Origin of the sequence: Dysosmobacter segnis (assembly GCF_014297285.1) — a bacterium.
Classification (GTDB): Bacteria; Bacillota; Clostridia; order Oscillospirales; family Oscillospiraceae; genus Oscillibacter; species Oscillibacter segnis.
On sequence record NZ_JACOQI010000013.1, the window covers coordinates 1 to 88,845 of the forward strand.

Consider the following 88,845-nt stretch of genomic DNA (forward strand, 5'->3'; position numbering starts at 1 on the left):
TCTCTGATCCCCGCCGTGGCCGGGCTGGCTGCCGCGGGATCGCTATTGGATGAGGATGCCGAGGAAAAGCGGCGGCGCATAGAGGCGAAAATCGCCGCCGAAAACTTCGGTGCGGCGATCGGCTTCGCCGCGGGCGCGGCTATGGCTGTGAAAGAAAAATTGGATGAACACGCCGCGCGGGAAGAACAGAAAAAGCAACAGCATGAGCAAACGATGGGAGGACTATGACGGCAGACATCGGGTATAAAGTCTTGAAAGCAGAGGAAACTATTGGAAAAGGAGCGTGATGCGTTTGGAAATCAATGTCCATGATGATCGTAAGATCGTAGAGATATGGCTCAGCCATTCGGAACAGGCAGATGCCGCTTTGCGTGAACAGATCCGTCCAATCTATCAGGAATACAACGGCAAAAAATACACCGTAGTAGTCTTTCAGTCCGGCACGGAAGATCTGTATGAGCAGACCCATCAGCTCCTGCTCTACAATCGAAACCGTGCGGCAGAGCTGGAAGCGAAACAGCAGGCACCGGTGATGGAATAAAAAGCGCAAGCGGTATCGGTACTGACCGATGCCGCTTAGTCAAACCGATGATACGAAATGCGATTTGCGGTTGCTTTTATAAAAAAACCGTGATACAATATTATCTGCAAAGTGAAATCAACAGACAGAACAATCTTGATAGAAAGGCGGTGTGCCTATGAGTGGACTCTTTCCACAACACGGCGAAATTCTACTGTACGACAACGGTACTGACAAGCAGTTCGTCAGCGTGGTGTTCAAGGACGAAACCTTTTGGCTGACACAGAGCGGCATGGCAGAATTATTCGACTGCTCCGCTGACAACATCTCTCTGCACTTGAAAAACATCTATGCGGACGGTGAATTGGAGCAGGCGGCAACTACCGAGAAATTCTCGGTAGTTCGCAAGGAGGGCAGCCGCGAAGTGCGGCGCAGCATTGACCATTACGATCTCGACGCCATCATCGCCGTAGGCTACCGGGTCAACTCCAAAAAGGCAACCCACTTCCGCCAATGGGCCACCAAGACCCTGAAAGAGTACATCCAGAAGGGCTTTGTCCTCAACGATGAACTGATGAAGAATGGTCGGCCATTTGGCAAAGATTACTTTGATGAACTGCTGGAGCGCATCCGGGAGATCCGGGCCAGCGAGCGCCGGGCTTACCAGAAAATTGCCGATGTGTTTGAGCAGTGCAGCTACGACTATGACAAAAACAGCGAGACCACGAAAGCATTCTACGCCTTCGTGCAGAACAAGCTGCATTACGCCGTCACCGGCAAGACAGCCGCGGAGCTGATTTCCGAGCGGGCGACGCTGGACAGTCCCACGATGGGGCTTACCACATGGAAGGGCGCGCCGGACGGAAAAATTCTGAAAAGCGACACGCTGGTGGCCAAAAACTACCTGAACGAAAAAGAATTGAGCCGCTTGAATCGTCTTGTGACCATGTTCATCGACTATGCCGAACTGATGGCGGAGGACGAGCAGCTCATGAGCATGCAGGATTGGCTCAGTGAGACCGACCGCTTCCTCACCAACAACCGCCGCAAGGTGCTGGAGGGCAAGGGCCACATCTCCCACGAGGCGGCGGTAAAAAAAGTAGGTACTATTTATGAGGAATTCCGCCAAAAGCAGGATGCCGACTACATCTCTGAATTTGACCGGCAGATCGCTGTATATCTGAAAGGTGACAAGCTATGATCGAACGCTTTGCCATCGCGGGCTACGCGCGCATTTCGGTGGACGAGGAACTGGACCGCGACAATGTATCCATTGAGAACCAAAAGGCTATCATCGAAGATTTTGTGAAGCACCGCTTCCCCGACAGTACGCTGACCTTTTACGAGGATCGTGACCGCTCCGGCTACACCTTCGAGCAGCGTGAGGGTTATCAGGAAATGCGGCGCGGGCTGATGAGCCACAAGTACGACATTCTTATTGTCAAAGACTTCTCCCGTTTCTCCCGCCGCAATTCCCGCGGTTTGGTGGAGTTGGAAGACCTGCGGGACGCCGGTGTGCGTATCATCTCCATCGGAGACAACATTGACTTCCCAAACGACGATGACTGGCTGAAAATCCAGTTCCAGTTTCTCATCAACGAAATGCCAGTGACGGACACCAGCAAGAAGGTAAAGTCCGTCATCCGCCGCCGTCAGGCAGACGGCGCGTGGCTGTGCGCCGCGCCCTATGGCTACATTCTCAATAAACAAAAGCAGTTTGAGATCGTCCCTACGGAGGCAGAGATCGTGCGGGAAATCTTCCAGCTCTATCTGGACGGCTGGGGATATAAGAAAATCGCCAACCACCTGACAGATACTGGTGTGCCCACCCCTCGGATGTCAGAGCAGCTTCGCAAAGAGGCGGAGGGAGAGGAATCCCGCCGCACAGCGAAAAAGGACTGGGCTATTGTCACGGTGCAGGGCATTCTCGACAATGATTTTTATATCGGTACGCTCCGGCAGGGCAAGTACACCCGTGCCAAAATCAACGGTAAGGATGTCAAGCGGGACGAGTTGGAACATATCGTCATTGAACACCACCATCAAGCCATCATCGACTACCGCACCTTTGCCACCGTCCGCGCCCTGCGGGAACAGCGCTCTACCAACCACTACCGCGGGAAGAAAATCAATGACAATGTGTATTCAGGTTTTCTGGAATGCGGCGACTGCGGCAGTCCCATGTTTGCTATGAGCCGCCGGGATCTGCGCCCCGCCTACACCTGTGGAACCTATCACCGCCGGGGACTGTCCGGCTGCACCAGTCACCACATCCGGGTGGACAGGCTGGACGAGTTGATGAAGCTGTATCTCAAAAAGGTAAAGGACAACTCCGCCAATATGCTGGAGCGTCTCAACGCCGACCTTGCCCACGAGCAGGAGGACATAAGCGAAACGGAACGCACTGCGGAGAATCTGGAAACCCTGCTGCTGGACGCACAGGAGGAACTGAAAGCCACCAAGCGCCAGCGTATTCGGGATATGGCGCGGCACCCGGAGCAGGAGGCCATTTTGGAGGAGACCTACGACGAGCTGGAGCATGACCTGATCCAGCGCATCAACGGCTTGCAGAATCAGCTGCAAATGACGGCGGACAAACGCAACACCATTATTCAGGTGAACCGCGCGGCGAAAACCGCCATGGAGGTCTTTGATGACCTGCTAAGCAAGGAACATCTTGACCGCAAGGATCTACAGCTTATCATTAAGAAAATCAAGGTCTATGAGGATCATCTGGAAATTCGGCTGAAAGCCGACATTGACTGCCTGCTCCGCTGCGGAGAGCTGCCCCGTGAGGAGGGCTCCGTTGCTGCCATGGCCCGTCAGGGGGACACCGTAAATTTTCCTGACGGCACGGGAGATATCTCAACCATTACCATCGTCCAGAGCGCAAAAATGCGTCCGGACAAGGTCTTTCATGCCAATGTTATCAGTGACGGTGATCCGTTGGAGATCTATACCAGCCGGGATGGCGAGGTCATCTTCAAAAAGTATTCCCTCATGGGCGGGTTGGATGATTTTGCGGCCCAGCTTTGCGAGACTATGAGCCGTTCCACCGGGGCCATCTGTGCCGTGACAGACCGGGACAGCGTCATTGCCGTGGCCGGCGGCGCCAAGCGGGAGCTGCTGGGCAAGGGCATTACCGCCCAACTGGAGCAGGTTATGGAGAACCGCCGCATCTACCAATATGACGGTCAAGGGCCCCAGATCCCGGTATCCGACAGCAGTGACCGCCTGATGGCCATTGTGGCCGCGCCGATCCTTTCGGAGGGAGATCTGCTGGGACTGGTGCTGTTCATCAGCGACAGCCCCGCTGCTGCCGGGGACGCGGAGTACAAGCTGGCCCAGACCGTCGCTGCCTTTTTGGGCCGGCACATGGAAAACTGAAGAGATCGACAGCGGCAGGCGGCCATGGGTTGATCCATGGCCGCCTGCTATATTGGCTCTTGAAAGCGGGCGATTACTGGGCGAGGCTGCTGCATTTTTCCAAAATGCAATCGCTTACATAGGCAGCTTTGTGAATTATCGAATAGAACCGGTGACGCAAGGAGCACTGCATTCAAAGAAAAATATCTGGATTTGTGAATGTTGCACAATACAGAAAGACGTTGTTTTTGATATCTGTAGAAAATGGAGATTTTCTATTGCAATCCAAATTTTGCCATGATATCATATGCACAAATCACAGCACTTGGCGCTTTATCTTTATTGTGCATGAATGTAAGCGCTTTCTTGCACTGGAAAGGAGAACCGGTTTTATGGATACCCCAACGATTTATGATGTATCCCGCCTGTCCGGCGTCTCCACCGCCACGGTCTCCCGGACCTTTACGACACCGGACCGGGTGCGGGAATCCACCCGCCGCCGGGTCTACGCCGCGGCGGAGGCACTGCATTACCAACCCAGCGCAATAGCCCGGGCCATGGCCCGGCAGCAGACCGACAAGATCGCCTTCCTGATCTGTAAAGAGGGCGCGACCATCCTGGATGAATTTTACGCCAGCATCTGCGAGGGCGTCATGCGCCGCGCCAACGGCACCAACTACCAGCTTCTGATCTCCACAGCGGAGGAATGGACCCGCACGGCCCAGAGCAAGCAGATCGAGGGTGTCATCCTGGCAGGCAATGCCCAGGCCGACCTGATTTCCGAATTTCAGCGGCAGAACATCCCCGTGGTCCTGGTAAACAACCGGGCGGCGGGCTTCAATCTGCCCTGCATTGTGGCGGATGAAGCCGGCGGTGTGCGTCAGGTAGTCAGCCATCTGATCTCTGCCGGACATCAGCGAATCGCCATGCTGATGGGCCGCTTCTCCCCTTATGTCACCAGTGCCCGTTACAATGCGTTTCTCTCCGTTATGCGGGAAAACGGCCTTTCGGTGGATGAATCCGGCGCGTTGATGTGCGACCGGGATATCCAGAGCGCCACAGAGGCAGCCCTCCGTCTGCTGAGCCGCCCGGATCGGCCCTCCGCCGTATTCGCCTTTAACGATGTGCTGGCCGCCGGCGTCATGAAAGCCGCCCGGCGTTTGGGGCTCCGCCTGCCGGAGGATCTGGCGGTGGTGGGCTTCGACGATTCCTCTGTCTGCCCCATGATGGAGCCGGAGCTCAGCTCCATCCATGTGGATTGCCGACGGATGGGCGAGCTGTGCATGGAGCACATGGCTGCATTGCTGGACGGTGCGCAGGATGTTCCCCGGCTGACGGTGGTGCCGGTGAATCTCAAGATCCGGGCATCCTCCCGCGCCGCGATCTGACAGAAATTTTACACAGGCTTCACCTGGGTTTGATTGTTTCAGCACTATATAAAATGTATACTCTTCGGTGGAAAACGTTTTTCACTCAATAAGGAGGCGTTCTTGTGAAACGGAAAAAGAGAATTGGAACGGTTGGAAAGGCCATAGGCTGTCTGTTTTTTCTGATGGTCTCGCTGTTTCCCATCTACTGGCTGGTGGCAATGGCGATCCGGCCTACGGATGAAATGAGGGGACATATCGCTTTGATTCCCCAAAGTCTGACAGGCATCCATTTCGCGGAGCTGTTTTCGGCCAAGAATTTCGGCACCGCCATCATCAACAGCTTGCAGACTACGTTCGGTTCTCTGTTTGTCTCGCTGGTTGTCGGTATCTGCGCGGCCTATATCATTGCCCGCCGCCGGTTCCGGTTCGGCCTGAAAAAGCCCATGACATACTGGGTCCTGCTGGTGCGCGTGCTGCCGCCGGTGGCCTTCACCATCCCGCTGTACATTATGTTCAATAAGCTCGGTATTCTGAACACCAAGCTGCCGGTACTGCTGGCCTGCGTGCTGATCAACGTGCCGCTGATCATCTGGTTCCTGATCAGCTTCTTCCAGGATCTGCCGGAAGAGGTGGAGGAAAGTGCCAAGGTGGACGGCGCGACCGAGTGGCAGCTGTTCTGCCGGATCGTGCTGCCGCTGGTGGCCCCCGGCATCGCGGCAGTGGCCATGCTCTCCTTTATGTATGCCTGGAACGAGTACACCTACACCGTCATTTTCACCCGGACCGCCGCCAACAACACCGTTCCTCTGGCGCTGGCCCTGCTGAACACGGAGGATAACCTCACCAACTTCGGCCTGGTGGCCGCAGGCGGCGTGGTCTCCGTCATCCCCATCACCCTGTTTGTGATCTTTGCGCAGAACTACTTGATCTCCGGACTTTCAAGCGGTGCTGTCAAAGAGTAACAAAATAAAATCCAACAATTTCAGATTAGGAGGAAAACAAGATGAAAAAAGCGTTGTCCCTGATTCTGGCGCTGGTTATGGCCCTGTCTCTGGCCGCCTGCGGCGGCGGTAAGACCGAGACTCCCTCTGACAGCAATACTCCCGCTGATAATACCTCCGCAGAACCCACCAAGCTGTCCCTGATCCTGCGCGGCGGCACCTATGCCGACGTGATCAAGGAGTGCCTGCCCGCTTTCGAGGCTGAGCACAATGTTGTCTGCGAGGTGCAGGAGCTCTCTGAGGGCGACCTGTACTCCGGCATCGCTCTGGACGCCATCAATGACAAGGGCTCCTATGACCTGTGCATGGTGGACGGCTCCTGGATGGCTGAGTTCACCGAGAACGGCGTTCTGGCCAACCTCACCGAGCTGGGCTACTCTCTGGATGAGGACGTGATCCCCGCTACCACCGCCATCTGCTATGTGGGCGATGACCTGTATCTGGCTCCCTACTACGGCAACGTGACCGTCCTGCTGTACAACAAGGCCAACGTGGAAGCCGCCGGTTACACCGGTGACACCATCCTGTCTCTGGAGGATATGCTGGCGATCTGCGAAAAGGCCAAGGCTGACGGCAAGCTGGGCTTCATCTATCGTGGCGACAGCCAGAACAACCTGGTCGTCGACTTCCTGCCCATCCTGCTGTCCTACGGCGGCTGGGTCATCGACAGCAACAATCAGCCCACCGTCAATACTCCCGAGTTCAAGGATGCTATGAACTTCTATCTGAAGCTCATCGCTACCGGTTCCGCCCAGGTCAAGGATGACCTGATCGCTTCCTGCGATACTGGCGCCGGCACCATGGGTGTGGGCTGGCCCGGCTGGTACACTCCCACTGCTGATACCGCTGCTGATTACTGCGCCATCACCGGTGCTGTCGCCAAGGGCGGCGAGACCCACAACGCTAACGTCTATGGCGTCTGGACCATTGGTATCCCCAGCAACAGCCAGAACAAGGAACTGGCTACCGAGCTGCTGAGCTACCTGATGGACAAGGATGTCCAGAAATCCACTGTTCCCTCCGGCGGTGTGCCCTGCCGTTACTCCAGCCTGCAGGATGCCGAGATCCTCAAGACCTATCCTCAGTATGAGGTTGTCTGCAAGGCTCTGGAAGGCGGTATGTATCGTCCCGTGATTGCTGAGTGGACTCAGTTCTACACCATCCTGGGCGCTGAGATGGACAACATCGTCAACGGTGTCAAGACGGTCGATCAGGGCCTGGCCGATGCCCAGTCTCAGCTGGAAGCTCTGATGAAGTAAGCATTCCGCTTACATCCCCATTTTGCATGTAATGAAACGTGCGGCCGGGCGAAAAGCCCGGCCGCACAACAAAAAAGAATGTTTCCCCCATTCCTTTTAATGATTACGATCCGTAACGCTTCTGAAATGTGAGGCCGCTGTCATGAAAAGAAACGTAAATACCAAACTCCGCTCCGCAGATGCCCAGACCAAACGGTTTGGTTTGGGAATGCTGTCCCCTACCGTTGTGATCCTGCTGATCATGACGGCGTATCCTTTGTTCTTTACGCTGGTTTACAGCTTTACCGACTACAACCTTCTCCGCAGCCTGAAGAAAGGGTCCCATTTTATCGCCCTTCAAAACTATACAAAGCTGCTGAGCGACCCGTATTTCCAGCAATCCATTCTCAACACCGTCAAGTTCACTATTCTTGCTGTGATTTTTGAGATGTTCATCGGTCTTGTGATGGCGCTGTTTGTCAACAGTCTGAAACGGGGCCAGAAAACCATGCGCACCCTGCTGCTCCTGCCGTATCTGCTGCCTACCGTCACTGTGGCTCTGAGCTGGCGCATGATGCTCTCTCCTAACTACGGCATTGTCAACCAGGTTTTGCAGGCTCTGCACCTGCCGGTCTACAACTGGTTTTCCGATATCCACACCGCCTTTGGCATGTTAGTGCTCATCGACGTGTGGCAAAGTGCTCCCTTTGTCTTCCTGCTGCTGTACGCTGCCCTGCAATCCGTGCCGCAGAGCCAGTACGAGGCTGCACGGATCGACGGCGCAAACCGCTTCAAGATCCTCTTTTATGTGACCCTTCCCAACATCAAGAACAGCCTGGCCCTGTGCGCCCTGCTGCGTACCATCGACAGCTTCCGTCTGTTCGACAAGGTGAACCTGCTGACCGGCGGCGGTCCCGCCAACAGCACCTCCACCATCACCCAGTACCTCTACAACTACGGTATCAAGTCCCTGGACTTCGGCTTCGGCAGCGCGGGCGCCATCGTGATGACCGTTCTGGTCCTGCTGCTTTCCAGTGTGTACATCAAACGTGCGATTTCGTAAGTGCTTATGGAAGAGAAGAAGTTAACAGTTACTTTTGTAAATGTGGGCTACGGCGAGGCCATTCTTCTGGAAAGCCCGGACCCCTCCAAGCCTGACGGCGTATTCACCGCCCTGATCGACGGCGGCAGCGCTGAGGACAGCGAATTCGCGGACCGCTCCTCCGGTCGGGTCCGCATTGAGGAATATCTGAAAAAACGGGGGACCCGCCGTCTGGATCTGGCCGTCAGCACCCACATCCATGAGGATCATCTCTGCGGTCTCCTGCGGGCAGCCCGGATTACCCCCCCGGCGGTGCTGTGGCAAACGCTGCCGCCGGATCTTTACCGATCCCTCCGGCCTCTGGACGGCTCCGTGGCGAGAAACCTCTCTGAAAGCAAATTCATGCAGGCCCTGAATGACTACGGCACCCTTTGCGCTCTGGTAGAGGACCACGGCGGAACCATTCTTGCGCCGAAAAGTGGTCAGGAATTGGTGATTGCGCCAGATTTGACCGTTCAGATCCTGTCACCCTCTACAAAAAAACAGTTGGCCCTTGCGGACGAAATAAATGCGTTGTATAATAGTGCAAACGTTTGCGGTACGTTCCTCCAACGGTTGGACGCGCTGGATGCCCGCATGAACAACTACAGTCTCATTCTGCGGCTGAATTACCGGGGTACCCGGATTTTGCTGCCGGGTGACACCAATGTGACGGGCTATGACGGCATTGATCCCGCGGACCTGCGGGCGGACCTGTTCAAAGTGGGACACCACGGACAAAAAGACGGCGCCGACGAAGCGCTGGCCGAATTGATCCGTCCCACCGCTGTGGTCTGCTGCGCGTCCAGCGACCGCCGCTACAACAGCGCCCATCCGGACACCATGAAGCTGCTGGCAGATCATGGGGCAGCCCTGTATTTTTCCGACTGTCCCCCGGTCCCCGGTATGCAGATCCCGCCCCATGAGGCTCTGCGGTTTACCGTCGGCCCCAACGGCGCCTTGGACGTCCGGTATCTTCCGGCATCCGAAAACGAATAGGAGGAACACACCATGGCAGAAGTCATTTTAAAGAATATCAAGAAGATCTATCCCCATCAGGAGCCTAAGAAAAAGAAGAAGGGCGAGCCGGAGAAAAAGAACAACCTCCAGATCACGGAGGAGGGCGTTCTGGCCGTTGATAACTTCAATCTGCACATTCAGGACAAGGAATTCATCGTGCTGGTTGGCCCCTCCGGCTGCGGCAAGTCCACCACCCTGCGGATGGTGGCCGGTCTGGAGGAGATCTCCGGCGGCGAGCTGTACATTGGCGGCCAGCTGATGAACGATGTGGCCCCCAAGGACCGGGACATCTCCATGGTGTTCCAGAACTACGCCCTGTACCCCCACATGACCGTTCGGGAGAACATTGCCTTCCCTCTGAAGCTGCGGAAAATGGACAAGGCTGAGATCGATCAGCGGGTGGAGCAGGCGGCGGAGATCCTGGACATCACGGAGTATCTGGACCGCAAGCCCAAGGCTCTTTCCGGCGGCCAGCGTCAGCGCGTGGCTATCGGCCGCGCCATCGTCCGGGAGCCGAAGGTCCTGCTGATGGACGAGCCTTTGTCCAATCTGGACGCCAAGCTCCGCAACCAGATGCGGGCAGAGCTGATCAAGCTGCGCCAGCGCATCAACACCACCTTTATCTATGTGACCCACGACCAGACGGAAGCCATGACTCTGGGCGACCGTATCGTCATCATGAAAGACGGCGTCATCCAGCAGATCGGCACGCCGCAGGAGGTCTTTAACCACCCCGCCAACCTGTTTGTGGCCGGCTTCATCGGCATGCCTCAGATGAACTTCTACGATGCTGAGCTGGTGCTGGAGGACGGGCAGTATGCCGTGGTGCTGAACGGCGCCAAGGTGACCCTGCCGGAGGAGAAGCAGGCCAAGCTGAAGGCCAACGGTGCGGCAGCCGGTCCCATCACGCTGGGCGTCCGGCCGGAGCACCTGATCCTCAGCGGCGACGAGGGCTCCATGATCCACGGCACCGTGGACGTCAGCGAGATGATGGGCAGCGCAGTCCATCTCCACGTCAGCGCCTGCGGCAGCGACACCATTATGATCGTTCCCACCACGGAACTGGAAAGCACCTCTGCATTCACCATCGGCAGCCCCATCGCCTTTACCTTCAACGGCGCTATGGCCCATCTTTTCGACCGGAATACCCAGAAAAATCTGGAAGTATAAAAAGAATTGAGATTGTCGATAAAGTGGTAAATTCTCCGCGACGGTAAGGAAGGGGGTGCGCGGGAAACCCAAGAAGGGTGTCCTGTGCCATTGGAATCCTTAGTTTTCAGAACTTTTATAAAATTCTGAAAACTTGCCCAGCGGGGCGAAAAAACTTTTTCGACACGCTGTGAATTACTTGAAAGGATCATACAGCGCATCCGCTCGCCTCAGGTGTTGTCTGGGGCGAGCGGACCTGTTGGTTTCATGAGACTATGATGGATTACTTTCGTGAACTGAATTTTGTGTCTGTTGCTCTGCGGCTGCTGCTCTCTGCGCTCATCGGCTTCTCTCTGGGATTGGAGCGGGGACGCAAGCGCCGTCCTGCCGGGTGCCGGACCTATATGCTGGTGTGTATGGGAGCGACCCTGACACTGCTGCTCAGTCAATACGAATACATCATGGTCACCACCAAGTGGGCGTCTATTGCCTCTGAGATCGGACTCCGGACGGATGTCTCCCGCTTCGGCGCGCAGGTCATCAACGGCGTCGGCTTCCTGGGTGCCGGTACGATCCTTGTCACCGGCCGGCGGGAGGTCAAGGGCCTTACCACCGCGGCGGGCCTCTGGGCCTCCGCCTGTATGGGCCTGGCCATCGGTGCCGGTTTCTATGAATGCGTTTTTCTGGGGACGGTGCTGATCTTCCTTTCCATGCGCTATCTCCCCATCGTGGAAAACATGATGGTGGAACATGCCCCGTTTTTGAACATCTATGTGGAGTTTGAATCGCTGGACCACATTGGTGATGTAATCGGACGCATCAAAGAGCAGAACGCACAGGTTCTGGATGTGGAGGTTGACCACGGCAGGGGTTCGGGCTCCAGCAATCCCAGCGCGGTCTTTTCCCTGCGGCTGGCCAAACGCCATAGCCATTCCGATGTGCTGGTCTCCATATCCGAACTGGACTGCGTTTACACTGTGGAAGAATTTTAAAGGAGGGAGAAGATCTGATGCTGCCTATTTTTGATGGACTGCGTGACGTGACGCTTGCCTCCGTCACCACACGAATGCTGCTGGCTGTCCTCTGCGGCGGTCTCATCGGCATCGAGCGGGCTTACAAGCGCCGCCCTGCCGGCTTCCGCACCCACATTCTTATTTGCCTGGGTGCGGCGATCACCACACTTACCAGCCAATTCCTCTATCTTAATCTGCATTACTACACGGATATGGCCCGTCTGGGCGCGCAGGTGGTGGCAGGTATCGGCTTCATCGGCGCCGGTACCATCGTTGTCACCCGGCAGCATCGGGTCAAGGGCCTTACCACTGCGGCGGGTCTCTGGGCCTCCGCCATTATCGGCCTGGCACTGGGCGGCGGCTTCTATGAAGGCGCTCTGCTGACAACGGTTCTTGTGTTAGTGGCAGAATCCTTCCTCTCCCGACTGGAATATCGGATTCTGGACCATGTGCCGGAGATCAATCTCTACATGGAGTACACCGGAAAGCCTTGCTTGGAAGAAGTCTTGCGTTTCCTGCGGGAAAATAAGGTCTCCCTTCAGGATATGGAGATCACCCGCAACTCCGACAGCGAGAGCCACAACGCCTGCGCGATCTTCTCCCTGCGTTTCAGCAAGGGCGTTTCCGTGGATGAGCTGCTGACCCATGTATCTCAGATCGAAGGCGTTATCACCGTTCAGGAATTGTGATCCCTTCGGACCGTGTTATACTGATCCTGCGGCGGAGCTTGCCGCTGAATAGCCTGTTTTTGTTACTTTAACTGATGAGGAGCGGAATATGAAAGAATACGATATCATGGTAGTGGGTCCTGTCTCTCTGGACCACAACATCGATTATTTGGGCAACGAGCGCAAAGAGGTGGGCGGCGCTGTTGTGGCTTCCGGCTTTGCTGCCGCCGGCAGCGGCGCAAAGACCGCCATCTTCTGCAAGTCCAACGCGGCGGACGCCGATGTGAAGGAGCGCTTCGCCGGAGTCAACGCAGACCTCTACTGGGCTGCGTCCAAGGCCACTTGCTCCATCCGCAACCAGTACTTCACCGCCGACAAGGAAAAGCGGGCCTGCACCTCTATGGGCGTGTGCGACCCCTTCCGTTTTGAGGAACTGCCCCAGGTGAAGACCAAGGTCTATCACTTTGCCGGTCTGGTCTACGGCGATTTTGACGGCGCTCTGCTGGCGGAGGCCGCCAAGCACGGCAAGGTGGGTCTGGACGTGCAGTGCATGCTGCGCCATGTGGAGCCGGATAAGTCCATGGCCTTCCATGACTGGGCGGAGAAGAAGGAACTGCTGCCCCTGATGGATTACTTCAAGACCGACGCCGCCGAGGCGGAGGTCCTCACCGGCCTGACGGACCGCGTAGAGGCTGCGAAAATGCTCCATGACTGGGGCGCCAAGGAAGTGGTCATCACCCACAACACCGAGGTGTTGGCTTATGACGGCAACAAGGTCTACACCTGCCCCATCAAGGCCCGGAACCTCTCCGGCCGTACCGGTCGGGGCGATACCACTTTCGCCGGATATATCGCCGAGCGTCAGCGGGGCAGCGTGGAGGAAGCGCTGAACTTCTGCACCGCTCTCGTCTCCCTGAAAATGGAGACCCCCGGTCCCTTCAAGGGCACCCGGGAGGACGTTCTGGCCTACATGAAGGAATTTTATTGATCGATCGAATACAACCAGCCCGTCCGGAATATTCCGGACGGGCTGGTTTCTTCTATCTTTGTTTGGTGGCGCGGCTTACCGGGTCAGCGGGTCCACGGAAATATCCATGTCGATCTCAAAGGCCCGGTTCCACGGGAAGCGGTAATTGGAGAGGCAGACCTTTCCCCAATGGGCTGTGACGGTATCCACATGGGGCTTTAGGCCGATGAGCAAGCTGCTGCGCTCTAAATTTTTCAGTACCGGGGCGGTGGCCTTATCCATCCCCGCTGTCAGCCGGGCGACAATGGCGGGACGGTCCAGCTCCGGCAGGCAGAAGTTGTTGGCGTCACCGCCAAGATCATTCCGCACATAGGACAAAATATCCTCCCGTACCACGTTTTTATAGCAGAAATCCTTCAAAATGCTGTCGGCAAGGGTCTTGCAGAAGGCAACCTCCTCCGCCTGCGAGGTCCGGCCCTGAACAAGATGGGCATAGCGGGCTACACCGTGACTCAGGGCCGTGCCGGTGACGATGGCCATATCCAAAAAACCGGCGTAGCTCAACAGCTTGCCCAGCTCCGCTTTTTTCGTCAGGGCGTCATGGAAGACAGTGCCGTACTGACCGTTGCCTGCGTCAATGAGGATCACCGGCAGATTGGCCTTCAGACGTTCATTCAGCACGGCGGTCAACTCCTGGATGTACTGCTGCTTCTGGGCTGCGTCCTCCGGCTGGGTCAACACCAGCACATAGAGATCCGCTGGGGTGTCCTCCACCGTCAGGTCAAAGTAGCCCAGATGCTCCGCCACGATCTCTGTTAGGGGCTTGTAATCATAGTCGCAGGCGGGCCGATCCTCTGTACCGCCGAAATATTGCACATTAATCTGTGCGCCGTTCCAGCCAATCTCGCTGAGATACAGCTTGGCCACGGCCTTAAAGGCCAGATCATCTACACCGGAAAGGATAACATCGCCTGCCCGCAGACGAGCCTGCAAATAGGCGATCTCATTTTTTTGGATGCAGTCCTCGGAGGAGGAATCGTCAATGCCAATGAGCACATGGAACCGGTCGCCGCCGATCCGGCTGACGGTTTCCAACAGTTCTCCGCTGAGGGTCAGCTTGTTGATCCGGTGCTCCGTGTAGCGGAGGGCGGCATCGTGCATCACGCTGTCCTCAAAGCGCAGCAGATCGTGGCCGTCGGCGTCCGTATCGTAGGTGGCGTGAATATTTTCCAACGTCAATTCGTCCCCGGTGAGGGTTTTCCGGGGTGCCGCGCCGATGGTCCGCATGGCGTTGTAGTATTCCAGCGTGCCGCCGGCGTAGCCCACGGTGGGGGCCAGCCGCATAACGCTGTCCAGCAGCCAGACCTCGTTGTTGGGGTCCTCCGCCAAAGCGGACAGCAGGCTTTCCAGCAAATCTGTCAGAGGCCACGGCTCACCGTCACGCTCTGTGGTGGTTTCCGCCAGACGGGAGGCCACCAGTCCACCATAGAGCAGCTGGTCCACGGAAAGAAGGTAGCGGTCACAGCCTGATGCCTCCTGTTCCAGCACCCAATCGTACAGGAGGCCGGGATAGCCGCTTTGCCCGGTCCAGGATTGTGTTTCCAGACCGTTTTCGGCGTAATAGTCCTCCATCTGCCCATCCAGCAGTGTTTTGAACATCCATTCTTCTGGCATATTCAGGACATACCCCAGACTTTCCGCCAGATATTCCACCCGGCCCACGTTGTCAGGCCGGTCATCCAGCGGAACGTAGGCGATCACGGCACGGTCTGACTCCGCATCCGGCAGATCCAGCGGAGGGCGGGCACCGCAGCCGGACAGAAGGGCCAGACATAAGGCTGCTGCCAAGATTCGTTTTTTCATGGGTCCTCCTTTTGGGGTTTTAAATGGGCGTATTCCAAAAAGAGCGGAGCATTCGCTCCGCTCTTTTGTGATCTCCCTTACAGGCCGAAGCTGCTGAGGTCCAGACCGCCGGTGACGCCGTTCATGCTATTCTCCATGGCGTCATTGGCCTGACGCAGCGCCTCATTGACGGCGGAGACCACCAGATCCTGCAGCATCTCCACATCCTCGGGGTCCACGGCCTCCGGCTTGATGATGACGGAGAGGACCTCCTTCTTGCCGTTGACCTTGGCCTCCACAACACCGCCGCCTACGCTGGCGGTGAACTCCTGCGCCTCAACGGCGTCCTGTGCTTCAGTCATTTTCTCCTGCATAGCGGCGATCTTCTGCTGAAGCTCCGCCTGACGGGCGGCTCCGGAAATTTTGCCGTTGGTGAAGCCGCGGCGTGCACTGTAACCCATAGTAAATTTCTCCTTTTATTTGATTTCAATATTGTCAAACTGACTGCCGAATTGCAGCAGCTGCTTCAGATTTTCCTCCGGGGACGGCTTTGGCGGCTCTCCCTCCCGGAGCAGTAACCGCACCGGCTGGCCGGAGACCTTTTCCGCCTCGGCGGACAAAACGCCTCGTACCCGGTCATTGTCCAAACGGTTCAGGGTGATCTCATCGGGTGCAAACACCGTTAGCTGATCGCCCTCCAACACGCCGCCGCACAGGTCCAGAAACGCCCGGTACATGGGAGGGATCTGACCCTTGCAGTTTTCGGACAGAGCCTTCCACCAGTCACCGCTGACGGGCGCAGCGCTGTGAACGGCCGTCTGTGGCTTCGGCGCTGAAGGAATGGAGGCTGCCGGCTTGGCCGGGACGGCCTTGGGCTGTGCGGGCCGGACAGGAATGGCGTCCTCGGGAATGTCAAAGACCCGTTCACCGGGTTCCTCCCGCATGGGCGGCTCCTCCGGCAGCGGCGGCTCGTCCCAAGGGGGCGGGGCCTCCGCAGGCGGTGGTTCCACAGATTTGGACGCGGGCTTTGCAGGGGCCTGAGACACCGGTGCTGCCCCGATCGCCTTTGCGGCGGAGACGCTTTGGTTCACGGCGGCGGAGATCGCAGCGCCGCGGGCCGCTGCGTCCTCTAACCGGGTGATCCGGTTTTCCAAGGCGGTGAGATCGCCGCAGAGACTTTCGTCGCACAGCCGCAGGAGACAAAGCTCCGCATCGGTGCGGCGGTCGGCGCTGTAATAAAGATCGGCTGCGGCCTTTTGCAAGGTGGAGGCCAGATAGAGAAAACGGTTGGAGGGAACATCCTTGCCCAGCTGATCCAGCGTAGCGCTGTCAAATCCGCCGGACAGCAGCGCTGCACCGCCCTCCGGGGCGGTTTTTCGCAGCAGCAGATCCCGGGTCAGGGTGGAAAGCTCACCCAATACAGCGCCTACATCCTTGCCCCCGGCGTACAGCTCGTTCAGCAGCAGCAGCGCCGCCTGGGCATTCCGGTCCAGAATGTGCCGCATGAGCTGGGCAGTTTGCAGATTGCCTGCCAGACCCAACACCTCCAGCACCGCTCGGCTGTCCACTGTGCCGCCTGCGGCGGCGCACTGATCCAGAAGGCTCAGGCCGTCCCGCAGAGCGCCGTCTGCCAGACGGCTCAGCAGTTCGGCACCGTCCGCCGTCAGGTCAATGTGCTCCTGACCGGCCACATAGGACAGCCGCTGGGCGATGTCCTTGGGGAGAATGCGTTTAAAAGAGTAGCGCTGGCACCGGGAGAGAATGGTGGCGGGCACCTTGTGCAGCTCCGTGGTGGCCAGAATGAACATGAGGTGGGCGGGGGGCTCCTCTAAAATTTTCAGCAGTGCGTTGAAGGCCGCCGTGGACAGCATGTGGACCTCGTCCACGATGTAGACCCGCTTTTTTACGTTGGCCGGGGCGTAGATGGCCTCATCCCGCAGGGCCCGGACCTGGTCCACGCCGTTGTTGGAGGCGGCGTCCAGCTCCAGAACATCCAGAAAGCTGCCGCTTTCCAGTCCCAGACAGCTGGGACACTGACAGCAGGGGTCACCGTTTACCGGGTGCTCGCAGTTGACAGCCTTGGCCAGAATTTTGGCGCAGGTGGTCTTGCCGGTACCTCTTGTGCCGGTGAACAGATAGGCATGGGAGGTACGGCCCTCCGCCACCTGCTTTTTCAAGGTCTCGGTGATGTGCTCCTGACCGATGACGTCGGAAAACACCTTGGGCCGCCACTTGCGGTACAGCGCCTGATACATGGAACACACCTCCTGAAAAATCGAATCCGCGGGAAGTAAGGGCACGCGGGCAGCTCCAAAGGGTGCCCTGAGCGTATGAAAACATCCTCCGTTTGCAGACACGGAACCGGCGTCCTCGCGGCACATGGAACATCCCGCTTAATGCTGCTCGGTTCCCCGCCTGACATGGTTCACGGGGCTCCATTGCGCGAGACCGGCTCCGCGTCTGCAAGCGGAGGATGAATTACGGAATCTATTATACGATATTTTTTCTGAATTATCAACTGGAAATTTCGTTTTTACCGGCAGTTGTGTCGGTGTTTCCGGGGAATACTTGCCTTGACAGAAGGAATGGAGTATAATGGCACCGTAATTTTAAACTGGGATTGTTTACCCGAAAGGAGGGGCCATGGAGACCGTCGGGCGTTTCGCGCCGTCCCCCAGCGGGCGGCTTCATCTGGGAAACCTTCTGTGTGCCCTGCTGGTGTGGCTTTCCGCCAGACAAAAGGACGGCCGGGTCCTGCTTCGGGTGGAGGATCTGGATACCGCCCGCTGTCCCCGGAGGTACAGTGAGCAGATGGAGCGGGATCTCCAATGGCTGGGGCTGGATTGGGACATCGGCCCCGGAAGGGATAACGGCACCGGCCCCTATTACCAGAGCCAGCGGACGGAGATCTACCAAGCGGCGCTGGAAACGCTGCGGGAAAAGGGCCTTGTTTATCCCTGCTTCTGTACGCGGGCGGAGATTCACGCTGCCTCCGCTCCTCACCGGGAGGACGGGCAGGTGGTCTATGCCGGGACCTGCCGCCATCTCACCGCGGCGGAGATCGCGGAAAAAAGCAGGAATCGCGCCCCGGCCCTCCGGCTGATAACGCCGGAGGAGCGTTGGGGCTTTACAGACGGCCACATGGGCCGATACGAGGAAAATCTGGCGGCGGACTGTGGCGATTTTCTGCTGCGGCGGTCCGACGGGATGTTCGCCTACCAGTTGGCTGTGGTGGTGGATGATGCCGCCATGGGCGTGACGGAGGTGGTGCGGGGCGCTGACCTGCTGGACTCTACCCCCCGCCAGCTGTATCTCTATCATCTGTTGGGCCTGACGCCGCCGGTTTTTTACCATTTCCCCCTGCTGCTGACAGCGGAGGGCCGCCGCCTTTCCAAGCGGGACGGCGCCGTGGGACTGGACAGCTTGCAGGACAGGCTGCCCCCGGAGGAAATTTTGGGACGGTTGGCGTTCCTAGCAAGGTTCAATCCCTCTGCCGCGCCGAAAACGGCGGCGGAGCTGCTGGCGGACTTCGCGTGGGAGAAGGTACCGCGTCAGGATATCCGGATCCCGGCAGGACTTTTCTGTTAAGGTTTTTCAAAACGGCTTGTTTTGGCGGCGGAGCCGCGATAGAATCATGTGGAACCAGTGGGACGGCGCAATGCGCCGGAAAGGAGCACTATGCGGATCATTGTTGTGGGCGCGGGTAAGGTAGGCACCAGCCTGACCGCCCAGCTTATCCGGGAGCACCGGGTTACGGTCATCGACCAGGAACCCAAGCTCATAGAAAATATCATCAATGTCTATGACGTTATGGGCGTCTGCGGCAACGGAGCCAGCTATGAGGTCCAGAAGGAGGCGGAGGTAGGCAAGGCGGATCTGCTGATCGCCACCACCTCCAGTGACGAGATCAATATTCTGGCCTGCCTGGTGGCGAAAAAGCTGGGCGTTGCCCACACCATCGCCCGCATCCGCAACCCGGAGTACGAGACGCAGCTCCGCTTCATGCGGGGCGAGCTGGGCCTCACCATGTCCATCAATCCAGAGAAGGCAGCGGCCCACGAGATCGCCCGTGTGCTGCGGTTCCCGGCGGCCATGAAGCTGGAATCCTTCTCCAAGGGCCGCTTAGAACTGGTGGAATACCGACTGCCGGAGGGGTCCGCCCTGAACGGCGTGCGGCTGCTGGACATTTATCGGAACGCCCGGGCCAGAGTTCTGATCTGCGCCGTGTCCCGGAAGGGACAGACTACCATTCCCTCCGGTGATTTTGAACTGAAGACCGGAGACAAGATCTATGTCACCGCCGCGCCGGACCACCTGTCCGCGTTTTTCCAGTATCTGGGTGTTTTCAGAAAGAAGGCGTCCACGGTTATGATCGTGGGTGCCAGCAAAATGTGCTACTATCTGGCGGACGAGCTGATGCACATGGGCATGAGCGTGAAGATTGTCGACCAGAACGAGGCCCGCTGTGCCCAGATGAGCGAGCAGCTGCCCCGGGCGCTGGTCATTATGGGAGACGGCACCGACAGCGAGCTGCTGGCGGAAGAGGGCATCGACCATACAGACGCCTTTGTAGCCCTGACGGGGCTTGACGAAGCCAATATTCTCATGGCCATGTGTGCCTCACGGCAGACGGAGCAGTGCAAGGTGGTGGCGAAGATCAACCGCCGGTCCCTGATGGATCTGGTCAGCAGTGAAGGGATCATTGACAGCGTGGTTTCTGCCCGGGACGTGACCACGGAGCTGATCGTGCAGTATGTCCGGGCCATGGAGGGCGCCGCCGGTTCTCAGATCAAGACCCTCCACCGATTGGTGGAGGGCGCGGTGGAGGCCTTGGAATTCCATGTGGACCGGGACCCCGATCTGGTGAACGTGCCGCTGCGGGAGCTGAAGCTGCGGAGCGGTGTCCTGATCGCGGGCATCGTCCGGCGGGACGGCGAGATCGTCATTCCCGGCGGCAACGATACCATTCGGGCCGGGGACGATGTGATCGTGGTCACCCAGGACACGGCCTTGCAGGAGCTGCGGGATATTCTGCGGCAAGGATAAGAGGGTAGACTATGAACACACGAATGATCGGCTTTTTGCTGGGGCGGATCTTGATGGTGGAGGCGGGACTGCTGGCCCTTCCGCTGCTGACGGCACTGCTGTACGGGGAACCCCTGATGCCGTGGCTGGCCACCATGCTGGTTTTGGCGGCCATCGGCGGAGCACTGAGCCTGCGGAAGCCGGAACGCACCGCACTCTATGCCAAGGACGGCTTTGCCGCCGTGGCGCTGGTGTGGCTGCTGATGTCCGCTTTTGGTGCATTGCCCTTTGTGCTCTCCGGGGACATTCCCAACTATATAGACGCTTTTTTTGAAACGGTCTCCGGCTTTACCACCACAGGCGCCTCAATCCTGACGGCGGTGGAGCCCCTCAGCCGGGGCGGCCTGTTGTGGCGTAGCTTTACCCATTGGGTCGGTGGCATGGGCGTGCTGGTGTTCGTCATGGCGATCCTGCCTATGAGCGACGGCCACACCATGCATATCCTCCGGGCAGAGATGCCGGGGCCTACGGCGGGCAAGCTGGTCAGCCGCATGAGCGATACCGCCAAGATCCTCTATGGTATGTATTTTGTCATGACGCTGGTGATGATCGGACTGCTGCTTCTGGGCGGCATGGACCTTTTCGATGCCAGCGTCCACGCCTTCGGTGCTGCCGGTACCGGCGGCTTTTCCAGCCGGAACGCCAGCGTGGGAGCCTACAACAGCGCATATATCGACGTTGTTACAGGTATCGGGATGCTGGCCTTCGGCATCAACTTCAATCTGTATTACTTCCTGCTGATGCGCCGCTTCCGGGACGTGGCCAAGTCCGAGGAACTGTGGGCGTATCTGGGCATCGTGGCCTTTTCCACCGTTACCATCGCGGCCAATATCCGCCATCTGTACGGCGCGGTGGGGACTTCTCTGCGCCACGCCTTTTTTCAGGTGTCCTCCATCATCACCACCACCGGCTATGCTACAGTGGATTTTGACCAGTGGCCTGGCTATGCCAAGACGGTGCTGGTGCTGCTGATGTTCGTGGGCGGCTGCGCCGGTTCCACCGGCGGTGGCCTGAAGGTCACCCGTGTGGTGACGTTGGTGAAGGCTGCCTTTATGGATATGCGGAAAATGATCCACCCCAACGCCGTTGTCAACGTGCGGATGGAGGGCCGGGCCATGCCGGAGAAGCAGGTCCGGGGCGTACAGGCCTATTTCTCTGTATATATGCTGCTGTACGCCGTGTCGTGGCTGCTGCTGAGTCTGAACGGCTTTGACCTGCTGTCCACCTTCACGGCGCTGAGCGCCTGTATCAACAACATCGGTCCCGGCTTAGGCATGGTAGGCCCCACGGGGAACTTCTCCGCCTTTGCGCCGTGGGCCAAGCTGCTGCTGAGCTTTGATATGCTGGCGGGCCGGTTGGAGATCTTCCCCATGCTGCTGCTGTTCGTGCCCTCCACCTGGCGGGGGAACCGTCTGCGGCGCTGGGAACGGCGAAACTGAATATCGTAAACCAACCGGGAGCGGCGCTGCCACTCCCGGTTGAGATTGTCGATAAAGTAGTAAATTCTCCGTGACGGTAAGGAAGGGTGTGCGCGGGAAACCCAAGAGGGGTGTCCTACGTCATTAAAATTCTAAGTTTTCAGAACTTTTATAAAGTTCTGAAAACTTGCTCAGCGGGGCGAAAAGACCTTTTCGACACGCTGAACCGGGAGAGGACAACAGTCCTCTCCCGGTTGGCTTTTTCGATGAAATTTTTAAAGGGGTACGTGGGCTCACACCACGCCCTGTGCGATCATGGCCTCGGAGACCTTCTTGAAGCCCGCCAGGTTGGCACCGGCCACCAGATTGCCTTCCATGCCGTATTCCTTGGCGGCGTTGTTGATATTGTGGAAGATGTTCACCATGATGCCCTGAAGCTTGGCGTCCACTTCCTCAAAGGTCCAGGAGTAGCGCATGGAGTTCTGGCTCATCTCCAGCGCGCTGACTGCCACGCCGCCGGCGTTGGCTGCCTTGGCCGGAGCGAACAGCAGACCGGCCTTCTGGAAGATGGCAATGGCCTCGGGAGTAGAGGGCATATTGGCGCCCTCGGCCACCGCTATGGCACCGCCCTTGACGATCTCCTCCGCCTCAGCGGCGGTGATCTCATTCTGAGTGGCGCAGGGCAAGGCGATGTCGCAGGGGATGGTCCAGATGCCGCGGAAGCCCTCGGTATAGGTGCTGCCGGGGACCTGAGCGGCGTATTCCTTGATGCGGCCCCGCTTCACCAGCTTGATGTCCTTGATGATATCCAGCTTGATGCCGTCGGGATCGTGGATATAGCCGTTGGAGTCGCTCATGGCCACCACCTTGGCGCCAAGGGCGGTGGCCTTCTCACAAGCGAAGATAGCCACGTTGCCGCTGCCGGAAATTACCACGGTCTTGCCGGAAAAGCTGTCATTTTTCAGGGTCTTGAGCATTTCGGCGGTGAGGTAGCACAGACCATAGCCGGTGGCCTCGGTCCGGGTGAGAGAACCGCCGAAGGTCAGGCCCTTGCCGGTGAGCACAGCGGCCTCGCTGGCGTTTTTCAGCCGCTTGTACTGGCCGAAGAGATAGCCGACCTCCCGTGCACCCACGCCGATATCACCGGCGGGCACATCGGTAAACTGGCCAATGTGACGGTACAGCTCCGACATAAAGCTCTGGCAGAAGCGCATGACCTCGGCGTCAGACTTGCCCTTGGGGTCAAAGTCGCTGCCGCCCTTGCCGCCGCCGATGGGCAGGCCGGTGAGGCTGTTCTTCAGGATCTGCTCAAAGCCTAAGAATTTCAGGATGGACAGGTTCACCGTGGGGTGGAACCGCAGGCCGCCCTTGTAGGGGCCGATGGCGGAGTTGAACTGTACCCGGTAGCCACGGTTCACATGGACCTGACCGGCATCGTCGGTCCAGGGCACCCGGAAGGTGACAACACGCTCCGGCTCCACGAACCGTTCCAGAATGCCGTTCTTCTCCAACTCGGGGCGGCGTTCCACCATGGGCTCCAGACCCTCCAGAACTTCATAGACCGCCTGATGAAACTCCTTCTGATCCGGGTCACGGGCCAGGATCTGCTCATAGACGCGCTTGCAGTATTCATTGTTCAGCATGGGATAGGCTCCTTTCAAATTCTCTGTGCCGGAGGAAATTTTATGCTTTATCTTATCAAATCACAGTTCAGCCGTCCAGTGTATTTTTAAACAAATATGAAAGTTTTACGGGCTGTTCCTGCAAAAAATGACGAGAGAAGATCCTCTGCTGTTCCGGGAAGAACAGCAGAGGATCAAATCGTTTTTCTGTCAAAAACACGGAAGCGGCTTACCGGCCCATGGCATCTCGCAGACGGTCGGTGATGGCCCCCTCGAATACCCGGGAGGAGTGACCGTGGAGGGTTTCCAGCGCGGCGGCGGCCAGACCGCAGGCGGTGTTGCCGCCCATGGAGAGGTCCATGTCGAAAATGAACTTCACCTCCGGGTCCTGAGGCGCGTTGGGAATGTTGGTCTTCAAGCGGCCGATACCGGCGTGGATCTTGGCGGTGCAGCTGGAATCCAGCTTGAACTGCGTGTCGCAGGCGCAGTTGACGACCCGGTCCTCCGCCAGATCAGCTTCCGCCATGGGGCCCAGATAGGCCGGAGTGAACAGTTCCCGCCAGGAGACATCCTCCAGATCAAGGGCGGTGCGGGAGACGATGTTGAGATACCGCAGACCCACCCTCTGAAAATAGGCGGGCTTGTAGAGCTGGATGAACGCCGCCAGAGGCTTATCCAGCATCCGGGCAAATTCCTCCCAGCCGGGGTAGGACAGCGTGGACAGGGCGATGAAGTCCTTGGTGAGATTCAGCTTCCATCTGCCGTCCTGAGAGAGGAAGTGGTAGTTGGTGACGGGAGGCTGAGGCTCTGGCTTACCGTTGACGATCTGGGGAGGCAGAACGTCCTGCTTCCGGGCGTACTGGGGAAAATCCTCCCGGATACGCTCCTGAAAATCGGCAGGCTCCACATTGTTGATGGAGAGAATGGTGGGAAAGCGCAGCTGGCAGATGACCTCGTGGGCCAGCGTTTTTTCATAGTGGGTGCGGGGACGGTCGGAAAACAGCATAAAAACAGCTCCTTTGCATGAACTATTTGATGGTCCTTATTGTAGCCCCGCCGGGGAGAAAAGTCAACGTTCGGCGGCGGTGAAAACACAGTCCTGTGCGCCCGGTTGGAATTCTCTGCCGTGGTTTCCAGATATTGAGGGTTGTTTCCTGTTGGTGGGTTCCGCTACAATAAAGTTACAAAACGGTTACAAAAAGGAAAGGACGGAACAACCATGAAACGACGAGCCTGCAAGCGCCTGCTGACCGCTGCGGTCCTCTGTGCAGCACTGACGGTCCCTGCCAAAGCTGCCCAGCGGAGCGTACCGGTGCAGATCGACGGAAAACCTATCGCCGTGTCCGCCTATGTGGAGCGGGGCGTGACCTATGTGCCCCTCCGGGCCTTGCTGAATACGATGGGGGCGTGGGACGTCTGGTGGGACGAAGCCACGGGCCGGGCCGCAGCTGCCTCTGATGACACCCATCTTTGGGCGGACCCGGCGGCGGATACCGTCACCGTCGACGAAAAAACTGTCCGGGGCCGGGTCACGGTGGAAAACGGCGTTACCTATGTCCCTCTGCGGCTGGTGGGGGAGGCCCTTGACTGTCAGGTGGAGTGGGATCCCTATCTGGGGGGCGCGGCAGTGACCTCTCCCGGTGCGGCCTACGATGCCGGGGAATTGTACTGGCTGTCCCGGATCATCTGCGCCGAAAGCGGCGCGGAGTCCATGGCCGGGCAGATCGCCGTAGGCAATGTGATTTTGAACCGGGTCAGGAACGGCAGCTTTCCTAATACTGTGGAGGGCGTTATTTTCGACCGGAAGGACGCGGTGCAGTTCGAGCCGGTGAGCAACGGGCGGGTCTATCTGCCGCCTACCTCACAGTCGGTGGAGGCCGCCAAGCGGGCGCTGGACGGGGAAAATGTTGTCGGCTCCGCCCTGTATTTCTACGCCCCGGCTCTATCGCAGGGGACGTGGATCAACGCCAACCGACCCTATCAGCAGACCATCGGCTGCCATCGGTTCTACCGGTGATACGGGACAGGAGGGTGCTTCATATACATAAAAATCGGCTTCCGTTTTACGGAAGCCGGTTTTTATATGACTATTTAAACGTAGCTCTGGGTGGTCACATCGAACACGCCCCGGGTGGTGATGCGGAGGGAGGGAATCACCGGCAGGGCCATGAAGCTCAGAGTCATGAAGGGATCGATGCCGGGGTTCACGCCCAGCTTGTGGGCGGCATCCTTGGCGGTTTCCAGCTTTTCGTTCACCGTGACCAGCGGCTCGTCGCTCATGATGCCGGCGATGGCCAGAGGCACCTCCGCCACGCTCTGTCCGCCGTCCCACACCACGATGCCGCCGTTCAGCTCCACTACCCGGTTGACGGCGGCGGCCATATCCATCTCGTTGGTGCCCACCACGATGATGTTGTGGGAATCGTGGGAGATGGAGGTGGCTACCGCGCCGGATTTCAGGCCGTAGCCCTGAATGTAGCCGATGCCGATGTGATGGGTGTTCTTGTGCCGTTCCACAACGGCGATCTTCAGCACATCATATTCCACATCGATACGGTCAGAGTACCCGGCGTCCACCGTGGTGATCTCGCCGTCCACCATACCGATGATGCCCCGGGGACGCTTCTCGGCGAAGTCCTCGGCGGTGAGGGCCGCCACATGGAAGGTCTTGTGAGCCCGCTCCACCAGATACGGCTCGATCTCCGGGGATGGGAAATCCTGGATCTCGCCGTGATCCACCATGAGAACGCCCTTCTTGTAGACCTGCTCGATGTTGAAGTCCTGGAAATTGTCGATAATGACGAAGTCTGCCAGATAGCCGGGGGAAATGCCGCCCCGGTTGTTCAGCAGGAAGTACCGGGCGGCGTTGTGGCAGGCCACCTTGACTGCGGTGATGGGGTCGGCCCCCAGAGAGATGGCCTTCTTCACGATATAGTCGATGTGGCCCTTTTCCAGCAGGTCATTGGGGTGCTTATCGTCTGTGCAGAACATGCAGCGGTCAGCATACTTGCCGGTGAGCAGGGGCATCAATGCCTCCAGGTTCCGGGCAGCGGTCCCCTCACGGATCATGATGAACTGGCCCCGCTCCAGCTTGGCGATGGCGTCCTTCACATCATGGCACTCGTGGTCGGAGTAGACGCCGGCGGCGATGTAGGCGTTGAGGTCGTTGCCCTGAAGGTCCGGGGCGTGGCCGTCGATCTTCTTGTGGTGGGCCTGTGCCGCCACGATCTTCTCCACGGTCTGCTCGTCGCCGTTGATGGCGCCCACAAAGTTCATCATCTCCGCAAGGCCCTGTACTCTGGGATGGTCATAGAAGCTGTCGATGGCCCGATAGTCCAGAATGGCCCCGGACTCGTCCAGCGGCGTGGCGGGGACGCAGGAGGGCAGCATGAACCGCACGTCTACCGGCAGATCCTCTGTGGCCTGCAGCATATACTCGATGCCGTCGGTGCCCATGACGTTAGCGATCTCGTGGGGATCCGTTACCACCGTGGTGGTTCCGTGAGGCAGGACGGCCTTCACGAACTCCGTGGGACTGACCAAGGAGCTTTCCAGATGAATGTGGGCGTCCAGGAAACCGGGGAGAACGATCTTGCCGGTGCAGTCCACCTCAGACCGGCCTTGATAGCTTCCCATGCCCACGATCAGACCTTCCGCCACGGCAATGTCCATGGTGGACAGTTCATTGGAGAACACGTTGACAAAGGTGGCGTTTTTCAGCACCAGATCCGCAGGCTCCCGCCCGGCGGCGGCCGCGATGATCCGCTGCTTTTTCAGCAGCTTTCGGTTGATCTTTCCAGCATAGCTTTCCGGCATAGTACCACTCCTTCTATAAATTTAACAGAAATCGGAATTGCTTATAGCAGACATAACGAAATGTAATATCTGTTGTTCTTGGGAGCAGTATACTTGAAAAAACCTGATTTGTCCATAGAAGAGACGGCGGTTTCCCGCCGAAATTTTATCCGGATTTTCGGCAGAATTTGACAGGCGGGGGAAACCGGGCGTCTCAACCGGTTTTTCGCGGGAAATCCATTGCGAAACAGCGGAAAAGAGGCTATAATAAACTTAACTATGTCAAAAAAATCCGGAGGTTTTTCCATGAAGTGCATGGTCATTGACGGCAACTCCATCATCAACCGGGCCTATTACGGCATCCGCCCCCTGACTAACCGGGAAGGGCTGTACACCCACGCCGTGTTCGGCTTTCTCACCACGTTGCTGCGCCTGAAAGAGGAAGAACGGCCGGATGCCCTGTGCGTCACCTTCGACCTCCATGCCCCTACCTTCCGTCACAAGGCGGACGAGGCGTACAAGGCCACCCGGAAGCCCATGCCGGAGGAATTGCGGATGCAGGTGCCGGTGCTGAAAGAGGTGCTGGATACCCTGAACATCCCCCGCTATGAAATGGAGGGGTGGGAGGCCGATGACCTGATCGGCACCATTTCCCGGAAATGCGAGGCGGCGGGCTGGGACTGCGTGGTGGTGACAGGAGACAAGGATTCCCTTCAGCTCATCACCGATCGCACCAAGGTGAAGCTGGTGTCCACCCGCATGGGCCAGACCACCACCAAGGATATGACCCCGGAGACTTTCCGGGCGCAGTACGGCTTTGAACCCATCCACATGATCGACCTGAAGGCCCTCATGGGAGACACCTCCGACAATATCCCCGGCGTACCGGGGGTGGGAGAAAAGACCGCCATGGACCTTATTCAAAAATATGGCAGCGTGGACGCCATTTATGAAAAGCTTCCGGATATCGACGCCAAGCCCGCCGCCATCAAAAAGCTGACGGCGGGAGAGGACGCAGCCCGCCATTCCTACTGGCTGGCCACCATTGTCACTGATGCGCCGCTGTCCTTCGACCCGGCGGAAAACCGGGTGCAGGAGCCGACACCGGCGGCGTATCCCCTGTTTTTGAAGCTGGAATTTTCCAAGCTGATTGAAAAAATGGGCCTGCGTCCAGAGGAAACGGCTCCGGCGGATGCCGCGCCGGACGTCACCGTGACGGCGGAGCGGATCACGGAGGAATCCCGTGCCCGGGAGGTGCTGGAACTGTTCCGCAAGGCGGATCATGTGACGGTGCTGGCCCTGCCGGACCTCTCCGGGGTCATTGCGGACTGCGATACCGGGGCGGATACCGCCCTGTCGGCGGAATTTTTCTTCGAGCGCTACACCGGTGACTGGAACGCGCTGCTGAACGCCCTGTTCGCCGCCGACATTAAAAAAGTGAGCCACAATGTGAAGGACCTGACCCGGACCCTGCTGGAAAACGGCCTGAACGCCGAGGGCTTCATATTCGACACGGCCCTGGCTGCCTATCTGGCGGATGCCACCAGCGGCAAATATGAAATCGGTCAGCTGTTCGCCGGGTATTTCCACACGGAGCTGGTAAAGCCGGTCCATCTGGAACCGGATGCCTTCTCCTTGCTGGGGGATGTGACGGCGGCGGAGGCTGCCTTCCACAGCTACACCAGCGCCGTGGACGCCCTGTACGGAGTGCTGGCCCCCAAGTTGAAGGAGCTGGACCTCTGGGATCTGTACGCCACGGCGGAGCTGCCGCTGTGCCGGGTGCTGGCGGAAATGGAACTGGCTGGCTGCCGGGTGGACAAGGGGGCGCTGGTGTCCTTCGGGGAGATGCTCTCCGAAAAGGCTGCCGCTCTGGAGCAGGGCATTTACAACATGGCCGGGGAGGAATTCAACATCAACTCCCCCAAGCAGCTGGGAGAAATTTTATTCGGCAAGCTGGGCCTGCCCCACGGCAAGAAAACGAAAACCGGCTGGTCCACCAATGCCGACGTGCTGGAAAAGCTGCGCTACGAGGCCCCTATCGTGGGGGCGGTGCTGGAATACCGACAGTACGCAAAGTTGAAGTCCACCTATGCCGAGGGACTTTTGAAGGCCATGGACCCGGACGGGCGCATCCGCACCCGGTTCCAGATGACCGTTACCGCCACCGGGCGGCTCAGCTCCACGGAGCCGAATTTGCAGAACATTCCCACCCGGACGGACCTTGGCAGCGAAATTCGCCGGATGTTCATTCCGGCAGAGGGCTGCGTTCTGGTGGATGCGGACTACTCCCAAATTGAATTGCGGCTGCTGGCCCACATCTCCGGGGACGCGGCCATGCAGGCGGCGTTCACCACCGGCGCGGACATCCACACTGCCACGGCGGCTCAGGTGTTCCATGTGGCCCCCGGCGATGTGACCCACGAGATGCGCCGCCGGGCGAAAGCCGTGAACTTCGGCATTGTCTACGGCATCTCCGCCTTTTCCCTCAGTCAGGACATCGGCGTGACGGTGGCGGAGGCCAAGGCGTATATGGAGGCCTATTTCGCCACCTTCCCCGGTGTGCGGAAGTATATGGATGATGTGGTGGCAAAGGCCAAGGAGCAGGGGTATGTGGAGACGCTGTTCCACCGGCGGCGGGAGCTGCCGGAGATCCGCTCCTCCAATTTCAATATGCGCTCCTTCGGGGAGCGGGTGGCGCTGAATATGCCCATTCAGGGCACGGCGGCGGACATTATGAAGCTGGCTATGGTGGCCGTGGAAAAGCGGCTGAAACGGGAACTGCCGGAGGCCAAACTGGTCTTGCAGGTTCACGATGAGCTGATCGTGGAGTGCCCGGAGCCGCAGGCGGAGGCCGCGGCAAAGCTGCTGGAGGAGGAAATGGAGCAGGTGGCCCACCTGTCCGTCCCCCTGACGGCGGAGGCCCACTGGGGCCGCAACTGGCTGGAAGCTAAGGGATAAGGAGTAACATACGATGGAAGAGAAAAATCTGCATGTCCGCATCGTGCCTATGACGGCGGACCATCTGGACGAGGTAGCAGAGCTGGAACGGATCTGCTTTTCTACGCCGTGGAGCCGGAATATGCTGGCGGAGGAACTGGACAACTACCTGTCCGCATTCCTTGTGGCGCTGGATGACAACGATAAGGTAGCAGGCTACGCCGGTTTGCAGGCGGTGCTGGACGAGGGTTATATCACCAATGTGGCCGTCCGGCCGGACTGCCGGAAGCAGGGCGTTGCCGGAAAGCTGCTGCAAGTGTTTCTTGACTTTGCTCAGGCCAACCATCTGGCGTTTCTGACGCTGGAAGTCCGGGCCTCCAACTACCCCGCCATCGCCCTGTACGGCAGCCGGGGCTTCCGGGGCGTGGGCCGGCGCAAGAATTACTATGAGCATCCCCGGGAGGATGCCATCATTATGACAAGGGAGTTTGAACAGCATGGAACTGAGAATCCCGTCAGTTGAACAACTGAGGACGATTTATGACCGGGACCTGAAGGAAGCGTTTCCCACAGCGGAATTAAAACCCCTGCGGAATATTGAGAAGAGTTGGGCGGAGGGCTGGTACAAGCCCTACTGCCTGTTTGACGGAGACAATATCGTAGGCGAAGCATTCCTCTGGCTGGGACATCCCGGCTGGGCACTGCTGGATTACCTGTGTGTTTCCAGTATCCGCCGCAACGGCGGCGTCGGTGCATCCATCCTGGAAAAGCTGCGGGAGCGGGAGGCGGGCACGGTGATCTTCGGTGAATCGGAGGCTCCGGAGGACGCGCCGGACCCGGAGATGGCCCGGCGGCGGTTGGGGTTCTATGCCCGGTGCGGTCTGCGGACCGCCGGGTATGATACGGAGATGTTCGGCGTCCACTACAAGACCCTGTATCTCGCCGGCGGCCCGGTGGATGACGCTGCGCTGATGGAAGAGCACCGGTTCGTTTACGAGAATACATTTTCTGCGGACAAGTACCACAAGTATGTCCGCATCCCCTTTGATCCCAAGGCGGCGCCGGGGCCAAAGGTGCCCTGGCAGCAGTAAGGCGGAGAACGCCGATCTTTTGGAGAAAGAAGCATTGCTATGAAGATTTTAGCCTTTGAATCCTCCTGCGACGAGACCGCCGTGGCAGTGGTGGAGGACGGACGGCGGGTGTTGTCCGATGCCATTGCCTCTCAGGCGGACCTCCACGCTCTGTACGGCGGCGTGGTACCGGAGCTGGCCTCCCGCAAGCATGTTGAAGTGATCGCGGCCCTGACAGAAAAAGCCTTGGCGGACGCCGGCTGCACCCGGCAGGACATTGACGCCGTGGCCGTCACCTACGCCCCCGGACTTATCGGGGCCGTGCTGGTGGGCTTGAGCTTTGCTAAATCCGTGGCCTACGGTCTGGGAGTGCCTCTGATCCCGGTGCACCATGTCCGGGGCCATATCGCCGCCAACTACTTGGCTTTCCCGGAGCTGGAGCCGCCCTTTTTGGCACTGGCCATCTCCGGGGGCAACACAATGATCGTGGACGTCCGGGATTATACGGATCTGGAAATTTTGGGTGCGACCCGGGACGACGCTGCGGGGGAATGCTTTGACAAAGCGGCCCGGGTGCTGGGTCTGCCTTACCCCGGCGGCGCGCCTATGGACAAGCTGGCCCAGCAGTCCAGAGGCGGCGTCTACACCCTGCCCCATTCCCATGTGGAGGGTGCCCCGCTGGATATGAGCTTTTCCGGTCTGAAAACGGCTGTGGTGAATCTGGCCCATCACGCCGAGCAGGTGGGCGAGCCGCTGGATGCCCCGGCACTGGCACGAGACTTCGCCCAGGCTGTCAGCGATACGCTGGTCCCCCGCGTCATGGAAGCCGCAAAGCAGTCCGGCCGCACCGTCATCGTCGCCGCCGGCGGCGTGGCGGCCAACTCCGTCATCCGGGCGGACTTGGAGCGGGCCTGCGAAAAAGCCGGCTGCCGGTTGTATCTGCCGCCGCTGCGGTGGTGTGGCGACAACGGTGCCATGATCGGTGCACAGGGGTATTACGAATATCTGGCGGGTCATACGGCGGGCATGGACCTGAACGCCTACGCCACCCGCGACATCAGCGAATAAACGATACCGGCGGTCATCAGACCGCCGGTGTTTTTTACCGATATATGGATAAGCGCCGCAGCTCAGCCACGGCGCTTCTCCATTATTTAAGAGAGAGGATCAGAGAAGAAAAAGGAAAAGAGAAGAAAAATCAATCCTGAAACAGCGGAGTGGAGAGATAGCGGTCGCCGGTATCTGGCAGAAGAACGGCAATGGTCTTGCCTTCAAATTCCGGCCGTTTGGCCAGCTGCACGGCGGCCCATACAGCGGCGCCGGAGGAGATGCCGACCAGCACGCCCTCCCGCTTGCCGATCAGCTTGCCGGTGGCGAAGGCGTCCTCATTTTCCACGGGGATGATCTCGTCATACACCTTGGTGTCCAGCACATCGGGGACAAAACCTGCGCCGATGCCCTGGATCTTGTGAGCGCCGCCGTGGCCCTCGCTGAGGACGGGAGAGCTCTTAGGCTCCACGGCCACCACCTTCACAGCGGGATTTTTGCTCTTGAGAAACTGACCCACACCGGTCAGGGTGCCGCCGGTGCCTACGCCGGCTACGAACGCATCCACCTGACCGTCCGTATCCGCCCAGATCTCCGGGCCGGTGGTCTCAAAATGGGCCTTGGGGTTGGCGGGATTTACGAACTGACCGGGAATGAAGCTGTTTGGAATCTCCTTTGCCAGCTCGTTGGCCTTGGCAATGGCGCCCTTCATGCCCTGGAAGCCTTCGGAGAGAACCAGCTCCGCGCCGTAGGCCTTCATGATCTGACGGCGCTCCACGCTCATGGTTTCCGGCATGACGATGATGATCCGGTAGCCCCGGGCGGCGGCTACGGAGGCCAGACCGATACCGGTGTTGCCGCTGGTGGGCTCAATGATGACAGAACCGGGCTTCAAAAGGCCCTTGGCCTCAGCGTCATCGATCATGGCCTTGGCAATGCGGTCTTTCACGCTGCCGGCGGGATTGAAATATTCCAGCTTGGCCACGATTCTGGCCTTCAGACCAAATTCCTGTTCCAGATGGGTCAGCTCCAGCAAAGGGGTATGGCCGATCAACTGATCGGCGGCGGTATAGATACGAGACATAAGATGATCTCCTTTTTATGTTGTAGAATGATTTATTGAGAAATGGAAAACGGATCATTCCTGACAACATCGGAAGCCTGGTGTCATACGGTTCATGGAAATCCTCTTTTCTGAGCGAATAAATATAACCAATCAAGTAGGTTAATGGGAGTATACGGCGGCGCATTTCCATTGTCAAGAGGAAATTTAAAAAAATCCGGGTTTCCAGCAGAAAAACCCGGCGGACACAGAGTGTGTCCGCCGGGGATCAGATAGATCGGATGAAATTGTCTGCAAATGGAGATCACGTCTTGTAAATGCCGCCGCCTACAAATTCCCGCATCAGGGAGGTCTGGGGTACGTCATCTGCCGGGACTGGCAGGAAATAGTCCAAGAACTTCAAGAGACGTTTGGCTTCCAGATATTCGTCGCTGCCCCGGGGCACACCGAACAGCAGCGGCTGCACATAGGGCTTCAGCAGGGCGGTTTCGTAAATGAGGGAGGAGTTGAACACCGTATCGGCGCTGTCCTGATAGGGGAAGATGTTCTGTTCCTCGCCCCGGCGGACGGAGGGCCACATTTTGATGGTGGCCTGAGCACCGTAGCCCCGGGTCCGGGCGTCCCGCTCGATGCGGCGGAGGAGCCGGGCATCGGTGGTGGGAATACGGTTGTGATCGTCGATATTCAGGGTGGTCAGGCAGCTGATGTAAATTTTGTACTTGCTCTCCTTAGGCAGAGAGTGGGAAAATTCGTCGTTCAGGCAGTGGATGCCCTCGATCACCAGTACGTCGCCGTCTCCCAGCGTCAGCTTTTCACCGTTGTATTCCCGGACGCCCTTTTTGAAGTTGAAGGTGGGCATATCCACCGTTTCGCCCTTCAGCAGACGGCTCATATCGCTGTTGAACTGCTCCACGTCCATAGCGCCCAGTCCCTCAAAATCGTACTGGCCGTTGGCATCTCTGGGGGTGTCCTCCCGGTTGCGGAAGTAGTTGTCTGTGGCGATGGGATGGGGCTGCAGGCCGCAGGCCATCAGCTGGGTGGATAGCCGGTGAGAGAAGGTGGTTTTGCCAGAGGAGGAGGGACCGGCGATCATCACGAAGCGGACGTCCTTCCGCCGTGCGATCTCCTCGGCAATGTCACCCACTCGCTTTTCCATCAGGGCTTCGTGGGCCAAAATCAACTGGGTGGCGTTGCCTTCAGCAATCATGTCATCCATCTCCCCTACGTTGGAGATATACATGGCGGCGGAGCGATCCTCGGCGTCATGCATGGCCTGAAACACCTTCATAGAGGGCGTGAACTTACCCACCTGCTCCGGTTCCTCCAGCGACGGCAGGCGGAGGATGAAGCCATCCTCAAACAGCTCCAGAGCAAACCACTGAAGATAACCGGTGTCCGGTACCATGTAGCCGTAGAAATAGTCAGTGAAGCCGTCCAACGTGTAAAGATTGACCCGGGAGCTGATGCGGTATTTCAGGAGCCGGGCCTTATCCTCCATGCCGTTTTCTGTCAAAAAGGCCGCGGCGTCTTCGATATCCACAGACTGCTTTTCAATGGGCAGGACCTGACGGACCAGCTCCCGCATCCGGTCCTCGATCCGGTGCAGCAGGGTGTTATCCAACGTGAAGCTGCCTCTGGCCCGGCAGAACAGAGCATTGCTCAGGGAAAATTCCACCCGGACGTGTTCCATCTGCTCCCGGCCTACCACGTCATAAAATGCCTTGAGCATCAGGAGAATGGCGCTGCGCTCATAGGTCTGGCGGCCCGGCTTGTCGGCGGCGGTGACCATGGAGAGGGAGCAGTTCCGCTTTACGGTCTTTTGCAGCTCCCGGAGCTTGCCGTCCCGGTTTACCAGCAGGATCTGGTGGGGATAGTTCTCCTGAAATTCCGCGGCGATGGCGCGGTAAGTGGTTCCGTAGGGATACTGGTGTATCGTGCCGTTCACGGTGACGTTCAGCATGGTTTCCATAGAATTCTCCTTTCAAATATGGCTGCGGGAGGGTTCTCCCGGTGATCGTTCGCTTTTCTCCATTATACGGTGTGGAACCGCCGGGTTCAATGGGTAAAGTGTAAACATCTGCCCAAAAGCGGACCGTTCCGGCCCCGCCCCTTGCTTTTTGAAGGGTTTCATTGTAAAATTTTCACAGCTACATTGCAGGGAGGACAACGTCATGGCAAAACGAAACAGCCGCAATACCCGGGGACGGATCATCTCCGCCGCTTGGAAGCTCTTTTATGAGCAGGGATATGACGGCACCACAGTAGAGGATATCGTTTTTGAATCCGGCACCTCCAAAGGCTCTTTCTACCATTATTTTGACGGCAAGGACGCCCTGATGGGCACCTTGGCCTATGTGTTCGACGAAAAATACGAGGATCTGATGCCCACGCTGGACCCGGAGAAGGGTGCCATCGAGACGCTGGCCTATATCAACCATGAGCTGTATGTGATGATCGAGTCCAGCGTGTCCATCGACCTGCTGACCCGTCTGCTGTCCACCCAATTGCTGGCGCGGGGAGAAAAGCACCTGCTGGACCGGAGCCGGGTCTACTTCCGCTTGCTGAAAAAGATCGTCCGTCAGGGTGCGGAGCGGGGCGAATTCCGCCCCGGTCTGGCTCAGGAGGAGATCGTCCGGGCCTTCGCCATGTGGGAACGGGCACAGCTTTACGACTGGTGCCTGTGCGGCGGGGACTACTCTCTGGTGGCCTACGCGGAGAAGATGACGCCCCTGTTTTTGGAGAGTTTCCGAGTCGGAGAATAAATCTTATTTTTTGTTTTTCAAGTATTCCATCTTTCTGTACAGTATAAAACTGTTGAAATATAAAGAAAAATCTGATATTATAAGAAACGCCGTATAGAATTGATTCTATACGGCGTTCTGTATTTCATTCTTGTTTGCGTTGTGGTATGATACCAAGCATTGAAGTGTTAAAGGAGAGAGTATTGTATGACATCCGCACAGATCGCGATCATGACAACGATCATTTTGTATCTCTGTCTGGTGATTTTCACCGGCGTGATGATCGGTAAACGAAGCAAGAAGAGCGCTGAAGGCTTTTACCTCGGCGGCCGGGGCATGGGCCCCCTGGTCACGGCCATGAGCGCGGAGGCCAGCGATATGAGCAGCTACCTGCTCATGGGTATCCCCGGCCTCGCCTATCTCAGCGGCGTGGCGGACGCCAGCTGGACCGCCATCGGCCTCGCTATCGGCACCTATCTGAATTTCCTGCTGGTGGCCCGCCGCCTGCGGCGTTACAGCGTGGAGTTGGACGCCATCACCATCCCCAGCTTTATCTCCAAGCGCTACGGGGAGAAAAAGCCCATCATTATGGGTATCGCCTCTCTCATCATTCTGGTGTTCTTCGTGCCCTATGTGGCCTCCGGTCTGGCGGCGATCGGCAAGCTGTTCAACAGCCTGTTCGGCTGGAATTACATGCTTTCTGTGATCGTGGGCGCCATTGTCATCATCAGCTATACCTCCGTGGGCGGCTTCAGTGCTGTCGCCACTATGGACCTGATCCAGTCTGTGATTATGACCGTCGCCCTGTGCGTCATCGTGGTGTTCGGCATTGTGCAGGCCGGCGGTATGGATGCTGTTCTGGCTCATGCCAGCAGCCTTCCCGGTTTTCTGAGCTTTGGTCAGACCTATAACGCCGCCTCCGGCCAGGCGGAGCCTTACGGGCTGATCCGCATTGTTTCCATGCTGGCCTGGGGCCTTGGCTACTTCGGCATGCCCCACATTCTGGTGCGCTTTATGGCCATCCGCCACGAGGATGAGCTGAAAATCTCCCGCCGGATCGCCTCCATCTGGGTGGTGATCTCCATGGCCGTGGCCGTGTTTATTGGCATCGTGGGCCATGCCGTGTCCAGTGTGGGCCGCATCCCCATGCTGGAGGGCAGCGCCACGGAGACGGTCATTGTCCGGCTGTCTGACCTGCTTTCCTCTTACGGTCTGCTGCCTGCCATTGTGGCCGGCTGTATTCTGGCAGGTATTCTGGCGGCTACCATGTCCACGGCGGACTCTCAGCTTTTGGCGGCGGCCTCCGCGTTTTCTGAAAACGTATTGCAGGATGTGTTCGGCGTCAAGCTGACTTCCAAGCAGAATATGCTGGCCGCCCGTTTGACGGTGGTGGTGATCGCGTTTATCGCCATCTTCCTGGCGGCGGACCCCAACAGCAACGTGTTCAAGATCGTCTCCTTCGCATGGGCCGGTTTCGGCGCAACCTTTGGCCCCGCCGTGCTGTTCGCTCTTTTCTGGAGACGCAGCAACCGTCAGGGTGTGCTGGCAGGTCTGGTGGCCGGCGGTCTGATGATCTTCGCATGGAAGTTCTGCGTCCGGCCTCTGGGCGGCATCTGGGACATCTATGAGCTGATGCCTGCTTTCATCGTCAACTGCATCGTGCTGGTGGTGGTCTCTCTGGCTACCCCCGCGCCTGACAAGAGCATTACGGATGTATTCGACAAGGTCCAGGATTAAAAAGCTTATTAAAAAGCGGTGGGCTCAGCCCACCGCTTTTTTAACTGATTCGGCCGGAAACGGCGTAAACAATAAAGCAACCCGCCGTATGGATTCCATACGGCGGGTTGCTTTTGGCGGGGGCATATGAGGATCGAACTCATCCAGGCGGCTGTTCGCCGTCCGCACCGGTTTTGAAGACCGGGAGGCACACCAGCACCTATCTGCTCCCATGTTTTCTTTGATGCTGACCACCGCCGAAGCGGAGCAACGCTCCGGCGGTATGTCAGTCATGAAATTTGAGCTTCAGGCGGCGGCAGTCGCCCTCTCGAACCGTGATCTGCCGTCGGTCGCAGGCTTCTAAAAACAGCAAAGCGTATTTCCGGGTGGTGTCTAAAGCGTCCCGGACCTCTGCCAGCGTGACAGTGCCGTGGTCAGCACACAGCGTCCGCAAGATATCCAGCCCCTTTTGGAACACCTCCCGGTGCCAGCACAGCTCCGGTGACAGCCGTACCAGCTCTCCGCCGGTGAGCAGGCTTTCCAGCACCTGACGAGCCTCCTCCCGGCGCTCCGGAGGAATACTGTCCAGCACCGCTTCGACGGTGTCCGGCTCCGGGCCACCCCGGAGGAAACGCTCCAACAGCGCGTCCCGGAGGGCGGTCTGCCGCTTGGTGAGCCGAATGGAAAACTCTGCCAGCGCCCAATGGTTTTCGGCGCGTTTCATCCGCCCCTCCGCCCGAAAAACCTCCAAAAGCGCATCGCCCTCAGCGGGAGTGATCTGCCGGAACAGCTTTTGCCGCAGCTCAGCGGCGGGCATCCCGGCGTGAAGGGGGTGCTTTTGGTGGTAGGCGGACAGCAATTCCCGGCAGCGGTCCCAGAGAGCGTCCAACGCCGAGGCCGCCGCGTAGCGGCCCGGCAGCGGCTCCGCCAGCTTTCCCTGATTCAGCAGGTCTGCCAGCAAGGATACAGCAGCACCAGTGTCCAGACCGGAACGCTCCGCTAACTGGCTGCTATCCGGCAGTGAAACACCGAATTCCTCCGCAGCTTGCAGCAGCCGTTGACTGCCGGAGCCCTGTTCCCGGAGAATTAGGTTGTCCAGCACCACCGGGTCATGCCGTTTGTGGCGAAGGGGCCGGGGGTCCAGCACCTTGCCGCCGCCGATGGTCTCCACCGGAGAGTAGAATCGAATGACAAACCGATCCCCCTGTTTGACGGCCATCGGCTCCGTCAGCCGCAGCTGGGCAAGGCAGCTTTCTCCGGGGCGCAGCTCGTCCCGGTCCAGCAACACCGCCTTTGCCAAATGAACGGAGGTCCCGTGGTACAGATGGATCTGGGAGCCGTTCAAAACCGTGCGTTTGGCGCTTCTCAGACACCGGAGCCGCACATCCAGCATCCGGGAAGGCCGGGCGCTGCCGGGTCTTACCGCCGCGTCCCCCCGGTGGACCTCTGTTTTTTGCAGATTTGTCAAGTTGAGGGCCGCCCGCTGACCGGCGTAGGCGGCGTCCACGCTTTCGCTGTGGACCTGCAAGGTCCGCACCCGGCTTTGCAGCCCGGAGGGAACCAGCTCCACTGCGTCCCCCACCCGGACAGCCCCCTCTGTAAGGGTGCCGGTGACTACGGTGCCGAAGCCGTCCACGGAAAAGACCCGGTCAATGGGAAGCCGGAAGGGTGCCAGCGCGCTTTTTTCCCGCGCCTCCTGTACCAAGCGGTACAGGGCGTCCCGCAGTTCCGGGATTCCCTGACCGGTGACGGCGGAGACTGACAGAATGGGCGCACCCTCTAAAAAGGTGCCCTCGGTCAGCTCCAACGCCTGTCTCCGAACAAATTCCAACCAGTCATCATCTACCAATTCCGCCTTGGTCAACACCACCAAGCCGCCTTGGACACCCAAGAGAGACAGAATATCCAGATGCTCTACGGTCTGGGGCATAACGCCTTCGTCCGCGGCGATGACCAGCATGGCAAGATCAATGCCCCCCGCCCCGGCCAGCATATTTTTGATGAATTTTTCGTGGCCCGGCACATCCACGATCCCTGCTTGCGTGCCGTCCGGCCAGTCCAGTCTGGCAAACCCCGGCTCGATGGTAATGCCCCGGCGCTTTTCCTCCGCCAGACGGTCCGTATCGGTACCGGTGAGCGCCTTGACCAGAACGGTTTTGCCGTGATCTACATGGCCCGCCGTGCCGATGATGACGTGTTTCATGAAGCGGTCTCCCGAAAAGCCTGAAGGATCTCGTCAAGATCCGCTGGGAACAAAGTCCGCATATCCAGCAGACACCGGTCATGGGCGATACGGACGATGATGGGGACTGGCCGCTGCCGCAGCTGCGCTTCCAGTGCGGCGGCGCTGTCCCTTGGGACGACAGCCACGGCGAAGGAGGGCAGCGTCTGGGTGGGGACTGCCCCGCCTCCCACCGGGTTTTCCGTGGAAACCACCTCGGCGGTCACGCCAATCCCTCCCATGCGGCGGCAGAGCGACTCTGCCTGCTGGTGCAGTTCCTCCGGTGTTTGGGCCAGCATGGAGAGCACCGGGATCTCCTGAAGGGCGGTGCCGTCCGCATATGCTTGCAGAGTTGCTTCCAAGGCGGCCAACGTCAGCTTGTCCACCCGCAGGGCGCGGGCCAGAGGGTGACGCTTCAAAAGGTCGATATAGTGCCGCTTGCCCACGATGATCCCCGCTTGAGGACCACCCAGCAGCTTGTCCCCGGAGAAGGATAATACATCCACTCCGGCCTTTACGGACGCTTGAACCGTCGGCTCATCCCGGAGGCCCAAGGGTGCCAGATCTACAAGACAGCCGCTGCCCAAGTCCTCAATGACCGGAATGCTGCGGGAGCGGCCAAGCTCCGCTAAGGCGGCGGGGGACACGCTCTCCGTAAAGCCCACGATGCGGTAATTGCTGGTGTGGACTTTCAAAAGGGCGCGGGTCTGCTCGCTGATGGCGTTGGCGTAGTCGGAAAGGCGGGTCTTGTTGGTGGAACCAACCTCCCGGAGCACCGCGCCGCAGGCGGCCATCACATCCGGCATCCGGAAGGAGCCGCCGATCTCCACCAGCTCTCCACGGGAGGTAATGACTTCTCCTCCGGCGGTGAGGGCGGAGAGGATCAGCAGCACCGCCGCTGCGTTGTTGTTTACCACCATGGCGGCCTCCGCCCCGGTAAGGCGGCACAAAAGCGGCTCTACATGGGCGTACCGCTGCCCCCGTTCCCCCGCTGTCAGGTCATATTCCAAGGTGGAGTAGCCCTGAGAGACCCCTCTCGCTGCCGCTAACGCGCGATCACTCAGGCAGGCCCGGCCCAGATTGGTGTGCAGAACGATCCCGGTGGCATTGATAACGCCCCGGAGGGAGGGCAGGCGGGATGCCCGACACGACGCGCTGATTTGAGCGCAGAGGGCCTCCGTGGAGGGCAGCTCTGTGACGGTTCCCACCAGAATATCGGCGCGGAGCCGGTCCAGCGTCCGGCGAACCGCCTCCGTCACGGCGGCGGCACCCACCTCCGCCGCCAGTGTGTTCAGGGCGGGCAGGCGGAGCAGGTCGTCTACCTTTGGAATTTGACGCAGCAGTGTATCCATGAGAACCTCCCTTGGTGATTTACGGCTTTTCCTTATCATACTGGATTTTCAACGGGTTGTAAAGCACCCCGGAAAGCAGAAAAACGCGCCTCCCGAAAGGAGGCGCGCTTGCTCACTTGCTGAGATAGTCTTTCAAAAATTTCACTGCCTCCACATAGCCCTGGAACCCCAGACCTTTATAGGTTTTGACGCAGGCCATGCCGGCGTAGGAGACCTGACGAAACGGTTCCCGGCTGTCCACATCGGAGATGTGGACCTCCACGGCAGGGATGGCCACGGCCTTCAGTGCATCCAGAATGGCTATGCTGGTGTGAGTGTAGGCGGCGGGGTTGATGACGATGCCGTCATAGACGCCGTAGGCCGCCTGGATGGCGTCCACAATGGTCCCCTCGTGGTTGGACTGGACGAAACCGACCTCGATGCCCTCGGCATCGCAAGCGGTGCGGATGAGGGCCAACAGGGACTCATAATTCTGGCTGCCGTAGATGGCAGGCTCCCGCAGGCCCAGCAGATTCAGATTGGGCCCGTTGATGACCAGAAGCTTCATAGCAGCGCCTCCTTAATGGTTTGTACCGTGACCTCCAGCGCCCCGTCATTGGACACCGTCCCGTCGGCAAAGCGGCGGTACAGCGGCTCCCGGCGGGCGCAAAGCTGAGCGAGGTCCGTGGCTTGGGAAATGGGACGGCCCTCCGTTGGCAGCTTGGCAAGGTCGCGGGTCAGACGGAAAATGGTGCCGTTTTGATGCAGTAGCGGGTAGTTTTCCGGGCGGGTGACGCAGCCGCCGCCGGTGGAGAGGATGATGCCGGAACGCTTGCCCTGCTCCGCCAGAACCTCTGTTTCCAGTTTCCGGAATGTTTCCTCCCCGGACCGGGCGAAGATCTCCGGGATGGACATTCCGGCCCTTTGGGAGATCAATTCGTCAGCTTCCACCACCTCCCGGCCCAGCGCTTTGCCCAGAGCGGCGGCCACGGCGGATTTGCCGCTGCCGGGCATTCCGATGAGAATGATGTTCCGCAGTCGGTGGTTCACGGTGCGCTCCACCCGCTCCAAGGCTTCATCGCCGATCACCGTGCCGGTGAACTGCTCGCTGGAGCGCTTGGCCTGAGCCACCAGCATGGAAAGTCCGCCTGCATGGGGAATCCCCAACTCTTCTGCCTGTAATAGCAGAGCGGTCCGTGCCGGGTTATAGACGATGTCCAGCACCCCCTCGCAGCGGGGAAAACGTCGCAGATCCACTGCCGCCGCACCGTTATGGGGATACATTCCCACCGGGGTGGTGTTGGCGATGATCTGGGCGTCGGCGTGTCGATCCAGATGGTCATAATCGTCCGGACCGCTGCGGGAAATGACGGTAACGTCAGCGCCCAGCTGCTCCAGCGCGGCCTTCACCGTGACGGAGGCCCCGCCGCTGCCCAGTACCAGCGCCTTTTTCCCGGCGGGGTCGATGCCGCTGCGGCGGACCATATAAAGAAAGCCGAACAGGTCCGTGTTGTCGCCGTACAGCGTGCCGTCAGGACGGTGGATGAGGGTGTTGACGCTTTGCAGTCTTTCCGCCGCCTCGGACAGCTCTGCACAGTAGGACACCACCGCCTTCTTGTAGGGGATGGTGACGTTCAGGCCGTCCCAGCGGTCGGAGCACAGAAAGGCATCCAAGTCCTCCTTGGAGACCTCAAAGAGCCGGTAGTCATACTCCCCTAACTCGTGATGGATCATGGGGGAATAGCTGTGGCCCAGCGTTTCCCCCAGCAGTCCGCACCGCAGCATCAGACCACCTCGCTGTAACTGCCCAGATAGGAAAATTCCTCGCACAGAGAGGGCAACTCGCCCATGAGCTGCAAAAATTCCGGGGCGTATACCGGCGTTTCCAGATCAAAGTAGAACATGAATTCAAAATTCCGCTCCGGCATGGGGCGGCTTTCCAGCTTGTTCAGGTTCAGGCCCAGGGCGTAGAACCGGGAGAGCACCCGGCACAGGGAGCCGGGCTCGTGAGGCAGCACCGCCATGAGGCTGGTGCGGTCCGCACCGGGGTAGATCTCCAGATTCTTGGAGATGCAGATGAACCGGGTGAAGTTGCTGCCCTGATCCTGCACACCGGCCTCTAAGCATTCCAGCCCGTACAGCTTCATGCAGGAGCGGGAGGACAGGGCGGCGGCGTGGCCGTCCCCCTCCGCCACCTTCTGGGCGGCTACGGCGGTATTTTCACAGGGGATGATCTTCACACCGGGGAAGGCCTGCAGATACTGCTCGCACTGGCTCAAGGCCTGCTGGTGGGAGTAGATCTCCGTGATGTCGCTCCGCTTGGTGCCGGGCTTCACCAGCAGATTGTGGTCCACCTTCAGCCGCACACTGCGGACGATGCGGAAATCGTGCTTCATCATCAGATCGTAAATGGCATTGACGCTGCCGGCGGTGCTGTTTTCCAGCGGCAGCACACCGTAGCGGCACAATCCCCTTTCGATAGCGGCAAACACCGCCTCAAAGGAAGCGAAGTACATGATGTGAGGCAGCTTGAACAGCTTGTCGCAGGCCAGCTGGGAATAGGCCCCCGCCACACCCTGACAGGCAACGGACACGTTGGAGGGAAACAGGTTTGGCGTCTGGTCAATGGCGGTCTGAATTTCCGTGGTCAGCGGGGATGTGCTCCCCAGCAGCCGTCCCTGATAGCAGCGGCTCAGTTCAAACAGCATGGTGTAGAGAGAGGCGGTGTAATCCCGCATATCCTCCGGGGCCTGTGCCGCTACATCCAGCAGCTTTTCCCGCTCCCGGACAGGGTCCAGCACCGGCAGGCCGTGCTCCTTCTTGTAGGCGGCGATGCCGGCGGCGGTGTTCATCCGCTGGGCAAACAACTCTACCAGTTGGCGGTCGATCTGGTCGATCCGGGCACGATAATCACTGAGTTCCATAGAGATTCCTCCCTTTTAAGACTGGCCCAACAGGGCGTCATATACGGCGATGGCCGCCGCGGCTTCGATACAGGGAACGGCCCTTGGCACGATGCAAGGGTCATGACGGCCCCGGACCCGGAGAATTTCCGGGGTCAGGGTGTTCAAATTCACGCTTTGCTGCTCCTTGGCAATGGACGGCGTAGGCTTGAACGCTGCCCGGAAGGTCAGGGGCATCCCGTTGGTGATGCCGCCCAAAATGCCGCCGCAGTGATTGGTGGTGGTCCTAACCGTGCCGTTTTCCACCACAAAGGGGTCGTTATTCTCGCTGCCCCGGAGCCGGACGGCTCCGAAGCCGATGCCGAACTCGATGCCCTTCACAGCGGGGATGCCGAAGACGATGGAGGAAATACGGCCCTCCATGCCGTCAAACAGCGGTCCGCCCAGTCCCGCGGGCAGACCCAGCACAGCACATTCCACGATGCCGCCAACGGAGTCACCCTCCGCCTTGGCGGCGGCGATCTCTGCCCGCATGGTCTCCCCTACGGCGTCATCTACCACCGGGAATGGCTTGTCTGCCGTGGAAACGGTCAGAGGAGTGACATCTTCCACCGAGCCGATGGAGGCGATGCGGCTGATGACTTCAATGCCCTGCTTTTTCAGCAATTGCAGGCAGATGCCACCGGCGATGCACAGGGGGGCTGTCAGCCGCCCGGAAAACGCGCCGCCCCCGGCGAAATCTGCGTGACCGCCGTACTTCACTCCGGCGGTATAGTCCGCGTGGCCGGGGCGGGGCACCACGGAAAGGCCGTCATAGTCCCCGGAGCGGGTGTTGGTGTTGCGGATGATGGCGGTAAGCGGCGCGCCGCAGGTGACGTTCCCCACCAGACCGGAAAGAAATTCCGGCTGGTCCGCCTCCTTCCGAGGGGTGGACCAATCGTTGCGGCCGGGGGCACGGCGGTCCAAAAACGTCTGAAGGGCCTCCATGTCGATAGACTCTCCGGCAGGCAGTCCTTCCAAGGTCATGCCGATAGCCGGGGCATGGGACTGGCCAAAGATGGTCAGATGCAGAAATTCTCCGTACCGGCTCACAGGCCCCCTCCTTTCAACGCGTCAAAATCTTCCCAGAAATGGGGGTAGGACTTGGAAACGCAGGCCATGCCCTGCACAGTGACCGGGCTTTCGCACAGACAGGCTGCCACGGCGGCGGACATGGCGATCCGATGATCGCCGCAGGAATCGGCAATGCCGCCCCGCAGACGGCCCGTGCCGTGGATCAAAAGGCCGTTGGGCTGTTCCTCCACACTGCCGCCCAGAGCTGTCAGCAATTGAGCCGTGGTGCGGAGCCGGTCGGATTCCTTCAAACGGAGCCGTCCAGCGTTGAAGATCTGGGTATCCCCCTCCGCCCCGGCAGCAGTGACGCACAGCACCGGGATCAGGTCGGGGATGGGGCCGGCGTCGATGGCCACGCCCTTCAATTCTCCCCGACGAACCGTCACGGAGCCGTTCTCCGTGGAAACACGCGCACCCATGGCGGCCAGAATGTTCAAAACGGCCCGGTCCCCCTGAGAGGAGGCCAGATTCAGTCCGTGAACAGTGACGCCCTCCGGGGATAAGGCGCCCATACACAGGAAGAAGGCGGCATTGGACCAGTCTCCTTCGGCGGTGAGACGGTCCGGGAAACGAAGGCGCTGTCCGCCGGGAATGTGCCACGTCCCCCCGGTTTTCCGCAGAGAGACGCCGCCCCGGCGGAGGGTGTCCTCCGTCATAGTGACATAAGCGGCGGATTCCAGTCCGCCGGTAACGGTGAGGGCGCTGCCTTCATTCAACAGGGGCAGAGCCATCAGTAAACCGGAAATGTATTGGGAGGACACATCCCCCGGCAGAGAAAACTCGCCGGGGCGGAGCCGTCCCCCGCAGTAGAGCAGGTCGTGGTTCTGGCGGATGGTCATGCCGTGATCCGTCAGGACCTGATCCAGCGGATGCAAGGGGCGCTGCGGCAGCCGCCCTTCCATGTGGAACACGGCGTCTGCTTCCAAAACGCCGGTCAGCGGCAGGAGAAACCGTAGGGTGGAACCGCTTTCTTGACAGTGCAGATGACGGGTCCCCTGGGGCTTCTGGGTGATGGGCCGCACCGTCAGGTCCTCACCCCGAAGCCAGATCTCAGCGCCCAGGGCGTTGAGACAGTCCGCGGTGGCGGCAATGTCTCTGGAAATGCCCCGACAGCGGATCACCGTCTCATTTTGGCTCAGAGCGGCGCAGATCAGCAACCGGTGGGCCTGAGATTTGGAGGCGGGGATGTGAACGGCTCCGGTACGGAAACCGGGCTGAAGAATTTCGATCATCGCAGACCTCCCGCCTTCAGCCACCCGGCCACCTCGTCGGCCGGGACCGGCTCCACACGGCAATGGCCCACCCGCTCCGGTACGATGAACTTGGTCACATCGTCCGTGCGCTTTTTGTCGGCCTCTGCCGCCGCCAGAATATCAGTCAGGGGATAGTCGGTCTCTGTGGGGAGGCCATACCGCTCCAAAGCGGCCAGCAGCCGGGGCAGCGTCTCCGGGGTGCAAAGTCCCTTTTCCACGGCGGCCCGGGTGATGATGGCCATACCGATGGCGACCCCCTCCCCGTGGAGCAGGGTGAAGCCGCTGCAAGATTCTACGGCGTGGCCTACGGTGTGGCCCAGATTCAGCAGTGCCCGCTGGCCCTTGTCAAATTCATCACCCCGGACCACGTCCCGCTTCATACCAACACACACGGAGATCACCCGCTCGAACTGCTCCAGCACCGGGGTTTCCTCCAGCTCCCGGAGAAAGTCCTCACTGTAAAGCATGGCGTATTTGATGATCTCGGCGCACCCGGCCCGGTATTCCCGCTCCGGCAGCGTATTCAGCAGGGATGGGTCGCACAGCACCAGAGAGGGCTGATAGAAGCAGCCCGCCTGATTTTTGCCGTGCTCCAGATCCACGGCGGTCTTACCGCCCACGGAGGAATCCACCATGGACAGCAGCGTGGTGGGTACCTGAATATAGGGAACTCCCCGCTGATAGGTGGCGGCGGCAAAGCCTGCCAGATCCCCCACCACGCCGCCGCCTAATGCCACGAGGAAATCGCTGCGGGTGAAGCGGCGGTCGCAGAGGAAATTCAAAACCTGTCCGTAGGTGGAAAGATTTTTCTGCTGTTCCCCGTGCGGGAACAGGAAATGATCCACTTGAAATCCGGCGTCTGTCAGAGCTTTTTCGGCGGCAGCGCCGTAAAGGGCGAACACCGCGTCGTCAGAGATCACGGCGGCCCGGCGGCCAAGGCCCAGTTCCGCTGCCATGGTCCCCAGCCGGGTCAGCAGACCCGGCTCAATGACAACGTCATACTCGCGGGAGGCCGCGATATGGATGGTGGTCAACGGCCATCCACCTCCTCTTTTCGTTTCCGGCCCTCGTCCAGCAGACGGACAAGGCCGGGGAGATCGTTATGTACCATGGCGTCCTGATACTGGCGCAGGTTTGCCATCAGGGTATCCAGCTCCGCCATGAGAAAGTCCTTGTTTTCCAGAAACAGCTCCGCCCACATTTCCGGGGCCAGCCACGCTACACGGGTCATATCCTTGTAGCTGCCGGCGGAGAAGCCCTTGTGCAGTCCCGCCGTGGGGCTTTTGATATAGGCGTTGGACACCACATGGGCCAGCTGGGAGGTAAAGGCGATCATCTCGTCATGCTGTTCCGCCGTGGTAATGGAAAACCGGCCAAAGCCCGCAGGAGCCAGCAGCTCCTTGACCCGACTCAGCAGGTCGATGTCATTGTGATCCGCCGGGACCAGCACCATAGGAGCGTTGTGGAACATGGTGGGCGTGGCATACTTGAAGCCGGAATTGTGGGTGCCCGCCATGGGATGCCCGCCCAGATAGGTGAAGCCGTATTCCTTCGCCAGCGGGAAACAGGCGTCGCAGACCAGCCGCTTTGTGCCGCAGCAGTCGATGACCACCGGCTTCGGGCCGATATGCGCGCCGTGCTGCCGCAGATAGTCTACAGCGGCGGAGGGATAGACGGCGATCAGGATCAGGTCGCAGGAGGAAAGACTTTCCTCCGATAAAAGACCGTCCACCGCGCCGGAAAGAACGGCAAAGTCGAAAACGGACTGATCCGTATCAAAGGCCAGGACCCTATGGCCTGCCTCGTGGTAGGCCTTGGCAAAGGAGCCGCCGATCAGCCCCAGGCCCACGATCCCGACGGTCATGCCGTCACGACCTTCCGGATCTCGCGGATCTTGCCCATCAGAACGTCAAACTGCTCAGGCCGCAGAGACTGCGCACCGTCGCACAGGGCGTGGATGGGATCGTTGTGGACCTCAATGATGAGGCCGTCGGCATTGCAGGCGGTGGCGGACATAGCCATGGGGGCCACCAGCCGGTTGATGCCGGTGGCGTGGCTGGGGTCCACGATGACCGGCAGGTGGGTCAGCTCGTGGAGCATGGGGACCGCCGCCAGGTCCAGGGTATTGCGGGTGTAATCGTCAAAGGTGCGGATGCCCCGCTCGCAGAGGATGACCTGTTCATTGCCGCTGGCCATGATGTACTCGGCACTCATCAGCAGTTCCTTCAGGGTGTTGGCAAGGCCACGCTTGAGGAGGATAGGCTTGCGGAGCTTGCCCAGCTCCCGCAAAAGGTCGAAATTCTGCATATTCCGTGCGCCTACCTGCAATACATCCACATCCTCAAAGAGGGGCAGGTCCACCACGCTCATGATCTCGGTGACAATGGGCAGACCGGTCTCCTGCCGGGCGATCTTCAGCAGTTCCAGACCTTCGGCCTTCAGGCCGGCGAAGTCATAGGGAGAGGTGCGGGGCTTGAAGGCACCGCCCCGGAGCATATTGGCCCCGGAGGCCTTCACCGCCTTGGCCACCGCCACGATCTGCTCCTCAGATTCCACGGAGCAGGGACCGGCCATGACGCAGAAGTTTCCGCCGCCGATCTTCACATCGCCCACCTGCACCACGGTATCCTCCGGGTGAAATTTGCGGTTGCAGCACTTGAACGGCTCTGTGACCCGCTTTACGGAATCCACAATGTCGAGACTGGCTACCAGGTCCATATCCACCTTGGTGGTGTCGCCCACCAGTCCCAGAATGGTCTGGTACTCGCCCTCGGACACATGGATGTGCAGGCCCAGATTCTGGAGCCAATCCATCAGCTGTTCACGGCTTTCCTGGGTAACACCCGGCTTCAACGCAACGATCATAACGGTTTCCTCCTATAAATTGTTTTTGATGATAAGTGATGAATGAAAAAACGCCCCACAGGCGTAACCTGTGCGGCGCAAAAATCGGCTTGGGGGGCCCTTTTGATTGCAACACAAATTACCCTTACTATGCGTGCATAGTAAAGTAGTAATAGGTGAAGAACATAACAGAAGTCATAGTAGGTATCTCTCCTGATCTCATAAGGCTTTCCAAGATGGTTACAATGTAACACACCCGCAGACCCCTGTCAACAAAGGGCGACGAAAAAAGTACACAATTTTATCGGTTTAAAGCGACTGCAATTCCCGGCGAAATCACAGAAGGCAGAAAATCAAAGCTCCCTTCGGCCCTCCAAGGCCCGGGCCAGGGTCGCATCATCGGCAAATTCCAGATGGCCGCCCACGGGGATGCCATAGGCCAACCGGGTCACCTTGACCTCAAAGGGCTTCAAAAGCCGGGCGATATACATGGCGGTAGCCTCCCCCTCCGTGTCCGGGTTGGTGGCCATGATGACCTCCTCCACACCGCCCTGAGCCACCCGCTCCAGCAGTGGCTTGATGGCGATGTCATCGGGACCGACGTGGTTCATGGGACTGATGACGCCGTGGAGCACATGGTATTTGCCGTTGAACTCCCGGCCCCGCTCCATGGCCGCCACGTCCCGTGGGTCCGCCACCACGCAGATCACAGAGTTATCCCTCTTGGGAGAGGAACAGATGGGGCACAGCCCCCCGGCGGTAAAATTGCGGCATACGGGGCAGTAGGTGACGGTGCGCTTGGCGGTAACGATGGCGTCCGCAAACGCCTGAGCGTCCTCCTCCGGCAGGCTCAGTACATGAAAGGCCAGCCGCTGGGCGGTCTTTCCCCCGATCCCCGGCAGACGGGCAAATTGTTCGACCAGCGCCTCCAGCGGCGCGGGAAAATACTCCATGGGTCATGCTCCTTCACGATCCGCAGGGCAGAGCCTTCCACCCTGCCCTGCGGAGATTGATATGGTATACGGTGTTGAAAATTTGGATCAGTCTTCGTCGGGACATGTGCCTGACAAAAATACTACGCCTTACGCGCCATGGACGGCAGAAAATCATTTAAATCCATCCTTCGTCAGGACATGTGCCTGACGAAGGATACTCTGCACCCCGCAAGTGTGCGAGTGTCCCACGCAAGCGAGTGCGCGCGGCGGGGTGATGGGGTGGTTAGGAGGGGAACCTGTTCCCCTCCTATTATCCAAGATCCATGGCGAACAGGGCCGCCGCGCCGCCGGTGTGGACGAAGGCGATGTGCTCCTGCCCGTCGAAGTAGCCCTCCTTCACCAGCATCAGGAATTTGGCCCAAGCCTTGCCGGTGTAAACGGGGTCCAGCAGGATACCCTCCTGCCGGGCCAGTTCCTCGATGTAGGGGGTGTCCTCGGCGTTGGGGATGGCGTAGCCGGCGCCCACATGGTAGATCATCCGGAAACGGCTGTCCATGTCTGTGGGGACGGGCTGGCCCACCAGCCCGGCGGCTTCTTTCACCAATTCGGATACGATTTCCTCAAAGGGGTCGGTATCCACGCCCAGACCTGTGGCCTTGGCCTGCGGGAGAAACAGGGAGGTACCCAGCACCAGACCGGCGGTGGTGCCGCCGGAGCCAGTGGCGGAGGCCACATGGCTGATCTCGATTCCGACCTCCTTGGCCTGCTCCGCCAGTTCCCGGACGCACTCGGCGTAGCCGATGGAGCCCAGTGCTGTGGAGCCGCCCACGGGGATGATATAGCCCTTGTGTCCCTGACTGGCCAACACCTCGCAGCGCTCACGCATCTCGGCGTAGATGTCCTCATAGCTGTCGGTGTCCATAAATTCCACCTGCGCGCCGAAAATATCGTCCAGCACCAGATTGCCCTTGCGGTCCGTGACACCCCGCTTTTTCAGGATCAGGACACAGCGCATCCCCAGCCGGGCGGCGCAGGCGGCGGTGAGCATGGCATGATTGGACTGGGCCCCGCCGGTGGTGAACACGGTGTCGCAGCCCTGCTTCTGGGCGTCCGCCAGCAGATATTCCAGCTTGCGGACCTTGTTGCCGCCCAAAGCGACGCCGCACAGGTCATCCCGCTTGATCCAGATGCTCTTGTTGTAGATCCGGCTGATATTTTCCAGCCGGTAAAAGGGCGTAGGATACACGCCCAGCCTGAGCTGAGGCAGATTATTCCAATGACTCATACGCTCATTTCCCCCGGAGTTCCTTGATACGGGCAGGGATGTCCTCCGCCTTGTAGACGGCGCTGCCCGCCACCAGCACGTTGGCACCAGCGTCGATGCAGGTCTGGCAGGTGTCGGGGGCCACGCCGCCGTCTACCTCCAGTTCGCAGGCGGGGTTCCGCTCATTGATGAGCTTGCGGATGGCGGCCACCTTGGGCATCTGGTCCGCCATGAATTTCTGACCGCCGAAGCCGGGCTCCACGGTCATGACCAGAATCAGCTCCACCTGATCGATATAGGGCAGGACTGCCTCCCAGGTGGTCTTGGGCTTCAGAACGATGCCCGCCTTCTTGCCCTTGGCGTGGATCTTGTCGATGGCGGCCTGAATGTTTTCCGGGAAATCCGCCTCCACATGGACCGTTACCAGATCGGCGCCGGCATCGCAGAATTCCTCCACGTACCGCACCGGCTGCGTGATCATCAGGTGAACATCCAGGAACATATCCGTGACCTTCCGGATAGACTTCAGCACCGGGATGCCGATGGAGATATTGGGCACGAACACGCCGTCCATCACGTCTACATGGACGTAATCGGCGTCGGCAATGCGGTGAATGTCTCTCTCCAAATTCGCAAAATCGGCGGAGAGGATAGACGGAGAAATTTTAATCATGGAGATGACCTCTTTTCTCTAAATTTCCGGCAGATGGGCCGGAGATGTGGGACATGCTTCGTGGCAGACGGCGGCGGGGATGCATAGGATGGCACAAGCGGCATGAGCGTCCCCGTTGATACGCCCCGCAGTGTCCGCCCCCGGGTCTGGCGCCGCCGCTTTTCAGATAGGGGGCCGGCGGCAGCGCCGGCCTCCATTAGGGCGCAAAACAACTGCAATTTCGATGACTGTTTTCAGCCATAGTGTAGCAGACATGGGCGGCAAAAGCAACGCCGGGAGGAAAATTTGTGCCCCGCTCCTTTTATTGACCAACGATAGTGCCTATGCTATAATCACCTTGTATGAAGGAAAGGAGGTGGCTTATGCCCGCTATTTCTGTGATCGTACCGGTCTATCAGGCGGAAGCGCTGCTGCCCCAGTGCGTAGAGAGCGTTTTGGCCCAGACCTTTTCCGACTGGGAACTGCTGCTGATTGACGATGGCAGCCGGGACGGCTCTCCGACTCTGTGCGACGGCTACGCCGCTAAGGACCCTCGTATCCGCGTGTTCCACAAGCCCAACGGCGGCGTGTCCACCGCCCGGAATCTGGGATTGGAGCAGGCCACGGGGCCGTACATTGCCTTTTTGGACGCCGATGACGCCTTTGAGCCGGCGGCGTTGGAGACCTTGTGGTATCTGCGGGAAAAGGCCGGGGCAGACAGCGCCGGCTGTGCCCACTACAACGTGACGCCTGACGGGGAACAGCGGACAGAACTGTTGCTGCCGGCAGGAATCTATGAAGAGACCGGCATCCGGGAAAAGATCCTCTGGCCTCTGGCGGGGGACCGGCTTCAACCGCCGGTGTTCAACGGCTTCATCTGGCGTTTCCTCTTTGACGCCGCCATCCTCCGGGACAACGCCATTACCTTTGAGGGGGCCTATCTGGAGGATGAACTGTTCCTGATGGAATATTTCGCCAATGTGCACCGTCTCGCGGTGACGGACAAGCCCCTGTACCGCTATCTGGAAAACCCCGCCTCCGCCACCCACCGCTATATGCGGGACTATCCGGCGGTATTCGCCCGGTTTTTGGAGCGAAAGGCGGAGATCGTGGAGAAATACGGCCTTGACGCCGCCCGGCCTCAGTGGCGGGCCAACACAGTGTGGGCAGGGCTGCTGATTGCCGTGGGCAACGAGTATGTGAAGAGCAATCCGAAGCCCGTCCGGGAAAAGCGGAAGGCCGTGGAAGCCCTCTGCGCCCAGCCGGAGTTTGCGAAAGCCATCCGGGAACTACGCCCCAAGGGCTTGGGCCGCAATAAGCAGATCGTGGCGGATCTCATCGGCAGCGGCCGGTTCGGTACGCTGACGGCGCTGTACCGCCTGAAAAATCATATGTAAGGAGCAACTATGACACTTTGGCAAACCAGCCTGACCTATCAGATATGGGTCTGGCTTTGCGATGTCTATGAGGACAGTACCCTCCACCATTTTCTGGCGGCGGCGGGCCGTTGGTGCAACGGGCAGATCGAGGAGAGCCGCATCCTGCGGCCGCTGTGCCGGGAAGGGATTGCGGCCCGGTCTTGGCGGGACAGCTTCCTGTGCCGGGTGCTCAGCGCTCTGGTGAACCTGCCAGGGACGCTGCTTCACGCCTGGTACAAGGCGTGGAACCTGACCTTTGAGGACAGCTTTTTCGCACGACTGGCCTTTGACATGGGAGACAGTGCCTCCATTGCCCAGTTCTGGTGCATCGCGGCGCTGTGGTGCATCCCCTACGAGCGCTGGAACAACGCATATAGCTTTATGACCGGCGTTTTGCTGCTGCTGCTGTTTTACGCCGGGGCTATGCGGACGGGCCGCCGTCTGGATGTGGCCCGGATCGGCTTCTATCCGGCGCTGATGCTGGCTGCGGTGACGCTGGCCGTGACCTTCTCCTATGCGCCGGGGCTGTCCGCCCGGTTTTTGATCTACCATGTGTCGGCAGCGCTGCTGGTGGTCATCACCGTCAGTGCCGTGCGGAATGGGGAGGACCTGAAGCGGCTGTGTGCCGGGGCGGCGGTCTGTGTGGGCGCAACAGGCGCTTACGGTATTGTCCAGCGGATTCAGGGCGTGAAGGTAAATCCTTCCTATGTGGATCTGAAGGTCAACGCCGGTATGCCGGGGCGGGTCTTTTCCATTTTCGACAATCCAAACACCTTCGCACAGGTGCTTTTGCTGCTGCTGCCGCTGGTGCTGGCCCTGTTCCTTACGGCAAAGCGCTGGCAGTGGAAAGTCATCTGCGCCGGTATCTTCTGCGTGGGCGGCATGGCCATGGCCATGACCTATTCCCGGGCAAGCTGGGTGGGGCTGGCCGTTTCCATGGCGGTATTTGTATTTTTCTGGAAGCCGAAGCTGATCCCAGCCTTTATCCTGCTGTGCGTACTGGCGGTGCCCTTCCTGCCCACCACGGTGCTGAACCGCATCCACACCATTACCAATACGGCGGACTCCTCCACCTCCAGCCGGGTCTCTCTTTACAAGGCGGCCATTGAGGTCATCCGCCGTTCCCCCCTCACCGGAGCGGGCCTCGGCACCGCCGCCACCCAGACATACATCCGGGAGTTCAACCTGTATCATGACAAGGCTCCCTTTGTCCACTCCCACAATTTCTATTTAGAAGTCTGGATCCAGATGGGCCTGCTGGGCGTCACCGGTTTTGTGGGTTCCATGCTGTGGAATATCAAAAACGCCGCCCGAGCGGTCCGGCATAGCGGTCCCTCCGTGGGGAGGACGGTAGCAGCCGCCGCTGCGTCTGCCATGTGCGGCGCGATGGTCTGCGGTCTGGCGGATTTCTTGTGGAACTATCCCCGCGTGCTGGTCATTTTCTGGTTCACCTTCGCCATGGCCATCGCCGGCGTCAAGGTCTGCACGGAAGAAGCAAAGTGAATATTAAAAACGTTCGCCGTATGGAGGTCCATACGGCGAACGTTTTTATAGGGTGCTGCCCTGAATCAGATTGTCTCTCAGAAATGCCTGATGAATGGCGTTCAGTACCCGCTTTTTATCTCCGCTCCACAGGGGAGCCAGCAGGTCCCGCTTCGCGCCGTCCCCGGTGAGGCGGTGGATGACTGTTTCCGGTGGAAGATTCCGCAGACACAGCTCCAGAATGGAAATATATTCCTCCAATTCCAGCGTCTGCACCCGGCCTGCCTGCCACTCCGCCGCCAGATCCGTGTTCCGGAGGACGTGGAGCAGATGGAGTTTCACGCCCTCCGCCCCACTTTGACCGATATAGCGGGCGGTCTCCGCCATCATTTCCGGTGTTTCGCCGGGAAGCCCCAAGATCTGATGGACAATGACCGTCACGCCGATGGCTTTCAGATCCTTCACCGCCCGGTCGAATACCGGCAGGTCATAGCCCCGGCGGAGATACCGGGCGCTTTCCGAGTGGATCGTCTGCAAGCCCAGCTCCACCCACACCGGCTTGATGCGATTCAGCTCCTCCAATAGGCCCAGAATATCCGGCCCCAGACAGTCCGGCCTGGTGGCGATAGATAAGATCACCACATCCTCCGGCTCTATGGCCGCCTGGAACAGTCGCCGCAGGCGGTCAACATTCCCATAGGTGTTGGTGAAGGACTGGAAGTAGGCGATGTATTTCGCATCGGTCCCAGCCTTGGCGGCTACCCGCAGTCTGGCGGCTGCCAGCTGATCCGGGATGGCTCCGGCCTCCGCGAACGCACCTGCGCCGTCGCAGAAAATGCAGCCGCGCGTGTCCAGCGTCCCGTCCCGGTTGGGGCAGGAGCACCCGGAGGACAGGGCCAGCTTGTAGACCTTGCAGCCGTATTCCGCCTTTAGCCGGGAGTTCAGGTCATTCCAGTACATATCATTCCGCTTTAGGGGCGGGGTAGGGGATGGAATAGGGCTGGCTGCCCCGTTCCGCCAACTTTTCCTCCAGCCACGCCTTCACCTGCTCCACGCCCTCCTCCGTCCACGGGAAGGTCTGGGATTCCACATCCTTGGCCAGCTCGAAGCTGGTGTTCTCGTAGACCCAGACAGTGAGAGTGCCCTTTCCGTCCGTCCAGCCCTCCCGCTGAAAACGGTAGCGGAAGGTGCCGATGCTGCCGGGGTAAATAGCGGCTTTTGTGAAGAAGGCCACATTCAGATGATCGAAATGTCCCATGATTACCTCGTTTTCCCGCTCTGCGGCGTCCTGATTTTTTCCTCAGCAGTATAGCATACTTCACCGGGTTCCGCAACGGCCCTTGCACCGGCGAAAAAAACAGGGTATACTGTTTTTGACTATGAATATGCCACACAAGAGGAGACTGCTATGAACATTCTGGTGCTTTCGGATTCCCACGGAAATATATCCAATATGGAGGAGGCGGTTGAACGGGAAAAGCCCGACATGATCCTCCATCTGGGGGACTGCTGGCGGGATGCGGAACGGCTGGCGGAACGGTATCCGGACATTCCCATGGAGCACGTTCCCGGAAATTGTGACTGCCGTCCGGAGGAGCCGGCGGAAAAACTGCTGTTTTTAGGGGACTGCCGTGTGTTGATCTGCCACGGCCACACCTGCGGCGTAAAAACCTCCCTGCTGACGGCGGGCTTGAAGGCAGAGCAGGACCATTTAGATGCCTTTCTGTTTGGCCATACCCACAAGCCTTTGGTGGACAAGCGGGGCAGAACGCTGTTCCTGAATCCGGGAACTGTGGGCAAGGGCCTGCGGCCTACCTACGGTATATTAACGGTAGAGGGCGACCGGATCGACGGCCGAACCGTGTTTTTGGATAGCGAATCATAAAACCAACAGATACGATAGGTAAAAATATAAGCAGAATTGATATCTGAAAGTGCATTTTTTAATTTTACAAAGGTCAACCTATCTGTTAAAATAAATAAGCTGGGGCAAAAGGCCCTGTGCTTGAAGCTAAAATCATGTGTGCCGCCATGTGGCGGCGGAATGGAGTTTTTTATGAGCCGTATGGTCGGTACTGTTTCCCGGGGCGTCCGGGCGCCTATTATCCGCAGCGGCGACGATCTGGTGGAGATCGTCACCAAGTCCGTTTTGGAGGCTGCCGCCCAGCCGGAGGATGGCTTTGCCATCCGGGATCGGGACGTAGTGGCTATGACCGAGGCCATCGTGGCCCGTGCTCAGGGCAACTACGCTTCCGTGGACGATATTGCCGCCGACGTGAAGGAAAAGCTGGGCGGTGAAACGGTGGGCGTTATTTTCCCCATCCTCAGCCGCAACCGTTTCGCCGTCTGCCTGCGGGGCATTGCCAAGGGTGCGAAGAAGATCGTCCTCATGCTGAGCTATCCCTCCGACGAAGTGGGCAACCACCTGATCGACCCGGATGTGATGGACGAAAAGGGCGTGGACCCCTACCGGGACGTGCTGACCCTGGAAAAATACCGGGAGCTGTTCGGCTACACCGTGCACCCCTTCACTGGCGTGGACTATGTGGCCTACTACATGGACCTGATCCGGGACTGCGGCGCGGAGACGGAGGTCATCTTCGCCAATGACGCCAAGGCCATCCTGCCCTATACCAAGAATGTCATCAACTGCGACATCCACACCCGCAAGCGCACCAAGCGCCGCCTGATCGCCGCCGGTGCGGAAAAGGTGTTCTCTCTGGACGAGATCCTCACCGCCCCTGTCAACGGCAGCGGCTATAACGAGAACTACGGCCTGCTGGGCACCAACAAGGCCACCGAGGATACGGTGAAGCTGTTCCCCCGCGACTGCCAGAGCATGGTGGAGGCCATTCAGAAGAAGCTGTATGACGCCACCGGCAAGCATGTGGAGGTTATGGTCTACGGCGACGGTGCCTTCAAGGACCCCGTTGGTAAGATCTGGGAGCTGGCAGACCCTGTGGTGTCCCCCGCCTACACCGCCGGTCTGGAGGGCACGCCCAACGAGCTGAAGCTGAAGTATCTGGCAGATAACGATTTCGCCGGTCTGAACGGCGAGGAGCTGCGGCAGGCCATCAAGGGCCGCATCGCCGCTAAGGACGGCAGCTCTCTGGTGGGCAACATGGTCTCCGAGGGCACTACCCCCCGCCGCCTGACGGACCTGATCGGCTCCCTGTGCGACCTGACCTCCGGCTCTGGCGACAAGGGTACCCCCATCGTCTACATTCAGGGCTATTTCGACAACTACACCAACGACTGAGAAAACAACGAAAAACAGACGCCGCTTCTGCATGAAGCGACGTCTGCTTTTTTATGCTTCCTCATCCATTTCCAGCAGCCGCATGACGGACACCTCGTAGGCTGTCCGCTCCTCCGGGCCGGTTTCCGTCACCTTTCGATACACCCGGCTCTGGACTCGCCCCTCAAGGGATAGGGGCGCACCTGCCTCCAGGGTACACACCTGTGACGCCACCTGTCCCCACGCGATCACCGGCAGGTAATCTGCCCGGCCGTAGCTCCGGGGCACGGCTAAGATCAGATCGCTGATGCTGCGGCCCAGCGGCGTCCGCCGGTAGATAGGCGGCTTGCACAATGTCCCGGCCAGCAGGATGCGGTTGACCGGCTCTCCCAGCCCCGGCTGAAGGGACCGGGCGTACACCGTCAACACGAGACGCCGTCCGGGGCCGGACCGGTTGTTAAAGGAGCGGAGCTGTCCCTCTACCCGGAGGGGAACGCCCTCTTTCAGCAGCGGCAGCTGTGTCTGCCGCACCAGCAGGGGCAGACGGTCCGCCGTGCCGGACAGCCGGGGGACCTCCAGGATTTGACGGTAAAAAAGCTGGCCGTGATTTTCATGGGATGGCTCCGGAGCACCCACGGGGATCCCCTCCAAAAGCACTTCGTTTCGGGTTTGATTTGTCATCTCGTCCACCTCTCGGTTGTGATGCTCCATCCTATGAGGGGGCGGCGGGCCTTAGAACGAAATTTACAAATATCGCCTTGTAAGTCGCAGTGCAAGCGGATATAATACCCTCATCAAAACGAAACGGAGGGACGGCTATGGCGAATATTCTGGATTATCTGGACTGGCGGGGGGATCTGACGCTGGCGCAGGATCCGTTTAACGAAGTGGATAACCTGATCTTGGCGGAGCTGTCCTTCGTGGACTTCGGCGGCATCGTCCCCGGCCCCGGCGGGGGGAGGGCCGTGCCCCTGTGGAAGGCGGCGGAGGCGTATTTTGCCAAAACGGAAGGTCGGCCCATCGACATGGGCGTTCTGGTGCCCAATCAGATCCCGGAGCTGCTGCGCCGGACGGCAGCCTCGCCCCGGTTCCGGGACATGAAGCTCAACGGCTTTGTGGACCATCTGGACACGGTGAAGGCGGAGCAGTTCGCGGCGCTGGCGGCAGAGTGCGGGGATGGCACCGTCTACCTCTCCTTCCGGGGCACCGACGATACGCTGGCAGGGTGGAAAGAGGATTTCTATCTGAGTTGTATGCGGGAGGTCCCTGCTCAGAAAATGGCAGTGGCATACACGGAGGCCATGGCCCATCAGTACCCCCGGATCAAGCTGCGGCTGGGCGGCCATTCCAAGGGCGGCAATCTGGCAGTGTGGGCGGGGGTGTTCTGTCCCACGGCGGTGCAGCGGCGGATCGCCGCCGTCTGGTCCAATGACGGCCCCGGCTTCCATGACGATATTTTGTCTCTGCCCCGGCATATCCGGCTGGCGGAGCGCATCCACACCATCGTACCCAAATCCTCCGTGGTAGGGATGCTGCTGGAGCACGAGGAGGACTACACCGTGGTAGACAGCAGCCAGCAGGGCCTCATGCAGCATGACGGCTTTTCCTGGGCGGTGCTGGGGAACCGATTTGTCCGGCTTCACAGTGTCACCCGGCAGGCCCGCCTGACGGATCAGGAGCTGCGGGGCTGGGTCCAGGGGCTGACCATTGAGCAGAGGGAAAAATTTGTGGACAGCGCCTTTCAGGTGCTGGAGGCCTCCGGTGCCCAGACCCTGACGGACCTGAAGGCGGACAGCTTCAAAGCGGTGCGGCCTATGGTCCGGGCCTTGAAGGATCTGGACAAGGAGACCCGGGAGGCTCTGCTGAAATTTATGAGCATCCTCTTTATGAGCAACCTGCGGATGACGCTGGAGGGCATTCAGGAAGAAACGGAGAAGAGCCTTCTGCGGAACGGAAAAAAGGCGGAGAGATCCGCCGGGAAGAAGGGATAAACAACCGCAGATGTTCCAAGCGGAACGTCCGCTTATGCCGACAGCGGAAAAAGCAACCGGCTTCAGACATAAAAAGCATCCACCCGTTATGACGGGTGGATGCTTTTATGCTTGGCCGGAATCCTGACAGCTCCGTTCCAGAGAGCGGCGGATATTGCCGTCCAGCAGATGTCCCAGATGGTCGATGTAGGCATCAGTATCGTATTTCATGCCGTTTTGCAGCCACAGGGCGGTCAGCCCGGACAGCGCGGCGGCATAGAATTCCGACAGGACCCGGATATCCTCATCATCCACAGGAAGGCCCTCGGCCTGATCCCGGACATAGGAGGTCATGGCGGCTAACGTTACCTTATGGTAGTAGCGCCGAATCGTTTCCTGGTTGCCGGAATTGTAGAGATGATACACGGCCCGCTTGTTCTGGGTGGCGAAGGCCGTAGCGTCCCGGAACGCCTCCTGCCAGCTGTCGTACCGGCGCAGCTTGGACTGGAAATCCTCGATCTCCAACTGCAGGATATCCTCTACCAGCGCATAGATATCCGCATAATAGTAATAGAAGGTGTTGCGGTTCACCGCGCCCTTTTCCGCAATGTCCTTGATGGAGATCTTATCCAGAGAGCGTTCATTCAGAAGCTGGATAAAGGCCCGCCGGATGGCGTTTTTTGTCTGTTGTGCCATAGTCCGCTCCTTTTGAAATAAATTTCCTTTTCATATCCATTATACACGGAAACCGGACCAGTCTCAAGTGCGAGTTTTTAACGAAATCTTTAGGGCTTTAGGCACGGAGGCAATTTTGCCTGAACTTTTGCGGGGCATTTTCTCATACCATTAGGCACAGGCGGCAGATATGCCCATAGTGGCGCCGGAGGAAACATGTTACACTTTCAGTATGGAGAAAAAGGGCGCATTGGGCGCTTTGAGGGAGAAGAGGTGCAATATGAGGCACGTTCTGACATCGGAAGCTGTGACCAGAGGTCACCCGGATAAGCTGTGTGATCAGGTGGCCGACGGGGTGCTGGACGCCTTGCTGACGGAGGACCCGGAGGCAAGAGCTGCCTGCGAGGCGGCTGTGTGGGAAAACCATCTGCTTTTGTTCGGAGAGATCAACGCCCGGCAGGAACCGGATTACGAGGCTGTGGCCCGGGAGGTGCTGCGGGACATCGGCTATGACCGCCCCGGACTGGGCTTGGATGCGGATCACTGTGACATTCAGATCCGCTTTCATCCGCAGTCACCGGATATCGCTCAGGGCGTCAGCCACCGTTCGGCGGAGGATACCGGCGCCGGGGATCAGGGGATCATGACCGGCTACGCCTGCCGGGAGACCCCGGAACTGATGCCCTTGCCGGTCACTTTGGCAGGGGCGCTGGTGAAGCGGCTGGATCACATGCGGCGCTCCGGCGGGATGCCCTGGCTGCTGCCGGACGGCAAAGCTCAGGTCAGCGTGGCCTATGAGGATGGACGGCCCGCCCGGATCACCACAGTGGTCCTTTCCGCCCAGCATACGCCCAACGTTCGCACGGATGCCTTGCGGGAGGCGCTGCGGCGGGAGGTGATCCTGCCGGTGCTGCCCCCGGCGCTGACGGACGAGGAGCCTCTGCTTTATATCAACCCCACGGGCCGGTTCGTCATCGGCGGCCCCGCTGGGGACGCCGGCCTCACCGGGCGGAAAGCCGTGTCGGACGCTTATGGCGGCGCAGCCCACCATGGGGGTGGTTCTCTGGCAGGAAAGGACCCCACAAAAATGGACCGCACCGGGGCCTATCTGGCCCGGTATCTGGCGAAAAACGTGGTGGCGGCAGGCTTGGCGGACCGCTGCGAGGTGCAGCTGGCCTACGCCATCGGCCTTGCGGACCCCGTCAGCGTGTCGGTGAACACCTTCGGCACAGGTATGATCCGCGATGAGACGCTGGCGGTCTGGCTGGAGGACCATGTGGATATGCGGCCCGGCGTGGTGATCCGACGGTTCGGGCTGACCCGGCCGATTTACCGGGGACTGGCCGCTTACGGTCCCTTCGGCGAAAACGGCCGGGGGATGCCGTGGGAGCGGACGGATCTGCGCTTCCCGGCGCAGTTTTGACCTGTATTCTGCAAAATTTAAATAGAAGGAAGAAAGTAAGATGCGAAATCCAGTGAAAACCGCGAAAAGACAGCTTCTGCGTGTGGGAAGCTGCGCACTGTCCGCCCTGATGGTGCTGGGCTTCATCCCGGCGGCCGCTATCGGTGACGGTGTGACCGCCACCTATGACGAGGCATACTACGCCATGACGGACTACTACGGCAATCTCACCGACGGCAGTGTGGTAAAGAGCTACCGCACCAACGGTATTGCCACGCTGACAGACTACGGCGATTACGATGAGATCATCAACCTGACCGACGGCACGGTGCCTGCCCGGAACGGTGGCATGACCACCTTCCGGCTGGACGAAAAGGCCCTGCCCGGGACCTTCTACTTCGAGGGCAAAACCACAAAGCCCTTCCAGCAGCTTCCTTGGACGATCTCTATGAGCTATACCCTCAACGGTGTGCCTACCAAGGCAGAGGATCTGGCGGGACAGGCCGGCGTGGTGGAAATCCGGCTGGACATCGTGCCCAATGGACGGGCCAGCGAGTACGCCCGGAACAACTACACCCTGGAAGCCATGGCGATCTTCAATCAGGATGACATCCTGTCTCTGGAAGCCCCCGGCGCCCAGGTGCAGCTGATCGGCAACCTGCGGGCGGTGCTGTTCCTCGGTCTGCCCGGTGAAGAGTGCCACTATACGATTCGGGTAGGCAGCGAGGATTTCTCCTTTGGCGGCATGACCTTCCTGATGGTGCCGGCTACTCTGAGCCAGCTGGCGGAGATCGCCAAGCTGTCTGAACGGAAGGACGATCTGGAGGAGAACTACAACAAGCTCTCCGGCAGCATTGACTCCCTGCTGGACGCCATGACGGCCATGACCGGCAGCCTGAACGCCTCTGCCAACGGTCTGGAGCAGCTGAATAAGGCCCGGGGCATTTTCTCCGACGGCAAGGGCGTGATCTATTCCGGAACGGACGCTCTGCGGGAGGATCTCTCCAATCTGGCGGATGTGCTGGAGCCGGTGGAGGGGCAGATCGAGACCCTGAGCAAAACCATTTCTGATTCCAAGTCCACCCTGCGCAGCATGACCAACACAGTCTCCGACCTGAAGGGTGATCTGAAGGATGTGGATAGTGCCCTGAGAGATCTGGAAGACGGCACCGGCGATGTGCGCAAGGTGTTCAGTGCGCTGGGCAGTCTGCGCGAGAGTTTGAAGAACCTGCAAAAGGCTTTGGGCGGCACCGTAAAGGACACCACCGACAAAATTAACGAGAGTATTGACAAGAATCAAAATATCGGCTCCGTGACCGTGGCCCAGGTGAAGGAGGCCCACAGCGCCTACGTTGCCGACCGGCAGACCTACTTTGCGATTATTCTAAAAAAACAAGGCAGTACTGACGCTGCTGGTACTGCAAAAAATGCAGCGGCGAAGGTGCAACAAAACGAATCTGTTGCTGCGCTTGAGACGGAGTTGGCTATTTATAAGGGAAAACTGGAAGCGGCAAAAAGTTCGCTTGCGACTGCTCAAGGTGAACTTCAGAAATTGAAAGAGTCTGGCGTGGGAGACGATGACCCTCGTGTAATCACCTTAAATGAGAACATTAAAGAGTTAGAAGCTGGAATTAAGAAGTTAGAGGCTGGAATTGAACAGTTGGAAGGCGTAATTGCTCTGGAAACCGCTTATCAGGCAAAGGCTCAAATGACCTTCCAGCAGTTCTGCCAGCAAGTCCTGGGACAGAGTGCCGCCACAGCCAAGCAGATGAACGATCTGTGGCTGGTGTATGCCAGCGGCAAGGTGGAAGGCGGCGATACCCCCGACCAGGGAGGGACTCTCTCCGGCGCGCTGCTGCACAACGATCCTGAGGACAGTCCTGAGAAGGACACCTCCGGCGGAGACAGTGCACCTTCCGGCGATCATTCCGATGGTTCGTCCGAAAAGACTCCCGACGGCAGCGGTTCTGAAAGCACGGGCGGAACTGCGGAAGGCTCTTCCACGGACACCGGAAACGGGAGCGGAACTGGCGACAGTGGTGCACAGAATCCGCCTGATTCCCCCAACACAGAAGAAAACGGTTCCGCAAATACCGGCAGCGGAGAGAACAGCGGAGAGAACAACGGCGGCGGATCCCAAAAGGATCCCACAGGCGCCCCAAATCCGCCTGACCCTGAAAACCCGGGAACTGAAACGGAACCGGATGCGCCGCGGCCCCCCAGTGAGAGTGTCGGCGGTGCGGTGGTGGACCTGATCTCCGGCGGTCTGGACAGCGCCATGGCGGAGATCGCCAAGCTTCAGAAGTCACTGGCAGGTGTGATGAATAGATTGAAGGATCCCACCAGTCAGGTGATCAGCGACCTCAGCGCTCTGTGCGGCCGGATCGAAAATCTGTCCTCTCTGCTCAACAGTGCCGAGGACCTGTCCGCCGCTATCCGTCATTCCTCTGCGGACCTCCGGGATATCTTGGATGATGTGGGGGATCTGCAGGACATTCTGGATGATTACGAGCCGGTTTTGCAGGATACTCTAAAAACCGTCAGCAGCCTCAGCACCAGTGCCATCAAGACCATCCGGGATACGCAGGGCCTCATCAGCGACACGGAAGCCCTGATGAAATCCACCGGCGCTACGCTGGATGACGGCACCAAGCAGACTCTGGAGGGTCTGGCGGCCGTCCTGCGGAGCACTGCCAAGACCATGGGCACCGCCGGACAGATCAAGGACGCCAAGTCCAGCATCTGCGACATCATCGAGGACACCTGGGATGAGTATACCGGCGACGTGAACAACCTCCTGCTGATGAATGCCACCGCCGAGACCGTGTCTCTCACCGACAGCCGCAACCCCTCTCCTGAGAGCATTCAGATCTTGATCCGCACTCAGGAGATCACCATGCCGGACGAGGATGAAACGGAGGCTGAGGCCGCTGCGGAGGTGCAGACTACCTTCTGGGGGCGTGTCGCGCAGATGTTCAAGGACTTCTGGGCGGCCATTACCGGCCTGTTCGGCGGAAAGGATTGATCGGCCATGCTGGAAAAAATCGCAAAATGGTTGACCCGCAAGCCGAAGCTGGTGGCCATGATGGCGGTACTGATGCTGATTCCCGCCGCCATCGGCTATATTTCCACCCGCATCAACTACGACATTCTGTCCTACCTGCCGGAGGACCTGGAATCCTCTCATGGCGAAAAGCTGCTGGAGGAGCCCTTTAAAATGGCGGCCACCAGCATGCTGGTGGTGGAGAGTATGCCCGCAGGCTATACCAACAGCCTGCTCAATGATATCAAGGCCATTGACGGAGTTTCCAACGCCATCTGGATCAGCAACCTTATGGGCATCCAGATCCCCACGGACATGATCCCCGCCAACTTCCGGGATATGTTCTTCGCCGGAGACGCTACCATGATGATCATTCAGTACAGCCACCCCGGCGCCTCGGACGAGACCATGGAGGCCATCGAGCAGGTCCGGCGGGCCTGTAATGAAAAGTGCTTCCTGGCGGGCTTCTCCGTGGTCATCAAGGACACCCGCGACCTGATGGACAGCGAGCTGCCCATCTTCGTGGGGCTGGCGGTGATTCTGGCCCTGTGCGCCATGATGCTGACGCTGGAATCCACGGTGCTGCCGTTTATCTTCCTCACCAGCATCGGCCTGGCCGTCATCTACAATATGGGCACCAACATATTCCTGGGGGAGATTTCCTACATCACCAAGGCTATCGCCGCGGTTTTGCAGCTGGGCGTTACCATGGACTATTCCATCTTCCTCTACCACCGGTATGAGGAGGAGCGCCCCAACTACGATGACGAGCGGGACGCCATGGCGCAGGCGGTGGTTGCTGCCTTCCGCTCTCTGTCCTCCTCCAGCCTCACCACGGTAGCGGGCTTTCTGGCCCTGTGCGTCATGCGGCTGACGCTGGGCCGGGATATCGGCATTGTTATGGCCAAGGGCGTTGTGCTGGGCGTGGCTACCGTTATTCTGGTGCTGCCCTCTCTGGTGCTGATTTTCGATAAGCAGATCACTAAGCACAAGCATAAGAGTCTGATGCCCAGCTTTGACAAGGTGAACAGCTTTATCCTGCGGCATAACAAGGTCATTATGGTGATTTTTGTGCTCCTATTCATCCCGGCCTACTACGCCCAGTCCCACGCCGGAATCTACTACAAGCTGGACGAGTCCCTGCCCCGGGACCTGCCCTCCATCGTCTCCAACGAAAAGCTGAAAAACGACTTCGATATGGCTACCTCTCACTTCATCGTCCTGCGGGACGATTTGAATCCGGCGGAGATGAGCGACATCGAAAACCGCATGGAGGAGGTCAAGGGCGTTACCTCCGTGGTATCCTACCATAAGATGCTGGGTACCGGCATTCCTGACTTCTTCATTCCAAATGAGGTAAAGGATATGCTCAAGCAGGGGGGCTATCAGCTGATGATGGTGAACTCCAGCTATTCTCCGGCCACCGATGCGGTGGCGGCCCAGCTGGACGAGATGAATGCCATCCTGAAGCAGTACGATGAAAACGCCATGATCACCGGCGAGGGCGCCATGTACCGGGATCTGATCGACACCACCGCCGTGGACTTCGTGGTGGCAAACTACCTGTCCATTGCCTGTATTTTCATCATCGTGGCGTGGGCGTTCAAGTCCATCACCGTTCCGGCGGTGCTGGTGGCCACCATTGAGCTGGCGATCTTCCTGAATCAGGGCTTCTCCTACTTCTCCGGCGCTTCCACGCCTTTCATCGCACCTACCATCATCAGCTGCGTGCAACTGGGCGCTACGGTGGACTACGCCATTTTGATGACCTCTCGGTTCCAGGAAGAACTGCAAAGCGGCAAGAACCGGAAGGAGGCTATCCGCATCGCAGCGGATTCGGCGGACGCTTCCATCATCACCAGCGCGCTGGTGATGTTCTGCGCCACCCTGGGTGTGTCTTTTGTGTCCTCGATCGACCTCATCGGTGCCATCTGCATCATGCTGGCCCGGGGTGCTCTGATCTCCGCCTGCATCTGCCTGTTCGTGATGCCTGCCGTGCTGTATGTCTGCGAGCCGATGTTCAATAAGACTACCCTCCACTGGCGGACCGAGCAGCCTAAGAAGGAGTCCAAAGCCGCCAAGGCTTTGAAAGCAGCTTCTGAAAAGCTGCCTGCCCGCAAAGAAAAAGCGGCGCTGCCGGAAAAGGGAACGGAGCAGACCGAGACCACGGAGCCTGCGGAGGCAGCCGATTCGACAAAGCTTGCCGCGGAATCGGAAACTGAAGCAGACGCGGCGCGGGAGACTGCCAACGTCTGAGTTTACAGAACACCCGAAAGCGTCCGCCGAACGGCGGACGCTTCATCGGGGTGAAAAGTCTTTTCACCCCGATGAGCAAGTTTTCAGAACTTTATAAAAGTTCTGAAAACTAAGGATTTCAATGGCGCAGGGAAATAGGCGAAGCGCCGCCGGTGGCGGATCAAGCGAGCTTGTTTCGAGGAAGGCTCCCAAACAGCGGATACGCAGTATCCGCTGTTTGGCCTGAGCCGACGGTGTATCCCTTCTTGGGTTTCCCACGCACACCCTTCACCCGCAAGGGGTATGCAGCATCCGTAAAGCGGCACAGCCGCTAACGGCTGCCCTACCTTACCGTCGCGGAGAATTTACCACTTTATCGACAGTCTTAAGCGTCCGCCGAACGGCGGACGCTTTCCTATACGCGGAAAGCCGCAGCGCTTTAAGTGCCGAATCAAATTGCGGCGAAAAACGCAAACACAGCTTCAAAGAATCTGGAAAGACCTGCGAATTGCGGAGAATACCTTAGAAAACGCAAAAAAGTGCCCGGAAACTATGTTTCCGGGCACCGGCTTAATTAAGTTTGTGTAATTGATCAAGGCTTCAGAGCGGCCACCCACCGGCCGTACTTTTCCAGATTGGCGTTGGACGCGGCAGCATCGGCTCCCTGAGTCAGGATGTAGACCTTGATCTTCGGCTCCGTGCCGGAGGGACGCACCAAAATGACGGTGCCGTCTTCCAACTCATACCGCAGCACGTTGGAGCCGGACAGCTCCATGCGGCTCTTAGCGCCGGTGACGCAGTCGATCACGCTGCCGTCGGTATAATCCTTCCGGACAATGACCTTGACGCCGCTGATCTCCGTTGGGGGATTTTCCCGGAGATCCTTCATCAGCTTCGCCATATCCCGGAGACCGTCCAGACCGGGCATCACCAGATTGTGGGTCTTTTCTGCGTACCAGCCGTACTTTTCATACAGGGCATTCAGTGCGTCAAAGAGGGTCATGCCCTGAGCGTCATACCACGCGGCCATCTCCGTCAGCAGCATGGAGGCAGTGACGGCGTCCTTATCCCGGACGTAATCACCCAGCATATAGCCATAGGATTCCTCATAGGAGAAGATGACCTTACCCTCGCCGGACTCCTCCAAGGCGTTCTTCTTTTCCGCCATGAACTTGAAGCCGGTGAAGGTATCGAAGCACTTTACACCATTGCTCTCCGCCACCTTCCGGGCCATTTCCGTGGTGACGATGGTTTTGAGGGCCACAGGGTTGGCGGGCATCTTCCCGGAACGTTTCAGCGCGCCAATCAGGTAATCCAGCAGCAGCACGCCGGTCTGGTTGCCGGTAACGGGCTGGAACTCGCCCTCGTGGTTCCGCACCATGATGCCCACGCGGTCGCTGTCTGGATCGGTACCCAGAATGAAGTCCACATCGTTCTTTTTGGCCAGATCGATGGCCAGATAGAAGCCTTCCGGGTTTTCCGGGTTGGGAGAGACCACCGTGGGGAAATTGCCGTCGATGACCATCTGCTCCGGCACGGGGATCAGGTGCTTGATGCCCAGCGCGGTCAGCGCCTCCGGCACCAGCTTGTAGCCGCAGCCGTGGAAGGGGGTGTAGACCAGCTTGAAGGTGTCCGCCACCTTGGCGACGGTCTCCCGGTCATTGATCATGGCGGTGACATTGGCCATGAACTTCCGGTCCGTTTCGTCACCCATGGTCTCAATGAGACCGCTCTTTACGGCTTCCTCAAAGTCCATCCGCTTCACACCGTCAAAAATGTCGATTTCCTCCAACCGCTTGGCGATGGCGTCGGCGTGGTGGGGGGGAAGCTGCGCGCCGTCGGACCAGTAGACCTTGTAGCCGTTGTACTCCTTGGGGTTGTGGCTGGCGGTGACATTGATGCCCGCCTGACAGCCGTATTCCCGGACGGCGAAGCTCAGTTCCGGGGTGGGGCGCAGGGAATCAAAAATGCGAACGTGGATGCCGTTGGCGGCGCAGACCTCGGCGGCGGCCCGGGCGAACTCCATAGAGTGATTGCGGCAGTCCATACAGATGGCCACGCCCCGGTGCTTGCCCTCCTCGCCCTCGGCAGCGATGACGTCGGCAAAGCCCTGGGTGGCCCAGCGAATCACATGAATGTTCATGTTATGTAAACCGGTGTACATAGTGCCCCGGAGACCGGCGGTGCCGAACTCCAGCGGGCCGAAGAATCGGCTTTCGATCTCCTTGGGATCGTCCTTAATAGACTCCAGTTCGGCGTGTTCCTCCGGAGAGAGGGCGGGGCTGTGGAGCCACTTCTCGTATTCCTGCATGAAATCCATTTGCAAGTACCTCCTTATATCGTATCAACAGTGTTCTGTGTGTTCGCCTGAAAAATTACTTATGGTATCTGCTTCCGGCGTTGATCTGGTAGGCCCGGTAGATCTGTTCCAAAAGCATCACCCGCAGCAGGTGGTGGGGAAAGGTCATGGGGGACATGGACAGCCGCAGAGCGGCTTGCCGCTTCAAGGATTCGTGCATCCCGAAGGAGCTGCCGATGAGAAAGACGATGTGGCTGGCGCCTTGGGCGGCGCTGTCCGCCAGATAGCGGGCCAGCTCCTCGCTGGAGCGCTCCCGCCCCTCCACACACATGGCGATCACCAGACAGCCGTTGGGCAGCTTGGCCCGGACAGCGTCGGCCTCCTTGGAGAGGGCCGCCTCGATCTGGGCGGGGGAGGGATCCTCCGGCAGCCGTTCCTCCGGCAGCTCGATGATCTCTAATTTACAGAACCGGCTCAGCCGCTTGACGTATTCCGCAACAGCGTCCAGATAGAATTTTTCCTTCAGCTTGCCGGTGCAGAGAATGGTCATCTTTTGCATAAGGCCCTCCTTCTGACGATGTGGCACGGGCCGACGGTGTCCCGGGGCGCTACGGACAGTTCCGGAGCCAGTCCGGTACCGTCCAGCGCGGCGGCTACGGCGTTCAGCGCCATAGCGGGGGTGTTGTTATCACGGCTCAGGTGGGCCAGAACGATGTCGTTGGCGCCGTTTTCCACCAGTGTGACGGCAAACTGGGCGGCGTCCTCGTTGCATAGGTGGCCCTGGAGACCCAAAATGCGCTGCTTCAGGTAATAGGGATAGGGGCCGGAGCAAAGAGACTCTACATCATGGTTGGACTCTAAAATGACAAAGTCCACGCCGGGCAGCAGATCCAGCGCCTCGTCGGTGACGTAGCCGGTGTCGGTGAGAAAACCCACACTGCCGCTCTCTGTGTCCAGCCGCCAGCCGCAGGAGCCGGGGGCGTCATGGGAGGTGGGGATGGGCTGCATATCGATCTCTCCCAAGGTGATGGGACCGTCCAGTCCCATGAGCCGGGGGTCGATCCCCTCTACCCGGCAGCTGAGCTCCCGGCAGGTCCGGGGGGTGGCAAGAAGCGGGCAGATTGTTTTTTTCAGAAGGGTGTTCAGCCCGGAGATATGGTCAGAATGGGTGTGGGTGATCAGAATAGCCGTCAGGTCTGCCGGAGTCAGTCCCAGTTCTTTCAAGGCCGCAGTGATCCGGCGGCAGGAGATCCCGGCGTCGATCAGCAGATGGGTGTCTCCGCAGGAGAGCACAGCGGCGTTTCCGGAGGAGCCGCTGGCAAGCGTATGTACGGTGGTCAAGAAAATACCTCTCTTTTGAAAAACGTCCGCCGGGGAATGGGCCGGTCAAGGCCGGCACACTCCCTGACGGACGTGAAGTTCAGCTGATTTGCGCAGTGGAAAGGGCATCCTCGTCCGGCTCCTCCACGGCGCGGATGTCCGCGCCCAGAGCCCGGAGCTTGCCGATGATGTCCTCATAGCCCCGCTCGATATACTGCACGTTGGAGATCTCGCTCTCACCCTCTGCCGCCAAAGCGGCGATGACCAGAGCCGCGCCGGCCCGCAGGTCATAAGCCTGAATCGGTGCGCCGGTGAGCTTTTCCACGCCCTCTACCACGGCGGTCTTGTCATCCACCTGAATACGGGCGCCCATGCGCTTGAGTTCATCCACATAGCGGTAGCGGCTGCTCCAGACACCCTCGGTCACTAGACTGGTCCCTTGAGCAAGGGTGAGGACGGTGGTCATCTGGGGCTGCATATCCGTAGGAAAGCCGGGATAGGGCAGGGTTTTGACGTTGGCCTTTTTCAGGCGGGCGGTACGGCGTACCAGCAGGGTATCATCCTGCTCCTCCACCTCTACACCGCACTCCTGGAGCTTGGCGGTGATGCAGTCCATGTGCTTGGGAATGATGTTTTTCACCAGGATCTGACCGCCGGTGGCGGCCACGGCAGCCATATAGGTACCGGCTTCGATCTGATCGGGAATGATGGCATAAGAGCCGCCGGACAGCCGCTCCACGCCCCGGATCTTGATGGTATCCGTACCGGCGCCCCGGATGTCGGCGCCCATGGAGTTCAGAAAGTTGGCCAGATCCACGATGTGAGGTTCCTTGGCGCAATTTTCGATCACCGTGTCCCCCTGAGCCAGCGCGGCGGCCATCATGATGTTCATGGTAGCGCCTACGGACACCACATCCAGATAGATGTTGGCTCCGGTGAGACGGCCGGACTCCACGATAGCGTTGATATAGCCGCCCTCCGTGGTGACACCGGCACCCAGAGCGGAAAAGCCCTTTACATGCTGGTCGATGGGGCGGACGCCGCCGAAATTGCAGCCGCCGGGCATGGCAACCTCTGCCCGGCCGAAACGGCCCAGCAGAGCGCCGATGAGATAGTAGGAAGCCCGGAGCTTCCGGGAAAGCTCATAAGAGGTCCTGGTGGTGTGGATGTGACGGCTGTCAATCTCCACCGTGTGGCGGTTGATGGAGCGGATGGACGCGCCAAGCTGCTCCAAAATCTTCAAAATCGCGGTAACGTCGGAGATCTGGGGGATGTTTTCAATGCGGCAGACGCCGTCCACCAGAATGGCGGCGGGAATAATGGCAACGGCGGCGTTCTTCGCACCGCTGATCTCCACCTCGCCGAACAGAGGCTTGCCTCCGTGTACGATGTATTTTGTCAACGTTCTGACCTCGTTTCAGGTATTCTTTTGCGGGGAGAAAGCCTTGCGCCGGGATTAGTTTGTCCGTCGGGCTGGCACTTCATGCACCCTGAGAAAAAAGTGGACAGTACCACTCATTATGATCGGCGTCAGTATAGCATACTTTGCCTGAAAAAGCAAACGATTCCTGACAAAATATGAAATTCAAACAATTTTATGCCCGGCGGACGGTACCGGAAATGCAGTTTACATAAAAAGTTGCCGTATCCGTGACGATCCGCCAGGAGGGAACCAGCGCCATGGGAGCGGCGGTGGTGCTTTGCAGCTCGTAGCAGAGACTGACCTCCGTGATGGAGGACACCACGGAGCTGGAGGCGTGGCGCATCTGCTGAAAGGCAGTCAGGGCGGCGAAGGCGGAGAGGGGCTTTTGCCCGGAGGAGGTCTCCGCGCCGGTCTCCGGCAGCAGAGCGCCGCTGGCGGACAGGACGCGGCCCTGATCGATGGTAAAGGTGACGGCGGCGTTGAACACCGGCGTACCGCTCCACAGGCGGACAGCCGTTGCAGTGCCGCTGCCCGTTTCATCCAGCGTAAATATCGGCGTATCGTAAGAAAATGCCTTGCAGAAATCCCGACAAAATGCTTCCGCGTTCTCCTGTGACAGAGAACCGGCGGCGTCAAAGCTGCCGGTGTCCCGGAAGGCGGCGGCGCCCTGCTGGCTGGTGTAGGTGTAAATGCCGCCGCCCTGAGTGGTGCGCTCCAGATTATCTCCCAGAAGAAAGGTGGCGGCCTTTCGCTCCGCTGTCTCATCCCGGATCAACGCATAGGTGGAAACGGCGGTGTCCGTGGGGATCAGAGCGGGGTCCAGCGTCATGCCGTCCGCCGCGAACAGAGAGACCAGTTTCTGCTGCTGGGTGCGGCGGGCCACCCGCTCCTCGTTGCCCCGAATGGCCAGAGACGTCAGTAAAAAGGCGTTGAGCAGCGCCAGAATCAGAATGATGATGTTTTTCAGGCGATAGCGTTCCGTAGCCGCTCAACTCCTTTCAGAAAGTGTGATGTCAATCCGTCAGCCAGACGGCAGAGAGCGGATAGACGCCGGTATCGGCATAGCCGATGGAAAGCTCGGCCCCCTCTGTCCTCCCGGCGATGGCCATAGCCTGCCGCAGCGGCAGCAGAGGCGAGGCGGAGCTGGCAGCGCTGTATTGCCGGGGACGCAGGGACAGAGCGGAGATCGTATTGCCGGAAAGCGTCACCTCAGCGGCAGCGGAGCCGTCCGCGAAGCGGATGGGAACGCCGCCGGACTGGTAGCCGAAGGTCAAGAAAGTCTCGGTTTCTGACTGCTGCCACTTCTGCAGATACAGCCGGGCATCGCCCTCCGGGATCAACTGATCCAACAGCTCCAGAACACCGGAGACGGCTTCCCGAGGCGTGGGAAGGCCCCCGGCACTTTCTACGGAGAGGACCGTTTCGCCGCCGCTGGTGTAGGAGAAGGTGCCGCTGCCACTGATGCGGATGACCCGGTCTCCCTCCACCACTACCTCCGCGCCGCCGGCGTCGGTGTAGCGGGAATTGGTGTGGGGGTTGAAGCCCAGAACGGAGAGCAGCGTCTCTGTGGAAACGGTGCTTTCCGTCACCGTCAGTTGGGGCAGCTCAGGGAGAGGGTCCGGAAACAGGGAGAGAGGGGCCAGATGCTGGCCGTATCCGCTGAGATCCTCAAAAGCAAAGGCGGTAACGCCCAGCTCAAAGTGATCCAGTACCTCCGTCAGGGTAGAGGGCTGCACGGCAGTGACGCACTGGTAATAGCGGGATCTGCCGTCCCACAGCAGCAGGACCACCTGACCGTTCTGCTCCGCTGCGGCCAGAGCGCGGACGGAAAGCTCACTTTCTGCGGTGATACCCATGAGGTCCGCCAGATAGGACACCGGCAGGGGCTCTAAAAAGTCACAGTAGACTGACGGTTTTCCCAAAGCCGACCGGAAGGCGGCAGCACTGGAATCCATCCGGCTGCGGGCAGACCCAAGAACCTCCCGCAGCAGTGTTTTGATGGGGGTGAAGCTCTCGCTGTCCGTGGTGAGGGAGATGCTGCCATACCGGCCGTATTCTCCGGTGACGGCCGCCCGCACCGGGGCGGACAGGGTATCGGAGGAGGGGGCATCGGAGATCTGGTCGCTGACAGGAGCGGTGAGCCGCTGCCAGGTGCCGCTGCCGGCGGCAGCGCCCAACTGGAAAAACTGCGTTCTGGAAAAGAGGAACAGGGACAGCAGCGCCAGAAACGTGATGGTGATATTTTGGATAAAATCCCGGTAGCGCATGGCCGGTCCCTCCTTTCTGATAAAAGCTGAAATTACTGCTGAGCCGACGTGTTTTCTGCCGTATCCTCCGGTGCGCCGGGGGCGGGCTGGGTGATGGGCAGCTCCAGACGGACCGTGGTGCCCGGTCCCTCATGGGGGACCAGGGAAATGGTGCCGTGGTGCCGCTGGACGATCTCTCTGGCGATGGATAGTCCAAGGCCTGTGCCGCCGGATTCCCGGGAACGGGCCTTATCCACCCGGTAGAAGCGGTCGAAAATACGCTCCCGGTCCTTTTCCGGGATGCCGATGCCGTCATCCCGGACCTCCATCCAGGCGGTGTCGGGGCCGGCTCCTGCGGTGACGCGAATGTGTCCGCCGTCCGGAGTGTACTTGATGGCGTTGCCGAGAATGTTCATCATCACCTGTTCCAGACGGCTCCGGTCACCGGTGATGAGGGGCAGCTCGCCCTCCGGCACATAGGTCAGCTCATGGCCCCGCTGCTTGGCGTTGAGACTGTTGGAGCGGACCACGCTTTCAATGGCGTCGTGGAAGGGGAACCGGGTGAACACCATTTCGGTGCTGCCGGCGTCCAGTCGGCTGAGGGTCAGCAGATCCTGAACGATGTGGGTCATGCGGTCCGTTTCCGTAATGATGATGTCCAGGAAATTGTTCTCCATATCCCGGGGAATGTCATCTCCGGCATCCCGGATGGTTTCGGCGTAGCTGCGGACGTTGGTCAAGGGGGTCCGCAGCTCGTGAGACACGTTGGCCACGAATTCTTTGCGCCGTTCCTCATTCCGGTGCTGTTCCGTCACGTCATGGAGCAGGATCAGAACGCCGCCCTGGGCCTTGTCGGAGAAGGGCGTGAGGTAGAGGGCCAGGGTCCGGTCTCCCACCACCAACTCATCTTCAATGTAGTTGGGTTTCTGGAGGGCCAGCACGTTCTGGAAGGGATGCAGGTCGCCCAGCAATTCCTCGTAGGTGCAGCTGGGATCGATGGATCGCCGCAAAAGCTCCGTGGCGGCGGGGTTGCAGTGGATGAGGTGCCCCTCCCGGTCAAAGGCCACCACGCCGTCGGTCATGTGGAGGAACAGGGTATCCAGCTTGTTGCGCTCGTTTTCCACGGCAGCCAGTGTGGACTGCAGGACCTCGGCCATCTCGTTAAACGTTCCGGTGAGAATACCAATCTCGTCGGTGGATTCCACCGGCAGCTCGCTGTCAAAATCACCGGCGGCCACCCGCTCTGCGCCGATGGTCAGCTTTTCAATGGGGCCCACCATGGTCTTGGAGAGCAGGAAGCTCAGCAGCACGGAGATCAGCAAGCCGATGATGAGGGCCTGCATGATGATCTGGAAAAGCTGGTTATTCAGATCGGATACCGTGTCCTTGTTATCCAGAATGTAGATGATGAAGGCGTTGTCACCGCCGAAGATGGGGATGGCCACATCCATGTAGTCGGCAGAGATATCGCTTTCGTCGCCTACGGTGGAGGCGTCCTTCCGTGCAACCGCGTTCCGGGCGGTCAGAAGGTTGGCGGACTGCTCCCGGGGCAGGTCGGAGGACTCGGCGCTGCCAGCCAGAAAGCTGCCTGCGGTGCCGTCCAGCACATAGTAGTTCCGGGTGCGGTAGTCGATGCCCAGCATACCGGCATTGACTTCCAGGATCTCCTGAATACGCTCAGCGCCGTCCGGCTGAGCGGCGGCGCTGCGGAGGTCCGCCACAAACTCCCGGCGGTCCGCGCCGAAGGCACTGCTCATCTGCTGATAAAAGCTGTCGATATAAAAACTGGTGACGCTGGTGGTCAGGAACGCGCCTACCACCGCCATCAGGGATGTGATCAGCAGCAGGAGGATCAGCGTCAGCTTCATATGTAAGCTGCGGAACAAAAAATCACCGCCTTTATGGTGTTCAAAGGATCTGAAAACTGTACGGCCCGCCGTTTGCGGGGGCGGGCGCGTCCCGGAGAAGATCCCTGTGTCCTCTTCAAAACATGAGAAGAACGCGAGGAACGTCACCGGAGCCGGTGGGGATTACACCGCGAAATAGTACCCCACGCCCCGGCGGGTGAGGATGTATTTGGGGCTGGCGGGGTTTTCCTCGATCTTTTCCCGCAGACGCCGGACGGTCACGTCCACAGTCCGCTGATCGTCGCCCACGTAGCCGTAGTTCCAGACCTGCTCCATCAGGTCGATGCGGGAGTAGACCTTATTGGGATGGCTGGCCAGGAAGGTCAGCAGCTCATATTCCCGCGTGGTCAGCTCCAAAGGCTTGCCGTCCCGGAAGACCTGATGGCTGTCCGTGTCGATGGAGAGGTCCCCTGCCACCGGCATGGCTGTGGCCGCAGCGGTGGCCGCGGCGGCGGTGTTCATAGCCGTGCGGCGGATGTTGGCTCCCACCCGGGCGATCAGCTCCCGCATGGAGAAGGGCTTGGTAATGTAATCATCGGCGCCGATCTCAAGACCGGATACCTTGTCGGCCTCCTCCTCCCGGGCGGTGAGGATGATGACGGGCACGTTGTTGCCCTCCTCCCGGAGGGTGCGGCACACGTCAAAACCGATCATCTTCGGCAGCATCACGTCCAGCAGGATCAGATCGGGGTTTTCCTTCCGGGCCTTTTCCAGACCGTCGGCTCCGTCATAGGCCTCCACGGTGCGGTAGCCCTCCCGCTGAAGGTTGAAGCGCAGGATGTCTACGATATTTTTTTCATCCTCCACAATGAGGATGGTTTTCTGGGCGTCCGTTTTCCGTTCCAAGGAAACGTACCTCCTTTATTTTCTATTACAGGTTCAGCAGGACCTTGGCCCGCAGGACTGCGGCCACGGTCTTGGCGTCATCGATCTCACCGTTGACGCAGCGGTGCACCATTTCATCAAAGGGTACCCGCTCCACATTGAGAAATTCATCGGGGTCCAGCTGCTGCTGGCTGAATTTCAGTCCCTTGGCCAAAAACAGGTGCAGTGTTTCCCCGTAGCAGCCGGGGGCGGGCAGGAGCTTGCCGAGGGGCAGGAAGGTTTCCGGCTCTGCGCCGGTCTCCTCCTTCAATTCCCGCAGAGCGCCCGTCACCGGGTCCTCGCCGGGGTCCAGCTTGCCTGCGGGCAGCTCATCCAGCACCTTGCCAAATACATACCGGTACTGGCGGACCACCAGCACCCGGTTGGCCTCATCCAGGGCCAGAACCGCCGCACCGTCCACATGATCCACCACTTCCCGAGTGGCTTCCTCGCCGTTGGGCAGGCGCACGTCATCCACATGCACCGTCATGATTTTACCCTCAAATACGTCCTTGCGGCGGAGCTTGACCTCCGTCAGATCCATGGGCATTTCCATTCTATCCACCTCGTTTAAAGGGCAGAGACCCTGCCTATACTATATTCAGTTTATTATAGCATAGGCGTGTTGAATTGCAAAGGGCTTGTTTTTCTTGAAGTCATGGGAAAACTATGGTATACTGACTCATTGGAAACGAGGTGGTCCCCACGGAGAAAAAGGGAATCAAAATCGCGGCCCAGAACCGCAAAGCCTACCACGATTACTTCGTGGAGGATAAGTACGAGGCAGGCATCGAGCTGTGCGGCACGGAGGTCAAATCCATCCGTGCGGGCACGATGAACCTGAAGGACTCCTACTGCACTGTACAGGACGGCGAGCTGTTCGTCCACAGCATGCACATCTCTCCATACGAGCATGGCAACATCTTCAACCGGGACCCGGACCGGGACCGGCGGCTGCTGATGCACAAGCGGGAGATCCGCAAGCTCCACGCTCTCGTCAAGCAGGACGGCTACACACTGGTGCCCCTGAGCATCTATTTCAAGAATGCCAAGGTGAAAGTGGAGGTCGGCCTGTGCAAGGGCAAGAAGAATTATGACAAGCGGGACGCCACCGCCAAGCGGGACGCCGCCCGTGAAATGGACCGGGCCATGAAGGCCCGCAGATAACAGATCAGAAAGGAACGAATGTATATGAGCAATCCCATCGTAACCATCACTATGGAGGACGGCCGCATTATGCGCGGTGAGCTGTATCCCGAGAAGGCTCCCAACACCGTCAACAACTTCATCTCTCTGGCTAACAAGGGCTTCTATGACGGCCTGACCTTCCACCGGGTCATCCCCGGCTTCATGATCCAGGGCGGCTGCCCCAACGGAAACGGCATGGGCGGCCCCGGCTATGAGATCAACGGCGAGTTCGCCGGCAACGGCTTCCGCCAGAATGACCTGATTCACGAGACCGGCGTGCTGTCCATGGCCCGCACCATGGCACCCAACTCCGCCGGCAGCCAGTTCTTTGTGATGGTGGCTCCCGCTCCTCATCTGGACGGCCAGTACGCCGCCTTCGGCAAGATCACCGAGGGTCAGGATGTGGCCATTGACATTTCCCGTGTCCAGCGGAACATGATGAACGATATGCCCAAGAAGCCCGTGGTCATGGCAACCGTCCGGGTGGATACCCAGGGCGTCGAGTATCCCGCTCCCGAGACCCACTAAAATACTCCGAAAGGAGATCTGACCATGAAAACAGCAGTTATTACCGGCGCGTCCTCCGGCCTTGGCCGGGAATTTGTCCGGCAGTTCTATTCCGTATTCCCGGAAATTGAACGGGTGTGGCTCATTGCCCGCCGGACGGACCGCCTTCAGGAACTGGCAGAGCAGCTGGAGGAAAAGGGGATCAGCACCCTGGCGCTGCCGCTGGACCTGTGCGACACCATGAGCTTTACCGCCTATCAGGAGCATCTGGTGGAGGAACAGCCGGAGATCGCCCTGCTGGTGAACAACGCCGGATGCGGATATCTGGGGAACATCGGCGAGATCGACACCGTTTCCCAGACCCGGATGATCGATCTGAACCTCCGGGCGCTGACTGCCATCACTAATTTGTCGGTGCCCTATATGGACAAGGGGAGCCGGATCTTGAACGTCAGCTCCATCGCCTCCTTCTGCCCCACCCCCCGGATGACGGTGTATTCCGCCACGAAAGCCTACGTTTCCGCCTACACCATCGGCGCGGCGGAGGAGCTGAAGGCAAAGGGCATCACCGTTACCGCCGTCTGCCCCGGCCCCATGGCCACAGAGTTTCTGGCAGTGGGTCATGTGGTGGATTCCAGGCCCTTTGAGCTGCTGCCCTACTGCGATCAGGTACAGGTGGCCGGCGGTGCGCTGCGGGCGGCCAGAGCGGGGCAGACCATCTACACCCCCAGACTGTTCTATAAGTTCTACCGTCTGCTGGCCAAGCTCACCCCGGCCAAATTGATGGTCAAGCTGACCAAAACCTGAAACTGTCACGGAATTGTAACACATTCCGATATAGGAATGTGTTACAATTCCAAATAGCAAATTCTGCTTTCCTATTTTACAAACCAGCAGAGCGTTTATGGAACGAAAGAGGAGGAGCAATGGAGCGGATGAAGTTTTCGCCGGAAGGCGGAAACGGAATGAGTGACATTTGCTCCGACGACGGGGCCGTAAAGGTTTCGACGGGGATGGGGAAGCGGGACAAGCGGGCGGCGGCGCCTGACCGCCATAAAACGGGCAATTTTATAAATTAAATAACAACAATACTGTTGCTATTGCTGCTTAATTAAAGCAGCCGTCTGAACCGGAGAGGCCACAGGCCGGGGAAGGCGTCGTTGATGTGGCGTCCGTGAGGCGGGAAAGAGTTGACCTGCCCACGCATCATGACTCTACCAAACCGCAAAGTCTGTCAGGTGTCTTTGCGGGGCGGGAATTCTGAAACCTGACTGCGCCCGGAGAAAGTCCCGTGAAACTGTTTTCGGACAGGGGTTCAATTCCCCTCGGCTCCACCAAAGCAGAGCCAGACGAACCATGCAGGTTCGCCTGGCTTTTGTTCTGCTCCGACGATCTATATGGTCAGCGATGTTTTCGTCTTGGTCTGCCCGTTCAGCCATGCTCGGAAATAAGAAAAGCGGCTACCGCACAGTTTCTCTGCTGTGTGGTAGCCGCTTCGTTTTTCGTCATAGCCATAACCTATTTCGTTATATTCTACCAAAACCCTGCGGAATTCTAAAATTGTTGTTAGAATCTACCGTAAAGGAGCATGGCTATGATTAGGATTTTACTGTCCACCCGGCTTGGCGAGCGGAGGTGGACGCAAGCTGACCTTGCGAGGGCAACAGGCATTCGACCTTCGACAATCAATGACCTGTACCACGAGATCGCTGAAAGGGTCAACCTGGAGCATCTCGACCTCATTTGTGAGGCGCTGGGGTGCGAGCTGTCAGATCTGATGATCCGGGAGGAAAACCCGGATGTCAGAGTCAAATCGCGCACCGGCGCGGATATACATAGCAAGCGTTAAGCCTGCTCCAAGGCCTCGGGCGTTCATTCGCCCGGGGCCTTTTCTTATATCTCCTCGCCGTCCTGTGTGACAAAACGGATTTCGACTGTGCAGCCGAGCGCAGCCGCCAACTCCGTGATGTCTTTTTCAGTAAAGTTCCCGCGCGTCATTTTGTTGGACAGGTTTTGCCGCGTCTGCCCTGACGCCTCAGCCAGATCGCCCATCGTTATTTTCTGCCTTTTCATGATCAGGCGAATCTTTTCGGCAACAGAGAGTCCCATACTCTCACCTCCTCACTCGTACTATACACTAAAATGTGTCGCTTGTCAAAAACTTTTTTACGATTTCCACGAAAAAATGTAAAATAACCGTTGACAAGTGACACGAATTAGTGTAATATAGTTCTTGTAAGGGAGAGGAACAAACCTCTCCGGAAAGGAGGACAGGCCGATGGACAAAGCAAAAAAAGAAGCCCTGCAAGAGCTTCTGAGGTTGCTGGCTGATAATCCCGATTTAGCCGACCGGATTACAATCACCATCAAACCTAACAGCAAGCCCCAGCAGGGCGAACGCCAAGAGACCTAACCCCGGCGCGAGGGGGAGCGGAAAAGCTCCCCTCCCCCTCAGTATAAAGCGTCGAGTGTGAAAATACAAGGAGGAACGCAAGATGAAGATCAATATCACCGATGAAATCCGGCAGGAGATTTTGGATACGCTCAACAGAGATACCGCAAAGGAATACTTTGAAAAACTCCGCGACACGGAGAAGAACCCTACTCGCGGACAGGTTTACGCATACCGGAGCTGGGAGCAGAGCACGGAAGACCGAGCCGATATGTTTGAGGTCAGAGCGCTTCCATGGGGCAGTCAGATTAAGGACGGCGTGATGAAAGAATTCGTTGCTGCATTAACCGCAGCTGATATTGACGAGATTATCGTCACAGATCAGTCCACCGCGCTCATGGAAAGTGTCCACGCCTTGGTAGCCGAGGGCGCGTATCTGGAGGGCGTCGGAACTGTTACCCGCGATCCACTGCACGATCCATCAGGCCGCCGCGAGGTCAAAGGGCTGGTATTCAGATTTTGAGAAAGGAGCGCCGACAATGAAAAAGCTGATTTGTTCTACTTTCCGCGAGGGTTACGGCATCGACCAGATCCGCAGAACGATGACGGCCGGCGAGCTGATTAACTTCCTCGCCCAGTACGATGAAGATACGCCGGTCTATCTGAGTTTTGACAACGGCTACACCTACGGCGGCATTACCGAGGGCCGCTTTGAAGAAGACTATGGGGAGGAGGACTAACCATGAACAAGATCCGCCGCAAAAATTTGCAAAGCATCATCGACCAGCTGGAGGAGCTGAAGGGCAGTCTCGAAGATCTCCAGGCCGAGGAGGAAGAGTACCGCGACAATATCCCTGAGAATATGCAGGAGAGCGAACGCTATGAAAAGGCAGACGAGGCCTGCGACAACCTCTCCGAAGCCGTAGATAACCTGGAGGAAGTCATCAGCAGCATCGAAGCTGCCATTGAGTGAAAGGAGACATCATGGACGACAAGATCATCATTGACCGCATGGACGCGGAGGAATTTCTCTCCATGCTCACGGACGCCGCAATGCAGGGAGACAATGTGACCCAGTATTACAGCACCACGCAGATCATCGAGAACATCGCAAACGAGTTTAAGGATCTCTGCAAGCTGTGAAGCAGAAGCTGACCTATCGGCACGACGGGGAGAAAGGAACAGCTATGACCTATCTCGAAATCCTCGGGTGGGCTCGCAAGGGCCTACAGGCTGAAAAAGCGAACTACCGCCAGATGCAGGAAAAGGCGCTGGAGGGACAGGCGCACGACATCGCCGGTCATTGTCAGGAGCGCATCGACGAGCTGGAGGTTAGACTTGCGACCCTCGACGAGATTGAGGATTTGCACAACAGAAAGTGAGGATGCATCATGGAGAATAAATCTTGGACGGTCACTTATCGCAATCGTGACAATGGCCAGCGGATTACCTGCACCGTATTTGCGCAGGATCGGCAGAAGGCGCAGGAAAGGGCCGGAGCTGACGAGCAGATTGGCGGCTGTGAAGTGTGGGAAGTCGAAAGCGTCGAGCCGCACGAGGAAACGCTGGCGCGGATTCTTGTTTCCGAGTTCGCCGAGAAGCAGCAGGGCGGGCATTTTGCCTGCCCCCGCTGCGGGAAGATGACGATGGACGCGGAGATCGTCACGCGCAATGCTCTGAGCCGCAGGGCAACGGTCTACATCTGCGATTCCTGCGGAATGGCAGAAGCAATGGAGGATATGGCGAACAGCCGCACCCCGCTGACCGCATGGTCTATCGTCGCCGCGCCGGGAAACTGGCGCATGGAGGAAGGAGGCAATGAGTGTGAAGCGTGACGACGAGCTGATGTTCTACACAGAGTGCTGGCGTGAGCTGAGGAGTTTTCTTACGGAGGTCGTGCGAGACAACACGGGAGAATATCCCTTCGCGCAGGATGTCTTGAATCTGATGCGCAGCATCGAACGGAAATACGAGGGATGCTGATATGAGCAAATCTTGGACGCCCGAGGAGCTGGCTGCTGCCAGTGCCGCGATGAAAGCGGAGGGCCACATGAGCTACGAGGAGTTCTGCGCCGCGCCAGTGCTGCGGCTGGAACACAGAGGCCGCGACAGCTGGGGTCGCCCCGTCTACGAGTGCGACGGTCGGCTCTATGTCGATGTCGACCCGCGCCGGAGCAGACAGGCCGACATCTGCACGAAGCAGGGCAACGCCTTCGACGGTGAGCCCTGCGACCCCGTGCCGGAAGGAACGATCATTGAGTTTGTTCCGGCACGGGACACATGGGATTTTTGAAAGGAAGGCGCGGTGGCCACGCGCAAGCGCCTCTCTCGCCGCCGTAGGTGAGTTGCAACACGCCCTTTACATCGCGGGAGGGTAGACGCACACCCAAGCCGCGAAAAGCGCCACAGCGCCCCATAAACGCGAAAGCGCTGAAAAACAGAAAAAGCCCCCTCGACAGGACGGTAAAATCCTGCGAGGGGGCTTTCATTGTGCGGGGCGGCATTCAGATGGCGGGGCTGTCGATACTGCCGTCGTTATCCGTGTCGGTCCGGAAGTTGTTTGCCTTGGCTGCCTCAAAGGTGATTCCTCCGCGCTTGTGGTCGGACTTCGCAAGCGAGAGGTAGCCGTTTGCTCCGGCGATGATGATCGCCTCGCCAACGCCGGTGGCGGCGGTGAGCCATGCAGCGGCGGCGGTATAGCCGCTCCTGATGCACAGATACATGAGGAACAGGCATTCCTGAACGATCAGCAGACCGGCCAGCATCGCCAGCAGGCACACGACCTTGCTCCATTCGACCTTGCGCTTCTTCGCGGCTCTGCGCTTGCGCCTTGCCATCAGCTCAGCCCAAACTTCTGGGCGAAGCGGTAGAGGACGGTTGCGAACTGCTCGCGGGTCAGGAAGTCCTGCCACATGAAATTCGCCTCGCCGTTGGGGAGCTTGCTGCCGCCGACCAGCAGGCCGGTTTCCTCAACGAACTTCCGGCCGTCCGCGCTGAAATTGCCGCAGTCATTGTCCTGCAATTCCGCGCGGTAGGCATTCATGGCAACCTTGAACATTTCGTTGAATTTGTCCTGAGTGATCTCTGCCATATCTTCTTCCTCCTTTACGAGCGACCAGTCCGGCGTACCGTAGCCGCCGATCTGCGCGTAGTTGATCGAATAGTTTTTGTCGCGTACTATGCCGCCGTTCGGAACGACGCCGGGGGCGCTGGAGGTATTCCCTTCGATGGTATATACCCTGTCGCCGGACACCTTCTCGACGAGGCCGGTGTGATACATGGATTTCCCTCCGTCGTTGGTGAAGAAAATCTGATCCCCCGGCTGGGGGTTGCTCTTGTGGAAACGGCCGACCGCACGATAATAGCCTGCCGACTGAGTGCAGCCGGCGCCGTACCCGCCCATCGGCTGATTCGTCATCTTCATGGCGACGCTGAGGCCGAAGGTCGTGATATAGCACCAATCAACGAACATATCGCACCAGGCGTAGCCGTTTTTCGGGAAGTTGTAGACGCCGAGGCCGTCGAGAAATGCGGCATACTTCGTCCAGTTCCCACTACCAGCGTTGGCGGTCTTGCCTTCCAGCTGGGAGTTGGTGGCCTTTTCGATGTATCCGATCTCGGCTCTGGCCGTGGCGATCACTCGCTCAATAGCGGTCATGGGTCATTCCTCCTTCGGTGCGTCGGGGGCTTCATCAGTCTTTTCCTCCGGCAGCGCGGCCGGTGTCTGATCTGTGCCGGGCGTTGCGGTCAGCAGCATATCTTTCAGCTTACCAATCACATCAACGGCATAGGCCGTGAATGCCGCCAGCATGACCAGCGACACCGCTGTCATCAGATTCACGGTTTGGCCGCTCACCTCCACCACCATCAGATCAGGGTTGAGGTACCCGGCGAAGTAGACCGCAATCAGCGCCAGAGCGATCACGCCGCCCTTGATGCAGCCGTTGCGGAACTTTACCAGATCCCATTCGCAGGCGATAATGGCGTTGATGGAGCCGAGGGCGATATTGGCGGCGATCAGAAGCACCAGTCCGACGGCCAGCCGGATACTTGCCATATCCAGAAAATTCACGGTGACTCCTCCTTATTGCAAAAAGTCGTTGCTGTCCAAGCACCGGCGATATATCGTCTTGATTCGGTCACTGGTCAGCTCTGTTACATTGTTTTCAAACTCCGGGTGATCTTCGCAGTATCGCTCATAGGCAGCGATGTCCCGGAGCGTTTGGTCGAAATGATCTTTGGTGTGGCGCTCGCCGTGGAGACATTCATCGCCGAAGCGTAGAATGCGCGCCCGGCAGTTGACGGCCTTTTCCTCGGCCATGCCAGACCGAACGCACTGCAGCTCGCTTTCGAGCTTTCCGACCTTCTCCAAGACCTCGCTGTTGATAGCGCGCCCGAAAGCCTTTGCTATTGCAGACCACGGATTGATTTTGATGGGGGCGAGCTGAAGCAGCGTCAGCAGCACAAACAGCGCACTTCCCCCACCAAACAAAATCTCCTTGAGCGTCATCTCTCAATCCTCCTCTGCGCGTGATAAGAAGGGCAGCCCCCGCAAAGGAGCTGCCCTCCGTATCAATGCCGTGGTCAGACGGTGACTTCGAGATCTGCCAGGATCTCCTCGACCTGCTTCCGAATCAGGCTCGGAACCTGGTCGATGGTCTTCTTGCCCTTGACGATCAGGGTCGCGTAGACAACTGCCATAACTGCTACCTCCTTTCCCATCAGAATGTATAAAAGAAGGAGCCGAAGGCTTTTCATAAGCCCTCAGCTCCATTCTTGCTATTTTCGAGGATTTCCCGGACGGCTGCTTGCAGCGGGTCGGGAACTTCCTCAATCGTCTTCTTCCCTTTGCGGATCAGGTCTGCGTAGACCTTCACCATGTAATTGCTCGCCATCGGTTACTCGCCTCCTGTTGTAGATGTCACGGCGACGATCTGTTCGTAGACATCGCATAGCGCCATCTGCGTATCGGTGACCTGCCCCTCAAGGCTCGTCACCTTTTCCGTCAATGCCGCCTTGTCGGTCTCCAGGTCGGCTACCTGCTGCTGCAGGGAAGGGATCGTCTTGCCCTCCGCCTCGTGCAGCTTGGCTTGCGCCAGATAACCGGCATAGTTGCCGAGGATGTCTTCGCTCAGGCCGTCGTACATATTCAGCTCCAGGTGATATTCGTCGTACACCCACCCGCTGATGGTCAGCTCGTCCCGCTTTTCCTCAAACGGCTCGGCGTTCTCATAGAAGCGTACCAGGGCTACCCCCGGCTTATTAGGCTGCTCCTCCAGCGAGAATGCGTTGCTGGGTGCGTTGTCGCCTCTTACTCTCATTTCGCACGACCTCCTTCAGGTGTTTTACTCCAATCGGGTCAATGTACTTCACCCGAATTGTATGGCTATTGCAGTGTTTCAGTTGCCCGGCGCGGCTCAGCAGCCCGGAGGCCTGGGCGAACATGATAGGCTTTCCGGCATCAAGCCGCTTTTTGACGCGGCGGCATTGCCGGGTAAAGCGCAGGAAATTCCGCTTGCGCAGAATGACATGAGTGCGGGAAAAGCGGTAGCCGACCGCGCTCACCATGCGCTTTGCCGTGGGGTAGATCTGCCAGTTGGCTTTCATCGCCAGCCCGAGCCGCTGCTGCATGAAGGCTGCAATCAGCTTCCGTGCCTTATGCAGCTGTTTCTTGTTCGGCCCGAGCAGGGTGATGTTGTCCATGTAGCGGGTCATATACTTCACGCCCGGCAGCGTCATGATGTACTGGTCCAGAGACTCCAGGTAGAAGTTTGCCAGCCATTGGCAGATGTAGTACCCGATGGCCAGCCCGCCGCCGCAGGATTCGATGATGGAATAGACCGTCCGCAGAAAGCGCTTGTCCTTGATTTTCCGCGCCAGCGCCCAGATCAGCCGCTTGCCGGAGATGCTGGGGTAATACTGCGCGACATCCAGCTCGGCGGCGTACTTCGTTCCTTTCGGATCATTGCGGAGCACGCTGCGGATTTTCCTGTGGATGCGCTTCCCGCCGCGCCCGGGGATGGACGCGCAGGACCACGGGTGCATTCCGCGCATCAGCACCGGCTTCATGGCCGTGACCAGCATCCATTGAATGACTCCGTCCGGCCAGAACGGGACCATTTTGATCTTCCGGTACTTCTCGCTGCTCTCATCGTAGATCTCCCTGACCTTCGGCGCCGAGGGGACAAAGCTCTCGGTCGCCACCAGCTCATAGGTGCGCTCCACATACCCGTCCAGATCCGCCATTACGCGGGCAATATCCTTCCGGTTTCGCCGCCCCTTGGATGCGTCCAGCATGACAGCGCGAATGAATTCACGGTCAACCATCTTGTCGTAGAGATAGCCGACTCTCTTAGGCATAGGATTTCCCTCCGTCCTTGTTTGCCTGCGAGGTTATTCGAGCCGAAGCCTACTAAACCCCGTCCTATGCGGCAATATTTTCACCAAGCGGTGAGGGAAAGCCTGCGCCAGTCAAAAGAAAAACAAGTAGTCGCGCGCCGACGTTCGAGTTCGTGTTCGACGAGGTGTTGTTCGCGTTGAAGTAGAAAAGGCCGGCATTGCCGCCGTTGTTCCAGTTGCCACCGACGTGGAGGACACGCCAGCCAGAATTGTAGTTGGCGTAGAAATCAAGCCCTCGGCGCATGGCGCAGACAGTCCCAAAGTCAATTATACCCTCGGGACGCCGCTCATTCGGAAAAACGGAAGAAAATAACGAAATAGGTTATTTTCAAAAATCGTGTCGACGGGGCTTCGCCCCGTACCCCATTCAGCTTTTGGGCTTGCGCTCATGCCGCCAGCTGGTGCAGGCGGGAAAGCTCCGGGGGCTGCGGCCCCCGGTCCCCCATTAGGGGTGGAAAAGGAGTCGCGCGCCGACGCTCGAGTACGTGTTCGACGAGGTGCTGTACGCGTTGAAGCAGAAAAGGCCGGCATAGCCGCCGCTGTACCAACTGCCACCGACGCGGAGGACACGCCAGCCAGAATGTAGTAGGCG

88 protein-coding genes, 1 tRNA gene and 2 other RNA genes are annotated in these 88,845 nt (G+C 58.9%); 45 read left to right on the top strand and 46 right to left on the bottom strand.

The genetic code is table 11. The features are described from left to right. The 13 genes from H8Z83_RS12475 to H8Z83_RS12535 all read left to right on the top strand — a co-directional run. Nucleotides 1-228: hypothetical protein (locus H8Z83_RS12475; RefSeq protein ID WP_436231646.1), on the top strand; the 228-nt coding region annotated here is incomplete at its 5' end. A gap of 64 nt (nucleotides 229-292) precedes the next feature. After that, nucleotides 293-541, top strand: a complete 249-nt coding sequence (locus H8Z83_RS12480) for a hypothetical protein (protein WP_187015351.1) — start codon at nucleotides 293-295, stop codon at nucleotides 539-541. A 157-nt stretch (nucleotides 542-698) separates the two neighbouring features. Next, nucleotides 699-1,721, top strand: coding sequence for a virulence RhuM family protein (locus H8Z83_RS12485; RefSeq protein ID WP_187015352.1), 1,023 nt, complete (start codon nucleotides 699-701; stop codon nucleotides 1,719-1,721). Further along, the gene (locus H8Z83_RS12490; protein WP_187015353.1) at nucleotides 1,718-3,907 is read left to right on the top strand and encodes a stage V sporulation T C-terminal domain-containing protein; all 2,190 of its coding nucleotides are present in this window, start codon (nucleotides 1,718-1,720) and stop codon (nucleotides 3,905-3,907) included. The genes H8Z83_RS12485 and H8Z83_RS12490 overlap by 4 nt, the downstream gene beginning before the upstream one ends. Nucleotides 3,908-4,278: 371 nt before the next feature. After that, nucleotides 4,279-5,274, top strand: coding sequence for a LacI family DNA-binding transcriptional regulator (locus H8Z83_RS12495; RefSeq protein ID WP_187015354.1), 996 nt, complete (start codon nucleotides 4,279-4,281; stop codon nucleotides 5,272-5,274). 104 nt (nucleotides 5,275-5,378) lie between these two features. Continuing rightward, the gene (locus H8Z83_RS12500) at nucleotides 5,379-6,218 is read left to right on the top strand and encodes a carbohydrate ABC transporter permease (protein WP_187015355.1); all 840 of its coding nucleotides are present in this window, start codon (nucleotides 5,379-5,381) and stop codon (nucleotides 6,216-6,218) included. A 41-nt stretch (nucleotides 6,219-6,259) separates the two neighbouring features. Further along, nucleotides 6,260-7,516, top strand: coding sequence for an extracellular solute-binding protein (locus tag H8Z83_RS12505; RefSeq protein WP_187015356.1), 1,257 nt, complete (start codon nucleotides 6,260-6,262; stop codon nucleotides 7,514-7,516). Between the two features lie 142 nt (nucleotides 7,517-7,658). Next, nucleotides 7,659-8,558, top strand: a complete 900-nt coding sequence (locus H8Z83_RS12510; RefSeq protein WP_187015357.1) for a carbohydrate ABC transporter permease — start codon at nucleotides 7,659-7,661, stop codon at nucleotides 8,556-8,558. Nucleotides 8,559-8,564: 6 nt separating this feature from the next. Beyond that, a complete protein-coding gene (locus tag H8Z83_RS12515; protein ID WP_187015358.1) occupies nucleotides 8,565-9,575 on the top strand; it encodes a ComEC/Rec2 family competence protein in 1,011 nt (336 codons plus the stop codon). A gap of 12 nt (nucleotides 9,576-9,587) precedes the next feature. Continuing rightward, nucleotides 9,588-10,766, top strand: a complete 1,179-nt coding sequence (locus H8Z83_RS12520) for an ABC transporter ATP-binding protein (protein ID WP_187015359.1) — start codon at nucleotides 9,588-9,590, stop codon at nucleotides 10,764-10,766. A gap of 257 nt (nucleotides 10,767-11,023) precedes the next feature. Then, nucleotides 11,024-11,737, top strand: coding sequence for an MgtC/SapB family protein (locus tag H8Z83_RS12525; protein ID WP_243184996.1), 714 nt, complete (start codon nucleotides 11,024-11,026; stop codon nucleotides 11,735-11,737). Nucleotides 11,738-11,754: 17 nt separating this feature from the next. Next, nucleotides 11,755-12,447, top strand: a complete 693-nt coding sequence (locus H8Z83_RS12530) for an MgtC/SapB family protein (protein ID WP_187015361.1) — start codon at nucleotides 11,755-11,757, stop codon at nucleotides 12,445-12,447. 88 nt (nucleotides 12,448-12,535) lie between these two features. Next, nucleotides 12,536-13,414 (top strand): PfkB family carbohydrate kinase, encoded by an 879-nt coding sequence (locus H8Z83_RS12535; RefSeq protein ID WP_187015362.1) that lies wholly within the window; start codon nucleotides 12,536-12,538, stop codon nucleotides 13,412-13,414. Nucleotides 13,415-13,489: 75 nt separating this feature from the next. On the opposite strand, the gene H8Z83_RS12540 is transcribed toward H8Z83_RS12535, so the two are convergent. The 4 genes from H8Z83_RS12540 to ffs form a co-directional block, all read right to left on the bottom strand. Then, nucleotides 13,490-15,256: a DUF4127 family protein gene (locus H8Z83_RS12540; RefSeq protein WP_187015363.1), complete on the bottom strand. Its 1,767-nt coding sequence runs from the start codon at nucleotides 15,254-15,256 to the stop codon at nucleotides 13,490-13,492. Nucleotides 15,257-15,333: 77 nt separating this feature from the next. After that, nucleotides 15,334-15,696, bottom strand: a complete 363-nt coding sequence (locus H8Z83_RS12545; protein ID WP_187015364.1) for a YbaB/EbfC family nucleoid-associated protein — start codon at nucleotides 15,694-15,696, stop codon at nucleotides 15,334-15,336. Between the two features lie 15 nt (nucleotides 15,697-15,711). Further along, complete coding sequence (gene dnaX, locus H8Z83_RS12550; RefSeq protein ID WP_187015365.1) at nucleotides 15,712-17,490, bottom strand: DNA polymerase III subunit gamma/tau; 1,779 nt, start codon at nucleotides 17,488-17,490, stop codon at nucleotides 15,712-15,714. A gap of 100 nt (nucleotides 17,491-17,590) precedes the next feature. Next, nucleotides 17,591-17,690, bottom strand: an RNA gene (gene ffs / locus H8Z83_RS12555) — signal recognition particle sRNA small type. Between the two features lie 188 nt (nucleotides 17,691-17,878). On the opposite strand from ffs, the gene gluQRS reads away from it, so the two are divergent. The 3 genes from gluQRS (at nucleotide 17,879) to H8Z83_RS12570 (ending at nucleotide 21,759) form a co-directional block, all read left to right on the top strand. Further along, nucleotides 17,879-18,823 carry a tRNA glutamyl-Q(34) synthetase GluQRS gene (gene gluQRS, locus H8Z83_RS12560; protein ID WP_187015366.1) on the top strand — a complete coding sequence of 315 codons (945 nt, stop codon included), beginning with the start codon at nucleotides 17,879-17,881 and terminating at the stop codon, nucleotides 18,821-18,823. Nucleotides 18,824-18,913: 90 nt separating this feature from the next. Continuing rightward, a complete protein-coding gene (trkA, locus tag H8Z83_RS12565; protein ID WP_187015367.1) occupies nucleotides 18,914-20,281 on the top strand; it encodes a Trk system potassium transporter TrkA in 1,368 nt (455 codons plus the stop codon). Between the two features lie 11 nt (nucleotides 20,282-20,292). Further along, nucleotides 20,293-21,759: a TrkH family potassium uptake protein gene (locus tag H8Z83_RS12570; RefSeq protein WP_187015368.1), complete on the top strand. Its 1,467-nt coding sequence runs from the start codon at nucleotides 20,293-20,295 to the stop codon at nucleotides 21,757-21,759. Between the two features lie 272 nt (nucleotides 21,760-22,031). Here H8Z83_RS12570 and gdhA read toward each other — a convergent pair whose 3' ends face one another. Both gdhA and H8Z83_RS12580 read right to left on the bottom strand, forming a co-directional pair. Next, nucleotides 22,032-23,381 (bottom strand): NADP-specific glutamate dehydrogenase, encoded by a 1,350-nt coding sequence (gene gdhA, locus H8Z83_RS12575; RefSeq protein ID WP_187015369.1) that lies wholly within the window; start codon nucleotides 23,379-23,381, stop codon nucleotides 22,032-22,034. A 208-nt stretch (nucleotides 23,382-23,589) separates the two neighbouring features. Then, on the bottom strand, nucleotides 23,590-24,366 hold the full coding sequence (locus H8Z83_RS12580; protein WP_187015370.1) for a TIGR04255 family protein: 777 nt from the start codon (nucleotides 24,364-24,366) through the stop codon (nucleotides 23,590-23,592). 213 nt (nucleotides 24,367-24,579) lie between these two features. On the opposite strand from H8Z83_RS12580, the gene H8Z83_RS12585 reads away from it, so the two are divergent. After that, the gene (locus tag H8Z83_RS12585) at nucleotides 24,580-25,377 is read left to right on the top strand and encodes a cell wall hydrolase (RefSeq protein WP_187015371.1); all 798 of its coding nucleotides are present in this window, start codon (nucleotides 24,580-24,582) and stop codon (nucleotides 25,375-25,377) included. Between the two features lie 74 nt (nucleotides 25,378-25,451). Here the strand turns inward: H8Z83_RS12585 and ade are convergent, their stop codons facing one another. Then, the gene (gene ade, locus H8Z83_RS12590) at nucleotides 25,452-27,176 is read right to left on the bottom strand and encodes an adenine deaminase (RefSeq protein WP_187015372.1); all 1,725 of its coding nucleotides are present in this window, start codon (nucleotides 27,174-27,176) and stop codon (nucleotides 25,452-25,454) included. A gap of 285 nt (nucleotides 27,177-27,461) precedes the next feature. Here ade and polA point away from each other — a divergent pair, with 285 nt between their 5' ends. Genes polA through tsaD form a run of 4 tightly spaced genes read left to right on the top strand, consistent with a single transcriptional unit; the run spans nucleotide 27,462 to nucleotide 32,230 of the window. Beyond that, complete coding sequence (polA, locus tag H8Z83_RS12595; RefSeq protein WP_187015373.1) at nucleotides 27,462-30,113, top strand: DNA polymerase I; 2,652 nt, start codon at nucleotides 27,462-27,464, stop codon at nucleotides 30,111-30,113. Between the two features lie 13 nt (nucleotides 30,114-30,126). After that, nucleotides 30,127-30,615 carry a ribosomal protein S18-alanine N-acetyltransferase gene (rimI, locus tag H8Z83_RS12600; protein WP_187015374.1) on the top strand — a complete coding sequence of 163 codons (489 nt, stop codon included), beginning with the start codon at nucleotides 30,127-30,129 and terminating at the stop codon, nucleotides 30,613-30,615. Next, entirely contained in the window at nucleotides 30,590-31,183 is a 594-nt protein-coding gene (locus tag H8Z83_RS12605) for a GNAT family N-acetyltransferase (protein ID WP_187015375.1), read from the top strand. Before rimI ends, H8Z83_RS12605 begins: the two co-directional genes overlap by 26 nt. A gap of 39 nt (nucleotides 31,184-31,222) precedes the next feature. Beyond that, a complete protein-coding gene (gene tsaD / locus H8Z83_RS12610) occupies nucleotides 31,223-32,230 on the top strand; it encodes a tRNA (adenosine(37)-N6)-threonylcarbamoyltransferase complex transferase subunit TsaD (protein ID WP_187015376.1) in 1,008 nt (335 codons plus the stop codon). Between the two features lie 130 nt (nucleotides 32,231-32,360). Here tsaD and cysK read toward each other — a convergent pair whose 3' ends face one another. Together cysK and H8Z83_RS12620 are read right to left on the bottom strand one after the other, a co-directional pair. Continuing rightward, entirely contained in the window at nucleotides 32,361-33,293 is a 933-nt protein-coding gene (cysK, locus tag H8Z83_RS12615) for a cysteine synthase A (RefSeq protein ID WP_187015377.1), read from the bottom strand. A 283-nt stretch (nucleotides 33,294-33,576) separates the two neighbouring features. Further along, nucleotides 33,577-35,241 (bottom strand): nucleoside kinase, encoded by a 1,665-nt coding sequence (locus H8Z83_RS12620; protein WP_366464248.1) that lies wholly within the window; start codon nucleotides 35,239-35,241, stop codon nucleotides 33,577-33,579. A gap of 202 nt (nucleotides 35,242-35,443) precedes the next feature. On the opposite strand from H8Z83_RS12620, the gene H8Z83_RS12625 reads away from it, so the two are divergent. Together H8Z83_RS12625 and H8Z83_RS12630 are read left to right on the top strand one after the other, a co-directional pair. Continuing rightward, complete coding sequence (locus H8Z83_RS12625) at nucleotides 35,444-36,034, top strand: TetR/AcrR family transcriptional regulator (protein WP_187015378.1); 591 nt, start codon at nucleotides 35,444-35,446, stop codon at nucleotides 36,032-36,034. 186 nt (nucleotides 36,035-36,220) lie between these two features. After that, nucleotides 36,221-37,750 (top strand): sodium/proline symporter, encoded by a 1,530-nt coding sequence (locus tag H8Z83_RS12630; protein ID WP_187015379.1) that lies wholly within the window; start codon nucleotides 36,221-36,223, stop codon nucleotides 37,748-37,750. A gap of 114 nt (nucleotides 37,751-37,864) precedes the next feature. Here H8Z83_RS12630 and H8Z83_RS12635 read toward each other — a convergent pair. From H8Z83_RS12635 to rpe, 14 genes are all read right to left on the bottom strand, one after another. Next, nucleotides 37,865-37,961, bottom strand: a tRNA-Sec gene (locus tag H8Z83_RS12635). A gap of 54 nt (nucleotides 37,962-38,015) precedes the next feature. Continuing rightward, complete coding sequence (selB, locus tag H8Z83_RS12640) at nucleotides 38,016-39,932, bottom strand: selenocysteine-specific translation elongation factor (RefSeq protein WP_187015380.1); 1,917 nt, start codon at nucleotides 39,930-39,932, stop codon at nucleotides 38,016-38,018. Then, the gene (gene selA, locus H8Z83_RS12645) at nucleotides 39,929-41,302 is read right to left on the bottom strand and encodes an L-seryl-tRNA(Sec) selenium transferase (RefSeq protein ID WP_243184998.1); all 1,374 of its coding nucleotides are present in this window, start codon (nucleotides 41,300-41,302) and stop codon (nucleotides 39,929-39,931) included. Before selA ends, selB begins: the two co-directional genes overlap by 4 nt. Before the next feature lie 112 nt (nucleotides 41,303-41,414). Next, the gene (gene aroQ, locus H8Z83_RS12650; protein WP_187015382.1) at nucleotides 41,415-41,849 is read right to left on the bottom strand and encodes a type II 3-dehydroquinate dehydratase; all 435 of its coding nucleotides are present in this window, start codon (nucleotides 41,847-41,849) and stop codon (nucleotides 41,415-41,417) included. Then, the gene (locus H8Z83_RS12655) at nucleotides 41,846-43,066 is read right to left on the bottom strand and encodes a shikimate kinase (protein ID WP_187015383.1); all 1,221 of its coding nucleotides are present in this window, start codon (nucleotides 43,064-43,066) and stop codon (nucleotides 41,846-41,848) included. Before H8Z83_RS12655 ends, aroQ begins: the two co-directional genes overlap by 4 nt. Then, on the bottom strand, nucleotides 43,066-44,205 hold the full coding sequence (locus H8Z83_RS12660; protein ID WP_187015384.1) for a bifunctional chorismate mutase/prephenate dehydratase: 1,140 nt from the start codon (nucleotides 44,203-44,205) through the stop codon (nucleotides 43,066-43,068). The genes H8Z83_RS12655 and H8Z83_RS12660 overlap by 1 nt, the downstream gene beginning before the upstream one ends. A 15-nt stretch (nucleotides 44,206-44,220) precedes the next feature. Then, the gene (gene aroC / locus H8Z83_RS12665) at nucleotides 44,221-45,276 is read right to left on the bottom strand and encodes a chorismate synthase (protein ID WP_366464253.1); all 1,056 of its coding nucleotides are present in this window, start codon (nucleotides 45,274-45,276) and stop codon (nucleotides 44,221-44,223) included. Continuing rightward, complete coding sequence (gene aroA, locus H8Z83_RS12670; protein WP_187015385.1) at nucleotides 45,273-46,529, bottom strand: 3-phosphoshikimate 1-carboxyvinyltransferase; 1,257 nt, start codon at nucleotides 46,527-46,529, stop codon at nucleotides 45,273-45,275. Before aroA ends, aroC begins: the two co-directional genes overlap by 4 nt. Continuing rightward, nucleotides 46,526-47,584, bottom strand: a complete 1,059-nt coding sequence (aroB, locus tag H8Z83_RS12675; protein WP_187015386.1) for a 3-dehydroquinate synthase — start codon at nucleotides 47,582-47,584, stop codon at nucleotides 46,526-46,528. The genes aroA and aroB overlap by 4 nt, the downstream gene beginning before the upstream one ends. Further along, nucleotides 47,581-48,414: a prephenate dehydrogenase gene (locus H8Z83_RS12680; protein ID WP_187015387.1), complete on the bottom strand. Its 834-nt coding sequence runs from the start codon at nucleotides 48,412-48,414 to the stop codon at nucleotides 47,581-47,583. Before H8Z83_RS12680 ends, aroB begins: the two co-directional genes overlap by 4 nt. Then, nucleotides 48,411-49,415 (bottom strand): 3-deoxy-7-phosphoheptulonate synthase, encoded by a 1,005-nt coding sequence (gene aroF, locus H8Z83_RS12685; RefSeq protein WP_187015388.1) that lies wholly within the window; start codon nucleotides 49,413-49,415, stop codon nucleotides 48,411-48,413. The genes H8Z83_RS12680 and aroF overlap by 4 nt, the downstream gene beginning before the upstream one ends. A gap of 332 nt (nucleotides 49,416-49,747) precedes the next feature. Further along, the gene (recR, locus tag H8Z83_RS12690; RefSeq protein WP_187015389.1) at nucleotides 49,748-50,347 is read right to left on the bottom strand and encodes a recombination mediator RecR; all 600 of its coding nucleotides are present in this window, start codon (nucleotides 50,345-50,347) and stop codon (nucleotides 49,748-49,750) included. Nucleotides 50,348-50,639: 292 nt separating this feature from the next. After that, a complete protein-coding gene (locus tag H8Z83_RS12695; RefSeq protein ID WP_187015390.1) occupies nucleotides 50,640-51,614 on the bottom strand; it encodes a 1-aminocyclopropane-1-carboxylate deaminase/D-cysteine desulfhydrase in 975 nt (324 codons plus the stop codon). A 4-nt stretch (nucleotides 51,615-51,618) separates the two neighbouring features. Further along, nucleotides 51,619-52,266: a ribulose-phosphate 3-epimerase gene (gene rpe, locus H8Z83_RS12700; protein ID WP_187015391.1), complete on the bottom strand. Its 648-nt coding sequence runs from the start codon at nucleotides 52,264-52,266 to the stop codon at nucleotides 51,619-51,621. A 362-nt stretch (nucleotides 52,267-52,628) separates the two neighbouring features. Between rpe and H8Z83_RS12705 the strand changes: the two genes are divergently transcribed. Then, the gene (locus H8Z83_RS12705; protein WP_187015392.1) at nucleotides 52,629-53,642 is read left to right on the top strand and encodes a glycosyltransferase; all 1,014 of its coding nucleotides are present in this window, start codon (nucleotides 52,629-52,631) and stop codon (nucleotides 53,640-53,642) included. A 9-nt stretch (nucleotides 53,643-53,651) separates the two neighbouring features. After that, the gene (locus H8Z83_RS12710) at nucleotides 53,652-55,166 is read left to right on the top strand and encodes an O-antigen ligase family protein (RefSeq protein WP_187015393.1); all 1,515 of its coding nucleotides are present in this window, start codon (nucleotides 53,652-53,654) and stop codon (nucleotides 55,164-55,166) included. Between the two features lie 45 nt (nucleotides 55,167-55,211). Here the strand turns inward: H8Z83_RS12710 and mnmL are convergent, their stop codons facing one another. After that, complete coding sequence (gene mnmL / locus H8Z83_RS12715) at nucleotides 55,212-56,105, bottom strand: tRNA modification radical SAM protein MnmL/YtqA (protein ID WP_187015394.1); 894 nt, start codon at nucleotides 56,103-56,105, stop codon at nucleotides 55,212-55,214. A 1-nt stretch (nucleotide 56,106) separates the two neighbouring features. Continuing rightward, the gene (locus H8Z83_RS12720; protein WP_187015395.1) at nucleotides 56,107-56,403 is read right to left on the bottom strand and encodes a hypothetical protein; all 297 of its coding nucleotides are present in this window, start codon (nucleotides 56,401-56,403) and stop codon (nucleotides 56,107-56,109) included. A 150-nt stretch (nucleotides 56,404-56,553) separates the two neighbouring features. Between H8Z83_RS12720 and H8Z83_RS12725 the strand changes: the two genes are divergently transcribed. After that, nucleotides 56,554-57,030, top strand: a complete 477-nt coding sequence (locus H8Z83_RS12725) for a YfcE family phosphodiesterase (RefSeq protein ID WP_187015396.1) — start codon at nucleotides 56,554-56,556, stop codon at nucleotides 57,028-57,030. Nucleotides 57,031-57,201: 171 nt separating this feature from the next. Continuing rightward, a complete protein-coding gene (locus tag H8Z83_RS12730) occupies nucleotides 57,202-58,404 on the top strand; it encodes a coenzyme F420-0:L-glutamate ligase (RefSeq protein ID WP_187015397.1) in 1,203 nt (400 codons plus the stop codon). 51 nt (nucleotides 58,405-58,455) lie between these two features. On the opposite strand, the gene H8Z83_RS12735 is transcribed toward H8Z83_RS12730, so the two are convergent. Beyond that, complete coding sequence (locus tag H8Z83_RS12735) at nucleotides 58,456-59,064, bottom strand: single-stranded DNA-binding protein (protein ID WP_187015398.1); 609 nt, start codon at nucleotides 59,062-59,064, stop codon at nucleotides 58,456-58,458. 137 nt (nucleotides 59,065-59,201) lie between these two features. On the opposite strand from H8Z83_RS12735, the gene H8Z83_RS12740 reads away from it, so the two are divergent. Beyond that, a complete protein-coding gene (locus H8Z83_RS12740; RefSeq protein WP_187015399.1) occupies nucleotides 59,202-60,374 on the top strand; it encodes an Mbeg1-like protein in 1,173 nt (390 codons plus the stop codon). A gap of 105 nt (nucleotides 60,375-60,479) precedes the next feature. Here H8Z83_RS12740 and H8Z83_RS12745 read toward each other — a convergent pair whose 3' ends face one another. Further along, nucleotides 60,480-61,049 carry a TetR/AcrR family transcriptional regulator gene (locus H8Z83_RS12745; protein WP_187015400.1) on the bottom strand — a complete coding sequence of 190 codons (570 nt, stop codon included), beginning with the start codon at nucleotides 61,047-61,049 and terminating at the stop codon, nucleotides 60,480-60,482. Between the two features lie 259 nt (nucleotides 61,050-61,308). Between H8Z83_RS12745 and metK the strand changes: the two genes are divergently transcribed. Genes metK through H8Z83_RS12760 form a run of 3 tightly spaced genes read left to right on the top strand, consistent with a single transcriptional unit; the run spans nucleotide 61,309 to nucleotide 67,729 of the window. After that, nucleotides 61,309-62,451, top strand: coding sequence for a methionine adenosyltransferase (gene metK, locus H8Z83_RS12750; RefSeq protein ID WP_187015401.1), 1,143 nt, complete (start codon nucleotides 61,309-61,311; stop codon nucleotides 62,449-62,451). Nucleotides 62,452-62,491: 40 nt separating this feature from the next. Next, nucleotides 62,492-65,455, top strand: a complete 2,964-nt coding sequence (locus H8Z83_RS12755; RefSeq protein WP_187015402.1) for a hypothetical protein — start codon at nucleotides 62,492-62,494, stop codon at nucleotides 65,453-65,455. A gap of 6 nt (nucleotides 65,456-65,461) precedes the next feature. Then, nucleotides 65,462-67,729 carry an efflux RND transporter permease subunit gene (locus H8Z83_RS12760; protein ID WP_187015403.1) on the top strand — a complete coding sequence of 756 codons (2,268 nt, stop codon included), beginning with the start codon at nucleotides 65,462-65,464 and terminating at the stop codon, nucleotides 67,727-67,729. 571 nt (nucleotides 67,730-68,300) lie between these two features. Here the strand turns inward: H8Z83_RS12760 and H8Z83_RS12765 are convergent. From H8Z83_RS12765 to H8Z83_RS12805, 9 genes are all read right to left on the bottom strand, one after another. Further along, entirely contained in the window at nucleotides 68,301-70,028 is a 1,728-nt protein-coding gene (locus H8Z83_RS12765; protein WP_187015404.1) for a phospho-sugar mutase, read from the bottom strand. Between the two features lie 55 nt (nucleotides 70,029-70,083). Continuing rightward, complete coding sequence (gene rlmH / locus H8Z83_RS12770) at nucleotides 70,084-70,566, bottom strand: 23S rRNA (pseudouridine(1915)-N(3))-methyltransferase RlmH (protein ID WP_187015405.1); 483 nt, start codon at nucleotides 70,564-70,566, stop codon at nucleotides 70,084-70,086. After that, nucleotides 70,554-71,348: an MBL fold metallo-hydrolase gene (locus H8Z83_RS12775; RefSeq protein WP_187015406.1), complete on the bottom strand. Its 795-nt coding sequence runs from the start codon at nucleotides 71,346-71,348 to the stop codon at nucleotides 70,554-70,556. Before H8Z83_RS12775 ends, rlmH begins: the two co-directional genes overlap by 13 nt. A gap of 79 nt (nucleotides 71,349-71,427) precedes the next feature. Then, nucleotides 71,428-72,729 (bottom strand): UDP-N-acetylglucosamine 1-carboxyvinyltransferase, encoded by a 1,302-nt coding sequence (gene murA / locus H8Z83_RS12780; RefSeq protein ID WP_187015407.1) that lies wholly within the window; start codon nucleotides 72,727-72,729, stop codon nucleotides 71,428-71,430. 193 nt (nucleotides 72,730-72,922) lie between these two features. Beyond that, on the bottom strand, nucleotides 72,923-73,633 hold the full coding sequence (locus H8Z83_RS12785; RefSeq protein ID WP_187015408.1) for a two-component system regulatory protein YycI: 711 nt from the start codon (nucleotides 73,631-73,633) through the stop codon (nucleotides 72,923-72,925). A 130-nt stretch (nucleotides 73,634-73,763) separates the two neighbouring features. Continuing rightward, nucleotides 73,764-75,017, bottom strand: coding sequence for a hypothetical protein (locus H8Z83_RS12790; protein ID WP_187015409.1), 1,254 nt, complete (start codon nucleotides 75,015-75,017; stop codon nucleotides 73,764-73,766). 32 nt (nucleotides 75,018-75,049) lie between these two features. Then, a complete protein-coding gene (locus tag H8Z83_RS12795) occupies nucleotides 75,050-76,882 on the bottom strand; it encodes an ATP-binding protein (protein ID WP_187015410.1) in 1,833 nt (610 codons plus the stop codon). A 144-nt stretch (nucleotides 76,883-77,026) separates the two neighbouring features. Further along, the gene (locus H8Z83_RS12800) at nucleotides 77,027-77,749 is read right to left on the bottom strand and encodes a response regulator (protein WP_187015411.1); all 723 of its coding nucleotides are present in this window, start codon (nucleotides 77,747-77,749) and stop codon (nucleotides 77,027-77,029) included. A 25-nt stretch (nucleotides 77,750-77,774) separates the two neighbouring features. Beyond that, nucleotides 77,775-78,323, bottom strand: a complete 549-nt coding sequence (locus H8Z83_RS12805; protein ID WP_187015412.1) for an NUDIX domain-containing protein — start codon at nucleotides 78,321-78,323, stop codon at nucleotides 77,775-77,777. A gap of 140 nt (nucleotides 78,324-78,463) precedes the next feature. Between H8Z83_RS12805 and smpB the strand changes: the two genes are divergently transcribed. From smpB to H8Z83_RS12830, 5 genes are all read left to right on the top strand, one after another. Beyond that, complete coding sequence (smpB, locus tag H8Z83_RS12810) at nucleotides 78,464-78,934, top strand: SsrA-binding protein SmpB (protein ID WP_366464263.1); 471 nt, start codon at nucleotides 78,464-78,466, stop codon at nucleotides 78,932-78,934. A 24-nt stretch (nucleotides 78,935-78,958) separates the two neighbouring features. Beyond that, nucleotides 78,959-79,483, top strand: a complete 525-nt coding sequence (locus H8Z83_RS12815; protein WP_187015413.1) for a peptidylprolyl isomerase — start codon at nucleotides 78,959-78,961, stop codon at nucleotides 79,481-79,483. A 24-nt stretch (nucleotides 79,484-79,507) separates the two neighbouring features. Next, a complete protein-coding gene (locus H8Z83_RS12820; protein ID WP_187015414.1) occupies nucleotides 79,508-80,269 on the top strand; it encodes an SDR family NAD(P)-dependent oxidoreductase in 762 nt (253 codons plus the stop codon). Between the two features lie 182 nt (nucleotides 80,270-80,451). Then, nucleotides 80,452-80,799, top strand: a transfer-messenger RNA (tmRNA) gene (gene ssrA, locus H8Z83_RS12825). Between the two features lie 257 nt (nucleotides 80,800-81,056). Next, on the top strand, nucleotides 81,057-81,311 hold the full coding sequence (locus H8Z83_RS12830; RefSeq protein ID WP_186962993.1) for a helix-turn-helix domain-containing protein: 255 nt from the start codon (nucleotides 81,057-81,059) through the stop codon (nucleotides 81,309-81,311). Between the two features lie 44 nt (nucleotides 81,312-81,355). Here the strand turns inward: H8Z83_RS12830 and H8Z83_RS12835 are convergent, their stop codons facing one another. Beyond that, on the bottom strand, nucleotides 81,356-81,571 hold the full coding sequence (locus tag H8Z83_RS12835) for a helix-turn-helix domain-containing protein (RefSeq protein WP_118358530.1): 216 nt from the start codon (nucleotides 81,569-81,571) through the stop codon (nucleotides 81,356-81,358). Between the two features lie 169 nt (nucleotides 81,572-81,740). On the opposite strand from H8Z83_RS12835, the gene H8Z83_RS19900 reads away from it, so the two are divergent. The 9 genes from H8Z83_RS19900 to H8Z83_RS12875 all read left to right on the top strand — a co-directional run bounded on the left by H8Z83_RS19900 (nucleotide 81,741) and on the right by H8Z83_RS12875 (nucleotide 84,147). Then, nucleotides 81,741-81,875, top strand: coding sequence for a hypothetical protein (locus tag H8Z83_RS19900; RefSeq protein ID WP_256152932.1), 135 nt, complete (start codon nucleotides 81,741-81,743; stop codon nucleotides 81,873-81,875). A gap of 82 nt (nucleotides 81,876-81,957) precedes the next feature. Further along, complete coding sequence (locus tag H8Z83_RS12840; protein WP_118729390.1) at nucleotides 81,958-82,377, top strand: DUF7698 family protein; 420 nt, start codon at nucleotides 81,958-81,960, stop codon at nucleotides 82,375-82,377. Nucleotides 82,378-82,393: 16 nt separating this feature from the next. Continuing rightward, nucleotides 82,394-82,594 (top strand): hypothetical protein, encoded by a 201-nt coding sequence (locus tag H8Z83_RS12845; protein ID WP_118358534.1) that lies wholly within the window; start codon nucleotides 82,394-82,396, stop codon nucleotides 82,592-82,594. 2 nt (nucleotides 82,595-82,596) lie between these two features. After that, nucleotides 82,597-82,827 carry a hypothetical protein gene (locus tag H8Z83_RS12850; protein ID WP_118358536.1) on the top strand — a complete coding sequence of 77 codons (231 nt, stop codon included), beginning with the start codon at nucleotides 82,597-82,599 and terminating at the stop codon, nucleotides 82,825-82,827. 11 nt (nucleotides 82,828-82,838) lie between these two features. Then, on the top strand, nucleotides 82,839-82,997 hold the full coding sequence (locus H8Z83_RS12855) for a hypothetical protein (protein WP_187015415.1): 159 nt from the start codon (nucleotides 82,839-82,841) through the stop codon (nucleotides 82,995-82,997). Further along, nucleotides 82,994-83,236 carry a hypothetical protein gene (locus tag H8Z83_RS12860; protein WP_187015416.1) on the top strand — a complete coding sequence of 81 codons (243 nt, stop codon included), beginning with the start codon at nucleotides 82,994-82,996 and terminating at the stop codon, nucleotides 83,234-83,236. The genes H8Z83_RS12855 and H8Z83_RS12860 overlap by 4 nt, the downstream gene beginning before the upstream one ends. Nucleotides 83,237-83,245: 9 nt before the next feature. Continuing rightward, complete coding sequence (locus H8Z83_RS12865) at nucleotides 83,246-83,689, top strand: hypothetical protein (protein WP_187015417.1); 444 nt, start codon at nucleotides 83,246-83,248, stop codon at nucleotides 83,687-83,689. Next, nucleotides 83,679-83,837, top strand: coding sequence for a hypothetical protein (locus H8Z83_RS12870; protein ID WP_187015418.1), 159 nt, complete (start codon nucleotides 83,679-83,681; stop codon nucleotides 83,835-83,837). Before H8Z83_RS12865 ends, H8Z83_RS12870 begins: the two co-directional genes overlap by 11 nt. A 1-nt stretch (nucleotide 83,838) precedes the next feature. Next, the gene (locus tag H8Z83_RS12875; protein ID WP_187015419.1) at nucleotides 83,839-84,147 is read left to right on the top strand and encodes a hypothetical protein; all 309 of its coding nucleotides are present in this window, start codon (nucleotides 83,839-83,841) and stop codon (nucleotides 84,145-84,147) included. A gap of 211 nt (nucleotides 84,148-84,358) precedes the next feature. Here the strand turns inward: H8Z83_RS12875 and H8Z83_RS12880 are convergent, their stop codons facing one another. From H8Z83_RS12880 to H8Z83_RS12915, 9 genes are all read right to left on the bottom strand, one after another. Next, nucleotides 84,359-84,691: a hypothetical protein gene (locus H8Z83_RS12880; RefSeq protein WP_187015420.1), complete on the bottom strand. Its 333-nt coding sequence runs from the start codon at nucleotides 84,689-84,691 to the stop codon at nucleotides 84,359-84,361. Next, a complete protein-coding gene (locus H8Z83_RS12885; RefSeq protein WP_187015421.1) occupies nucleotides 84,691-85,512 on the bottom strand; it encodes a CHAP domain-containing protein in 822 nt (273 codons plus the stop codon). The genes H8Z83_RS12880 and H8Z83_RS12885 overlap by 1 nt, the downstream gene beginning before the upstream one ends. A 3-nt stretch (nucleotides 85,513-85,515) precedes the next feature. Next, the gene (locus H8Z83_RS12890) at nucleotides 85,516-85,926 is read right to left on the bottom strand and encodes a hypothetical protein (protein WP_187015422.1); all 411 of its coding nucleotides are present in this window, start codon (nucleotides 85,924-85,926) and stop codon (nucleotides 85,516-85,518) included. Between the two features lie 12 nt (nucleotides 85,927-85,938). Next, on the bottom strand, nucleotides 85,939-86,364 hold the full coding sequence (locus tag H8Z83_RS12895; RefSeq protein WP_147574114.1) for a hypothetical protein: 426 nt from the start codon (nucleotides 86,362-86,364) through the stop codon (nucleotides 85,939-85,941). 74 nt (nucleotides 86,365-86,438) lie between these two features. Next, complete coding sequence (locus H8Z83_RS19905; RefSeq protein ID WP_342982900.1) at nucleotides 86,439-86,555, bottom strand: CD1375 family protein; 117 nt, start codon at nucleotides 86,553-86,555, stop codon at nucleotides 86,439-86,441. Between the two features lie 53 nt (nucleotides 86,556-86,608). Continuing rightward, nucleotides 86,609-86,749, bottom strand: a complete 141-nt coding sequence (locus H8Z83_RS12900) for a CD1375 family protein (protein WP_118358554.1) — start codon at nucleotides 86,747-86,749, stop codon at nucleotides 86,609-86,611. Nucleotides 86,750-86,752: 3 nt separating this feature from the next. Further along, nucleotides 86,753-87,175 (bottom strand): hypothetical protein, encoded by a 423-nt coding sequence (locus H8Z83_RS12905; protein WP_147574113.1) that lies wholly within the window; start codon nucleotides 87,173-87,175, stop codon nucleotides 86,753-86,755. Continuing rightward, nucleotides 87,117-88,214: an RNA-directed DNA polymerase gene (locus H8Z83_RS12910; RefSeq protein WP_187015423.1), complete on the bottom strand. Its 1,098-nt coding sequence runs from the start codon at nucleotides 88,212-88,214 to the stop codon at nucleotides 87,117-87,119. Before H8Z83_RS12910 ends, H8Z83_RS12905 begins: the two co-directional genes overlap by 59 nt. 64 nt (nucleotides 88,215-88,278) lie before the next feature. Beyond that, nucleotides 88,279-88,497 carry a hypothetical protein gene (locus H8Z83_RS12915; RefSeq protein ID WP_118729378.1) on the bottom strand — a complete coding sequence of 73 codons (219 nt, stop codon included), beginning with the start codon at nucleotides 88,495-88,497 and terminating at the stop codon, nucleotides 88,279-88,281. Nucleotides 88,498-88,845 lie beyond the last annotated feature (348 nt).

Coding starts and splice junctions, on each gene's coding strand:
- H8Z83_RS12905 (WP_147574113.1), bottom strand. CDS start 87,175: ATGAGAGTAAGAGGCGACAACGCACCCAGCAACGCATTCTCGCTGGAG.
- gluQRS (WP_187015366.1), top strand. CDS start 17,879: ATGGAGACCGTCGGGCGTTTCGCGCCGTCCCCCAGCGGGCGGCTTCAT.
- aroF (WP_187015388.1), bottom strand. CDS start 49,415: ATGATCGTTGCGTTGAAGCCGGGTGTTACCCAGGAAAGCCGTGAACAG.
- H8Z83_RS12895 (WP_147574114.1), bottom strand. CDS start 86,364: ATGACGCTCAAGGAGATTTTGTTTGGTGGGGGAAGTGCGCTGTTTGTG.
- H8Z83_RS12755 (WP_187015402.1), top strand. CDS start 62,492: ATGCGAAATCCAGTGAAAACCGCGAAAAGACAGCTTCTGCGTGTGGGA.
- H8Z83_RS12720 (WP_187015395.1), bottom strand. CDS start 56,403: ATGGGACATTTCGATCATCTGAATGTGGCCTTCTTCACAAAAGCCGCT.
- cysK (WP_187015377.1), bottom strand. CDS start 33,293: ATGTCTCGTATCTATACCGCCGCCGATCAGTTGATCGGCCATACCCCT.
- H8Z83_RS12495 (WP_187015354.1), top strand. CDS start 4,279: ATGGATACCCCAACGATTTATGATGTATCCCGCCTGTCCGGCGTCTCC.
- H8Z83_RS12880 (WP_187015420.1), bottom strand. CDS start 84,691: ATGGCAAGGCGCAAGCGCAGAGCCGCGAAGAAGCGCAAGGTCGAATGG.
- H8Z83_RS12865 (WP_187015417.1), top strand. CDS start 83,246: ATGGAGAATAAATCTTGGACGGTCACTTATCGCAATCGTGACAATGGC.
- H8Z83_RS12900 (WP_118358554.1), bottom strand. CDS start 86,749: ATGGCGAGCAATTACATGGTGAAGGTCTACGCAGACCTGATCCGCAAA.
- H8Z83_RS12840 (WP_118729390.1), top strand. CDS start 81,958: ATGAAGATCAATATCACCGATGAAATCCGGCAGGAGATTTTGGATACG.
- H8Z83_RS12815 (WP_187015413.1), top strand. CDS start 78,959: ATGAGCAATCCCATCGTAACCATCACTATGGAGGACGGCCGCATTATG.
- H8Z83_RS19900 (WP_256152932.1), top strand. CDS start 81,741: ATGGACAAAGCAAAAAAAGAAGCCCTGCAAGAGCTTCTGAGGTTGCTG.
- H8Z83_RS12730 (WP_187015397.1), top strand. CDS start 57,202: ATGAGCCGTATGGTCGGTACTGTTTCCCGGGGCGTCCGGGCGCCTATT.
- H8Z83_RS12630 (WP_187015379.1), top strand. CDS start 36,221: ATGACATCCGCACAGATCGCGATCATGACAACGATCATTTTGTATCTC.
- polA (WP_187015373.1), top strand. CDS start 27,462: ATGAAGTGCATGGTCATTGACGGCAACTCCATCATCAACCGGGCCTAT.
- H8Z83_RS12530 (WP_187015361.1), top strand. CDS start 11,755: ATGCTGCCTATTTTTGATGGACTGCGTGACGTGACGCTTGCCTCCGTC.
- H8Z83_RS12710 (WP_187015393.1), top strand. CDS start 53,652: ATGACACTTTGGCAAACCAGCCTGACCTATCAGATATGGGTCTGGCTT.
- trkA (WP_187015367.1), top strand. CDS start 18,914: ATGCGGATCATTGTTGTGGGCGCGGGTAAGGTAGGCACCAGCCTGACC.
- H8Z83_RS12790 (WP_187015409.1), bottom strand. CDS start 75,017: ATGCGCTACCGGGATTTTATCCAAAATATCACCATCACGTTTCTGGCG.
- H8Z83_RS12580 (WP_187015370.1), bottom strand. CDS start 24,366: ATGCTGTTTTCCGACCGTCCCCGCACCCACTATGAAAAAACGCTGGCC.
- H8Z83_RS12505 (WP_187015356.1), top strand. CDS start 6,260: ATGAAAAAAGCGTTGTCCCTGATTCTGGCGCTGGTTATGGCCCTGTCT.
- H8Z83_RS12745 (WP_187015400.1), bottom strand. CDS start 61,049: ATGGCACAACAGACAAAAAACGCCATCCGGCGGGCCTTTATCCAGCTT.
- H8Z83_RS12570 (WP_187015368.1), top strand. CDS start 20,293: ATGAACACACGAATGATCGGCTTTTTGCTGGGGCGGATCTTGATGGTG.
- H8Z83_RS12655 (WP_187015383.1), bottom strand. CDS start 43,066: ATGCTGCGGTGCGGACTGCTGGGGGAAACGCTGGGCCACAGCTATTCC.
- H8Z83_RS12490 (WP_187015353.1), top strand. CDS start 1,718: ATGATCGAACGCTTTGCCATCGCGGGCTACGCGCGCATTTCGGTGGAC.
- H8Z83_RS12855 (WP_187015415.1), top strand. CDS start 82,839: ATGGACGACAAGATCATCATTGACCGCATGGACGCGGAGGAATTTCTC.
- H8Z83_RS12510 (WP_187015357.1), top strand. CDS start 7,659: ATGAAAAGAAACGTAAATACCAAACTCCGCTCCGCAGATGCCCAGACC.
- rimI (WP_187015374.1), top strand. CDS start 30,127: ATGGAAGAGAAAAATCTGCATGTCCGCATCGTGCCTATGACGGCGGAC.
- selA (WP_243184998.1), bottom strand. CDS start 41,302: ATGGATACACTGCTGCGTCAAATTCCAAAGGTAGACGACCTGCTCCGC.
- H8Z83_RS12805 (WP_187015412.1), bottom strand. CDS start 78,323: ATGGAAATGCCCATGGATCTGACGGAGGTCAAGCTCCGCCGCAAGGAC.
- H8Z83_RS12760 (WP_187015403.1), top strand. CDS start 65,462: ATGCTGGAAAAAATCGCAAAATGGTTGACCCGCAAGCCGAAGCTGGTG.
- rlmH (WP_187015405.1), bottom strand. CDS start 70,566: ATGCAAAAGATGACCATTCTCTGCACCGGCAAGCTGAAGGAAAAATTC.
- dnaX (WP_187015365.1), bottom strand. CDS start 17,490: ATGTATCAGGCGCTGTACCGCAAGTGGCGGCCCAAGGTGTTTTCCGAC.
- rpe (WP_187015391.1), bottom strand. CDS start 52,266: ATGATTAAAATTTCTCCGTCTATCCTCTCCGCCGATTTTGCGAATTTG.
- H8Z83_RS12620 (WP_366464248.1), bottom strand. CDS start 35,241: ATGGAAACCATGCTGAACGTCACCGTGAACGGCACGATACACCAGTAT.
- H8Z83_RS12660 (WP_187015384.1), bottom strand. CDS start 44,205: ATGGAACTCAGTGATTATCGTGCCCGGATCGACCAGATCGACCGCCAA.
- H8Z83_RS12625 (WP_187015378.1), top strand. CDS start 35,444: ATGGCAAAACGAAACAGCCGCAATACCCGGGGACGGATCATCTCCGCC.
- aroQ (WP_187015382.1), bottom strand. CDS start 41,849: ATGAAGCTTCTGGTCATCAACGGGCCCAATCTGAATCTGCTGGGCCTG.
- H8Z83_RS12845 (WP_118358534.1), top strand. CDS start 82,394: ATGAAAAAGCTGATTTGTTCTACTTTCCGCGAGGGTTACGGCATCGAC.
- H8Z83_RS12735 (WP_187015398.1), bottom strand. CDS start 59,064: ATGACAAATCAAACCCGAAACGAAGTGCTTTTGGAGGGGATCCCCGTG.
- H8Z83_RS12725 (WP_187015396.1), top strand. CDS start 56,554: ATGAACATTCTGGTGCTTTCGGATTCCCACGGAAATATATCCAATATG.
- metK (WP_187015401.1), top strand. CDS start 61,309: ATGAGGCACGTTCTGACATCGGAAGCTGTGACCAGAGGTCACCCGGAT.
- selB (WP_187015380.1), bottom strand. CDS start 39,932: ATGAAACACGTCATCATCGGCACGGCGGGCCATGTAGATCACGGCAAA.
- H8Z83_RS12485 (WP_187015352.1), top strand. CDS start 699: ATGAGTGGACTCTTTCCACAACACGGCGAAATTCTACTGTACGACAAC.
- H8Z83_RS12765 (WP_187015404.1), bottom strand. CDS start 70,028: ATGGATTTCATGCAGGAATACGAGAAGTGGCTCCACAGCCCCGCCCTC.
- H8Z83_RS12695 (WP_187015390.1), bottom strand. CDS start 51,614: ATGAGTCATTGGAATAATCTGCCTCAGCTCAGGCTGGGCGTGTATCCT.
- H8Z83_RS12540 (WP_187015363.1), bottom strand. CDS start 15,256: ATGAAAAAACGAATCTTGGCAGCAGCCTTATGTCTGGCCCTTCTGTCC.
- H8Z83_RS12585 (WP_187015371.1), top strand. CDS start 24,580: ATGAAACGACGAGCCTGCAAGCGCCTGCTGACCGCTGCGGTCCTCTGT.
- H8Z83_RS12850 (WP_118358536.1), top strand. CDS start 82,597: ATGAACAAGATCCGCCGCAAAAATTTGCAAAGCATCATCGACCAGCTG.
- H8Z83_RS12915 (WP_118729378.1), bottom strand. CDS start 88,497: ATGCGCCGAGGGCTTGATTTCTACGCCAACTACAATTCTGGCTGGCGT.
- ade (WP_187015372.1), bottom strand. CDS start 27,176: ATGCCGGAAAGCTATGCTGGAAAGATCAACCGAAAGCTGCTGAAAAAG.
- H8Z83_RS12680 (WP_187015387.1), bottom strand. CDS start 48,414: ATGACCGTCGGGATCGTGGGCCTGGGGCTGATCGGCGGCTCCTTTGCC.
- aroA (WP_187015385.1), bottom strand. CDS start 46,529: ATGATCGAAATTCTTCAGCCCGGTTTCCGTACCGGAGCCGTTCACATC.
- H8Z83_RS12520 (WP_187015359.1), top strand. CDS start 9,588: ATGGCAGAAGTCATTTTAAAGAATATCAAGAAGATCTATCCCCATCAG.
- H8Z83_RS12545 (WP_187015364.1), bottom strand. CDS start 15,696: ATGGGTTACAGTGCACGCCGCGGCTTCACCAACGGCAAAATTTCCGGA.
- mnmL (WP_187015394.1), bottom strand. CDS start 56,105: ATGTACTGGAATGACCTGAACTCCCGGCTAAAGGCGGAATACGGCTGC.
- H8Z83_RS12605 (WP_187015375.1), top strand. CDS start 30,590: ATGGAACTGAGAATCCCGTCAGTTGAACAACTGAGGACGATTTATGAC.
- H8Z83_RS12875 (WP_187015419.1), top strand. CDS start 83,839: ATGAGCAAATCTTGGACGCCCGAGGAGCTGGCTGCTGCCAGTGCCGCG.
- H8Z83_RS12705 (WP_187015392.1), top strand. CDS start 52,629: ATGCCCGCTATTTCTGTGATCGTACCGGTCTATCAGGCGGAAGCGCTG.
- gdhA (WP_187015369.1), bottom strand. CDS start 23,381: ATGCTGAACAATGAATACTGCAAGCGCGTCTATGAGCAGATCCTGGCC.
- H8Z83_RS12740 (WP_187015399.1), top strand. CDS start 59,202: ATGGCGAATATTCTGGATTATCTGGACTGGCGGGGGGATCTGACGCTG.
- H8Z83_RS19905 (WP_342982900.1), bottom strand. CDS start 86,555: ATGGCAGTTGTCTACGCGACCCTGATCGTCAAGGGCAAGAAGACCATC.
- H8Z83_RS12525 (WP_243184996.1), top strand. CDS start 11,024: ATGGATTACTTTCGTGAACTGAATTTTGTGTCTGTTGCTCTGCGGCTG.
- H8Z83_RS12835 (WP_118358530.1), bottom strand. CDS start 81,571: ATGGGACTCTCTGTTGCCGAAAAGATTCGCCTGATCATGAAAAGGCAG.
- H8Z83_RS12535 (WP_187015362.1), top strand. CDS start 12,536: ATGAAAGAATACGATATCATGGTAGTGGGTCCTGTCTCTCTGGACCAC.
- H8Z83_RS12515 (WP_187015358.1), top strand. CDS start 8,565: ATGGAAGAGAAGAAGTTAACAGTTACTTTTGTAAATGTGGGCTACGGC.
- H8Z83_RS12830 (WP_186962993.1), top strand. CDS start 81,057: ATGATTAGGATTTTACTGTCCACCCGGCTTGGCGAGCGGAGGTGGACG.
- recR (WP_187015389.1), bottom strand. CDS start 50,347: ATGGAGTATTTTCCCGCGCCGCTGGAGGCGCTGGTCGAACAATTTGCC.
- H8Z83_RS12820 (WP_187015414.1), top strand. CDS start 79,508: ATGAAAACAGCAGTTATTACCGGCGCGTCCTCCGGCCTTGGCCGGGAA.
- H8Z83_RS12885 (WP_187015421.1), bottom strand. CDS start 85,512: ATGACCGCTATTGAGCGAGTGATCGCCACGGCCAGAGCCGAGATCGGA.
- tsaD (WP_187015376.1), top strand. CDS start 31,223: ATGAAGATTTTAGCCTTTGAATCCTCCTGCGACGAGACCGCCGTGGCA.
- H8Z83_RS12910 (WP_187015423.1), bottom strand. CDS start 88,214: ATGCCTAAGAGAGTCGGCTATCTCTACGACAAGATGGTTGACCGTGAA.